The organism is Nonomuraea cavernae (genome assembly GCF_014646355.1).
In the GTDB taxonomy this organism is placed as follows: Bacteria; Actinomycetota; Actinomycetes; order Streptosporangiales; family Streptosporangiaceae; genus Nonomuraea; species Nonomuraea cavernae.
Genome location: NZ_BMNH01000010.1, coordinates 113,597 through 217,887, shown reverse-complemented (window position 1 = coordinate 217,887; position 104,291 = coordinate 113,597). Strand labels below are relative to the sequence as shown.

Genomic DNA, 104,291 nt, shown 5'->3' with positions numbered 1-104,291 from the left:
CGGGCCGCCGGTCGCCGGGCGGCGGCGCACCGCGCTCGGGCGCGGTGGGCCCTCGGTCGCCGGGCGGCGGCGCCAGCCGCACCCGGCCCGCGCCGGCCGGGTAGGGCACCGGCGTCCAGATCTCCTCCAGCACGCCCGCGACGGCCTCGCGCAGGTCCCACGGGTCGCCCACGCCTCCCGCCGCCAGCAGCGCGCGCAGCAGCTCGGCCGCCTGGGGACGGTCCGCGGGCTCCTTGGCCAGCGCCGCCTCGACGGCGGGCCGCAGCAGCGCGGGCACACCCTCGACGCGCGGATCCTCGACCATGATGCGGCGGGCCAGCACGTCGGCCTCGCCCCCGCCGAACGGATGGCAGCCCGTGGCGGCGAACGCCACCAGGCAGCCCCAGGCGAACACGTCGGACGCAGGCACCGCGGGCCCTCCGGTCAGCCGCTCGGGCGACACCCAGCCGGGGCTGCCCATGACCTGGCCGGCCTGGGTGTGCGCGGCGAGCGTGTCGACGTCGCGGGCGATGCCGAAGTCGATGACGCGGGGCCCGCCAGTGGACAGCAGCACGTTGCCGGGCTTGAGATCGCGATGCACCAGCCCGGCGTCGTGCACGGCGACCAGCGCCGCCGCCACCCCGAGCCCCACCCCGTAGGCCAGATCGGGGGTGAGCGGGCCCCGGGCGGCCACGACCTGGGAGAGCGCCGGGCCGGGGACGTATTCGCTGACCAGGTAGGGACGGTCCCGGTCGGTGCCGTCCTCGACCACCGCTGCCGTGCAGAACGGGACGATTCGCCGGGAAAAAGTGACTTCTTCGGCGAAACGGGCGCGCAACGTGGGATCCTTGAGGTGCACGGCATGCGGCGTCTTGAGTGCGACCAGACCGCCCCTTGGGTGCTCCGCCAGATAGACCACGCCCATGCCCCCGGTGCCCAGCCGGCCCAGCAGGAGATATCGGCCGATGATCACCGGGTCGCCCACCGTAAGCGGCCTCACGCCTGGAGGCATGTCGCTCGAACCACGCGCCATCCGAGTTTCGCCTCTCCTGTCCGGGACACGGCAAAGCACACTGTGGCCTCATCGGACGGGCGTTTCCGCATGACCTCCGGAAGGGGTATCAGTGGTAAGGCGTTCGTACCCCTGGAGTGAGTAAGGGCTGTGGCCTGGTGGTCTGAAGTGGTGTTTCGCCCCAGACGTGCCGCACGGGAACGATCGACCGCGCGCACCCCGGAGAGATCAGCCGAGGGCGGCGGCCTCCTCGGCCTCCACCTGACGGTTCCAGTCCTTCTTCACCGCGCGCCAGGCCTCGTCGTCGACCCCGGCACGCCAGTAGCCGGAGATCGACAGCCGCTCCATCGGCACCCCGCGCTCGACCCTGAGGTGGCGCCGCAGTCGCTTGACGAACCCCGCCTCGCCGTGCACGAAGGCGTGCACGTCGCCTCCGGGGAAGGCCAGCGCGGACACGGCCTCCACCAGCGCGTCGCCGAGCGGGCGGTCGTTGCGGTAGAGCCAGGAGATCTGGACGTCGGCGGACGCGCCCAGCTTCAGCTCGTCGCGGGGGCCGTCCACCTCCACGAACACGTGGGCCGGCACCCCCTCGGGCAGCGCCTCGACGGAGGCCGCGATGGCCGGAAGCGCGCTCTCGTCACCCACCAGCAGGTGCCAGGCGGCCTGCGGGTCGGGCGCATAGTCGCCTCCCGGCCCCAGCATCATGATCGCGTCGCCGGGGACCGCCCCCGCGGCCCAGGGCCCGGCCAGCCCCTTGTCGCCGTGGTGCACGAAGTCGATCGTGAGCTCCAGCGTCTCGGGGTCCCAGGCGCGCACGGTGTAGGTGCGCAGCCGGGGCCAGACCTCGCGCGGCATGGTCTCACGCACCTGCTTCACACTGAACGGGGTCGGGTAGTCGACCCCCTCGTGCGGGAACACCAGCTTCACGTAGTGGTCGGTGAGCCCCCGCGTCGCGAAGTCGCGCAGGCCGTCACCGCCCAGCACCACGCGGATCATGTGCGGCGTCAGCCGCTCGGTGCGCAGCACCACACCCAGATGGTGATCCCTCGGCTTGTCGGTCATCGCACGACTCCTCGCGACTGGTTAGGTATACCTAACCTACCGCGCGTCCGGAGTCGCCGTGCGATCTCCGGTCAGGCGGCCGCCGTCTCCCCCCGGGACGAGCCGTCGGCCACCGCGGCGAGGAAGTCGGACATGTGGCGGAAGGAGTGGCGGGCCTCCGGCAGCACGTCCGCCAGGATGGGGAAGACGTGCGGCATCCGCGGCCACTCCTCGTACGTCACCGGCACGCCCGCCTGCCGGGCCCGCAACGCCGCCCGCCGCGCCTCGTCGCGGAGCACCTCCGTCGACCCGGTCACGATCATCAGCGGCGGCAGCCCCGTGAAGTCGCCCAGCACCGGCGACACCAGCGGGTCGTGCGGGTCCAGGCCCGAGGTCCAGCGGCGCGCCAGCCAGCGCACCCGGCTGGCCGGCAGCATCGGGTCCTGCCAGCGGTTGGCCCGGCGTGGGATGTCGGTCAGGTCGGTCCAGGGCGACAGGCAGATGGCCGCCGAGGGCAGCGGCACGCCGCGGTCGCGCAGCGCCAGCAGCGCGGCCAGCGTGAGGTGGCCGCCGGCGGAGTCACCCGCCAGGATGATGTCCCGCGCGGCGTGCCCGCGCTCCAGCAGACACGTGTACGCGTCCAGCGCGTCGCTCAGCGAGTCGGCCAGCTTGTGGATAGGGCCCTGGCGGTAGTCGAGCGCGAGCACGGGCCGGCCGGCCACCGCCGACAGACGCCAGGTGATGGACCGGTGCGTCTTCGGCGAGCAGAAGAAGTAGCCGCCGCCGTGGAAGTAGAGCAGCACCTTCGACTCGTCCAGCTCCTGCCCGGCACGGACCCACTCGCCGCCGCACGCTCCGGAGCTGTGCGGCAGGATGCCGACGTGCTCGGGCGCCGAGTGGGGCACCATCAGCACGAGGTCACCCAGGCGGGAGGCGCAGTCGAGGGCCAGCGTGTGGCGCATGAGCAGGCTGGAGACCGGCTTCAGCGTGCCGCGCATCAGACCGGTGAGCGCGCGCGCCTGCCAGCTGAGGGGGTAGTCCGGAGTGACGTCCCTGTCGATGTGCATGCTCGGTCCTCCGAGGAATCCTTTCCCCGCGGAACGCTGCTCTACTCACAAGTATGTATCTCATCGCTTACCCGGATGTTTCGGGCATGTATCGCGTGCCGGTTCCGGGTTGTCATCTCGTTGCGCGAGGTGGGCCGGGCGCGGACGGCACGAGGGATCAGTAGTAGCCGCCCTGCGGGCTCTCCTCGTAGTCGTCGTCGAGGTCGTCATGCTGCCGCGCCCACCGGGAGGGCATCAGCACGGGGATGAACAGGGCCACTCCGAGCAGCGCGAACGTGCCCGTGGAGAGCAGCGTCTTCGCGCCGGATCCGGCCTCCCTGACCAGTTGGTTCACCGACGGCTGGTCGGGGACGAGGGACAGGGCGCGGTTCATGTCGAGGGCGTACACGACCGTCCACGCCAGCAGCGCCATCGCGGGCAGGAACGTGGCCAGCGGCGAGACGCGGCCCGCCACCACCAGGCCCACCACCAGGCCGACCGCGGCCATCGCGCCGAGCGCGATCCACAGCTTCTGCCCGCCGGCGGGGGCGGCCTGCGCGTTGCCCAGCGCCTGCTGGACGGCCCATCCCCCGCCTCCCACCACGGCCGCCGTGACCACGATCCCGATGAGCAGACCAGCGAAATGCCGCAACGTTCTCACCCCAAGTCGACGTATCGGCTCGACCTTAGCGACAAAAGCCGTAAATCAACCAGGTATTGGGCAGCTTGCCGGTAGCCGTCCCATCGAGGGGGTGCGCGTGAGATCATGTGGCACACTCATGCGCGCCGAACTTCCCCTGAGGCTCGCGCGGACGGCCGCCTTCGCCGCCGTCTGCGTGACGCTCGCCGCGCTGGCTCACGCGGTGAGCGGCGGCTCCACGCCCGCTCCGTGGGTCGCGGCGCTCGGTCTCGGCGCGGTGTTCGCGCCGGCCCTGGCACTGGGCGGCCGGGAGCGCTCGACCGCCACGATCAACGTCGCGCTGGTCTGCGCGCAACTGGGGCTGCACGAGTTGTTCGGCGGCGACGACGGCACCGGCTACGTCGCGGCCCACCTCCACGGCCGGGGCTTCGGCAACGACGTCGGCATGCTGCTGGCCCACCTGACCGCCACCGCCCTCACCGGCTGGTGGCTGGCACGCGGCGAGGCCGCGCTGTGGGCGACGCTGCGCCGCCTGGTCCGCCCTCTCGTCCTGCTTTGGCCGCCGCCCCTCCCCCTCGCGCGTCCGGCCGCCACCGTCGTCGTGCGGGCCCGCGACGTCCCGCCCGATCCGGCGCTGCGGCACTCCGTCGCCAGGCGTGGTCCTCCACTTCCCGCCTGATCGCCGACCCCCGTTACTTCCTCGACCAGTCAAGTGGAGATTCGCCATGTCCTTCGTTCGCCGTGCCGCGACGGTGCTCGCCGCCGCCACCGCCGTCACCGTCGGCCTCTCGCTGCCCGCCCTCGCCCACGTCACCATCAACCCCGGCACCGCCGAGCAGGGCGGGTTCACCAAGGTCGCCTTCCGGGTGCCCAACGAGCGCGACGACGCCTCGACCGTGAAGATCGAGGTCTCCTTCCCCGTCGAGCACCCGCTGGCGTTCGTCTCGGTCAAGCCGGTGCCGGGGTGGAGCGTCAAGGTCACCGAGAGCAAGCTGCCCTCGCCGGTCAAGACCGAGTACGGCGAGCTCACCGAATCGGTCAGCAAGGTCGTCTGGGAGGGCGGCAAGATCGGCAAGGGCGAGTTCCAGGAGTTCGAGGTGTCCATGGGCCGCCTGCCCGAGAGCGTCGACCAGTTGATCTTCCCGACCAAGCAGACCTACTCCGGCGGCGAGGTCGTCGACTGGTCCGACGCGCCCAAGGCCGACGGCACCGAGGCCGAGCATCCCGCCCCCCTGCTGAAGCTCACGCCCGCCGCCAAGGAGGGGGCCACGGCGCCCGTCTCGGCCACGGGCGCGGCTCCCCAGGTGGCGCGGGTGGCCACGGTCACGGCCGCCTCCGACGGCACCGCCCGGGTGCTGGGCGGCGCGGGGCTCGCGCTCGGCGTGATCGGCCTCGTGGTCGCCGCCCTGGCGCTGCGCCGGCGCCCCGCATGACAGACGGACGGCGGGCGCCCGGCCGGGGCGCCCGCCGTCCGCGGTGCCTGCCTCACTTCTTGAACGTGTCCTTGATCTTTTTGCCGGCGTCCTTGACCTTCTCACCCGCCTGCTTGACGCCGCCCTTGGTCCGCTCGGCGCGGCCCTCGGCCTGCAGCCGCTCGTCGTCGGTGAGGTCTCCGACGTTCTCCTTGGCCCGGCCCTTGAGCTCCTCGGCCTTGTGGGCGAACTTGTCGTCGGTTCCCATGTGGGTGCCTCTCTCTCGTGGTTGCGTTGGCCACGACACCCCTATCCGCACAGGTCAGGAGGAAACGTCCGTCATCGCCGGGCACCCGTCAGGAGGTGATGTCCTTGCCGGAGAAACGCGCCCAGGCCACGGATCCGGACAGCACGATGTAGGCGCCGAAGGTGAGCAGCCCCTCCGCCATGGCGCCGGTATCGATCGGGCTGCGCAGCGCCCCGTCGAAACCCGTCCAGCGCGCCGGCAGCAGATAGTCGGCCAGGCCGTCGAACTGCGGGATGGCGCGCAGCACCTGCGAGACGATGACGATCACCATGGTGCCCGCGACCGCGCCGATGGACACCTCGGTGAACGTCGACAGCGCCAGCGCGACCGCGGCCAGCGCGGCCATCCCGGCGCCGACGTAACCGACGCTGATCAGGATCCGCAGCAGCCCCTCGGCCACCGGCACGGTGGTGCCCGACAGCAGCGTCACCGGCCCGACCGGGAACATGATCAGCCCCGTCACCAGCGCGGACAGCGCCACCACGGCCGTCACGGCGAAGGAGAAGACCACCGCGTTGAGGTACTTGACCGCCAGTAGCCGGGTGCGCCCGGCGGGCGCGGCCAGCAGGTAGCGCAGGGTCCCGGTGCCCGCCTCGCCGGCGATCGCGTCGCCCGCGACCATGGCGACCGCGACCGGCATCAGCAGCACGACGAGGAAGGACAGCGAGGCGAACGTCAGCATGAGGCTGTTGCCCGCGACCGACGTCACGATCCCGCCCAACTCCGCGTCGGCCGCGACCAGCCGCAGCGCCACCCCCATCACGACGGGCACGCCGGCCAGCACCCCGAGCATCACCAGGTTGCGCGGGCGGCGGAAGGTCAGGCCCAGTTCGGAGCCGAGCAGCCGCCAGAACGCCGAGGAGGAGCGCCGCGGCGGCACCGCGCCCGCCGGCGGCTCGGGCGGCCGGCGCTCGGTGGCGCGCGAGGTCTCGGGCACCGGCACGAGCCCCGGTGTCGTGCGCGTCCGCGTCTCAGCCGTCGACATCGAATCCCTCTCCCGTCAGTCCGACGAACACGTCCTCCAGGCTCGGCCGTACGACCGAGAGCCCTCGTACGGCGACGCCCTCGCCGACCAGCGCGGCGTTGACCCGCTCGGGCGCGTGGCCGCCGAGCTCGGCCGTGACCTCCGCGTCCGTGGCGCGCACGTCGGCCAGGCCGAGCGCGGCGAGCACCCGCGCGGCGCCGGCCGGGTCGGGCGTCTCGATCCTGACGCGGCTGACCTGGCCACCGCTGAGCGAGGCGATCGTTCCCTGCGCGACCAGCCGGCCGGTGCTCATGATCGCGGCGTGCGTGCACATCTGCTCCACCTCGGCCAGCAGGTGCGAGGAGACGAAGACGGTGGTGCCGTCGGCGGCGATCTCCTTGACCAGCGCGCGCACCTCGCGGGTGCCCTGCGGGTCGAGCCCGTTGGTCGGCTCGTCGAGGACGAGCAGCTCACGCGGCCCGAGCAGGGCCGCGGCGATGGCCAGGCGCTGGCGCATGCCGAGCGAGTAGTTGCGGTAGCGCTTGCCCGCCGCGGCGCCGAGCCCGACCCGGTCGAGCGCCTCGCCGACACGCCGCCTGACGGTGGCGCCGGAGGCGGTGGGGTCGGCGGCGTCGAAGCGGCGCAGGTTGGCCTCGCCCGACAGGTAGGGGTAGAAGGCGGGGCCCTCGACCAGCGCCCCCACCCTGGGCAGCGCGCCGGCCAGCGGCAGGCCGAGCAGGGTGTGCTCCCCGGCGGTGGGCGCGACGAGGCCGAGCAGCATCCGGATGGTCGTGGTCTTGCCCGAGCCGTTGGGCCCGAGGAAGCCGTAGACCGAGCCGCGCGGCACGTCGAGGTCGAGGGAGTCGACCGCGACCTGGCCGCCGCGGAAGCGCTTGGTCAGGCCGCGCGTGACGATGGCGGCCCCGGCGGAGGGCGGGGCCGCCCCGAAGGGCGCCCCCGCTTCGCGCGTCATGACGGTCACCTGGTGCCCGCCACCCGGACGATCTCCTCCGGAGTGACCGCGCCGGCCAGCAGGCGGCCGTCGTCGGTCAGCAGGACCGTGACCAGCTTGGTGGTGATCAGCTTGCCCGAGCCCCACGTGCCGCTCACCGGGGTGGCGGACTTGAGCACGTTGTCCAGGAGCGCCTTGGCCTCCGCCGGGTCGCCCTGGCCGCCGGGCGCCTCGGCCGGCAGCGAGCCGAGGTCCGGCATCGGGGCCACCACCACGCCGCTCCAGCCCTCGCCGACGACCTTCAGGTCCTTGGCGGCCTTGGCGTCCCCGGTGTGCTCGCCCGTGTGCTCGCCGGCCTTGCCGTCGGAGATCACCTCGCCGAGGGTCTGCTCCTCAACCTTGGCGCCGGCGGGCGGGGTGAAGACGAAGTTCTCCTCGGCGGGCGGGGTGAACGTCACCTGGGTGAAGCCCACCTCGAAGGCCGGCTCGGCCGAGCCCTTGGCGTACACCTGCACCCGCAGCGGGACGTAGGTCTCGCCGTCGAGCGCCAGGCGCACCTCCTGCACCAGCGAGGCCTCGGCCTTCGGCCGCAGCACCAGCTGGTAGGCGGGACGGCCGGCCACCTCGGCGGTGTTGGTGACGCCGATCGCGGTGTGCTCCTCGGCCTTGGCCAGCACCTTCGCCGCCGCGGCCTGCGGGGTCAGGTCGGACGGCGTGGGCGCGGGCGTGGCCGGTTCGTGCGCCCAGCCGGCGCCCGCCTTGATCTTGATCTTGGTGGCGGTGTTGCCGTCGCTGTCCCAGTACCAGGCCTCGTCGCCGTTGACGATGAGGTTGGTCTCGTTCATGTGGGTCGGCATCGCCACCCTGAGCCTGTCCTGCGCGCCGTACCAGACCTTCACCTCGTGCGAGCCCGACAGCAGGGCGAGCGGGGACTCGCCGCCCATCTGGGGCAGCGCGGGCAGGCCGAGTGACGCGGTCTGCCGGACGGTGCCGGACATCGGCAGCGGGCCATCGGTTCTCTCGACGGCGGCCACGGCGTCGGCGAGCAGTTGCTGTGCCGAACGCTCGGGCAGCGCCGGATCGCCGCTCACCGCGGCGACGACGGGGCCGGCGCCGATCGCGGCTCCGATCACGGCGGCGGCGGCGATCGGGACTCCCCACCTCACGAACGTGCCTTTACGCATCTCACTCCTTAACGGTATGTCGATGACCAGAGCCTGCGTGATGCATCCTTAGGCGAACCTGAGACAGCCTGAGACCCCTCTCAGCCTTCTCAGCGTCGTCTCAGGGCGGGAGCGGGAGGATCGGGGCCATGAGAGTGCTTGTCGTCGAAGACGAAAGGCGGATGGCCGCCGCGTTGCAGCGGGGGTTGCGGGCCGAGGGCTTCTCCGTCGACCTCGCCCACGACGGCGAGCAGGGGCTGCACGAGGCCAGGCACGGCGACTACGACGTGGTGGTGCTCGACATCATGCTGCCCCGGCTGTCCGGCTACAACGTGTGCAAGCAGTTGCGCGCCGAGGAGAACTGGGTGCCGATCCTGATGCTGTCGGCGAAGGACGGCGAGTACGACATGGCCGACGGGCTCGACCTGGGCGCCGACGACTACCTGACCAAGCCGTTCTCCTACGTGGTGCTGGTGGCCAGGCTGCGCGCGCTACTGCGGCGCGACTCCGGGCGGCGGCCGGCGGTGCTGGCGGCGGGCGACCTGTCGCTCGACCCGGCCCGGCGCAGGGTGCTGCGCGGCGAGAGCCCGATCGAGTTGACGCCCCGGGAGTTCGCGCTGCTCGAATACCTGCTGCGCAGGCGCGAGGAGGTCGTGTCGAAGACCGACATCCTGGAGCACGTCTGGGACACCTTCGACACCGATCCCAACGTGGTCGAGGTGTACGTCGGCTACCTGCGGCGCAAGATCGACGTCCCGTTCGGCCGCAACTCCCTGCAGACCGTGCGCGGCGCGGGCTACCGGCTGGCCGGCGACGGTGGCTGACTCCCCCTATGCCTGGTGGCGGCGGCAGGGGCTGAGGTTCAGGCTGACCGTGGTGGCCGCCACGGTGCTCGCCCTGGCCCTGGCCGTGTCGGCGTCGGTGCTGCTCACCGTGCTCGACCGGACCCTGATCGACACGGTCGACGACTCGACTCGGGCGCAGGCGCAGACCGTCCGGGTGCAGGCCGACTCGGACACGCTGACCACCCCGATCACCACCCACGACGGCACGATCGTGCAGGTGATCGACGCCGCGGGCCGCATCACGCACGTCACCTACGGCGCCGACCGGCTGGTGCCCCTGCTCGCCGCCCACGACAGGGAACGGGCGCTGCACGAGGGCAGCGCGACGTTCGTCGACGGCCGGCCCTACGCGATCCCGGGACCACTGCGGGTGGTGGTGCTCCGCGCCGACCGCGGGCAGACGGTGATCGCGGCCCGGCCGGTGGGCGAGATCCAGACCAGTCTCGGTACGGCCGCCAGGGTGCTGTTCGTGGGCACGCCGCTGCTGATCGTGCTGCTGGCCGCGGCCAGCTGGCTGATCATCGGCCGGACGCTGCGCCCGATCACCGCGCTGCGCCGGGGCGCGGCGGAGATCACGCACACGGCCAGGTCGCGCCGGCTGCCGGTGCCCGAGTCGCGCGACGAGGTGCACTGGCTGGCGACCACGCTCAACGGCATGCTGGCCCGGCTGGAGGAGGCCGAGCAGCGCCAGCGCGCGCTGGTCTCCGACGCCGCCCACGAGCTGCGCAGCCCGCTGGCCAGCATCCGGCTCCAGCTGGAGGTGGCGCTCGGCCATCCGGAGGGGCAGGACTGGCCGGAGACCGCCGAGGGCGTGCTGGAGGACGCCATGCGGCTGTCGCGGCTGGCCGAGGACCTGCTCGCGCTGGCCCGCCTCGACGAGCGCGGCGGCGTGCCCGCCAGGAACGAGCCGGTCCAGCTCGACGAGGTGGTCCGGCAGATCGCCGAGCGCCACGGCGAGGTCAGGCTGACCGTGTGCGACCCGGTGCTGGTCCGCGGTGACACGCTCGACCTGAGCAGGGTGCTGACCAACCTGGTGGACAACGCCGTGCGGCACACCTCGTCCAAGGTGGAGGTGGCGCTGACCGCCGACGGGGTGCTGACCGTGACCGACGACGGGCCGGGCATCCCGGAGGAGGACCGGGAGCGGGTGTTCAACCGGTTCACCCGGCTCGACTCGGGGCGCAGCCGCGACGAGGGCGGCGCCGGGCTGGGTCTCGCGATCGTCCAGGAGACCGTGCGCGCGCACGGCGGCGTGGTGAGCCTGGAGGACGCCGGGCCGGGGCTGCGCGCCGTGGTGCGGCTGCCCGTGGCCGGGTGACCCCGCTCAGCTGAGGCGGGCCAGCTCGGCGAGCGCCGTCGTGGCCGAGGCCGCGTCGTGCACGCGGAAGACCCGCGCGCCGAGCAGGGCGGAGATCGCCAGGGTGGCGATCGTGCCCGCGTGCCGCCGCTCGACCGGCAGCCCGCCCAGCGTCTCGCCGACGAAGTCCTTGTTGGACACGGCGACCAGCACCGGCCAGCCCGTGGCGGTCATCTCGCCGAGCCGGCGGCTGACCTCCAGCGAGTGGAAGGTGTTCTTGCCGAAGTCGTGCGCCGGGTCGATGAGGATCGACTCGCGCGGCACCCCGGCGGCGACGGCCCGCTCGGCCAGGGCCGTGGTGTAGGAGACGACGTCGGCCACCACGTCGTCGTAGGCGATGCGGTGTGGGCGGGTGCGGGGACGGACCCGCCCGGCGTGCGCGCAGACCAGCCCGATGCCGTGCCTGGCGGCCACTCCGGCCAGGCCGGGATCGACGCCGCCCCAGGTGTCGTTGAGCAGGTCGGCGCCGGCCCTGGCGACCACCTCGCCGACCTCGGCCCGCCAGGTGTCGACGCTGACGAGCAGCCGGGGATGCCGCTCGCGGACGGCCTCGACCAGGTCGGCGACCCGGCGGATCTCCTCGCGGGCGTCGACCTCGTCGCCGGGACCGGCCTTGACGCCGCCGATGTCGACGATGTCGGCGCCGCCCTCGACCGCCCGGTCCACCGCCTCGATCGCGGCGTCGAAGCCGTAGGTGCGGCCCTTGTCGAAGAAGGAGTCGGGCGTGCGGTTGACCACGGCCATCACGGCGTGCTCCCCCGGGCCGAACTCCCGGCCGCGCAGGCGCAGAGTGCTCATCATCGGCGAGCGTACCGCGCCGCCCGCGACGGGGTACGGCAGGGCGGGCGCGCGCCGATGGCGGGCTTCGTGCGGGGAAGGGATCACGCGGCCCCGCGTGGCGGGGCGTGAGGAGGGAGCGGGCCCGGCCGAGCGGTCAGGCGGCGGTGCCCTTCTCGGCGGTGGACAGGAAGTCCTGGGCGATCAGCGGCAGGCGGCGGCGGGCGTGCACCACGGCGATGACGCGCCGCACGGCCGGATCGAGCGAGCGCACCACGAGGCCCGCCCTGCTGGCCTGCTCGGCCATGCCCCGATACCACAGCAGGGACGCCTGGCCGCTGCGCGCGGCCTTGAGCCAGCCGTTGCGTTCGTCGGTCTCGAGCACGACCACGGGGTTGACGGCGTACTTGCCGAACATCGCGTCGAGCTCTCTGCGCCGCACGCTGCCGCGCGCGGGCAGGGCCAGCCGCATGCCGTCGAGCCGGCCCATGGGGACGGGACTGGGCAGTTCGAGGCCGGGCGGGGAGATCAGCACGATCTCCTGGCGTTCGAGCGGGTGGGTGACGAGGTCGGTGGGCACCGGCAGATCGGTCAGCCCGAGATCGGCCCGCTGCTCCCTGATCGCGCTGACGACGGCCTCGCGGCCCTCGCAGCGCACGATGTGGACGCGGACGCCCGGATGCTCGGCCGCGTAGGCGGGCAGCAGCCGCCCCGCGAGGCCGGGTTCGAGGCTCGGGGTGGAGGCGATGCGCAGCTCCGCCTCCGCCGATCCGGTGTGGTTGGCCAGGCCCTCGATCTCGCGGACGGCGTCGAGCGCCTCGCGGGCGAGCTTGACCACCCGGCGGCCCTGTGCGGTGACCACGACGCCGCGTCCCGAGCGGGCGAAGAGCGTCATGCCGAGCTCGCGTTCCAGATCCCGGATCGCGCGCGAAAGCGCAGGCTGCGCGATGTAGAGCGACCTGGCCGCGTCAGTCATGGTGCGGTGCTCCGCAGTCGCGACCACGTAGCGGAGCTGCTGGAGGTTCATGCTGAAGAAGCTAGGACAACGCCTGCCGCGCGGTGGGGAACATAGCGGAGATCACCTCGAATGATTTCGGACTGTAACCGAGCGCTGTCACATCCGTGACGGGTGATAAATCAGTATGCTTCTGCCCCAAATTTGACAAAGGTCCGGGGAGCGACCACACAAGTCGCTTAATACGGACGAACGACCACAGGGGGCGACATGGTGACAGGCAACGGGCAGCATCCACCCCTGCCACCAGAGCCCGGACAGCCCCAGCGGCCACGATCCCTCCCGTGGCCTCCCCCGGCGCAGGGGGGAGCGCGGCCCCAGAGTCCGCCTTACCAGCACCCCTACCCGCCCGTGCCGCAGGGGCAGCCGTACCAGCAGCCCTATCCACCACAAGGGCAGCCCTACCAGCAGCCGCAGGGCCGGCCGTACCAGCAGCCCTTACCCGGGCACCGGGGGATGCCCTACCCGCAGCAGCCCCCGCCCCCGCCCCCGCCGCCTCAGGCCTGGCCGCCCTCGCGCCCGCCGACGCCGCCTCCGCCGCCCATGCACGGGCCCTATGGGCAGTGGCCGCCACCCCCGCGCAGGAAGTCGGGCATGGGGGCGGCCGGGATTCTCGGGATCGTGTTCGGCTCGATGGCGGCGCTGTTCGTGCTGATCGTGATCGGCTCGGTGGCGTTCAAGGACTCCTCCCGGTCGGAGACCACCAACCCGGTCGCGATCCCCAGCTACACGCCGTCCGAGCGACCGAGCGAGCGCGACGACGACGACGGCGCGACCGGCAGGCCGACCCGGCGGCCGACACAGGACACCACGGTCACCCCGCCCAAGCAGGTCACGCTCGACACGAGCCTGAAGAACAACACCCTCTACCGGGCGGGGGCGCTGCCCAGGGTCGGCTGCCGGGCGGGCAACGCGAACATCTTCAACCACGCCCAGCTCAAGGCGCTGATCCTGAAGACGGGCAAGTGCATGGACCGAGCGTGGGGGCCGATCCTGCGGGAGCAGGGCATCGACTTCAGCCCGCCGGGTTACGCGATCGCGCAGGGGCGCGGCCGGGGGGCCTGCGGCGACTACCCGTCGGCGGGGTCCATGGTGCCGTACTACTGCCCCCGCAACAACACGATCTACGCCTCCACCTCGGCCATGTCCAAGGGCAACGGCAACGCCCTCGGCTACGGCCAGATCATCACGTGGAACGGCGGGATCATCAGCATGATGGCCCACGAGTACGGCCACCACGTGCAGAACCTGTCGGGCCTGATGAACTCCTGGTGGTCGCGGACACTGGAGTCGGGCAACAGGAGCGGGAAGCTGGCGCTCAGCAGAAGGCTGGAACTCCAGGCCACCTGTTTCGGCGGCATGTGGATGCGGTCGGTGGCCACGTCCTACCCGATCGGCGCGGCCAACCGCAGCCGCCTGTTCTGGTTCTACAGCCGGCTGGGCGACCAACCCGGTCACCCGCGGGACCACGGCTCCATGGTGAACAACAACCGGTGGTTCAGGCAGGGCTGGCAGAAGAATCAGACGTACCAGTGCAACACCTGGATGGCGCCCTCCTCGACGACGTCCTGACGGTCACGCCAGGTTCATCTCAGCTTGGGCACATGTCTTTGATGTCCCTATATGGGGACTAGAATCCTGGCAATCTTGTGCTCAAACGGGGAGCAGAACCAAGTTTTGCCTGGCAGGCGTTAAGGAGCCGGTGTGAGCAAGCGCGAAGGGGCGGGCACCACGCCGGGGGGCCGGAAACGACGCTCCTCACGCCGTCCTCGTGCGGCGTCGGGCGCCGAGTCCGGCCCTCCGGCGCCTCCTCCCGCCGAACCCGGTCCACCAGCCGCACGGCCGCCCGGCCCGCACCCCGGCCCCCAGACCAACCCTCAGGCCGGGCAGCGGACCGCCCCCCAGGCCGGTTCGCGCCCGGGCCGAGCCGGCGCGCCGCCCCGCTTCGCCAAGCCGCTCAACGCCGGATCCATCCTCGGCTGGACAGCACTGTCCGCCATCGTGCCCGGCGCCGCGCACCTGCGCGCCGGTCACCGGCGCACCGGGCTCGCGCTGCTCGGCGTGTACGCCGCGCTGCTGCTCGCCGCGCTGGCCTTCGCGCTGACCCGCAACGCGGACAACGTCGGCACGCTGATCAGCAACGGCTCCCTGGTGACCGTCATCACCCTCGCCTCGCTGGGCGCGCTGGCCTGGTTCGCCCTGTTGGTGACCTCGTACGTGGCGCTCAACCCCAACCGGCTCAACCAGCAGGGCCAGATCGTCTCGGGCATCGCGGTCGGCATGCTCTGCGTGACCGTGATGGCGCCCTTCGCCCTCACCGCCAACACCGTGCTGACGGCGCGGGACACGCTGCACCAGATCTTCCGCAGCGGATCCACCGATCCCGACGTCGCCCCGGTCAAGAAGGAGGACCCGTGGAACGGCAAGGAGAGGGTGAACTTCCTGCTGGTCGGCGGTGACGCGGCGGGCAACCGCACCGGGGTGCGGACCGACAGCATGAACGTGGCCAGCGTGCACATCGCGACCGGCAACACGGTGCTGTTCAGCCTGCCGCGCAACCTGCAGCACGTACGCTTCCCGCAGTCCTCTCCGCTGCACAAGCAGTTCCCCAACGGCTTCATGGCCGAACTCCCCAACGGTGGGCTGCTCAACGAGGTCTGGCAGTACGCCAACGATCATCCGGACATCATGGGCGGCCACAACAGGGGCCCGCGGGCCCTGATGGACGCCGTCGGCTTCACGCTCAACCTCAAAATCGACTACTACGTCCTGATGAACATGTACGGCTTCGCGGACCTGGTGGACGCCATCGGCGGCCTGACGATCCGCGTCGAGCAGGACGTCAAGTGGGGCGGCACCTTCGGCACCGCGGGCACGATCAAGGCCGGCACCCGCCGGCTGTCAGGCGAGGAGGCCCTGTGGTACGGCCGCTCCCGGGTCAACAGCGACGACTTCTCGCGCATGGGCCGGCAGCGCTGCGTCATCGGCGCGTTCGCGAAGCAGGCCACCCCTGACAAGATCCTGCTGAACTTCACCAAGATCGCCGGCGCGACGAAGCGCCTGGCGCGGACCAACATCCCGCAGGAGCTCCTGGAGCCGTTGGTGGCCCTGGCCCTCGATGTGAAGGGCGCCCGGATCACCAGCACGCAGTTCGTCCCGCCGGACTTCTGGCCGGGGTCGGCCGACTGGGTCAAGATCCGCCGCGCCTCGGCGAAGGCCATCGCCGACTCCCTCAGGCCCCGCCGGGCCCGTACGGCCGACGTGACGGCCTCACCGGGGAGCCCCTCGGCCGCGCCCACCGCGACCCGGACGCGGGTCGCGGTGCCCAGCCAGACCCCGACCCGCAACAGCCAGAAGACCAGCGAGTCCCTGGACGAGCTCTGCGGCCTCTGACCGGTCTGACCCGCCCTGGTCCGACGAAGGCCGGTCAGGCAAGGGCGGGTCAGACAGGGGCGGGTCAGACCAGGGCCGGCCTTCGGGGCAGCAGGGCGAGGGCGCCCAGGTAGAGGACGGCGGCCACGATCAACAGCCCCTGGTAGCCGATGACCAGGGCGAGGTACTCCAGGCACCCGCCCACCATCGCGCCCAGCAGGTTGGCCCCGAACGAGGTCGTCGCGTCGGCCGTCTCGGCGAAGCGCTTGGCGAACACCACGTTCGCCGCGAAGATCGGCAGGAACGCCACCGTCACGGCGGCCACCGCCCGCAGCGGCAACGGCAGCGACAGCAGCCAGGCGTTGGGCACCAGCCAGGCCAGCGCCAGCCCGCCGAGGAGCACGGCGTACATGACCGGCAGGGGCGGGGTGCGGAAGCGGCGGGTCACCTCGACGGCGGCGAGGACGGCCACGAGCACCCCGGCGAACACGATCGCGTTGACCACCCACGTGGTGCCGAACAGCAGCGCGAACCCGGTCACGCTCTTGGTCTCCAGCAGCATGAAGGCCACGCCCAGCAGGAACAGGTCGGCGTACGGGCGCATCCGCCGGTAGGGGCCGGCCACGACGCGCACGGCCAGCAGGCTGACGGCGAGGATCAGCCCGAGCGTGATGAGGTAGATCGGCGGGATGTCGCCGTCCTTGAGGTAGAGGAAGGGCCGGTCGTCGAGCGCGGGCGGCGGCGTGCCGGCCGTGGCCCCGGCCCAGGGCGCGGCGCAGCGCTGGGCCTCGGGGGTGAAGCCGGCCGTGATGACGGCCTGCTGCCCGGCGGTGCTCACCACGTCGACGCACGGCTTGTGGCCGAAGGCGCTCTGCACGGTGGAGGCGAGCCGGTCGACCAGCCAGGTCTCCCGGTAGTAGTTGTACATGGAGAACGCGCCGCCGGGTTTGAGGTGGGCGCGGGCGGCCCGCATCGCCTCCTCGGTGAACAGGTAGCTCTCCAGCCGCAGCGAGCTGGCCCCCGACACCAGCGTGAGCGAGTCGGGCAGCGCGAACAGGATCAGGTCGTAGCGCCTGGAGGTGCGTTCGAGGAACGCCCGGCCGTCGGTGACGTGCGTTGTCACGCGAGGGTCGTCGTAGGGGTGGTCGGGGTGGGTGGAGCCGCCGAGCTCGCGCAGCTTGGGGTCGATCTCGACGGCGTCGACGTGGCCGGCGCCCTTGGACAGCGCGATCGCGACGTCGGTGCCGCTGCCCGCCCCGACGATGAGCACGTCCTTCGGCGGGCTGGTGACGCGTTCGTACGGCAGGCCGTACTGCCGCTCCCATTCCAGGCGGGCGGCGGCGGGCACGGCCTGCTGGTGCGGGATGCCGTTGACGGCGATGTCGGTCACCGGCACGCCGAGCTGCTCGAACTGCCGGAAGGTCACCTTGTAGTAGGGCGACCACAGGGCGCCGGCGGTGAGCGTCTCGGCCAGCAGCAGCCCCACGACGGCGAGCGACGGCACCACCACGAAGCCGAGGTAGGTGACGAGCGGCCGGGGCACGAGCAGCAGCGCGTAGGCGACGGCGGCGATCAGTCCCCAGAAGATGGGCGGCGCGCTCAGGAACGACAGGGCGGTGAACGCGGCGATGCCGGTGAGGCTGCCGATCAGGTCGTAGCGGTAGGCCTCCAGGCGCGGCAGCTCGGGGAAGCAGCGGCCGACCAGCTCGGCCGGGCCCATGAGGACCAGCGCCGCCGCGCAGAAGATCACCGGCAGGATGAGCCAGGCGGGCGGCCCGGTGGTCGCCAGGCTCGTCCAGTAGAGGACGCCCTCGGTGTCGCGGTCGACGGTGACGGGGAACGTCAGGACGACGATCACCAGGCCGAACAGCACCACGGGCGAGTAGTAGGGCTGCCGCTTGGACCTGCCCACGCGCAGGAACCCGAGCCCGATGCCGAGGAACGAGCCGAGCAGCACGAAGTTGGTGAAGTAGCTCAGGTGCACGATGTTGGACCCGGTCCACCGGATCAGCGCCAGCTCCAGGAAGAGCATGAAGGCGCTGGCGAGGATGAGTCTCGGGCGCACCGCCAGCCAGTGGTCTCCGGTGCCGGCTGTGACCGTCTGCTGGGCCTGGAGCGTCATGGGCAATCACCGTAATGAACGGACCGGGAACACGGAAGCCTGACGCTCGGGAACGACCGACAAGCACTTCTGTCCGGATTAAGGCATCTCAGCAGGTCACATCCCTTATGAACCGCTGGACGCGCCCGTGCGGATGGAGGAATGTGGGGACGTTCGTTTCCCCCACACGACCGGTGGTGACTCATGCGGGTCCTGATCCAGCTCCGCCCCTCCCCCGACCTGGTCGCGGCCGTCACCGACCCGGCCCGCGCGGTCACCACGGCCGACGTGGCCGACGGCCTGCCCGGGGTCGAGCTCGACGCCGGCTTCGCCCCGGTCGCCGTGCCCCGGCCGATCCCGGCGGCGGGCGGCGACCCGCTCTCCCTCAACCAGCCGCTCGGCTTCTCGCTGGCCGCCGAGGACGCCTCGGTGCTGGTGCGGGGCACGATCTCCGACGACGAGCTCGCCACCCGGGTGACCCTGCTGCAGACGCTGCGCCCCGACGTGGCCGGCGTGTTCGCCGATCCGGTCATCGAGTCCTCGCTGACCTGCGGAGGCGACCCGCCGGTCGGCGACTGGCACGACGTGGAGCGGCTGCTCGACGTCGCCGGCCTGGGCGCCGAGGGGCTCGACGGCGCGGGGGTGGCCGTGGCCGTGCTCGACACCGGCGTCAACACCGCCCACGTCACCCGGCAGCTCGGCAGGAACGTCACGCTCGACGCCCAGCGAAGCTGGTGCCCCACGGGCGTGACCGGCAGGCCGGGCGAGTTCGAGGTCGACCACGGCACGATGTGCGCCTTCGACACGCTCATCGGCGCGCCCCAGGCGTCCGTGCTCGACGTCCCGGTGCTGCTGTCCACCCGGCCCGGCGGCTCGGCGCTCGACGGCCTGCTGTCCGACGCCGTGGCGGCGTTCGCGCACCTCTACACGGTGCTCAACGCGCAGCCCGAGGCGTCCAGGGCGCTGGTGGTCTCCAACTCGTGGGGCTCGTTCTCCCCCGAATGGGACTTTCCGGTCGGCCATCCGGGCAACTACTCCGACAACGCGGCGCACCCGTTCAACCTGATGGTGGCCGCTCTCGACCAGGCGGGCGCGGACGTGCTGTTCGCGGCGGGCAACTGCGGGCGCGAGTGCCGGGACGGCCGGTGCGCCTATCCGGACCGGCCGATCGCCGGGGCCAACTCCCATCCCAAGGCCCTGTCGGTGGGCGGCGTCGACGTCAACGGCGGCCGGGTCGGCTACTCCTCGCAGGGTCCGGGGCGGCTCACCTCGCGCAAGCCCGACCTCTGCGCCTACACGCACTTCTCGGGGTCCAAGGCGTTCGGTGAGGGCGAGGCCGACTCGGGCACGTCGGCGGCGACGCCGGTCGCGGCCGGGCTGGTCGCCGCCGTCCGCACCCGGTGGCCCTCCTCACGGCTGTCACCGTCGCAGCTGCGCTCGCTGCTGCGCCGCACCGCCGACGACCGCAGCGAGGTGGGCTTCGACTACGACTACGGCTACGGGACCATCGACCCGGCCGGGATCATCGCCGCGCTCCGCCGCAGGGCCAAGAGCCTCGGCTGAGACGGGTCAGGCGTTCACCCGGCCGATCACCCGGGTCCCGACGGCCAGGCTGACCACGGCGAAGACCACGGTCACCGCGACGCCGGCGCCGACGGTGCCGGTGAGGTAGCGCCCGGCGAACAACTCGCGCAGCGCCTCGAGCACGTACCTGAACGGGCTGAGGCGCGAGAGCGCGTCGAGCCAGCCGGGCGCCATCGACATCGGCAGGAACGAGCCCGACAGCAGCATGAGCGGCACCACCACGGTCGATATGACCGGCGCGAACAGTTGCTCGTTCATGGTGAGCGCGGCGGCGTAGGACAGCGCCGCCAGGCTCATCCCCAGCACCACCACCAGCGCCAGCCCGGCCAGCAGCCCGGTGGCGGGCGCCCGCAGGCCGAAGGCGAAGCCGGCCGCCAACAGCAGCAGGGTCTGCAGGATCAGCGTCACCGCGTTGTTGAGCACCCGCCCGAGCAACAGGGCCAGGCGACTGGCCGGGGTGACCCGCATCCGCTCCAGCACCCCCGAGCGCTTCTCGAAGACGACCCCGAACCCCGCCATGCCGGAGCTCAGCAGCCCGAGCTGCAGAATCAGCCCGGGCACCAGGGTCTCCCAGGTGCCGAAGGTGGCGAAGATCGGCCCGAACAGCACGAGGAAGAGCAGCGGCTGCGTGGCGCCGAAGACGAGGCCGACCCTCTGCCGCAGGGTGGCGCCCAGGTCGTGGCGGAACAGCAGCCAGGTGTCGCGCAGCACCGGGAACCGCCCGCGCCCGGCCAGGGCCTCCGCCGTGATCGTCATACTCCCGCCTCCTCGCGCAGCGACCGGCCGGTGATGTCGAGGAACACCTCGTCGAGCGTCCGGCCGCCGGTCTTGAGCTCGGCCGGAGCGCCCTCGGCCACGATGCGGCCGTGGTCGATGATCAGCAGCCGGTCGCACAGGGCGTCGGCCTCGTCCAGGTAGTGCGTGGTCAGGAAGACCGTCACGCCGTGCTCGTCGCGCAGGGCGCGGATGTGGTCCCACAGGTTGGCCCGGCTCTGCGGGTCGAGCCCGGTGGTGGGCTCGTCGAGGAAGAGCAGGGCGGGCCGGTGCAGCATGCCGAACGCCAGGTCGAAGCGGCGGCGCTGCCCGCCGGAGAGCGCGCCGCCTGGCCTGTCCTCCAGTCCGGCGAGGTCGAGTCGCGTCATCACCTCGCGGGTGCGGGCCCGCGCCTCCTCGCGCCGCATGCCGTACAGCATGGCCTGCAGTTCGAGCTCCCTGGCCGGCGGCGCGACGGGGTTGATCCCGCCGCCCTGCGAGACGTAGCCGATGCGCCGGCGCACGCCGCGCGGGTCGGCGAGCAGGTCGTGGCCGGCCACGGTGGCCGTGCCGGACGTGGGCGGGAGCAGCGTCGTCAGCATGCGCATGGTCGTGGTCTTGCCCGCGCCGTTGGGGCCGAGGAAGCCGACGATCTCACCCCGCTCCACGGTCAGGTCCACGCCTCCGACGGCCTCGACGCCGCCCTTGAAGGTCTTGCTCAGACCCACTGTCTCAATCAATTTCATCGCCTCCAAAATTAGAGTAGACCAAATTTTAGAGTGACTGCAATATTGATACGATGCAGGCATGGACGAAGGGCTGCGGGAACGCAAGAAGCGCGAGACCCGGCAGCGCATCGCGGACATGGCGATGGGGCTGTTCCTGGCGCGCGGGTTCGACGACGTCACCGTGGCCGAGGTGGCGCGGGCCGCCGACGTCTCGGTCAACACGGTCTTCAACTACTTCGGCACCAAGGAAGACCTCTTCCTCGACCGCCAGAGCGAGGCCGAGGACGTGCCGAGCCGGGTGGTGCGCGAGCGAGAGCCGGGCGAGAGCGTGGTCACGGCCTTCCGGCACGACTTCCTCGAGGCGATCGACCAGGGCGACTGGCGCTACGGGCTCAACGAGGGCGCCGACGCGTTCGCGCGGCTGGTGTTCGAGAGCCCGGCGCTGCTGGCCCGGATGCGCGAGATGGACCACGCCATCAACGGCAACCTGGCCGCCACCATCGCGGAGGAGACCGGCGCCGGGCCCGGCGACCTCACGCCGCAGTTCGTGGCGGGGCAGATCCTGGGCGCCACCCGGCTGCTGGCCCGTCACGCGCTCTGGCGCAGGCAGGCGGGCGACAGCTGGCAGCGGATCAGACCGGAGCTGCGCGAGCAGGCCGAAGCCCTGTTCGACCTGCTGGAGAAGGGGATCGGCGACTACGGCCGGCGGCCGCTAGTCCAGGCCGCCCAACATGGCGGCGCCGCCGAAGACCACGAACATGAGCACGTAGAAGGCGATCACGGCTAGGAACAGGCAGGTGCTGACGATGCCGCAGATGCGTCCCGCCTGCACCATGCCGCGGTTCTCGTACACATAACCGCTGCCGTCGATCTCGCGCAGCGCCTTGGTGCCCATCGACCAGGCGAAGGGCCCGATGAACGCGCAGACGACCAGGCTCAGGATGCCCAGCACCAGGATCGTGGTGCCGTTGGGATGCGTCTGGGGCGGCGGGCCGTAGTAGGAGGGGCCATAGTTGGGATAGGACATCTGCGGTCGGCCCCTCATCCATCGGCGTTTAGGCGGTTTTTATACCACAGGACATCTCTTGACAGGTGGTTGCGGGATACTTGATGACGGTGTGATCATCTACGCCATCATGGTGGGGCAACCGCAGCCGTCCTGAGGAGCCCACCCCTGTGCGTGAGCGCACCCGCGCCTTCATCAACCATCGGCGTTTCCAGCAGTTCATCGTCGGTGTCATCCTGGTCAACGCGGCCACCCTCGGTCTGGAGACGGTCCCCTCGGTCGCCGCCCGGTACGGCGACGTGCTCTGGGCGATCGACCACGTGGCGCTCTACATCTTCGTCACGGAACTGCTGGCCAAGATCTACGTCGAACGGGCCCGCTTCCCACGTGATCCGTGGAACATCTTCGACACCGTGATCGTCGGCATCGCGCTGTTGTCGACCACGGGCGGGCTCTCGGTGCTGAGGTCGCTGCGCATCCTGCGGGTGCTGCGCCTGCTGTCGGTCGTGCCCAGCCTGCGCCGCGTGGTCTCGGCGCTGCTGCGCGCGATGCCCGGCATGAGCTCGATCGTGGTGCTGCTCTCCCTGGTGTTGTACGTGGCCGCCGTGATGGCCACCAAGATGTACGGCGAGGCCGTGCCGGAGCGCTTCGGCAGCCTGCCGACCTCGCTGTTCACCCTCTACCAGACGATGACCGGCGACGACTGGGGCAACATCGCCAGAGACGTGATGCAGGAGCACCCGTCGGCCTGGATCTTCTTCACCATCTTCATCCTGATCTGCACGTTCGTGGTGCTCAACCTGTTCATGGCGGTCGTCGTGAGCGCCATGGAGGAGGAGTCGGCCATGGAGCGGGCCGAGCTGGCCGAGCTGGAGGACACCTCGGCCGCCTCGACCCGGCTGATCCTGGCCGAGCTGGCCGCGCTCCGCGCGGAGATCAACGAGCTGCGCCGGGAGAAAGCCCTGGAGTAGGGCGTCAACGGGAGTAGTGCTCGACGACGAGCTGCTCGTCCACGGGGACGGCGATCTGGTCGCGCTCGGGCTTGCTCGTCAGCGTGAACCGCAGGTCGGCGTGGTCGACGGACAGGTAGGGCGCGATCCGCTCGTCGGCGTGCACGCCCTCGGCGGCGGCCACGAACGGCTGCATCCGGCGCGACCTCTCACGCACCGAGACGACCTGTCCGGGCTTCACCAGATAGCTCGGGATGTCCACCTTGCGGCCGTCGACGGCGATGTGGCCGTGCGTCACGTACTGGCGGGCCGCGTAGATCGACGGCGCCAGGCCGGCCCGCAGCACCAGGGAGGCGAGCCTCGTCTCCAGCAGGGAGACCAGCTCGGCGCCCGAGGCGCCGGGCCTGCGCACGGCGAGGTCCCAGTAGCGCCGCAACTGCCGCTCCGACACGTCGTAGTACCAGCGCAGCTTCTGCTTCTCCAGCAGGCGCGTGCCGTAGTCGCCCATGGCGCGCCGGTTGGTCTTGCGGCCGTGCTCGCCCGGCGGGTAGGGCCGCTGCTCGAAGTAGCGGACGGCTTTCCTGGTCAGCGGCACACCCGCGCGGCGCGACAGCCTCACCTTGGGACCGGTGTAGCGCACGTTCGCCTCCATGTGATTAGGTAAACCTTACTTAGGTAAGCCTAACCTATCGCTTTCTGCTCCCTCAAGGAGGCGCCCATGCTGCCGATCCCCGAGCGGATCCGCACGCTCGCCACGACCGCCCGCGTCGCCCGGCTGTCCGTCGACGGCACGCCCGCCCCGGCCCAGGGCGGAGTCGACGAACGTGGCCGTCCGGTCCTGCTGGTGCGGCCGGGCGAGCCGCTGCACGGGCTGTGCGACGACGCCGTCGTCGCGGTCAACCTGACCACGATGCGCCGCCTCGGTGAGATCGAGCATCCGCGGGCGATGATCGAGGTGCAGGGCTGGGCTCAGGCCGTGCCCTTCGAGCAGGCGCGCGCCGCGGCGGTGTCGGTGTCGGCGCGCTGCCCCGACGAGGCGCTGTTCGACGCCCTGGAGAGGTACGGCGAGCCGGACGCCCCCCGGTTGCTGCGGTTGGACGTGGGCCAGGTGATCTACCTGACCGGGCAGGAGTCGGGGGTGCTCGACGCCGACGACTACCTCGACGCGGCACCCGATCCGCTGGCCGAGACGGCCGAGCGCGTGCTGGCCCACATCAACGACGCGCACCGGCCGCAGCTCGCCGGCGGGGTGACCCGGCACCTGGGCGAGGAGGCCGGCGAGGTGTGGCTGTGGGAGCTCGACCGCTACGGCGCCACGGTGCGCACGGACGACTCCCTGATCCGCTTCCCGTGGCCGTCCCCGGTCCGCACCGGCCTCTGCCTGGAGACCGCCCTGCGGGGCCTGCTGTGCGCGTGCTGAGGGCGGCCGGAGGATGATCGCCTTGATCACGATTCGCCCAGAGCCGCCCGAGTGGTCGCGCGGGCTCACTATCATCGGCGGCTGTGAGCGACTCGGAGCGGCGCGGGCGTGTTCTGATGGTCGCCGGCGTGCTGGCCGGCGGCCTCATGCTGGCCGCCGCCGCGATCCTGGGCCTCGGCCGGCCGGCGGGCACCTCGCTGTCCCCGGTCAGCCTCCCGGCCCAGGCCGGTGACCGGCCGGCCAAGCCCGCGACGACCCTGTCCACCGGGAAGATCAGGGTGCGGGCCACAGGAGTCACCACCCGGCCGCCCGTCACGCGCCCGTCCCACAGCTCGCGGCCGTCGCTCAGGGCCGGCGGCAGCCCGGCGGCCACCCGCCCGTCGCGCACGCCGAAGCCGACGGCCGACCCGACGACCCGCCCGACGACCCGCCCGACGACCCGTCCGACGGCCCGCCCGACGTCCGACCCCACGGGGACTCCGGCGACGAGCCCCACGGCGCAGGCCGGTCGCTCCTTCGTGACGCCCGCCATGCCCTATTCGGCCGTGCCCACCCGGACCCACCCGCCGACCGGCAGCGGTGCTCCCGCGCTGAGCCCGGCCCCGGTCAGCACACCACCGGGTTACGGCGAGGCCGTGTCGCCGCTCGACTGACGGCCGCTTGGGTGCTCGCCGCTCAGCGCCTCAGCGGCTGACGGGCGCGGGCTCGCGGCTCAGCGCCTGGCCAGGCTGTCGTCGACGGCGTCGGGCGACAGCACGTGGTCCAGCACCATCACCGCGCACCCGGTGATGCCCGCTCCCGCGCCCAGCCTGCTCGGCTCGATGCGCAGCCGGCGGGTCGCCAGCGCGGTGGAACGCCGGTAGACGACCTCGCGGATGCTCGACACCAGCGGCCCGAACGCCTCGGCCACGTCGCCGCCGAGCACCAGAACCGACGGGTTGAGGATGTTGACCGCCCCGGCCAGCACCTCGCCGATGCGGCGCCCGGCCTCGCGCACCATGGCCATCGTCTCGGCGTCGCCCGCGCGCACCAGGGCGGTCACGTCGCCGACGCTCTTGACGTCCTTGCCCGCGGCGCGCAGATCGCGCAGCAACGCGGTGCCGCTGGCCACGGAGTCGACGCAGTCGACGTTGCCGCAGCGGCACAGCACGCCGCCGCCGTCGCGCACCGGGATGTGCCCGATCTCGCCGGCCGCGCCCATCGCGCCGCGCAGGATCTCGCCGCCCGCGACGACGCCGGCGCCGATGCGGGTGGACACCTTGACGAACATCAGGTCGCCGAGCTCGGGGTAGACGCCGCGGTGCTCGCCGATGGCCAGCACGTTGACGTCGTTGTCGACCAGCACGGGCACCGGGAACCGCTCGCGGACCATGGGCGGGATCACCACGCCGGTCCACGAGGCCATCACCCGGGCGCTCTCGGCGCGACCCTCGGCGAACTCGACCGTGGCCGGGACGCCCATGCCCACGCCCTTGACCATGGAGCGGGGCCGGTCGCCGAGCAGGTCGTCCCAGGTGTCCATGAGCAGCGGCAGCACCACGTCGGGGCCCTGCTCCACGTCGATGGCGAAGTCGCGTCCGGCCAGCTCGCGTCCGGCCAGGTCGCAGACCGCGACCCGGGTGCGGCTCGCGCCCAGCGCGGCTACCAGCACCAGGCCTCCGGCGGCGTCGAACTCCAGCCGGACCGGGGGCCGCCCGCCGGTGGAGGGGGCGTCGGCGCGCTCCACCACGAGCCCGCGTTCGAGCAGCTCGGCGACGCGCAGCTGCACCGCGGGCCGGGACAGGCCGGTGACCCGGCCGAGGTCCGCGCGGGTCACGGCCTCACCTGTGCGGATGAGGCGGAGCACCTCACCACTGGTGGCGAGGCTCGCGGCGGTACGTCGAGACATCGGCCAAGTGAACCACACCGAGTTAGGTAATGAAAAGTCCCGACTTTCTTATCTCAGATAGCAAAACTCTGCTTGTGCCTGACCCAAACTTCCCACTAATGTCCGTTCTGTCCTTGGTTGATAGATCATCGGAGTATCTCCCCGTGTCCCCCCTCTCGACGTCCGCCACCGCCTACGCCGCCGACCTGGTGGTCTTCGGCGGCACCGGCGACCTGTCCATGCGCAAGCTGCTGCCGGCGCTGTACCACTGCGACCGCGACGGCCGGCTCTCCCCCGAGACCCGCATCATCGCGATGTCCAGGGGCGGACTGACCGACGACGACTTCCGCGGCAAGGTGGACGCCGGCGTACGCCGCCAGGTGCCGGCCGACGACCCCGACGGCTGGCGGCGCTTCCTGGGCCGCCTGCACCATGTGTCGGTCGACGTGGGCCGCCGGGCCGGCGGCGACGACACCGACCTGCCCGGGTGGAGCGCGCTGGCCGCGTTGCTGGCCGGGCAGGAGGAGCGTGACCGGGTGTTCTACCTGGCGAGCCCGCCGCGGACGTTCGGCCCGTTCTGCCGCGAGCTGGCCGCGGCCGGGCTGGTGACGCCGCGCTCGCGGGTGGTGCTGGAGAAGCCGCTCGGCCACGACCTGGTCAGCGCGCGCCGGATCAACGACGAGGTCGGCGCCATCTTCGACGAGCGGCAGATCTTCCGCATCGACCACTACCTGGGCAAGGAGACCGTGCAGAACCTGCTCGTGCTCCGCTTCGCCAACGCCTTCCTGGAGCCGATCTGGAACTCCCTCTGGATCGACCACGTGCAGATCACCGTCGCCGAGACCGTCGGCACGCCCGGCAGACGCGGCTACTACGACCACGCGGGCGCGCTGCGTGACATGGTCCAGAACCACCTGCTGCAACTGCTCTGCATGACCGCGATGGAGCCCCCCGCCCGCAACGACCGGGAGGCGATCCGCGACGAGAAGGTGAAGGTGCTGCAGTCGCTGCTGCCCATCACGGGCACCGAGGCCGACCGGTTCACCGTGCGCGGCCAGTACACCGAGGCCGCCGGGATGCCCGGCTACCTGCACGAGCCCGGCTCCACCCCGCCGACCGAGGCGTCCAGGCGGGTGGAGACGTTCGCCGCGATCCGCGCCGAGATCAGGAACTGGCGCTGGGCCGGGGTGCCCTTCTACCTGCGCACCGGCAAGCGGCTGCCGCGCCGGACGTCGGAGATCGTGGTGCAGTTCAAGGACGTGCCGCACTCCATCTTCCCCGGCGGCACGCCCAACCGGCTGGTGCTGCGGCTGCAGCCGGAGGAGGGCATCGAACTGCACATCATGGCCAAGGAGCCCGGCGCCGGCGAGGTGGCGCTCAAGCCGGTGCCGCTCAGCCTCAGCTTCGGCGAGACGTTCACCGCGCGGGTCCCCGAGGCGTACGAGCGGCTGCTCACGGACGTGCTCGCGGCCAACCCGACCCTCTTCATGCGCCGCGACGAGGTGGAGGCGGCGTGGCGCTGGATCGACCCGATCCTGGCCGCCTGGGAGTCGTCCGCCGACCTGCCCGAGCCCTACCCCGCCGGGTCGACCGGCCCCGCGGGCGCCCACGAACTGCTCGGCCGCAGCGGTCGCGCCTGGCACGAGGAGGAAGCGTGAATCCGGTCATCCAGGAGATCACGGACAGGATCGCCGAGCGCAGCCGGGCCAGCCGTACCGTTTATCTGGAGCGGATCCGGCGCGACGGCGAGGCGGCCCGGGGGCGCGGACCGGCGCGCGCGCACCTCGGCTGCGCCAACCTGGCGCACGGCTTCGCGGCCGCGTCCGCCGAGGACAAGCCCGCCCTGCGGGGCACGGCCAAGCCGGGCGTGGCGATCGTGACCAGCTACAACGACATGCTCTCGGCCCATCAGCCGTACGAGACGTATCCGGCGGAGCTGAAGGCGGCCGTGCGCGCGGCCGGAGGCGTCGCGCAGGTGGCGGGCGGCGTGCCCGCGATGTGCGACGGCGTCACGCAGGGGCGGCCCGGCATGGAGCTGTCGCTCTACAGCCGCGACGTGATCGCCATGGCGACGGCGATCGCGCTGTCGCACGACATGTTCGACGCGACGCTGCTGCTCGGCGTCTGCGACAAGATCGTCCCGGGGCTGCTGATCGGGGCGCTGCACTTCGGGCACCTGCCCGCGATCTTCGTCCCGGCCGGGCCGATGACGTCGGGGCTGCCGAACAAGGTCAAGGCCCGCACCCGCCAGCTCTTCGCCGAGGGCAAGGTGGGCCGGGCCGAGCTGCTGGACGCCGAGGCGAAGTCCTACCACTCCCCCGGCACCTGCACCTTCTACGGCACCGCCAACTCCAACCAGGCGCTGATGGAGGTCATGGGGCTGCACCTGCCGGGCTCGACGTTCGTCAACCCGCACACCGAGCTGCGGCACGCGCTGACCGGGGCGGCCGGCCGCCGCGCGGTGGAGATCACCGCGCACGGCGCCGAGTACACCCCCGTCGGCGAGCTGGTCGACGAGCGGGCGATCGTGAACGCCTGCGTCGCGCTGCTGGCCACCGGCGGCTCCACCAACCACACCCTGCACCTGGTGGCCATGGCCGCCGCCGCGGGCATCGTGCTCACCTGGGACGACCTGGCCTGCCTGTCGAAGGTGGTGCCGTCGCTGACCAGGATCTACCCCAACGGCCAGGCGGACGTGAACCACTTCCGCGACGCGGGCGGCATGCAGGTGCTCATCGGCGACCTGCTCGACGAGGGCCTGCTGCACGCCGACGTGCTGACCGTGGCCGGGCCCGGTCTCGGCCACTACCGGTCGGCTCCCGCCCTGGACGGCGGCGAGCTGGTGTGGAGCGAGGTCACCGGAGGCAGCGCCGACCTGGACGTGCTGCGGCCGGTGTCGGCCCCGTTCGCGGCCGACGGCGGCATCCACATGGTCGACGGCAACCTGGGCCGCGCGGTCAGCAAGGTGTCGGCGGTCAGGCCCGAGCACCTGGTGATCGAGGCGCCCGCCGCGATCTTCGACGACCAGCTCGACCTGCTGCGCGCCTTCGAGGCGGGCGAGCTGGACGGACGCGACTTCGTGGCCGTCATCCGCTACCAGGGGCCGAGCGCCAACGGCATGCCCGAGCTGCACAAGCTCACCCCGCCGCTGGCCGTGCTGCTGGACCGGGGACAGCGCGTGGCGATCGTCACCGACGGCCGGATGTCCGGCGCGTCCGGGAAGGTGCCCGCGGCCATCCACCTGTCGCCCGAGGCGTGCGACGGCGGCCCGATCGCCCTGCTCCGCGACGGCGACATGATCAGGCTCGACTCGGCGGCCGGGACGCTGGAGGCGCTGGTCCCGGCCGAGGAGCTGGCCAGGCGCGCGCCCGAGGGCGGGCCGCCGAGCGACGCGCAGTGGGTCGGCACCGGCCGCGAGCTGTTCGCGGCCTTCCGCCGGATGGCCGGTCACGCCGAGCAGGGCGCCGGGATCTTCGGCGTCAACGGCGCCGAGTCGTGGTGAGCGCCCTGGAGCCGCCGTGGCTGGTGGCCGACATCGGTGGCACCAACGCCAGGTTCGGGCTGGTCACCGCGCCGGGCGCCCGGCCGGCCCACGTCGCGGTGCTGCCCGGCGCCGAGTACGCGACCCTCCCCGAAGCCGTGGCCGCCTATCTCGCCGACCACGCGGGCGGAGTGCGGCCGGGGGCGGCCTGCCTGGCCCTCGCCGGGCCGGTCGACGGCGACCGCTACGAGCTGACGAACTCGCCGTGGGCCGGATCGGCGCGCGACCTCGGCATCCCGTACGTGGCGCTGCTCAACGACTTCGAGGCGCTCGCCCTGTCGCTGCCGCACCTCCGTGGCGACGATCTGGAGCCACTGGGCGGCCCGCAGCCCGGCTCCGGGGTCAAGGCCGTGCTCGGGCCCGGCACCGGGCTGGGCGTGGCCGGGCTGGTGCCGTCGGACGGCGGCTGGATCCCGGTCCCGGGCGAGGGCGGGCACGTCACGGTGCCGGTCCTGGACCAGCGGGAGCTGGAGCTCGTCCGGGTGCTGGGAACCCGCGGACCGGTGGTGGCCGAGCACGTCCTGTCCGGTCCCGGACTGGCGCGGCTGCACCGGGCGCTGGCCCTGGTCAACGACGTGCCCGCGGCCCCGCTGACCGCTTCGGAGATCGTGGCGCGCCTCGACGACCCGCTGTGCGCGGAGACGGTCGAGGTGTTCTGCGGGATGCTGGGCAGCTTCGCGGCGAACGTCGCGCTCACGCTCGGCGCCCGTGGCGGGGTCTACCTGGGCGGCGGGGTGCTGCCCCGTATCGTGGAACATGTGCGTGCCTGTGGCTTCCGCGCCAGGTTCGACAGCAACCCGGACATGTCCGACTACCTGTCCACCATCGCGACCACCCTGATCGTCGCGCCGCAGCCGGCGCTGACCGGCGCCGCCGCCTGGCTGGCCCAGCGCTCCGGCGTCGGCGCGCCCTTCTTCGCACCAGAGGAGAACCTTCGATGAGCCTGCTCGACCTCGCACCCGTGATCCCCGTCGTGGTGATCGACGACGTTCGGACCGCCGTGCCGGTGGCGCGGGCGCTCGTCGCGGGCGGCCTGCCGGTGATCGAGGTGACGTTGCGTACGGACTGCGCGCTGGAGGCGATCGGCCGCATCGCCGCCGAGGTGCCCGAGGCCGTGATCGGCGCCGGGACGATCCGGACCTCCGACGACATCGCCGGATCGCTGGAGGCCGGGGCGAAGTTCCTGGTCTCTCCTGGCACGACCCTGTCGCTGGTCGAGGCGCTGGAGTCGAGCGGGGTGCCGTTCCTGCCCGGCGCCGCCACGGCGTCCGAGGTGATGGCACTGGCCGAACGGGGGCTCAAGGAGCTCAAGTTCTTCCCCGCCGAGGCCGCGGGCGGCGTCGCCTATCTCAAGTCGCTGGCCGGGCCGCTGCCGGACGTTCGGTTCTGCCCGACGGGCGGCATCAGGGCGTCCAGCGTCCCCGACTATCTGGCGCTGCCCAACGTCGGCTGCGTCGGCGGCAGCTGGCTGACCCCGGCCGACGCGCTCGCGGCCGGCGACTGGGGCCGCGTGGAGAAGCTGGCCGCCGACGCGGCGGGACTCGGCTGACGGCGGCCCGCTCCGCTCCGCCTCCGGCGGCGGCGTCGCCGCGCCGCCGGAGAGCCACCGGGTGGTCTTTTCCTCCGTTAGAGTCTGGGGTGTCGAACGGCATGCCGGGCGGAGGATCGGTCGGTTGCGGCGACGGGACGGCGACGGCGAGAGGACAGCGACGTTGGGGCAGCAGGGTCGCTCCGAGGGCACCGCGCTGACGCCCGAGGATCCACCGGCGATCGGCCCCTACAAGCTGCTCAGCCGCCTCGGTTCGGGCGGCATGGGCACCGTCTATCTCGCCGGGGCCGCCGACGGCTCACGGGTGGCGCTCAAGGCCATCCGGCGCGACTTCACCGCCGACCCCGTCTACCGGGCGCGCTTCCACGAGGAGGTCTCCAACGCCCGCAAGGTGGCCTCCTTCTGCACCGCCCGCGTGCTCGACCACGGCGAGCACGAAGGCGTCCTCTACCTCGTCACCGAGTACATCGACGGCATCTCGCTCGAAGACCACCTGATCGAGCACGGCGCCCTGACGCCGTCCGTGCTGCACTCGGCGGCCGTGGGCGTGGCGGCGGCGCTGACCGCGATCCACGCGGCCGGCCTGGTCCACCGCGACCTCAAGCCGGCCAACGTCATGCTGACCCTGGCCGGGCCGCGGGTGATCGACTTCGGGCTGGCCCGCTCGTCCCATGTCGACTCCCGCCACACCAACGCCGGCATGGTGATGGGCACCCCTGGTTGGATCGCTCCGGAGCAGGTGTTCGAGGGGCGCACGAGCCCCGCCGGCGACGTCTTCGCCTGGGGCTCGCTCATCGCCTACGCCGGGCTGGGCGGCCACCCGTTCGGCGAGGGCGACGCCTACGTCATGGCGGCGCGCGCCCGCACCGCCCCGCCCGATCTGCGGGGTCTTCCCGCGCCGCTCGACCGGCTGGTCGCCGCTGCCATCCATCCCGATCCCGTCCGCAGGCCCGCCGCCAAGCAACTGCTGCTGGAGCTGGTCGGCGCGGCCGACGAGCCCGCCGCCCAACTCGCCGCCACACGGCACCTCTCCAGCTCGTGGAACCCCTCCGACCTGCCGCCGTTCCCCCGGCCCGCGCCGCATCACGCCGGGCAGGCGCCGCCACCTCACCCCTCCTCGGTCCAGCCTCCGCCCAACCCGGCCGGGCCACGTCCCGTTCACCCCGGCGGACCGGCGCCTTCGGCGCCCCCTCCCGCGCCCCAACCCCCCGCCGCCCCGCCCGTGCAGGCGCCGACAGGCCATCCCGCCGGGCCGGCGCCGACGGCCCACCCGGGCGGGCAGGCGCCACCGGCCCGCCCGCCCGTGCAGGCGCCGTCAGGGCGTCCCGCCGGGCCTCCGGGCGGCTCGGCCGCGCGGGCGCCGTCAGGGCATGCCCGGCCGGCGCCCCCGGCAGCGCAGGGCCCGTCGCCCATGCAGGGACCGCCCGGTCAGCAGACCGGGCAGGGCCCGCTTCCGCCGCCCCGGATGTTCCCGGTGGCGAAGCCGCGCAGGAGCGTGTTCGTGGGCTGCCTGACTGCCGTGGTGGTGGCCATCGTGCTGCTGGTGCTGCTGATGGCCCTCATCGTGTGGGTGTCGCGAATGCCCGACGGGGTCGACGCGGCCGCTCCGGTGCGGGACGTCGTGGGTCAGACGCCGTGGGTCAGCGGTTGACCAGCGGGCCTGAGCCGGTGGAGCCGCGCACCACCAGCTCGGGCTGGAAGATCAGCTCGACGTGCTTGGCCGGGGCGCCGTTGACCTCTTCGAGCAGCGTCTGCACGGCCGCGGTGGCCATCGCGCCGATCGGCTTGCGCACGGTCGTCAGCGGCGGGTCGGTGAACGCGATCAGCGGCGAGTCGTCGAAGCCGACCACCGACACGTCGCCGGGCACGGCCAGGCCCTTCTGCCGGCAGGCGCGGATCGCGCCCAGCGCCATCAGGTCGCTGGCGCAGACGATGCCGGTGCAGCCGGCGGCCAGCAGCTGGGTGGCCGCGGCCTGGCCGCCCTCGACGGAGAAGAGCGAGCTGGCGATCAGGTCGTCGACGTCGGTGGCGCCGAGCAACCGCGCCATGGCCTGCTTGTAGCCCTCGATCTTGCGGATCACCGGCACGAACCTGCGCGGGCCGATGGCCAGCCCGATGCGCTCGTGGCCGAGGTCCGCGAGGTGCTGGACGGCCAGGCGGGCGGCGAGCCGGTCGTCGGGCGAGATGAACGGGGCGTCGATGTGCTCGCTGTAGCCGTCGACCAGCACGATGGGCAGGCCGCGGTCGGTGAGCCGGGTGTAACGATCCATCCGGGCGGTGGTGTCGGCGTGCAGGCCCGACACGAACACGATGCCGCTCACCCCGCGGTCGACGAGCAACTCGGTGAACTCGTCCTCGGGCGCGCCGCCGGGCAACTGGGTGCAGAGCACGGGCGTGTAGCCGTGCTGGGTCAGTGCCTTCTCGATGGCCTGGGCGAACGCGGGGAAGATGGGATTGTCGAGCTCGGGGGTGACGAGGCCGATCAGGCCGTTGCTGCGCTGCCGCAGGCGCGGCGGGCGTTCGTAGCCCATGAGGTCGAGCGCGGTCATCACGGCCTGGCGGGTGCCGGCCGAGACTCCGGGTTTGCCGTTGAGCACCCGGCTGACCGTGGCCTCGCTCACCCCGGCTTGGGCGGCGATGTCGGCGAGGCGCGCGTGACCGTTCATGCGGGACACTTTACTTTCCGCCAGGCTCGCGCAGCGGCCGCATCGGGCACGTCCGGCACATCCGCGACGCGGCGCGCCAGTGTCACGTCACTTGTCATGATCTCAACTCCCGGACGGCCCTGACCGACGAAATTCATTGCTGTAACTTTACGCAACTCGTTCCAGTGTCCTATATGCCCCACTATTTGGCGTTACGGCTGACCGAACCTGACAGCCGAAATCTCCAACCATAGGGATCTTTCATGTCAAGGGTGGACACGCAGCGTTAAGGCGCGATGTACTACCTTTCCAATCTGCCTCGTCACAGGTGACACGCGCGCAAGGTGTGGGCCCATGAGCTCGGTCGTACTTGACAACGTGACCAAGATTTACCCGGGCGGCCACCTGGCGGTCGATCGGCTGAGCCTGAAAGCGGGCGACGGTGAGTTCCTCGTGCTCCTGGGGCCGTCGGGCTGCGGCAAGTCCACTCTGTTACGCATGATCGCGGGCCTGGAGGAGATCACCGAAGGCCAGCTGTGGCTCGACGGCCAGCTGGCCAATCACCTGCCTCCGCGCGAGCGCGACGTCGCCATGGTCTTCCAGAGCGGCGCCCTCTACCCGCACCGGACGGTGCGCGGCAACATCTCCTTCCCCCTGGAGATCGCCAAGTCGGACCCGGAGATGACGTTCGAGCGCGTCACCGAGCTGTCCAAGGCGCTGCACATCGACGAGACCCTGGACCGCCGCCCCGGCACGCTCTCCGGCGGCCAGCGGCAGCGGGTCGCGATGGGCCGCGCGATCGTCCGCCAGCCGAAGCTGTTCCTCATGGACGAGCCGCTGTCCAACCTCGACGCGGGCATGCGCACCGAGCTGCGCATGGAGATCTCCGCCCTGGTCAGGTCGCTCGGCGTCACCACCGTGTACGTCACGCACGACCAGGTCGAGGCGCTCACCCTGGCCGACCGGATCGCCATCCTCAACCGCGGCGTCCTGCAGGACGTCGGCACGCCGGCCCAGATCTACAACGATCCGGCGACCGCGTTCGTGGCCTCCTTCCTCAACTCCCAGCAGCTCAACCTGCTGGCGGCGACCGTGCGCACGCCGCAGAACGAGTTCGTGCTGCTCGACTTCGGGACGCATCGGCTGATCATGCCCTGGAGCGATCCGAGGGCGTACGCCGTCGCGCAGCACACCGGCGGGCAGATCCTGGTGGGCCTGCGCCCGGACGGCCTGTCGCCCGTCCCCGAGTCGTACGACGGGCCGTCGTTCTTCGGGCGGGTGCGGGCGCTCGAGTATCACGGTCACGAGTGGCTCGCCTACGTCGAGTGCGGCGTGCCCGCCGCCGCGGTGCCGGAGCCGCCCGATCCGCGCGGCCGGGCCGGGGAGCGCGGCGGCGGGCCGGGCGGGTTCGGCGGGGTGGTGCGCCGGATGTTCGGCGGCGGTCGGCAGGAGGAGCCGCAGGAACAGGAGCGCGTCGGCCAGAACCCCACCGGCGGCTTCCACCGCCGCTCCGATCTGGTCGTCCGCCTCGGCGGCCGGCCGGCCTGGCGCGCGGGCGACGCGGCCAAGGTGGCCGTGGACGTCAGCCGCCTGATGATCTTCACTCCGGACGGCGCCCGGGTCGACCCTCCGCGTCGCTGATCGCGCCCGCCGCGTGCGAGCGGGTCCGGTTGATGGCCAGGTAGGTGGTGCGCAGCCGGTCGAGGTGGGCGCGGGCGGCCTCGCGCGCGCCCGCCTCGTCGCGGGCGGCCACCCGGGCGACGATCTCACGGTGGTCGTGGTCGATCTCGTGCCAGAACCGTCCCGGCGCGCGGCGGCGCAGGAACCGCTCGTCCAGCACCTGGAAGACCGGCCGCGCGACGACTTCGAGCAGCGGGTTGCCCGAGGCGCGCAGCAGCAGGGTGTGGAAGGCCTTGTTCGGCTCGTACATCTCCTCCGGCCGCAGCTGCCAGGGGTCGAAGAGCGTCGCGCGCAGCCCGGTCAGGTCGTCGTCGGTGCGGTGCCTCGCCGCCTGCCCCGTGGCGTGCACCTCCAGCAGCTCACGGGTCTCCAGCAGGTGGTCGACGGTGATCTGGGTGTCGACGGTCAGCAGGTTGAGGCTGGCGTGCAGGTATTCGCTGACCTGCTCGGGCCGGGGCGTGACGACGAAGCTGCCGCCCGCCACGCCGCGCACGGTGGCGATGAGGTCCTGGCTGGCCAGCAGGCGCAGCGCCTCTCTGGCGGTGCTGCGGCTGACGCCGTGGGCGGCCGAGAGCTCGGGCTCCACGGGCAGCCGGTCGCCCGGTTTGAGCACCCCGGCCAGGATCTGGGCGCGCAACTCGGCGGCCATCGACTGGTAGGCGGGCGGGCGCGTGCTCACGGGAGCAATCGTACGGGAAAACGTCAGACTTTCCGTTGACGGAGGCCGGAGCCGGGAGACATGCTCTACGGAAATGGCGTTCCTTCCTGCGAAACGAGGTGGCTCCGATGCCGCTGCTGCCCGGTGGTGCCGCGCTGTCGATCGCGGGCGGGGTCCGGGAGTTCGCGGTCGCGACGCCGGAGGCGGCGGCCGTGGTCGACGGGGATCGGCGGCTGACCTACCGGGCGCTGGACGAGCGGTCCAGCCGGCTGGCGAACGTGCTGCTGGACGCCGGGCTGCGGCCCGGAGAGCGGGTGGCCGTGCTGCTGGGCAACCGGCTGGAGTACCCGGAGGTGGCGTGCGGGATCGCCAAGGCGGGACTGGTCATGGTCCCGGTCAACCCTCGCTCGGCCCCCGTCGAGGCGGCGTACGTCCTCGGTCATTCGCAGAGCCGGGCGCTGATCCAGGCCGAGGAGCTGGGCGGGCTGACGGCCGGGGCGGCGCCGGAGACCGTCCTCACGATCGGCGGGACCGGGGCGGAGCGGCCGTACGAGAGCGCGCTCGAGGGCGCGCGGTCCGCCGACCCGCGCGTGCCGGTCGGCGAGCTGGAGCCGTTCTGCGTCGCCTACACCTCTGGCACGACCGGCCACCCCAAGGGCGTGGTGATCAGCCACCGCTCCCGCTCCCTCACCTTCTACGGCTCCGCGCTGGAGTGGGGGCTCGCGACCGGCCGCCGCACGATCGCCGTCGCGCCCATGTACCACGGGGCGGGCTTCGCCTTCGGGTACGCGCCGGTCCACACCGGCGGCACCGTCGCGATGCTGCGCGCCTGGGACCCCGAGCACCTGCTCGCCATGATCGAACGCGAACGCGCCCAGTCGGTCTTCCTGGTGCCCACGCACGCCCACGGCATCCGGGCGCTGGGCGAGGCCGCGCTGCGCCGGCACGACCTGTCGAGCCTGGACACGATCTACTTCAACGCCGCCGCCCTGCCCCGGGCGCTCAAGGAGTGGGTGCTGGACGCCTTCCCCGGAGTCGGGGTGCACGAGTTGTACGGGTCGACGGAGGCCGGCATCGTGACCGACTGCCGCCCGGCCGACGCGCGGCGGAAGGTCGGCTCGGTGGGGCAGCCCTGGTTCATGACGGAGATCCGGGTGGTGGACGACGACGGCCGTCCGGTGGGTCCGGGCGTGCCGGGCGAGCTGTTCAGCCGCTCGCCGTACCTGATGAGCGGCTACCTGCGCGACCCGGCCGCGACGGCGGCCTGCGTGACCGACGACGGGTTCCTGAGCAGCGGGGACATCGTGGTGCGCGATGACGAGGGCTACGTCTACATCGTCGACCGGAAGAAGGACATGATCATCTCAGGCGGGGTGAACATCGCGCCGCGCGAGGTGGAGGAGGTCCTGCAGGGCTTCCCCGGCGTCGCGGAGGCCGCGGTCGTCGGCCTGCCGGACGAGGAGTGGGGCGAGCGGGTGGCCGCGTACGTCGTCCGGCTGCCCGGCGCCGAGGTGTCCGGGGCCGAGTTGGAGGCGCACTGCCGTACCCGCCTGTCGGGGCCGAAGCTGCCGAGGACGGTCGTGTTCGTGCCGTCGCTGCCCCGCAACGCGGCCGGCAAGATCCTGAAGCGCGAGCTCAGGGACGGCGCCTGACCCGCGCCCGACGGCGGAGCGTTCGAAGATCGACACCGGAGCGGCCGCTCAGGAGGCGGGATCGGCAGGTGGGCCGGGCACGGGACCGGCCGGGGAGCTGGGCTCGGTCGCGGCCGACGAGCCGGGAGCCGTCGCCGCCTGGGGGCGGGGCTCGGTCGTGGCCGGGTGCGCCGGGGTCCAGCGGGCGCCGTCGGGGGTGTCCTCCACCAGGACGCCCCCGTGCATCATGGCGTCGCGCAGCGCGTCGGCCACCTCGTAGCGCCCCTGGCGGCGTAGCCCGTCGCGCCATGCGAGCAGCGGCTCGACCAGGCGGCGGAGATCGGTGGTGGCGCCCAGCTCGCCCAGCCTGGCGATCAGCAGCCGCATCAGGTCACGGGCCTGGTCGACCCCGCCGGAGTCCTCCTCGGTGTCGGCGGCCCACTTGACCAGCTCCGCCTCCAGGTCGAGCACGGCCCGCGCCGCCGCCGCCGGGTCGGGCTCGGCCGCCGCGATCCGGAAGCGGCGCTCGCAGGAGCGCACCGTCTCCTCCAGCGTGGTGACCGGGCCCCGCGCCGGGCCGGTCGGCCGGGACAGCGGCGCGGCGGTGGCGCCGGAGACACCGCAGACGCCCTCGGCCAGCCGGCGCAGCTCCGGCAGGGCGGTGCGGGTGCCCGCCGGAAGCACCACCGTGGACCCGGGCCGCCGGACGGTCAGGCCGCCCCGCCCGGCCACCTCGACCCGCTCGCTCTCCAGGTCGATGAGGACCGCGGTGTGCTCGTCGACGCCGAGGACCGCGGTGCCCGGCGGCAGCTCGCGCTCCATGCGGGCCAGCCGCCGTTCGCCCAGATAGCAGTAGCGGGTGTCGTGGGTGCCGCCTTCGGTGTTGTCGAAGTGGGGGATCAGCACGGCCCGCAGGCCGAGCGCCTCCAGCAGGCCGAGCCCGTCACGCCAGTGCGGCTCGGCGCCCACCTTGTAGATCTCGTACACCGGCACCGTGGCCAGGCCGGCCGTGCAGGCCGCCGCCGAGGCCAGCACGGTCACCCCGCTGCGCGCCCGGATCCTGGCTCGCAGGTCGCCCGCCACGGAGGTGGACGTCCAGCGCTCCAGGGCGTACGTGGGGCTGCCCGGCCCGGAGAACACCCAGTCGGCGCCCGCGACGCCGTCGGCGACGTGGACATCCAGGCCGACGCTGCGCGCGAAGTATCGGCAGGCTCGGGCGGAGATGTCGGCCGCGTTCTCCTGGAAGGCGTAGGGGGTGTCGAGCAGCACGGCCCGCGGCCCCGGCCGCAGCCGCCGGGCGACGGCGCGGTGGACCTCGACCATGGTCGGGGCTGTTTCGCCCGACCCCATGAGCACCAGCATCGCGGGCATGGCTGCGCACCTCTCTCTCGCACCCACCGATCTCTCGCACGCACCGACTACAGCCATGCCCAGGGGGGAGCCGGCGAGACCTGGGCATATATGCGATAGAAATGCTCCTGCACATGAATGGCAGTAACTTGGTGACGGTGACGGGAAGACACATGGTCTCGGTCTCGGTCTCGGTCTCGGTTGAGACGCTCATGCTACGGGCGGGCACCGACGGTCGATGGGCATATCGGCGTGCCGTCACCGTGCCTCGCCCTGGAGAGAGCCCCGACGAGGCGGCGCGGCGCGTCAGCGGGGTCGCGCCGGGCGCAGCCGGCGTCGTCGTGCACTCCACGAGCTGGCGTCACCTGCCCGAGGGCGTGCTGGTGCTGACCTATGCCGTCTGTCCCGACCCCGCGCCGTGGTTGCCCGCCGTCGAGCTGGCCAGGCTGGAGATCGCCCGGGGCTCGGCCCCGGCCACCCCCACGCCGGAGCGGATCGAGGCGGCGCACGTGGCCGCGCACGCCGTACGGCATCTCGCGTTCCTTGTCGCCCGCGACCCGGTCGTGCGCGAGGCGCTGCTGCGGCACCGGGGCCTGGTGGCCGCGCTGGCGTCCGCCGACACCTCGGACCAGCACGGAGTGATCGCGCTCGACGCCCTGGCCGCACTCGACGCGGCAGGCGAACGTGACCTCGACCCGATGCGGTGGGCTCGGCCGGGGCCGGTGCGTTCCGGGGCCGGTGAGCTTGGCGTGGGGGCGAGGGGCTGACGTTCTGGGGTCAGGAGGGGGTGGCGCCCGGCTGGGGCCTGGTGAAGCGGCGGCCCCAGTTCTGCGCCGGTTTCTCGATGAACCGATAGGTCAGCGCGCTGGCCAGCAGGATCAACGTGACGGCCACCGCGGCCATGGAGAGCTGCACGGGCAGCGGCGATTCACGCAGGTCGCCGGTGACCTGCCCGAAGAACTTCAGCAGCGGATGGTGCACCAGGTAGAGCGAGTAGCTGATCAGCCCGAGCCAGGTCAGCACCCTCGGCACCCTGCGTCCCCGCATCGCCATCCCGCCCGCGAACGTGACGGCGACCAGCGCGATCGTGGTGATCCACACGTCGGGCTGGACCCACCACCAGCCTGCCTGGGGTGCCCAGACGGGCGCCACCGCGATCAGCGCCGCGGTGACGGCCACCGGCCAGAGCGGGCCGGTGCCGCGCTCCCAGCGGTGGATGGCGGTGCCGGCGAACATCGCGGCCAGCACCGCGACGCCCAGCCACGGCACCCGGCTGCCCAGCACGACCAGCGTCACGGCCAGCAGGCCCAGCGCGTACGCGCCCGCCGTGCGGAACCGGCCCGAGATCACGCAGGCCAGCCCGGCGACGAACACCGCGGCCGAGACGTACGAGAGCCACTCCCCCACGAGTACGGCCCTGGACAGCACCAGCCCGGCGATGACCGCGACGGCGCCGAACAGCATCGCCAGCAGCCCGCTGCGCATGTGCTGCCCGGTCACGAACAGCGCGGTGACGAGGAGGTAGAAGACCATCTCGTAGGAGAGCGTCCACATCGTGTCGGCGAGCCCGCCGACGCTGACCACGTCGAGCAGCATCGTCGCGTGCGCCGCGACCGCCGACCCGTCGCGCTGGACCTGCTCGCGCACCGGCACCCACCACGCCATCCCGACCACCAGCACGATGACCGCCAGGTAGAGCGGGTAGAGGCGGAAGGCCCGGCTGATCCAGAACTTGCGCACGTCGCCGTGCCGCTCCAGCGAGGTCGGGATGATGTAGCCGCTCACCAGGAAGAACAGCAGAATGCCGAAGGCTCCCAGGCTGAACCAGTAGGGCCGGAGCGAGGGCAGTAACCACGGCATCAGATGCTCGGCCACCACGGCCATCGCGCCGATGCCACGTAGGGCGTCGAGCCAGGCGAGCCTCGTGGTGGAGAGGGGGGTGGGAGACTGATGTGCGGTGGCGGCAATCGACACCCGGCCCAACATACCCGTAATGGTTCAAGTGATGCGATGACTATTCAAAGGGGCGTGATGGTCGGCGCCCGACGGGTCGTACGGATCGGTGTGGACCGTGGCCGCGCGCAGGCGCGGCATCTCGTGGATGAGGCGGTGCTCGGCCTCCACCGCCAGCGCGTGCGCCTGGAGCAGGGTGAGGTCGTGGCCGACGAGGATCTCCACCTCCGCGTGGAGCGCGTGCCCGATCCAGCGCAGCCGGACCGAGCCGACCCGCCGGACTCCGCCGACCGTGCGTAGGACGGCCTCGGCCTGGTCGACCAGGCCGGGGTCGACGGCGTCCATCAGCCGGTGGTAGATCTCGCGGGCGGCGTCGCGCAGCACGAAGCAGATGGCGACGGTGATGAGCAGCCCGACGATCGGATCGGCCAGCGGGAAGCCCAGGGCCGAGCCGCCCGCGCCGAGCAGCACCGCGAGTGAGGTGAAGCCGTCGGTCCTGGCGTGCAGCCCGTCGGCGACCAGCGCGGCCGAGCCGATCTCCCTCCCGACCTTGATCCGGTAGCGCGCCACCCACTCGTTGCCCAGGAAGCCGACCACGCCCGCCGCGGCGACCCAGCCCACGGCCGAGATGTCCCGCGGATCGACCAGCCGGTTGACCGCCTCGTAGCCCGCCAGCCCGGCCGTGGCGGCGATGATCAGCACGATGACGATGCCGGCCAGGTCCTCGGCCCGCCCGTAGCCGTAGGTGAAGCGGCGGGTGGCGGCGCGGCGCCCGACGGAGAACGCGATCGCCAGCGGCACCGCGGTGAGGGCGTCGGCGACGTTGTGCAGGGTGTCGCCCAGCAGCGCCACCGACCCCGACCTGACCACGATCACCGCCTGGACGGCGGCCGTCACCATCAGCACGGCGAACGAGACGGCCAGCACGCGCAGTCCGCGACTACTGCTCTCCAGTGCCGCGTCGGTCTTGTCCAGGCTGTCGTGACCGTGCGGCGCGATCAGCCGCCCGGCCCGGGCCACCCATCCCCTCTTGCCGCCGTGCCCGTGCCCATGTCCGTGCCCGCCGCCGTGCCCATGGCTGTGCTCATCACTGGGCTCAGGGCTGGGCTCAGGGTCAGGGCGGTGTACGGGTGCGGGGCTGGACTCGGGGTCAGGCATGCCGTCCCTCACTTGCGCACGATGTCTCCTTTGGGCGAGTATATGTATTCATGTACGCACGCGACAACGACTCAGGTGCGCATCTGGTGCAGGAGCAACCGACTCCCGCTCAGGTGAGCTCGGCCGTCGACGCGTTCCGCATGCTCAGCGACGCCACGCGGCTCCGGCTGATGTGGCTGCTGTCCTCGGGCGAGCTGGACGTGACCTCGCTCGCCCGGGCCGTCGGCGTGCCCAGGCCCTCGGTGTCGCAGCACCTGGCCAAGCTGCGCCTGGCCGGTCTGGTGACCACCCGCAGGGACGGCCGCCGGGTGCTCTACCGCGCCCGCGACTCGCACGTGCGCGCGTTGATCGCCGAGGCGCTGTCGCACGCCGACCATGAGGTCTTCCACCTGCCCCGGCACGACTGACGAGCCCGGCGGCCGTCCGGGCGTCACGCGGGCCGCGTCACCATCCGACCTTGCCCTTGCCGGACACGAGCGCGCGGGCGATGACCATGCGCTGCACGTCGTTGGTGCCCTCGCCGATCGCCATCAGGGGCGCGTCGCGGTAGAGCCGCTCGATCACGTACTCCTGCGAGTAGCCGTAGCCGCCGTGGATCCGCATCGCCTCCAGCGTGGCCTTCAGCGCGACCTCGGAGGCGAAGTACTTGGCCATGCTCGCCTCCATGTCGACCCGCTTGCCGCCGTCGGCCTGGGACGCGGCCCAGTACGTGAGCAGCCGGGCCGCCTGGATCTCGGTGCCCAGATCGGCCAGCTTCAGCTGGATGGCCTGGAACTCGGCGATCGGCTGCCCGAACGCGGTGCGCTCGCGCGCGTAGGCGAGCGCCGCGTCGTAGGCGGCCTGCGCGACGCCCACGGCGCGGGCGGCGATGTTGATGCGGCCCATCTCCAGCCCGCCGAGCACCTGCTGCATGCCGCGCCCCTCGACGCCGCCGAGCAGCGCCTCGACGGGCACGCGCACGCCGTCGAGCACGACCTCGCAGGTCTCGGTGCCCTTGTAGCCGAGCTTGGGCAGGTCGCGGCTCACGCTGAACCCCTCGGAGGCGGGATCCACGAGCAGCACCGCCATGCCCTTGTGCGCGGGTTCGGTCACGGCGGTCTTGACCAGCACGGGCAGCGGGTCGGCGTGGCGGGCGTTGGTGATCCACGTCTTGGTGCCGGTGACGACGTAGTGGTCGCCGTCGCGTACGGCACGCGTCTGGATGCCCTGCAGGTCGGTGCCCGCGCCGGGCTCGGTGAGGGCGATCCCGGTACGGCGCGCGCCGGTGGCCAGGTCCTTGAGGTAGAGCCGCTTCTGCTCCTCGGTGCCGTGGCGGGCGATCATCGAGCAGGCCAGCGAGTGCGAGCCGATCGTGCCCGCCACACCCATCCAGCCGCGCGCGATCTCCTCGAAGACCAGCGCGAACGACACCATGTCGGCCTCCATGCCGCCGTACTCCTCCGGCACGGACAGGCCGAACAGCCCCATCTGCTTCATCTTCTCGACGATCTCCGTGGGGTACCTGCCCGTACGCTCCCAGTCGGAGGCCACGGGCACGATCTCCTTGTCCACGAACGCGCGCAACGTCTCGCGAAGGGCCTTCTGCTCGTCGTTCAGCTCGAAATCCATCTCTCACTCCTTGACTCATGCCGGCAGGATCAGCACGTCCTGTTCCGCGAGCCCCAGCGCGGCCTCGACGGCCGCGGGGCTCAGCCCGTTGCCCAGCGCCTTGCGCCGGACCAGGTCCTCGATGTCCGGGTCGCCGGGGCCGCCCGAGCCGCGTTCGACGGCGGCCACCGCCTCGGTCCCGTCGGCGTATCTCACGAGCAGCCGTCCCGGCTGGTCATCGGCCTCGCACGGCGGGTCGATCACCTCGTACCGGATGCGCCTGGCCAGCTCGGCGACCTCTTCCCGGTGGACATCACGGTATGTCCGCACGGTGACCTCGCCGTCGAGGAGCATCGCCGCGACGCTCCACGGCAGGCTGCGCATCGCCTCGTACGGTGTCCGGGGCCGATGGGCTTCCGGCCCGCACACGACGGGCACGCCGTCCCGGTGCACCGTGGCGACGATCTCCCGGACCTCCCGGAGGTCACGCCCGCCCCATAACTCACCGGCACCCGCCCGCCCGTGCCCGGCGTGGGCACCGCCCGACGCGGCCGGCCCGCCCTCCGGTCCGGCCTGGCCACCTCCGCGACCGCCCCGGCGGGCCAGCGCGGCGCCTGGCAGGCCCCGCCGGGACCTGGCCGGGCGGAGCACGTCCTGGCCGCCGGCCTCCCGGGCGCGCACCCAGGACCTGGCCGTCCCGGCGGGATCCGGCCGGACGGAGTGGCCGGGCGGCGGGCAGGCGGTGTCCGCGCGCAGCAGCCTGGCGGCGTCGAGCGAGGCGTGCACGAGCCGGTCGGCGGGATAGGGCCTGATCGTGATCCGGGTGACCTCCCAGCGCTCGCCCAGGCCCTCGGCGGGCTGGGAGCCGGACCGGCCGAACAACGTGGCGTACAGACCGCGCTCTCCTTCCAGCGCCGCGCTCGGGCCGGTGGCTCCCGAGCGGGCGAGGCGGGCGGCGAGGATCCCGGCCTGGGCGGCCAGTCCCGGATGCGGGCGCGCGGCGGAGGCCGGCCGTCCGCCTGCCTGCCCGGCCGCGATGGCCAGCGCGTCGACCGCCTGTTCCTCCCGCAGGCCGTACAGCCTGGACGCGACGAGCGCGGAGACGAGCGGCCCGCACGCGGAGGCGGCGTCCAGCTCCGGCGGCACGGCGGCGCCGAGGCGGCAGACGGCCTCGTATCCGGCGAGGGCCGCGACGAGCACCTCGCTCCCGTGGGCACGCACCTCCTCCCCCACGGCCAGCGCCACGGGCAGCACCGCCGCGCTCGCGCGGACCGGGCCGCCGGCGTGCACGTCGTCGAGGTCCAGCGCGTGCACCAGGGCGCCGTTGGCGAGCGCGGCGGCCGGCGCGGACACCCGCCGCCCGGTCCCGAGCAGGCCGGCCTCCGGTGTCCCGCCCAGGTCGAGCGCCACGGCCACGGCCGCCGCCCGACAGGGGTCCTCCTCATGGACGGCGGCGGCGCACCCGAGCCCGTCGAGCAGGTGGCGTAACCCGGCCGCGCGGACCGGGCCGGGCACCTCGTCCGGGGTCAGCGCCAGCGCCCAGGTCACCAGGCTCCGGACCGGGTTCATCGCACGCCGTCCGCCGCCGGGCCGGGGCGGGCGGACCGCCGGCCACGGGTGTCCTTCACGGGGCGAGCGGGCCCGTCGCCGCCGGGGTGAGATGGTGCTGCTGAGCGGTCACGGGCGGCTCCTCTGGTCCTCGATCGCCACGGTATTAGTCTGACGTTTTACGGTCAACGTCTGCCGATGGGTACAAGGGTCCAGAAAACAGAACATTCTTTCAATCCCACCGCGAACGTCCCCCGCCGACAGGCCGCCGGCGGTGACCCGGGTGGGCCCGGCCTGGCCGGGCCGTAAGGCAGGGATCAGGTGCGGGACGCCAGCGTGGTGACGACGTCGACGATGCGGGCGGCGCGTTCGAGTTCGGCGCGGTGGAAGCCGGGCCCGGCGGCTCGGGCGACGACCACGTGCAGCCCCTGGGCGACGACCGGGAGCAGCATCAGCCGCAGGCCCTCCGAGGCGCGGGTGGCCGCGCGCAGGGGCGGCTCGGACAGTTCGAACACCTCGGGGGCGGCCAGGCTGGCGTGCAGCACGGCGCCGTCGGCGACCGCCAGCGACCACTCCGCCCCGCAGAGCGCCGGCAACGCGTCCACCAGCGTGGCGATGCCGCGAGAGGGCTCGGTGGCCACGTGCATGAGCAGGTCGTAGTCGGGCGCCGAGCCCGGCACATCCCTGGTCGGCCAGACTCCCTCGACCCGCACGCCGGGGACGGCGGACATCCGGTCGCGGACCTCCTCCGCCGACACGGCGCCCGGCCAGGAGACCACGAAGTCGTCCACGGCCCGTCCGGTCTCACGTTCGAGGACGGTGACCTGCAGGATGTCGGCCCCCAGAGTGCCGAGGGCTTTGGCGACCTGACCCAGCCCCCCGGGGCGGTCCGGCAATGACACCCTCAGTCGCAGCAGCATCGCCGCCCCCTTTCCAGAGGCTCTCACAGTGCCGTGGAAAGGTTTCGCGTAGGTTCCACGGATATGTCGCACATGCTGCGGTTAGTCCCAGCATGCAACGCTAATCCCAGCTTGTCGACAAGGGTTCGACAACCTCTACCTGCGGCTATCCGCCCCTGACCTGCACTTTTCCTACCCCCGATACGCCCTCCTGGCGCTCCTCTTCGACAGCGGCGACCGCGTCACGGCCGACGGGCCATGCGCGGCGGAGCGGTCAGGGCTGGTAGGCGCCGGCGGCGGGGGTGGCTGGGAGCGGCTTGCCGGTGATGTCGCGGGTGAGGGCCTTGCCGCCGTACCAGGCCCCCGAGAGCGGGAAGGCGCGGCCGAGGGCCGGGGAGCCGGGGCGCGGCCGCAGGTCGGTGCGAGAGGTGAGGCGCGGGTCGGCCATGACCGAGCGGGGGCCGAGCTTGAACCTGATCGAGGTCGCCTTGTAGACGCCGCCGCCCTCGTCGGCCCCCTTGCCGTCCTCGTAGCCCGCCTGCCCGCCGACGAGGACGACGTTGTTGCGGAGCTTCAGGATCGACGGTGAGCAGCCGTCGTGGCAGGACCAGCCGATCGTCTTGCGCGCCGGCAGGTAGACCGAGTTGTGCACCGCGATGGTGCCCTTGACCGGCCCGACGATGTGCCCCGGGCCGCGCGTGATGAGGAAGGAGCCCTGCTTGAGAGTGGAGGTGACGACGTTGAAGGCGAACACGTTGCCGGTGGCGGTCTTGCCCTTCTGCGCGCCCAGCTCGGTGAACGTCTCGTTGTTGTGCGCCTTGTTGTAGGTGACCAGGTTGCGGTCGCCGTTGTAGATCTCGATGGCCGCGCCGTCCATCACGTAGTCGTGGCTGGCCGCGTGGCTGCCGGTGATGGTGTTGCCGGTGACCACGTTGTCGTCGCCGTTGAGCAGGACACCGAAGGCGCCGGAGTCGTTGTCGCCGCCCACGTCGTTGACGCTCATCCGGTTGTTGCCGGCGATCCGGCTGTCGCGGATGGTGTTGCGGGAGCCGGTCGGAGTGACCCAGACGCCGGTGACGTTGCCGTCGGCCCGCACCCCGATCAGGTGGTTGCCGTCACCGGCCACCTCGAAGCCCGCCCAATGGCAGCCGGAGGCGCGCACGCCGCTGATCCGCCAGTGGTCGCCGCTGACGACCACGCAGTTGGCCTCCCTGCCGCTGATCCTGGCGAGAGGGCCCTTGCCGTACGGCTGGACGACGATGGGTCTGGCGCGGGTGCCGTCGGCCTCGAGCTTGAGGCTGCCGGTCCACCTGCTGCCGCGCTTGAGGCTGACCGCGTCGCCCGGCTTGAGATCGGCCTGGTTGACCCGGTCGAGCGAGCGCCACGGGGCGGTGGCACTGGTGCCGGCCGCTCCGTCGTCGCCGCCCTTGGAGTCGACGTAGTAGGTGGTGCCGGCCTGGGCCTGCGCCGCGGCGGGAACGGCGGGCAGCAACGAGGCCACGGCGACCACGGACAGCAATCTCATGCGGGCACACCATGTTCTGGAGGGAGGACGGACGGTAATCCGCCAACCTAGCGGCTCACCGGAACGGACGCCAGACACTGATCACCGGCGCGGCACCGCGTGGCTCCGCCGCTGCCACAGGGCTTGATCGATTTCTGATGGCTCGCTAGGGTTGGGCGCCTTTGTTCGGAGGCTGTTCACTCGCTCTCTAGGGATGTTCCCGTGCGCCGCTACCGGTTCGGGAGAATCGCCGCGCTCGTCGCCGCCGTCTACGTGGGCGCGGTCGTCGTGTCCGGCGTGCTCGCGCTGGCCACCGGCGACCCGGCCCCGCTGCGCGCGATCGTCGCAGGAGGATGGGACGCGGACTTCGTGCCCTACACCTGGTGGGTCGAACTCCTCATGGTCGCGGGCGGGATCCTGCAGGGATGGGCCTACTGGCAGGTGCTGCGCGGGCGCCCGGCCGGCGCGGCGACCGTCAACGACCGACCGGTCCGGCTGCTGCGGGCGGCCCTGTATCTCAGCGTCGCCTGCACGCTGCCGTACCGGCTGCCGAGCCCGTACACGTGGTGGTCTGGCCTGCCCGCCGAGCTGCTCGACATCGCTGTCGTCTGCCTGTTCTTCGTGGTCCTCGCCGGGGCATCGCCCCGGTGGCTGCGGGTGCTCGCGCTGGTGGCGGGCCTGACGGGCGCCGCCATGGAAACGGCCGCCACCGTCTTCTACGGGCTCGGCCAGTGGTCCGTCGCGCAGTCAGTCGCTCCGTACCAGCTCGGCAACGTCGTCTATCTGCTGTGGCTGGTGCCGATCCTGGCCGGGCAGGCCAGGGACGGGCGCTGGACGCCGGGAACCGTCCGGATGGGCATCGCCGCGGCGGGGCTGTCGCTGCTGTCGTCCGGCGGGTCCTCCATCATCTCGTTCGGCGGCTGGGGCGTCGACTACGACCTGGTGCTCCTCATGGTCCTGGGCAGCCTCGGCGTCCTCGGGACAGCGTGGCAGGCCCGCTCCGCCCACGACCTGGGCGGCCCGCCGCCCGTGCCGTCCCCGCCGGCGCCGGCCCGGGTCGCGCCGGCGCGACCGTGGCCGCTCGCCGCCGTGGCCGTGGCGCTCCCGCTGATCCCCGCGGCCGTCAACCTGGCCGGCGGGATGCCCGCCTGGACCGGCCCGAGGGGCCTGGTCGACGACCTCTTCCATGGGTACGTGAGCTACCCGGCGACCGTGCTCTGGGTCGTCGTGGACCTGCTCGTCGGAGTCGGCGCCCCGGCCGCGCTGATCCTGGTCGCGGTCGTACGCAGGACCCGGCGGCTGCTGCGCGGGACGATGTCAGCCCTGGTCATCGCCGCGGCGGCGGGCGTCGTGAGCGCGCTCACCGCCGAGCGCGAGGCGGACTGGCGGCTCATCCCCGAGATGGCCGAGCAGCGGCTGGCCCTGTACCCGGCCGGGTTGTTCGACCGGAACGGGAACGGCGAGATCCTCTTCGGCCTCTCGCCGCTGTGGTACAGCGCCGCCCTGGCCGCCTCCGCCCTCGTCCTGCTCCTTCTGTACGGCGCCCCGCCCGCCGCCCGCCTGCGGCACCACGTTCTCTCGGCGGCGCTGGCCACCGCCGTCGCCCTGTGCCTCCTGCCGGCGGCCGACCAGTCACGCGGCCCGGTCACCACGGCCGAGGACTGTTCGCCCCCCGAGCCCTGGGAGACGAACGGCGAGCCGGCGGCAGCCGAGCCGATCACCGGCCCGCGCGCCTTCATCTGCGCGGTACGCCGGCAGCAGGCGCTCACGTTCGCCGCCACCACCCCCGACCAGGTGCTGCTCGGCCACGGCCGCCGCCTGTGCGGCGCCTACACCCGCGACGACCCGCGCGAGCTGGCCCGCCTGCGGGAGATGGAAGGGGTGAGCGTCGGCGACCTGGGCGGGGTGCTCGCCGGGATCTGCCCGGCCGCGAAAACGAAGGCCGACGCGGCGGCGGCGGCCCAGGAGCGCGAGTTCGAGGAGTTCGAGGCCGAGGAGCGTCGCAAGTGTGACGCCACCCCACGCCACCGCCCCCTCATCCGGCCCGCCAGGGCGATCCGCCTCAAGGAGCCCGAGTGGCCCGAGGCGGGGCTGGCGCTGTACGACGACTTCCCCGTCAGCGGCAGGAGCACGAGCGCCGGTCCGGTCGCCGTCGCCCCCGGCCACGTGTCGATAGGGACGCATTCCGACTTCCACGTGTGCGTCACGCTGGAGACCTATCCGCGCCGCCCACCGGTCGAGACCAAGGGCTGGGACCACGTCGTCGAGGTCGGCTTCGAACACCGGGGCGGCGAGATGACGTTCACGGACGGCCTGAGCGGCACCGAGCTGCCCGACCTGTCGCTCAACGGCCGCAAGGGGCACTACCGCATCCGCGTGCACCTGGCCTGGTTCCCCTGGAAGGGCGACGAGTACGGCACCCAGCGGCTGCTGATCATGGCGTACCCGGGGCCGGGAGACAAGGCGGTCGTCCACCGCGGGCCCGCCAAGGACGGCTGACCACGGTCAGCCCTTGACGGCGCCGGAGGTCAGCCCCGAGACGATGTACCTCTGCAGCCACAGGAAGGCCCCCACGGTCGGGATCGCGGTGAGCAGCGTCGCCGCGGCGAACATGCCGAAGTTGGCGTTGCGCTGGTCGCCGGCGATCATCCCGTACATGCCGACCGCCAGCGTCTTGCTGCCGGGGTCGCGCAGGAAGACGCTGGCCATGATGAACTCACTCATCGTGCCGATGAACGCCAGCATGGCGGTGACCGCGAGGATCGGCGTCACGAGCGGCATGATGACCCGCCAGAAGATCTGCGCGTGCGTGGCCCCGTCGACGGTGGCGGCCTCGTCGAGCTCCCTCGGCACGGTGTCGAGGAAGCCCTTCATCAGCCAGGTGTTCACGCCGAGCGCGCCGCCGAGGTAGAGCAGAATGAGCCCCCACGCGGTGTCGAACCCGAACGCCGGATAGAGCTCGGTCACCTCGGTGAAGATGATGAAGATCGTCACGATGGCCAGGAACTGCGGGAACATCTGGATGAGCAGCAACGCCAGCAGCCCGACGCGGCGGCCGCGGAAACGCATCCGGCTGAAGGCGTACGCGGCGGACATCGACAGCAGCAGACCGGCGAACGACGCGGTCAGCGCGATGAACACCGAGTTGAGGAACCACCGGCCGAACGGGTGGACGTCGGAGCCGAACAGGTCGGCGAAGTTGGCCAGGCTCGCCCCGTTCGGCAGCAGGTCGGTGGAGGCGAGGGTGCCCAGCGGGTTGATCGCGGCCGACACCACGAACACGATGGGGAACAACGCGAACGCGCACACGACCAGCACGAACACGTGCCTCAGCGCGAGTCTCATGCGTAGACCTCCTCCTGCCTGCGGGTCCGGCGGAAGGTCACCACCGAGATGAGCGCGACGATCGCGAAGATGAACACCGAGATGGCGGCGGCGAAGCCGAACTGCGCCCCGCCGGTGCCGAACGCCAGCCGGAACGTGTAGGTGATCAGCAGGTCGGTGGCTCCCACCTGCGGGTTCTCGGCCGGGAACGGGCCGCCCTCGCTGGTGAGCTGGATCGCGTTGAAGTTGTTGAAGTTGAACGCGAACGACGAGATGAGCAGCGGCGTGAGCGCCACCAGCAGCAGCGGCAGCGTCACCCTGCGGAAGGCGTGCCACGGCGAGGCCCCGTCGATCGAGGCCGCCTCGGTCAGCTCGCGCGGGATGGCCTGCAACGCGCCCGTCGTCACCAGGAACATGTACGGGAAGCCCAGCCAGAGGTTGACCAGGATGACCGCGAACCTCGCGGTGACCGGCTCCCCCATCCAGTCGACGGTCAGCCCCAGCGACTGGTTGACCAGCCCGAAGTCGCGGTTGAACAGGTCACGCCAGACCAGCAGCATGGCGAAGGAGGGCATCGCGTACGGCAGGATCAGCGCGATCCGGTAGAAACGCGTGCCGCGCATGCGGGGGTGGTGCAGCGCCAGCGCCACCCCCATGCCGAGCCCGAACGTCGTCACCACCGAGGCCAGCGCGAACACCACGTTCCACCCGAACACCCCCGCGAAGTAACCGGAGATCGTGGGGTTGGTCAGCACCCGGGCGAAGTTGTCCAAACCGACGCCGACCTGCCAGCCCTGCGCCAGGTGCTCCCCTCTGGCGTTGAGGAAGTAGCCCCGCGCCTCGTCGGCCGTCCACGTGTCGCCGTCGCCGCGGACGCAGTCGCAGGCGGGGTCGTAGTCGAGCGCCGCCCGGCCCTCGACGGCGCGGCTGAGGCCGTTGGCCTTGATCAGCCCGCCGGCGGTGGGCACCGCCAGCGCCGCGATCTCCGCGCCGCGGGCGGCCGCCTGCGGCGCGGTCAGCACGGTGAGGCCGGGCGCGGCCAGCACCTTGCCGGTCACGCCGAGCCGGGCGCCCTCCAGCGGGGCCAGCCCTTCGCCGGATCCCGTCTGGACCCGCCTGGTCTCCGGGTCGACGAGCAGGAACACCAGCTCGTCGCCGCGCAGGGCCGCGGTCAGTGTGTACTCGGGCGAGCCGGGCGCCTGCCGGACCGAGCCGGTCTCGATCGCGGTGACGGCCGACTGCTTGTCGCCGCGGTGGCCGTCGCCGAAGTTCGTGAACGCGGTGCTCACCGTGTAGAGGATGGGGAACAGCTGGAACGCGATCAGCAGGACGGTGCCGGGGACGAGGTACTTCGCCGGGATGAGGCGCCGGGTCAGGTAGAGGCAGACGATGGCCGCGGTGACCGCGACCAGCACCGCCAGCGCGATCCAGGCCCGCGCCGCGACCAGCGGCGGCACCGCGTACACCAGGATCGCGGCGGTCACGGCGAGCACCGCGATCCTGGTCACCACGTAGGCGGTGGTGATCTCCCGGCGCGGCCGCGGCGCCCGGCGGGGCTTGGCGGCCTCGGGGACGTCCGAGGTCATGGCGTCAGTTCTTGAGGGAGCCGTCGATGGTCTTCTGCGCGGCCTCGGCCGCCTTGGCGGCGTCCCCGCCCTTGACGACCGCCGCCTCGGCGATGCCGAACGGCTCCCAGACCGCCTGCATCTCGGGGATGGCGGGCATCGGGAAACCGTCCTTGCCGGCGTCCATGAACTTGCCGGCGTCGGCGTCGGCCGCCTGCACCTCCTGCAGGGCGGCGGTGAGCGCCGGCGGGCGCGGGTCGGCGTCGTACAGGGCCTTGGCCACGTCCTTGTTGGTCACGTAGTTGGCGACGAACTCCTGGGCCAGGGTCTTGTTCCTGCCCTTGGCGGCGACGAAGAACGACTGGACGCCGACGAACGGCGTGGCCGGCTTGCCGTCCTTGAACGACGGGACGGGCGTGATGTCGTAGCTGATGCCGCCCTTCTTCACGTCGCCCATGGCCCACGGGCCGGAGACCAGGAAGGCGCATCTGCCGCCGGCGAAGGTGGCGACGTAGTTCTCGTTGGTGATGGAGGTCTTGAGCGCGCCGTCGCCCTTCTCGCCGAGCTCCTTGAGCCTGCCGAACGCCTTGACGGACTCGGCCGAGCCGAGCAGCACCTTCTTGGGGTCGGGGTCGCCGGCGGGGGTGGTGCCGAACAGCGAGCCGCCGCCCGCGGCGAAGATCGGGTAGACGTGGAAGGCGTCGCCCTTCTGCGCGACGGGCAGGCAGAGGATCTCCTTGACCTTGCCGGCTTCCTTGAGCTCCTTGCCCTTGGCGACCATGTCCTCCAGGGTGGCCGGGGCGTCGGGCGCGAGCTCGGTGTTGCGGATCAGCGCGATGTTCTCGACCGCGTACGGCGCCGCGTAGACCTGCCCGTCGAACGTGACGGCCTTCAGGGCGATCTCGGGGAAGGCGGCCTTCTGCTGCTCGGTCAGGTTGACCGGGTCGATGGCGCCGTTCTGCACCAGGTTGCCGATCCAGTCGTGCGCGCCGACCATGACGTCGGGGCCGCTGCCCTGCTGGGAGGCGGTAAGGAAGGTCTGCTGGTTGTCCTTGCTGATCTCCTTGACCTCGACGGTCACGCCGTTCTCGGCGCCGAACTGGTCGGCGAAGGGCTTGAGCGCCTTGACCCGGTTGGGGTCGGCCCAGATCACGAGCTGACCGCCGCCCTTGTCGGCGGGGGCGGCGGTAGGGGCGGTGGCCGATCCGGTGGGGGCCGCCGAGGGGGCTGGGGATCCGCCGCCGCAGGCCGTGACGGCTAAGGTCAGCGTCGCGAGTGCGGCCGTGCCCAGAGTTCGGTTGCGCATGAGACCTCCTGAGGTCGGGAGGAGCGACGACACCTCATACGCCGCCGCCGGAAAGGTCGTCATTTGCCGCTTTCGCGGCTCACATTTCCGGGACGTTACCGGGACTTTGCAAAAGCTGGAAGAACTTGCAATAGAGCGTTACCGGATCAACATCTCGCGCGCGTCGCGCCTTCTCCGAGCAGGCGTCTGACCTGCCAGAAGGAGAATCATGCAACTTTCCGCAACTTGCACTTGACCTCTCGCAAGGAATCACGCCATCCTGCACCAGACATCACGGACATCCGGGGGAAGGATCATCATGCTGGCCGACGACGACTGGTGGCGCGACGCCGTTGTATACCAGGTGTACCCCCGGAGCTTCGCCGACGCCAACGGCGACGGCATCGGCGATCTCCAGGGCGTCCGCCACCGCCTCGGCTATCTGAGCGAGCTCGGCGTCGACGCCATCTGGCTGAGCCCCTTCTACACCTCGCCGATGGCCGACGCCGGCTACGACGTGGCCGACCACCGCGACGTCGATCCGATGTTCGGCACGCTCGACGACTTCGACGAGCTGGTCCGTGACGCGCACGCGCGGGGCATCCGGGTGATCGTGGACCTGGTGCCCAACCACTCCTCCGACCGGCACCCCTGGTTCCAGGCGGGGCTGCGCGACCGCTACATCTTCCGCGACCGGCCGAACGACTGGGAGTCGATCTTCGGCGGGCCGGCCTGGACCCAGGTCGAGGACGGGCAGTGGTACCTGCACCTGTTCGCGCCCGAGCAGCCCGATCTCAACTGGGAGCACCCGGAGGTGCGCGCCGAGTTCCGCGACGTGCTGCGGTTCTGGCTGGACCGCGGCGTCGACGGCTTCCGGGTGGACGTGGCGCACGGCATGGTCAAGGCCGAGGGCCTGCCGGACGTCGGCCCCAAGGAGGGGCCCCAGGCCGAGATGCTCGGCGACGAGCGCGTGCCGTACTTCGACCAGGACGGCGTGCACGACATCTACCGCGAGTGGCGGCCGATCCTCGACTCCTACCCCGGCGGGCGGATGGCGGTCGCCGAGGCCTGGGTGTCGTCGCCCGAGCGACTGGCCCGCTACGTCGGCCCGGACCAGCTGCACCAGGCGTTCAACTTCGAGTTCATGCTGGCCGACTACCACGCCAAGGCGTTCCGGACGGTCATCGAGAAGGCGCTGGCCGAGGCGGAGCTGGTGGGCTCGCCCACCACCTGGGTGCTGTCCAACCACGACAAGCCGCGGCACGTCACCCGCCACGGCGGGCTCGGCCGGGCCAGGGCGGCCACGCTGCTGATGCTCGCGCTGCCCGGCTCCGCCTACGTCTACAACGGCGAGGAGCTCGGCCTGCCCGAGGTGCTCGACCTGCCGGACGAGCTGCGCCAGGACCCGGCCTTCCGGCGCAGCGGCGAGAGCCGCGACGGCTGCCGGGTGCCGATCCCGTGGACCGGCGAGCCCGGCTTCGGCTGGCGCGACCCCTGGCTGCCGATCCCCGCCTCGTGGGGCCCGCTGTCGGCCGAGGCGCAGCACGGCGACCCCGGCTCCACGCTGAGCCTCTACCGGGCCGCGCTGCGCATCCGCAAGGAGCATCCGGCGCTCGGCGGCGGCACGCTGACCTGGCTCGACTCCCCCAGGGACGTGCTCGCGTTCGAGCGGGACCCGGGCTTGGCCGTGGTGCTCAACACCGGCGAGCGGCCGGTCGAGCTGGCCGCGCTCGGGCTGCGCAGCGAGGTGCTGCTGTCGAGCGGCCCCCAGGCGGGCGACGGGACGGTCGCTCCCGACAGCACGCTCTGGCTGCGCCGCTGACAAAAATCGCCGGTACGGCCGCCGCTCCACGACGGCGCGGTGGCCGTGCCGACGACGCGCGATTCATCGTCCGTTTGCGAATAGTGATCGATGAAAGGCGGAAAATACTCCCTCATGTCAGGGATCATGGATACATGACGGAGCAAGCCCCGCAGGGTGTCGACCCCCACATCCCGAACGCGGCACGTATGTATGACTTCTTCCTCGGCGGCAAGGACAACTTCAAGGCCGACCGGGATCTGGCCGAGCTGGTGCTGAGCGTGATGCCGGAGATCCGCGAGGGCACCAAGCAGAACCGCGCGCTGATCGGCCGGGTGGTCCAGTACCTGTGCGAGCAGGGCATCACCCAGTTCCTCGACCTGGGCTCCGGGCTCCCCGCCCAGGAGAACGTGCACGAGGTGGCCAACCGGTTCAACCCGGACGCCCGCGTGGTCTATGTCGACAACGACCCGGTGGTGGCCGCGCACGGCAGGGCGCTGCTGGCCGACCCGTCCCGGGTGGCGATGGTGGAGGCCGATGTCCGGCGGCCGGCCGAGGTGCTGGCGCAGCCCGAGGTCAAGGCGTTGCTGGACTTCGACCAGCCGGTGGCCGTGCTGATGATGTTCCTGCTGCACCTGGTGCCCGACGAGGACGACCCGCAGGGGTTCGTGGCCGCCTACCGCGACGTGCTGGCTCCCGGCAGCTACCTGGCGGTCACGCACGTGGCCGGCGACGCGGCTCCGGCGGTGACCCAGCGGATCAGCGAGTTCTACCGGCAGGCCAACACGCCGTTCTGCCCGCGCTCCTACGAGGAGGTCGCGTCCTTCTTCGGAGACTTCGAGCTGATCCCCCCGGGCCTGGCCACCGGCCTCGGCCCCGAGGTGGTGTGGCCGTTCGCCGACCCGGACGTCGAGGCGACGATGTTCCTCGACGAGGACTTCGCCCGCCTGGGCCTGGCCGGCATCGGCCGCAAACCCTAGCCCGCCCGCCTCGAGCGGCACGGAACGTCACGTGAAGAATGAGAGTATGAACTCGCTCTTGCTCAACACGGACGGCGTCCAGATCCCGCAGATCGGGTTCGGCGTCTGGCGGGTGCCCGACGACGAGGCCGAGCGGTCGGTGGAGACCGCGCTCGAGGTCGGCTACCGCCACATCGACACGGCGACGCTCTACCAGAACGAAGCCGGCGTGGGCCGGGCCGTGCGCGCCTCGGGGATCCCGCGCGCCAAGCTGTTCGTCACCACCAAGCTGTGGAACACCGACCACGAGCGTCCGGAGGAGGCGTTCGAGGAGAGCCTGGCCCGCCTCGGCCTCGACTACGTCGACCTCTATCTCATCCACTGGCCGACGCCGGCCCGCGACACCTACCTGCGGGCCTGGCGGGGGCTGGAGAAGATCTACCGCGACGGCCGGGCCAAGGCCATCGGCGTCTCCAACTTCACCGTGGAGACGCTCACCAGACTGCTGGACGAGGCCGACATCGCGCCGTCGATCAACCAGATCGAGCTCCACCCCTACCTGCAGCAGCGCGAGCTGCGGGCGTTCCATGAGGCCAACGGCATCCTCACCGAGGCATGGAGCCCGCTCGGGCAGGGCCGGGGGCTGCTGGAGGACCGCGCGCTGCGGGTGCTGTCGGACAAGCACAACCGCACTCCGGCGCAGATCGTGCTCCGCTGGCACATCCAGCTGGGCAACGTGGCGATCCCCAAGTCGGTCACGCCGTCGCGGATCAAGGAGAATTTCGGCGTCTTCGACTTCGTCCTCGATCAAGAGGACGTCGCGGCCATCGGGGCGATGAACATCGGGAAACGGCTCGGACCCGACCCGGATCAGTTCAACGGGGGGTAAAGATTACGATCCCTCCTTATGAGGGATCTTTCATGGGGAATCGCGGCGACCGGCGGCATCGCCAGGACCGTAGGGGCGGTCATCGCGGCGGAGCCGGGGATGCGGGTGGCGGCCGTGGGCTCGCGCGACCTCGGCCGGGCACGCGCGCTGGCCGCGACACTGGGCGCCGAGTCGGCCCACGGCTCGTACGCCGCGCTGTGCGCCGATCCCGCCGTGGACGCCGTCTACGTGGCGACGCCGCACGCCCAGCACCTGGAGGTGGCCGAGGCGGCGATCGCCGCGGGCAAGGCGGTGCTGTGCGAGAAGCCCCTGGCCGCCTCGCTCGCCGACGCCGAGCGGATGGTGCGGCTGGCCCGCGAGGCCGGCGTCTTCCTGATGGAGGCCATGTGGATGCGGTTCAACCCGCTGATCCAGCGGCTGGCGGCCGATCCGCGCTTCGGTGACCTGCGCTCCGTGCACGCCAGCTTCGGATTCGCTTCGCCGTACGACCCGCTGCATCGGCTCTGGGCTCCGGAACTCGGCGGCGGGGCACTGCTCGACCTCGGGATCTACCCGTTCGGGCTGGCTCAGCTGCTCCTGGGGACGCCGCCGGAGCTGCGGATGACGGGGTCGCTGGCGCCGTCGGGCGTGGACGCGGAGGCGGCGGGCGTGCTCCTCTACCCGGGCGGCAGGCGGGCGCTGGTGGAGGTCTCGTTACTGGGTGCCCTGCCCAACAGCGCGTACGTGGTCGGCACCGGGATGCGGGCCGACATCGAGGCGCCGTTCTGGGCGCCGCGACGGATGACCCTGAGCGGGCCGTCGATCGAACCGGAGACGTACGAGCTCGCTCCCGAGGACAACGGATACGCCGGCGAGGTGCGCGAGGTGCGCGACGCGCTGACCGCCGGGCGGACCGAGAGCGCGATCATGCCCCTTGACGAGAGCCTCGCCATGATGGGGCTGCTCGCGGCGGCTCGCCGACAACTTTCCTGACCAGGACAGTTGCCCACCTTGTCATCCTCTTGCCCGTTGTATTACCTTATGGGGCATTCGCGGCATACGTCCGGTTTATCGGTTCGTTGCCGTTCCATCGACAAGAACATCGCAGGATCTACCTGCGACCGCTGAATCCGCCTCTCGCGGAACCGGGGACCCAGGTCTCATTGGGGTGAATCGGCACATCGTGCCGTAGGGCAGCTTCCACGTCCGAACCCGTCAGCTAACTCGGTAAGCGGTATGGAAGCGAGGAGTCCCCCACCGATGGCCGTCAGTCGTCTTTCCCATGCCCTCAGGCGCCACGCCGCCCGCGCCGCCCTGGGCGTCACCCTCACCGCCACCGCGGCCTTCGGCGTCGTCGCCCCCGCCGCCGCCGACACCCCCCAGCACGCGGGCGCCGGCGCGGAGACCCCGGCCAAGGCCGACGTGGTCAGCGTGACGGCGGATCAGGTGCTCGCCCTGGCCAGGTCCCAGATCGGCATCTCGGAGAACGCCTACGGGGGAGGCACCAAGTTCCAGAAGTGGTACGCGGGCTCGCAGCGCGCCGCCGAGACGATCGCCCGTGACGGCGGCAACCGGGCCGCCTACCTCAACGCCGCCTGGTGCGCGATGTTCGTCTCCTGGGTCGGCGAGAACGCCGGCGCCCGGTCCCAGATCGGCTGGGACGCCTACACCGTGACGCACGCCCAGTGGTTCGCCGACCAGGGCCGCTGGGGCACCACCCCCGAGCCCGGCGCCGTCGTCTTCTTCGCCTGGAGCGGCAGCAAGAGCATCGGCTCGATCAACCACGTGGGCTTCGTCGTCAAGGACAACGGCAACGGCACGCTGACCACCATCGAGGGCAACACCGGCAACGGCAAGGTCGAGGAGCGGGTCCGGCCCAAGTGGCAGGTCGTCGGCTACGGCTACCCGTCGTACGCGGCCTGACCCTCCTTTCCGCCTCCCCCTTCCGGCGAGCGCGCGCCCCACTCCCCCTCGGGTGCGCGCTCGCCGGTTTCCGGAACAATCTGGCGGGACGTGTCGATTCGCGGGCACGGAGTTCGACGCGTTGGTGAGCGCGGGGTCCGGCCGGGGCCCCGGCAACGGACGAAGGAGGTCGGCGTCGTGAAGTTCATGATCGTTGGCAGGGGCAACGAGGAGACCGAGGCCGGCGTCATGCCCAGCCAGGAGCTGGTGGACGCGATGACCGCGTACAACGAGTCGCTGGTCAAGGCCGGGGTCCTGCTGGCCGCCGAGGGGCTCTACCCCAGCTCGCACGGTGCCCGCATCGCCTACAGCGGGGGCAGGGCGACCGTGCTCGACGGGCCGTTCACCGAGGCCAAGGAGCTCATCGCCGGCTTCTGGCTGATCCAGGTCAAGTCGCGCGAGGAGGCCCTCGAATGGGCGATGCGGGTCCCCGTCCCGGCCGGGCGCGACGGCGTCGGCCTGCACGTGTGGCAGGTGTTCGACCCGACCGACCTGCCGCCCGAGTCGATGTCGCCCGAGACCGCCGAGCGCGAGCGCGCCCTGCGCGGGTCCCTGGAGGGCCACGAAGGCGCTTGATCCTGTCGCCCCGCCACGCCTGGCCGGTGGCGGGCCCGCGGGCCGTCTCGAGATCGCGGCCCGGCACGAGATTCCGGGCCGGACGGGCGCGTCGCGGGCGCGGTTGCGGGCCGGACGGGCGCGTCGCGGGCGCGGTTGCGGGCGGGCCCGGGGGCTGCTCTCATGGGCCGGTGACGGCTTCCGAGACCCACCAGGCGATCGAGGCGGTGTGGCGGATCGAGGCGGCCCGCCTCATCGCCGGGCTGGCCCGGATGGTGCACGGCGACCTCGGCCTGGCCGAGGAGCTCGCGCAGGACGCGCTGGTCGCGGCGCTGGAGCAGTGGCCGGAGTCGGGCGTGCCGCGCAACCCGGGCGCCTGGCTCATGGCGGTGTCCAAGCGGCGCGCCGTCGACCTGCTGCGCCGCCAGGAACGCTACGAGCGCAAGCTGGTCGAGCTCGGCCGCGACCTCGACGGCGAGGACGAGCTCCCCGACGTCGAGGAGATCGAGGACGACCTGCTCCGGCTGGTGTTCACCGCCTGCCATCCGGTGCTGTCGACCGAGGCCCGGGTGGCGATGACGCTGCGGGTGCTCGGCGGGCTTACGACCGACGAGATCGCCCGGGCCTTCCTGGTGCCCGAGTCCACCGTGGCGCAGCGGATCGTCCGGGCCAAACGAACGCTGGCCGACCGGAAGGTCCCGTTCGAGGTGCCGCAGGGCGACGAGCTCGCGGGGCGGCTGGCCTCGGTGCTGGAGGTGATCTATCTCGTCTTCAACGAGGGCTACTCGGCCACCGCGGGCGGCGACTGGATGCGGCCCGCGCTGTGCGACGACGCGCTGCGGCTCGGCCGGGTGCTGGCCGGGCTGATGCCCCGGCAGGCCGAGGTGCACGGGCTGGTCGCGCTGATGGAGATCCAGGCGTCGCGGGCGCGGGCGCGCGTCGGGCCGTCCGGCGAGCCGATCCTGCTGATGGACCAGGACCGCGCGCTCTGGGACCGCCTGCTCATCGGCCGCGGGCTGGCCGCCCTCGACCGGGCCGAGGAGCTCGCCGGCCCGCGCGGCCCGTACACACTGCAGGCGGCCATCGCGGCCTGCCACGCCCGGGCGCTCACCCCCGAGGACACCGACTGGGAGCGCATCACCGCGCTGTACGACGAGCTGGCGCCGCTCGCGCGCTCGCCCGTCGTGGAGCTGAACCGGGCGGTCGCGCTCGCCATGGCCTACGGCCCGGCGGCCGGGCTGGACCTGGTCGACCAGATCGCCGGCGAGCCGTCGCTCAAGGGCTACCACCTGCTGCCGAGTGTGCGCGGCGACCTGCTGGCCCGGCTGGGGCGCCTGGCCGAGGCGCGGGCGGAGTTCGAGCGGGCGGCCTCGATGACGCGCAACGAGCGCGAGCGCAGGCTGCTGCTCGACCGCGCCGGCGCCTGCTCCTAGGCAGTTGTCCGGGTTGGGCACAAACGGTGCCCATGGGATGGGAGCGCTCCCAGCAACCTTTTTGAGATGTTTCGCAGCTAGAGTCCGTTTCCATGGTGTCAAAACGCCTCATCGGTAACGGTTCCGTTTCGGGACGTTGACGCCCGGACGCCGTACGGGCACTCTTTGTGGGAGCGCTCCCAAGGATTTCTCCCACCCGCGGCGGCAAGCCGCGACGCACCTCCCACAGCCACACCCAAGAGGGGTACGGAATGACGAACCACAAGCGTTTTGTAGTAGCCGGTGTCGCGCTCACCGCTCTGGCAGTCACCGCCGCGTGCGGCGGCAGCTCCACTCCGGCCGCGTCACAGAGCAGCGCCGCGGCCGCCGAGCCGGTCACCATCAACGTGCACACCTTCGGCGGCGGCGAGAACTTCGGCTATGACGAAGCGGTCAAGAAGTGGAACGCCGAGCACCCGAACATCCAGATCAAGTACCAGAACCTGACCGACCGCTTCGAGGACGTCTACTTGCCGCAGCTCCTCCAGCGCCTCCAGGCGGGGGCAGGCGCAGGTGACGTGGTCGGCATCGACGAGGGCGCGATGGGCCTCATGGCCGCCCGCCCGCAGTTCTTCACCGACCTCGGCGAGTACGGCCTGCAGAGCCGCAAGGCCGACTTCCCCGCGGCCAAGTGGGAGTCGGGCGTCAACGCCGACGGCAAGCTGTTCGCGCTGGGCACCGACATCGGCGGCATGACCATGTGCTACCGCAAGGACCTGTTCAAGAAGGCCGGCCTGCCGACCGAGCGTGAGGAGGTCGGCAAGCTGTGGCCGGACTGGAACGCCTATCTGGAGGCGGGCAAGAAGTTCTCGGCCGCGGACACGGGCGCGAAGTGGATGGACGGCCCCAACACCATCTACAACGTGATCCTGTCGCAGGAGGCGCCGAAGAACGGCAACGTGTCCTACTTCGACAAGAGCAACAAACTGGTCATCGAGAGCAACCCGGCCGTCAAGACCGCCTTCGACTGGGTGCAGAAGTTCAGCCAGGAAGGCCTGACGGCCAAGCTGCAGGCGTTCAGCCCGCCGTGGAACAAGGCCATCAAGGGCGGCGACTTCGCCACCATGGGCTGCCCGTCGTGGATGCTCGGCGTGATCTCCGGCGCGGCCGGTGAGGCGAACAAGGGCAACTGGGACGTCGCTGCCGTGCCGGGCGGCTCGGGCAACTGGGGCGGCTCCTGGCTGGCGGTGCCCAAGCAGACCAAGCACCCGAAGGAAGCCGCCGAGGTGCTCAACTACCTGACGGGCAAGGAGGGCCACGTCGCGGCCTTCAAGGAGGCGGGCGCGTTCCCGAGCTCCATCCCGGCCCAGCAGGACCCTGAGGTCTCCGGCCTCAAGAACGAGTACTTCAACGACGTGCCGACCGGCGAGATCTTCTCGGCCTCGGTGAAGGACCTGCTCCCGGTGTTCCTCGGCGAGAAGCACGCCCAGGTCAAGACCTCCGTGGAGAAGGTGCTCGAGGGCATGGACCAGGGTGCGATCAAGTACGACGAGGCCTGGTCGAAGTTCGTCGCGGCAGGCGTCAAGGCAGCGGGCTGACCCGCCCCTGGACCGGGTGGCGCCGGCTCCCTCCGCCGGCGCCACCCTCCTGACCTGGCTCGAAAGGCTTCCATGACTCTCCAGCTCTCGCCACCGCGACAAGCGCCCGGCAAGCGGACGGCACCCAGACGGCCAATGACGCGCTTCGACATCAAGGGCATGCCCTATCTCCTGGTGTCGCCCTACTTCCTGCTTTTCGCAATTTTCGGGGTCTTCCCCCTGATCTACACCTTCTGGCTCTCGCTGCACGACGCGGAGCTCGCCGGGCAGCGGACCTTCACCGGCTTCGGCAACTACGTCGAGCTGATCGCGGACACCGAGTTCTGGAACGCGGTGTTCAACACGATCGGCATGTTCGTGCTGGCCACCGTGCCCCAGATGATCCTCGCCCTGCTGCTGGCCAACGCGCTGAACAAGCGCCTGAGGGGCCGGCTGCTGCTCCGCCTGGGCGTGCTGCTGCCGATGATCACTTCGGTCGTGGCCGTGGCGGTCATCTTCAGCCAGCTCTACAGCCGCGACTACGGCTTGTTCAACTGGATCCTCGGCCTGGTGGGCATCGAGCCGATCGCCTGGCAGAACGAGAAGTGGTCCTCCTGGATCGCCATCGCCACGATGGTCGACTGGCGCTGGACCGGCTACAACTCGATCATCCTGCTGGCCGCCATGCAGACGATCCCCAAGGATCTCTACGAGGCCGCGGCCATCGACGGCGCGTCCGCGCGACGGCAGTTCTGGCAGATCACGCTGCCGATGCTGCGGCCGACCATCGTGTTCGTCGTCTTCATCTCGACCATCGGCGGCCTGACGCTGTTCACCGAGCCGGTCATGTTCGAGGGCGAGCAGATGATGACCGGCGGCACCACCGGCCAGTACCAGACCGTGGCGATGTTCATCGTCGAGGCCGCCTTCCGCGGCGGCTTCGAGATCGGCTATGCCTCGGCCGCCGCCTGGCTGCTGTTCGTGCTGATCCTCATCGGCACGATGATCAACTACTGGTTCACACGCCGCATCGGGGGTGCGCGATGACGACCACCGGGCAACCGGCCAACCGACTGTGGGACGCGGGGCTTCTCACCAAGGTCGTGCTGGCCTTCGCGCTGCTGCTGTCGGCCTTTCCGATCTACTACATGTTCATCATGGCGACGCGGACGAACGACGACGCGCTCGACGTGCCGCCGCCGTTCCTGCCGGGCGGCCATCTGGGCGAGAACGTCCGGCGGCTGCTCTCCACCGAGGACGCCTACTTCATCACCGGCCTGGTCAACTCCGCGATCGTGGCCACGACGGTGACCGTGTCGGTGGTGCTCATCTCGACGCTGGCCGGCTTCGCCTTCGCCAAGCTGCGCTTCCGCGGCTCGAAGATCCTGCTCGGGCTGATCCTGGTCACCATGATGGTGCCGCTGCAGCAGATGGGCATCGTCCCGTTGTACGAGCTCATGGTGACGCTCGGCTGGACCGGACAGTTGCAGGCGGTGATCCTGCCGTTCCTGGTCAACGGGTTCGGCGTGTTCATGATGACCCAGTACGCCTCCCAGGCGGTCCCCGACGAACTGGTCGAGGCGGCCAGGGTCGACGGGGCGTCCACGCTGGGCATCTATCGCAAGGTCGTCCTGCCCGCGCTCCGGCCGGGCATGGCGGTGCTCGCGCTGCTCGTGTTCATGCAGACGTGGAACGAGTTCATGTGGCCGCTCATCGTGCTGCTGCCGGACAACCCGGTGGTGCAGACGTCCATCGCGGCTCTCAACCAGGCGCACGGCACCGACTACGTGATGCTGTTCACCGGCACCGCCGCCTCCGTCCTCCCCCTCTTCGTGGTTTTCGTGCTGTTCGGCCGGCAGATCGTCGGCGGACTTATGGAAGGTGCGGTCAAAGCGTGACGACTCAAGAGGAGCAGACACGCTCCCAGCTCCGGTTCCCCGCCGGGTTCGCGTGGGGCGCGGCCACCTCGGCGTACCAGATCGAGGGCGCGGTGGAGGCCGACGGCCGCGGCACCTCGATCTGGGACACGTTCACCAGGACGCCCGGCCGGGTGGTCGGCGGCGAGCACGCCGACGTGGCCATCGACCACTACCACCGGTTCCGCGAGGACGTCGGGATCATGGCGGAGCTGGGCCTGAGCGCCTACCGGTTCTCGGTGTCGTGGCCGCGGATCCAGCCCGACGGGTCCGGGAAGGCCAACGCCAGGGGGCTCGACTTCTACAAACGGCTCACCGACGAGCTGCGCGGCCACGGCATCGACCCGTGGCTGACCCTCTACCACTGGGACCTGCCCCAGGCGCTGGAGGACGCGGGCGGCTGGCCGAACCGCGACACCGCGCTGCGGTTCGCCGACTACGCCTCGACCGTGCACGACGCGCTGAAGGACCACGTGCACACCTTCAGCACGGTGAACGAGCCGTGGTGCGCGGCCTTCCTCGGCTACGCCTCGGGCGAGCACGCGCCGGGCCGTCGTGAGCCGGAGAGCGCTGTCCGGGCCGCCCACCACCTCAACCTGGCGCACGGGCTGGCCGTACAGGCCATGGGCGCGGCGCGGGTGGGCGGCTGCGTCAACCTCTACGCGGTCACCCCGGCGACCTCCAGCGAGGAGGACCTGGACGCGGCCCGGCGCATCGACGGGCTGCAGAACCGGTTCTTCCTCGACGCGCTGCTGACCGGGAGCTACCCGCGCGACGTGCTCGACGACCTCGGCATGGACCTGGACTTCATCTCCGACGGCGACCTGAAGACCATCAACGCGCCGATCGACCTGCTGCTGGTCAACTACTACAGCCGCTTCACCGTGTCGGGCGCGCCCGGCGGCAAGGCGTCGGCGGCGGCCGCGCCCACCGAGACGGCCTCGCCGTGGGTGGGCAGCGAGCACGTGTCGTTCGTCAACGGCGGCCGCCCGGTCACGGCGATGGGCTGGGAGATCGACCAGGACGGGCTGCTGGAGGTGCTGACCAGGGTGGCGCGGGACTACCCGCGGCTGCCGCTGGTCGTGTCGGAGAACGGCGCCGCCTTCGACGACGTGCTGGAGCAGGGCCGGGTGCACGACGCCGGGCGCCGCGACTACTTCGACGCGCATCTGCGCGCCTGCCGGGAGGCGATCGAGGCGGGCGTGCCCCTGGAGGGTTACTTCGCCTGGTCGCTGATGGACAATTTCGAGTGGGCCTGGGGGTACGGCAAGCGGTTCGGCCTGGTGCACGTCGACTTCGAGACCCAGCGCCGGGTGCTGAAAGACAGCGCTCTCTGGTACGCCGAGATCATCCGGCAGAATAGGCGACATGAACCGACCGACTCTTGAGGCAGTCGCGGCTCGGGCCGGGGTCGGCCGGGGCACGGTGTCGAGAGTCATCAATGGCTCGCCCAACGTCAGCGCCAAGGCGCGCGAGGCCGTCCACCAGGCGATCCAGGAGCTGGGCTACGTGCCCAACCGGGCGGCCAGGGCGCTGGTCACCCGGCGCACCGACACGGTGGCGCTGGTGGTGTCGGAGTCGGAGCTGCGGGTGTTCGACGAGCCCTACTTCGCGGGCACGATCCGCGGCATCGGCTCGGCGCTGTCCGAGACGGGGTTGCAGCTCATCCTGGCGATGGCGCAGTCGCCCGAGGAGCACGAGCGGCTGGAGCACTACCTGACGGGGCAGCACGTCGACGGCGTGCTGCTCCTGTCGCTGCACGGCGCCGACCCGCTGCCGGGCCGGCTGGAGGCGATGGGCGTGCCGACCGTGCTGGGCGGCCGCCCGGTCGGCCTCGACCCCTACAGCTACGTCGACATGGACAACCGGGCCGGCGCCCGGCAGGCGGTCAAACACCTGCTGGGCCTCGGCCGCTCGGCCATCGCCACCATCGCCGGTCCGCAGGACATGGGCGTGGGCGTCGACCGCCTGGCGGGCTACCGCGACGCGCTGCTCAGCTCCGACATGCCGGAGCTGGTGGCCTATGGCGACTTCTCCGAGGAGAGCGGCGCGTCGGCGATGCGGGAGCTGCTCGACCGGCACCCGCGGCTCGACGCGGTGTTCACCGCCTCCGACCTGATGGCGGTGGGCGCGATGCGGGTGCTGAAGGCCGCCGGCCGGTCCGTCCCGGGCGACGTGGCGGTGGTCGGGTTCGAGGACTCCAAGGCCGCCCTGCACACCGATCCGCCGCTGACCACCGTGCACCAGCCGACCGAGGCCATGGGGCGGCAGATGGCGCAGCTGCTGGTGGCCCGCATCAACGGCGAGGAGCTGCGCCAGCCGGTGGTCATCCTCGACACCTACCTGGTCCGCCGCGAGTCGGCCTGAGCGTCCAATGCCCCGCGAGCCGGCCTGGGCGTCTGGTCCGCCGCGAGCCGGCCTGCGCGGCGCCGCGGACGATGCTCGCGCGGGACGGCGGTCCGTGGAGGGCTGGCCGTCAGCGGCGCGTGCGATCACAATCAGATTCCGTGGACAGCAGGACGAAACGCCGCCTCTCCCCCGGTCAGCTCGACGCCCTAGCCCGCCGCGCCGTGGGCGCCGGGGTCAGCGCCTCGGCCGAGCTGACCGACGGCTACGCCAACGCGGTCTGGCGGCTGTCCCTCGACGACGGCCGCGACGTGGTGCTCAAGCTGTCGCCGCCACCGGAGCTGGAGCAGCTCAGTTACGAGCGCAATCTGCTGCGCATGGAGGCGGTGGTCTACGAGCTGGCGGCCGCCGCGGGCGTTCCGGTGGCCGAGCTGCTGGTCGCCGGGTTCGACGATCCGGTGCTGGGCGGCGACTACCTGATGCTCGGCGCGCTCGACGGCGTCTCGTGGAACGGCGCGTCGCCCGACGGCGCGGCCGGGCTGCGCCGCGAACTGGGCCGGCTGCTGGCCCGGCTCAACGCGGTGACCGGCGACGTCTTCGGCTATCCGCACGCGGGCATCACCGGCGCCACCTGGCGAGAGGCGTACCTGGCCATGATGAACGCGTTACTCGGCGACACCGAGCGCTACCCGACACCGCTGCCACTGCCCGTCGGCGAGATCGCCGCGCTCGTCACGGCGACCTCGCCGGTGCTGGACGAGGTGACGACCCCGCAGCTGGTGCACTTCGACGTCTGGGCGGGCAACGTCTTCCTCGACCTCACGGGAACCCCCCGGATCCAGGCCATCATCGACCACGAACGGGCCTTCTGGGGCGACCCGCTGGCCGAGTTCGTCACACCGACCATCTTCGGCGAGCTGCGCGAGGACGACCCGCTGCTGGCCGGCTACCGCGAGGTGGCCCCGCTGGAACTCACCCCGGCCGCGCTGACCCGGCTCGACCTCTACCGGGCCTACCTCTACCTGATCCTGCTGATCGAGAACGGGCCACGGCAGTATCCGGAGGCGGAGTACGCCCGGGTCCGCGATCTCACCACGGCCTCCCTGAGTGAGGTCTTCGACCGCCTCATATCTCACTCTGGGTCCCGCCGATAGCGCGGTGCCGCTCGCTGCACATGCCCGTGCTGGTGCGGGCGTCTGCCTGCCGAGCCGCACAAAAAAGGATTCTTTTATGAGTTGAGCCACCGCTCCAAGAACTCATCAGCTTCGCGTTGTGTGACTACTTCACGGGCAGGTGCAGGATCGAAACTGTCCACTATTTGCCTGCGACTCACAGGCCGCCCCATCCGGACGAGATAGCAGGCCTGACCGTCGCTCATCTGGCGTGCCATCGTACTGACGAAAGCGCTTTTTCGATATCTGTTGATAAGGAGCAGGAGGTTGCGCTCCTCTAGCTGTGCCCTCATCATTTGCAAGGCCTCTTCGTAATCTCCCTCGGCCTGTACGACCAGTGCGGTCTCGCCGCGTCTCTTTATCTCGATCTCATACTGGGAATGATCTCCGGCATGTCTGAGAACAATTGCGCAGACCTCTTTGCGCCCAGTAGTGACAGCATCTTCGGCGTTCGACGGATTCTCAGCATCCACTTTACATACCTCATCGTGACCTTCATGAAGAGCAATCAGATTTCTCCGATCGATTCAGATAGATTTGAAGTTGAAGTGATGCGGCGCCAGAACGCATGAACAAGACTTACATTACCCTCTGGTCGCCGTGCCAGGCAAGTAAAAGACAGCGGCGGTCCAGGATAAACTCCTAGACCGCCTCTGCAGGGAACACTTCGGAGAGCTTCGATAAGCTCACTCCATTGGCGCTCGATTAAGCCCATGGGCGCTATCGGATTCATGCCCGGGTCAAGCATTGAGATGAGCTCTCTAGATTGAACCATTGGAATCCCTGAAGCCTCATGGAGGACTCGCATGAAATTGAACGGAGTAAAAGCGAAAGAATCGCGCGACTCGACCGGCGACCCCGCCCGGTGCGCCGAGGCGCACATCCCCGAGCAGGTCACCTTCGCCACCAAGCCCGCCCTGGCGGCCGCCATGCTCGTAGAGGAACTGGCCGCCGCCACCCCGTTCGGTTACCTGGCCGCCGACTCCGGCTACGGCCGTGACCCGCACCTTCGCGCCTTCTGCCACCAGCGCTCCATCCGTTACCTGATGGCCGCCCCCTCGATCTGCCCTTGACCACCGCGCATGGTCAGACCGAACCCGTCCAGCACGTCCTGGACCGGCTGCTCGCCCACGGCGACCCCTCGATCTGGGAACGCCGTTCCTGCGGCTACGGCAGCAAAGGCCCGCGCGAGTACGACTGGACCCCGGTCGCCGTCACCGTCAGCGGCCAGGACCCGGCCCCCGAACTGCCCACATCCTGCTGATCCGCCGCAGCGTGACTCACCCCGGCGAGATCGAGTTCTTCCTCGCCCACGCCCGCCATGGCACCCCCGTCACCGAGCTCATCTACGTCGCCGGTACGCGCTGGAAGATCGAGGAGAACAACGAGACCGGCAAGGACCTGCTCGGCCTCACCCAATACCAGGTCCGCACCTGGCCCGGCTGGCAGCGGCACGTCACCATCGTCATGCTCGCCCTGGCCTTCCTGGCCGTCACCCGAGCCCGCTTACCCGACGACCCGCCACAAGACCCACCCGGCCAAGACGACGACCAGGGAAAAGACCACGCGCACCGCACCGCGCGCCACCCCTCACCGTCCTGATCGACCCCTCCGTCATCGAGATCTGCCACGTCCTGGCCAGACTCCTCATCCCCGCTACCAGCACCGTCGACCACGTCCTGACCTGGTCCCTGTTCCGGCGCGTCCACCAGACCAGAGCGATGATCAGCCACTACCGCGCCCGCGGACACCCGATCCCACCGAATCTACGGATGTAGTACCTGTTGAATGCTTGAATCGATATGGACTACCCCCGCCCGTCCGCCTTGTAGCGGTCGGACGGGGGCGATCGCAAGCTATTCGGATACTCTCAGGTATTCGACAGGGGCCCCGCCTTCGACCCAGAAGGCCCACAGTCGGCCGCATGTGCCGCAGCGCAGCAGTTCACGCGCCTGCCCGAACAGGAACGAGCTGTCGAGGTCGACATCGAACTCACGACGCGTGAGCAGCAGCATGCCATCATCCGGATCGTCATCCCGGAGGATCGAGCCGCATTTACACCTCATTTTTGCCATCAAGAGTCTCCGAAGAACTTGATTTCAGTGATCCCGTTCGGATCTCTGCCCCAGCTCCTCAGCATACCCTGCACGCGCGCGAGGGCATTATCGAAATCGGCGGCGGAGAGCCCAGTCCCCCGGAGGTCGACGATCACCCCTCCCCCGTGCACTTGCGAGTGCTTCTTCGCGGTGTTGGTCAGGATGTTCTTTACTGTCTTTCCTGTCGGCGTATAGACATCCCATCGAACCCCGTTTACGAGGAGATCGCTAGTATTTCCTTGTGCCCGAGTACCGGTTGGGTCCCTGAGCAGAACGTCATACCCCTCGTCTTTGAGATATTGGGCCGCAGCGAGTTCTGACCCCGAAGGGTTGGTGGCCGTAACGGTCAGGTTTCCGCGTTTGGCGGCTTTGCCGACCTCCTCGGACCCCTTCCCGAAAAGCTTCAGGAGGGCCTTTTTGCCGAGAATCCCCAGTTTGGTGAACGGAATGAAGCCAGCGGCGGCCCAGCCGCAATCACCTTTATTGCCATTTGCGCAGCCAACGTATTCGCCGAACAGGGCGTCGAAATATGCTGTATAACCAGCTTTGGCGGCGTCATAAAGGGACGGGTATTCGATGGATGTAGCGCTCATGGGGCGGCCGTCGTTCTCACAACCGTATCCAATACAAGGGGGGGTCGTCGCTTTGGTCTTCGAGATGTATGGATCCTTGGTGTGTCTGGGATCCTTACCTCTCTTTTCGACGTCTTTCCGCCAGGCTGTGTATCCTCCGTTTTTGCCATTCGCCCAATCATCGGGGATGTGGCCGTCGAGTTCGATGCCGGTGATGGGGTTGCCGCCGGTGAAGGCGTAGCGGTTGCTGGTCCAGGGGTCGAGGCCGAGGCCGAGGTCATCCAGGGCGCCGTTGTAGGTGTCGCGGAGGAGGAAGCGGTTGAGGCCGGGGCTGTAGTCGCGGAACCCCATGTCGTACATGCCGGTGGAGTTGTCCCAGCGCTTGGCGTTGAAGCGATAGGGGTTGTACTCCTCCTTGGCAGTCGGATCCACCGGATCGGGTTTGTCGACGCCGGTGAAGAGTTTGTCGTCGTTGCTGCCGTAGGCGGTGTAGCCGTAGGTGGCGCGGGTGTCGCCGGTCTCGCTGGTGATCTGTTCGACGTCGGTGTGCGGGTTGTAGCCGTAGTAGGAGGATTCTTCGCGGTCGTCGTCGGTGAATTTCACCTGCGACAGGCGCTCGCCCCACGGGCTGTACTGGAAGGACTTGACCAGCTTGCCGGCCACCTCTTCGTCCAGTACTTCGGCGGATAGGCCGAGGTAGGAGTAGGTGGTGGTCTTGGCTGAGGCGGTGCCTTCCTTCTCGGTCTTGGCGGTGGTGCGGTCGAGCGGATCGTAGGTGTAGATGGTGACGGTGTTGGTGACGCCGTCGCCGCCGAGTTTCTCGTGCCGGGTGACGTGGTCGAAGCCGTCGTAGGTGTACTTCTCCCAGGTTTTGCCGCCGCCCTGGATGGTGCGCAGCCGGCCGTACGGGTCGTAGGTGTAGGTCGAGGTCTGGCCGGCGCTGACCGAGGTCATCAGCCGGTTGCGGTCGTAGGTGAAGGTGGTCTGCTTACCGAGCACCTCCTGCTGCCAGACGTTGCTGTTGGCGTCGTGGGAGTAGGTTTCGGTTTCCGCGGTGCCGCCGCCGATCGGGGTTTTCACCGTTTTGGCGATGCGGTCGCGGGGGTCGTAGGTGTAGGTGTATTCGTGTTCGAGGTAGGCGCCTGGGGTGTCGGCGTTCTGGATTTTGGCGGTGTCGCGGGCGCGGTGCAGGTTGCCCTGGTAGCCGAGGGTGTGTTCGGCCACGACCGTGGCGTTGGGTTTCTTCTCCAGGGAGTGGCGCAGGACGCCGGACAGGAAGTAGTCGTAGTCGACGGTGTTGCCGTTGGCCTTGGTCTCCTGGAGGCGTTCGGCGCGGGGGGTGTAGGTGTAGCTGGTGGTCTTGGGGTTGGTGTCGGTGGCGTTCTTCTTGTTGACGACCTCATCGACCAGGTCACGGATGTCGTAGCGGTAGGTGGCCAGCGTCTTGTCGTGGGTGCGCTGGGTGACGGCGCTGTTTTCGTTGTAGACGTAGCTGGTGGTGTTCTTCAGCGCGCCGTTGAGCTTCTCCTGGACCTGCTGGACCTGGTTGAGGTTGGTGTAGGAGATGTCCCACCGGTCGATCTTGGCGGTGGGTGAGCTGTCGGTGATCGTGGTCAGGTTGGCGTTGGGGTCGTAGGTGTAGGCGAAGTCCTTGGCCTCGGTGTCGCTCTCGCCACTGTTGTCGCGCACCAGCTTGACCGCATCGGCCACCACGCTGCCGTTGGCGTCGTCGGTGAGGGTGACCGAACCGGTGGTGCCGGCGGTGAAGGCGTAGGTGCCGAGTTCGACCCAGTCGCCGGCGTTCTGGCTCTGGTCGATGGTGGCGTTGGCGGTACCGCCGTCGTGGTTGATGGTGTAGGTGGCGTTGGTGGCGGTGGCGCCGGGCGGGTACTGGGCGTAAACGGTGTAGCTGCCCGCGCTCGGGGTGGTCAGGTTCCAGGTGAACGTGGATTGGCCGGTGCCGGCGGGGGCGGTGGCGTAGTCGTAGCCGACGAACCCCTCGGTGGCGGTCACCGTGGCCTGGGGGCCGACGATGTTGGAGGACGGGGTGCCGCCGGAGGTGGTGGTCCAGGAACCGACCGCGGTGACCTGGCCGGTGTCGGAGTTGTCACCCATGACGACGTCGAGGCCGAGCGGGGTTCCGTCGTCGGAGTGGGTCTTGAGTTTGCCGTCGGGGTAGTAGGTCCAGTCCAGCGCCCGCTGGGAGGAGCCGCCCGCCGACGTGACGGTGCGGTTGGTCTGCAGGCCGAGCTGGTTGTAGTCGTAGGTGGTCTTGATGTCCCACGCGTCGGCGGTGGTCTTGGACCAGCCGTTGTCCCAGTAGGACATGGTGGAGACGTTGCGGACGCCCTGGCCGTGCGAGGGCGGGTGGGAGATCTCCTTCAGCCGGGAGACCGCGTCGTAGGCGTACAAGACGCTGTCGGGGCTGTTGTAGACCGGGTCGTCCGGATCGAACGGGTAGATCTGCTCGACGGGCCGGTTGAGCTGGTCGTACTTGGTCTCGTTGATGAAGTCGGTGGGGTCGTCGGCGGTTTCCACGCCGCGCGGGGTGATGGTCTTGGTCTGGTTGCCGACCTGGTCGTATTCGAAGCGGGTGGTGACGTACTTGATCACGCCGCCGGTCTCCGAATGCGGGACCTTCGTCTCGATCACGTCACCACGGGCGTTGTAGCCGGTGATCGAGGTGTTGCCTTCCTGGTCGGTCTGGCCGACGGTCAGCCCGTCCAGGTCGAAGGCGACGCGGGTCGTGTGCCCGGCGGCGTCGGTGACTTGGGTGACGCGGTGGTTGCGGTCGGGGGTGTAGATCGCCGTGTGATCGGCTTCGGCGGTGGTGTTCTTGCGGGGGTCGATGACCTTGGTGGTGTTGCCGACGTTGTCGTACGCGTAGGTGATCTTGTGCTGGTCGGCGTTGAGGACGTCGGTCAGCTGGTAGATCGGGTCGTAGACGTAGGTGGTGGTGAACTCGGCCGGGTCCGCGCCGGTCAGGTTGCCCTTGGGCTCGGTCTGGGTCTTGAGGTTGCCGGCCAGGTCCCAGGTGAAGGTGGCCTTGCGCGTGTCGCCGCTTTCGCTGTCCTTGGGCAGGCTCGATTCGCGTAACTGGTCTGCCCGGTCATACATGGCGGTGGAGACGGCGCCGTTGGGCGCGGTCGCCTGGGTGATGTTGTCGTTGGGGTCGTAGACCGGCGCCGGGGTGGTGATGAACACACCCGTGTCCTGGTCCTTGGGCACCTTCGATTCCAGCGGCCGTTTGAAGATGTCGTAGGTCTGGGTGGTGGTCTTGCCCAGGGCGTCGGTGACCGACAGCACATTTGCCGCGCACGTCATAGGCGGTGGTGGTGACCTGCTGGTACGCGTCGGTGATCTTCTCCGGGTAGCCGGAGGGGTGGTAGTCGCCGAAGGTGGTGGCGTTGCCGTTGGCGTCGGTGGCCGTGGTCAGCTGACCGAGCGGGTCGTAGGCGTAGGACGTGGTGTAGTCGCCCGCGGCTGCCGATTCCACGCCGAGCGGGTCGGTGACGGTGGTGAGGTTGCCGTGGGCGTCGTACCCGAAGGCCCACCTGCGCCCCTCGGGTGAGGTCTTCCCGACCAGGTCGGCGATGTAGCCGTTCAGCCCGGTCTGGTAGGTCAACACGGTGGCGGGCGTGTCGTTGTGGTTGGCCTCGGCGTCGCGCAGTTCCAGCGGGTACCCGGTCTTCTGGTCGTAGGTCCAGGTCGCGTACGCGCCGTTGGCCTCGGTCAGTTTGGTGACGTTGTGGTCGGGGTCCCACTCCAGCGCGGTGGTCTCGTTCTTGGCGTTGGTGATCGACTGCGGTCTGCCGTAAGCGTCGAGCACGTACTGGGTGGCGTGCTGGAGCGGGTCGGTGACGGTGGCGTGCATGACGCCGCCCTGCGGGCCGTCCGGGTCGACGTAGTCGAAGCGGGTCACTCCGTCGAGCCGGTCGGTGAGGGTCTCGACCTTCCACTTGTCCTTGGGGTCGACCGGCGCCTCGTAGTAGGCCAGGTCGGTGGTGTTGCCGCGCGGGTCGGTGACGGCGACGAGTTTGACGTTCTTGTTGCCCTGGGTGGCGTCGTAGGTGAACCGGAACGTCTTGGCGTCGTCGTCACCGGCGCCGTCGACCATCTTGGCCATCAGGCCCTTGTCGGTGTAGGCGAAGGTGACCTTGCGACCGGCGATGTCGGTGATCGACTCGACGTTGTCGATGATGTGCGGGTTGGTCAGCTTGTTTCCGGACGCCTCTGACCCGTCGTCGTCGATGTAGGTGTAGTCCTGGCCCTTCTCGAAGTACGTCAGCGACAGCGTCCTGCGGCCGGCCGCGTCGGTGATGAACTGCAGGAACTTGGTCGGCTTGTTGGCGGACTTACGGCGTTCGTAGCCGAACGACATGGTGTTGCCGTTCTTGTCGACGATCGCCGACTGGAAGCCCTCACCGTCGAAGAAGAACTGGGTGCGGTCCGGCTTGGTGAACACCCAGCGCCGCTGCTCGGCCAGCTCACGCTGCTCGGGCGGGAAGGAGGACGGGTCGACCCGCTGCAGGTACAGGTGCACGCCGCGCGGGTGGGTGTAGGCGCAGGTGTCGTAGTCGCACTCCTGCGGGTTCTGCTCTTCGGGGAGCGTCCACACGTGGGTGGTGCCGTCCCCGTCGGTCAGCCTGACCTGGCTGGGCCAGTCCTGGCCGGGCGGGTGGAACTGTAGTTGCGAGCCGAGCTTGGTCAGCGTGGAGGTCTGCAGGGACCAGCCGTAGCCGAGGGAGGCGGCGCTGGTGTCGAGGCTGTTGTAGGTCATCCGGGCGAACGTCTGCGCGCCACGCGACGGGTTGGAGTAGGCGTTGTAGCCCCAGACGACGTTGCCCGCGTACAGGTTCGTCAGCGCGGTCGTGCCGGCGCCGGTGTTCTTGCCGGTGTAGGAGTAGAACTTCTCCAGCCCCAGCAAGTCGCTGGTGGGCGAGTCGACGCGGATCTGCTGCGGCAGTTGCGGCAGCTGGTGGCTGGCCGACTTCCAGTTGTTCGTCGTGGTGTCCTGCACGTCCCACACCAGCTGGACGCCCTCGACCTTGTTCGTCCCGTCGCCGCTCACCGCCGGGGCGGTGACGTCGGCGTACACTTGGGCCGACTCACCCGGCGCCAGATCGTTCGGCAACGCGGTGAGCACCTGGCTGGCCGAGGTGGAGATGTCGGTGCCGTCCGGCAGTTTCCAGTGGTAGCCGACCGCGGTGGAGGCCGCCGGCCAGACGTGGTCGGTGGTGTTGGTGACGGTCAGCGGGATCTGCCGGGAGGCGCCCGAGTCCATCCGTTCCGGGGTGCCGGGGACGTACCAAGCAGACGTGCCGGCGTTCTGCTCGGCGTAGACGACCCGCAGCCGCGGCCGCAACACCGCCTCATCGGCCTCGCCGGACAGCAGGGAGAACGCCTGCTTGGCCGTGCCGGCCTCGCCTGCGACCTTGACCAGCAGGCCCTTGTTGGCGGCCGGGTCGGCGGCCCAGGCGCGGGCCGCGTCGGTGACCGTCCAGCGCCGCCAGCCCGGCGCGGCGTTCACTCCGGACACGCTGTCCAGGACGGTCGCGTCGACGTCGCCGCCGGGGCTGGTCCACGGCGTGTTCCAGGTCGCGCTCTCGTCGAAGCCGGTGGTCAGGCGGTGGGCGTCGAAGCTCGCGCCGGTGCCGGTCGAGGAGGCGCTCCACAGCGACAGCGTGGTCTCGCTGATCTGCGCATCAGCGGGGATCTGATCGGCGAAGTCGTCGAAGCTCACCACCGCGCGGGTGTTGCCGAGCGTGGTGGTGGTGTTGCCCACCTGCAGCCGCTTCTGCCCGGCCACCTCGTCGTGGCCGGTTCCGGGCTCGCCGGACGACAGCGTGGTGTCCGCGCCGCCGTACAGGGTCTTGGCGATCTGCCCGGGCCTGGGCAGGATCACCGTCATCTCCTGCGATGCCGAGCGCTGCCCGTTCTTCAGCACCGCCTCCACCCAGTAGGTGGCCTGGTGGATGTAGGACGGGTCGGCGACCGCGTCGGTCGCGCCGCCGCTGCTGGTGTCCACAAATGCGGTGACATCCTCCGGCAGGGACGTCACCAGGGTGTCGCCGCTGCTGGAGTGCCCGTCGCCCAGCTGGCAGCCGGACGGACAGGTCCGATACAGCTCGTACCCGGCCAGGTCGTCGCTGTCGTCTCCGGGGGTGGGGTCGTCGTAGGCGGTCCACGACAGCGACGCGCCCACCGACGTGGCGGTGGTGACCGGCTGGAGCGTCACGCTCGGGGTGCCGTAGGTGACGACCAGGCGGGGATGGTTGACGGTCTCGCCGAACATGCCGTCGCCGCCGTAGACGTCCTCGCTGGACTCATACACCGGCCCGCCCACCGGTGCGGCGTTGGTCTCGTCAGCCGCCTTCAGCATGAACCCCGGCGTGTCACCCTCGCTGGTCATCCACGCGTTGACCACGCCGGTGACGTCGAAGGCGTGCCAGCGCGACAGCTCGCCCGGTTGCCGCGTCACCGTCGCCGCGGCCGTGGCGGCCACGGCCGGCTGGTTGTTCCAGGTGACCGTCCAGGAGTCCCAGTCGCCGGTGATCTCCCGCGCTTCCACGGTGACCGGCCCGGCCTCGCCGAGCGCCTGGTCGAAGTACGTCTCCAGCCGAGCCTGGTCCACCTGGGTGCCCAGCGGCATCGGCAGATTGAAGTGCAGCAATGACCGGTTGATCGCTCCCGCGCCGGTCTTGCCCACCGGTAACTGCCAGGCCGCGTCGTAGTTGGTGGTCTTCTTGCTGGAGTCCACGTACGCGTCCTGCGTCTCCGGCGAGATGCGCAGAGTGGGGTCGATCACCACCGGCCACTTACGCTCCGGCGCGGCCAGCCAGCCCGCGTCCGGGGTCAGGGTGATCGTCGTCTCCGCACCCTGCTTGGTCACGGTCTGGGTGACCGCGTCGGAGTGACGCATCCCGTACGGGGAGGTCGGATCCTTCTCAGCGTCGATCATGAACGGCTTCGGAATGGTGAACGCCGCCGTTCCGTCCTCACCGATGAACGCGATCGACCCGTCCTGCCCCGCCTCGGCCCGCACCCCGCCGGTCTTGACCGTGAAAGCGAACTGCGTCCCGGCGGCCGGTGGCCCGGTCAGCACCAGGAACTCCTTCACCCCCTCGGAGGTGAGCTTGTAGATCACATCGACGCCGTCCCACACGCCCGGGTAGGTGACGGTCGAGCCGTCCACCTTCGGGGTCACCTGCCGGACCTCGCCTGGCACGCCGAGCGTGACCTGCCGGTCGCCGAGCTTGACTCGCAGCAGCTTGTCGGACTTGTCGCCAAAGCGCGTGTCGAACCCGGTCTTGTCGTTGCCGTGGGTGAATCCGTCCTGTGAGCTCGTCTCGACCTGGATGTCGATCGGCTGCCAGTCGCCCTTGCCGGTGCGGTAGTTGATCGGCTGTGACGACACCTCGGCCTGCGACCGGCCGTCCTCGAGCTCGTACACGGTGGCGAACCGGGAGCGTTTACCGGTCAGTTCTTTGACCCGCTTACCCGGCGGTGCAGCGGCCGTCCGCTCAGCCGGGGGCGCGGCGGCGCTGCGCCCCGGCAGGAAGATCTCGCCGCTCGCCGGAAGCATCTCCCCCTTCGGCTCCTCGGCGAACCACTTCGCGACCTGGCTGGACGCCCAGGTCGCGACCCGGTCGAGCACCCCGGGTTCGCCCGAGGCCGACCCGCTGCTCCGAGCCAGCGCGGGCGGTGCCGGTGCCAGCGAGAACACCAGAGTGAGCGTGACCGATAACGCGATCAACCGCCGCAGGCGGGTACGGAAGCGGCGCACAGGAGAGACGGGCGGGGGATCGGCAGGCTGTTCACGGGATGGCAGCGGCACGAGGCGCTCCTCCTCAGGCATGGGCGATCAGGGGGTTCGGGAGGGATAAAGAGGATCTAAAGATCCATCGAGCAAAACACCCGAATCACGCCACAAAACGCAGACCCGGTCAACATTCACGGAACGCGACTTACCGGACTTTCGAACACACGAGCCCAGCACGGCGTGAAGGCATCCTCCGCTGCAACGATCTCTACGAAGACGACTTTCAGCCCGACAAGCGGTCAGTGTCACTGTCCGTAAAGGACGCAGGTGACTCCCCGAGAGATCCGCGACCGCATGATCGGACTCACGGCGAACTCACAGCAACCGCGAGCCCCCCGGCCACGTGGCCGAACACGCCCTCACCTGCACCAAGCCCCGCCGGCGCCATGCGCATATCCAAGAAGATCGCCTGTGCGCTCCGTAGCGGATGACCGCAGGATCGTGCTCACGAGATCCCGGACTACGGGTCCGCGAAGCCTCCTCGACAGAATCCGGTCAACCGTCTTGACGGCGCACGGCATCTCATGTCTAGATCAATTCGGCTTCTCAGCAGATCCCGGAGGTCGAACTTGGCGCCCGCTCGACACGCACCATCGTGACCACCCGCAAACCACCACCGCCCGACGACCGCCCCAGCCCCGCCACCGAAGCCCTCAAAATCGCCACAGTCCTGGCCGGGCTCATGCACCTGGTCCTCGCCGTCATCCTGCTCGGCATCCCCGGCAGCACTCCCGTCCTGGACCCACTCGACACCCCCGACGACGACACCCCCACCCACACCACGACCACCCTGCCCGCAGCCGCCCTGACCCGGGACCGCACCACCGCCACACCCCCAGCACGGACCATCCCCGCCGCCCTCGTCACACCCTCCAGCACCCGATCCACACCCCGACAAACCAGCAAACCCACCCCTGAGAAGACCCCGCACCCCACGCACCCCACCACCCACGCACCCCCCGACGACGACCGTCGAACGACCGGCCGAACGCCGCACCCCACGAAACCGGTCACCACCCCCACAGCCGAAAATCCGCCGGACACCACCCCCAAGCACACACCCCCGGGACAAACACGCGAACCCCCCGGCCAAAGCGCCGACAAAACACCTCCCGGCCAGACGAAACAACCCCCCGGCCAAACCACCGATAAAACCCATGGGCCAGAGAACAAGCCATCCCACAGCGTCGACCACCCCGTCGAACAACCCGACATCCCCAACAACACCCAACACGGCACCATCACCGCGCCCGTGCGATGAGACCTCCCTGGTCAACCCCAAATCGGCCGGACTCGTCCGCTGGAAGAGATGCAGCGTAAAGACGACGCGGCCGGCGTATCGAAGGAGCCTTCGGCATCGCCTCTACGTTTCGGGCGCCCGCACTCCCCAGCACGCTCGGGCGCCCGATCGGCTACGGCGTCACTGGGCGAGGATCGCCTCGTACGCCTTGCCCTTGGGTCCGTGGCGCAGGTCGGCGCACTGGCCGGCGCCGGTGCCGCTGAGCTTGTTCGGCACGCCGAGGTCGGCAGGGGCGGGCGTGTTGCCGGTGCAGACGATCGCGCCCTTGACGGTGCTGCCGGACAGGATGGGCGCCTCGTTGCGGGTGAGCGCCGCCGCGCCACGGATGTCGGCGCCGACGATCTGCAGCGACCTGGTGCGGTCGGCGGTGAGCGCGCCGTCCATCCTGGTGCCCAGCAGGTGCACGGCCGCGGCCTGGCCGGCGGTGAGCGTGCCGGACAGGTGCCCGCCGGTGACCACCAGCGACGCGCCCTTCTGCACACCGACCGGCCCGGTGACGCGCGCGTCGTCCAGGCAGGTGACGCCGTCGGAGACGGTCAGCGCGCCTCGGTGCGTGCCGGTGATGGTCCGGGTGCAGGCGGGCGGCGGCGCGATCGTGGTGACGGTGAAGTCCTTGGCCGCGCCGTAGTTGCCCGACGCGTCGATCGAGCGGTACTCGATGGTGTGCCTGCCGCGCGGCAGCTTGCCGTAGACGAGGCCGTCGATCGTGGTGCCCGCCTCGCTGAACGTCCAGGGCAGCTCCGAGGACGTCGGCCAGCCGAAGTAGTTGAACCAGCCGTCGCCGTTCACCCTCGACTCCGACACCACGTATCCGTCCTTGTCGTCGGTGCCGGTGAGCCGCATGGTGAACGGGCCGTTGTAGACATAGGTGTCGCCGGAGCGGACCAGCGGCCGTGACAGCTCGTAGGCGGTGGCCGGCGGGGCGGTGTCGATCGTCCAGGTGAGCGTCTGGTCGCCGAGGCTCGCGGTCAGCGTGTGGGTGCCGGACGCCAGGTCCAGCGTCTTCAGGTCGAGGTCGCCGCCCTTGCCGCCGACGCTCCTGCCGTCCAGCTTCCAGGCGATCTCGGGTATGCCGGCCGCCGGGTGCGTGGTCTCCACGTAGACGACCTCGTCCCGGCCGACGGGCCGGTCGGTGGGCCTGGAGGAGACGAACGCGGGCGCGACGCCGTCGGGCGGCGTGGTGATCGTGGTGTCGACCGTCCACGTGCGGGTCCTGGTCATGGCCGCGCGGATGGCGGGATCCCGGACGTACTCCGTGGGGTCGCTGACCGTGGCCGTGACCGTGTGGGTGCCGGGCGTGAGCCCGAGCGTGCGCAGGTCGAGGGTGTCGCGGTCGCCGGACACCTCCTTGCCGTCCACGGTCCAGGTGGTCAGCAGGCCGTGGCTGACGGGGCGCATCGGCTCCACCCACAGCACCCGGTCGGCGCCGACGGGGGCGTCGGAGGGGGTCGCGTCCTGGATCAGCATGGTCTTGGCGGTGATCTTCTGCACCATGATCTCGCGGCTGACCTGGTCGTAGTAGTAGCCGAGCGACTTCATGATCGAGTGCGCGCTCGGCCGCCACACGCCGGTGGTGTAGTAGAGGCCGCCCTCGTGCCGGCCGATCGTGCCGCCCGACTCGCTGGGCTCACCCAGCCAGCGCCACCACTTACGCTGCTGCTCGCGCATCGCCTGCTCGGTGAGGAGCGTGTGGTGCGCCGACGACGGCTCCGCGCCGGAGTAGTGACCGCCGGGGACGCCACGCTGGTAGTAGTCGTACTCGTCCTGCAGGCCGCCCAGGGAGTGGCCGATCTCGTGCGGGCTGATCAGGGCCGACATGGCGTTGCTGCCGGAGGCGGTCGCGTACGTGCCACCCGCGCCGCCGTAGGTGCCGCTGTTGCCCAGGGCGAGGATCTGCCGGTTGCCGGAGACGGTTCCGGCGACCAGGTCGGCGTACCGGATGGCCGCGCCGTTGTCCATGGTGATCAACCGCTGCACGCTGCCGGCGTTGCAGCGGCCCCAGAAGCCCATGCTGAGCGGGGTGGTCTTCCGGGGCGAGGTGAGGTCGGGGTCGCAGCTGATGCCGGACTCGCCGGAGACGATGTCGATGCGGTAGACGTTCAGGTAGTTGCGGTAGGACTTGTAGGGCTCGATGGACCACATCACGTTGAGATGACGGTCCACGTCCTGGCGAAATTTGTCCTGTTCGGCCTCTGTGTAGCCGTCGCCCATGATGATCAGGTTGAATCTCTTCTCGGACGCGCCGGTGACCTGCACGGGCACCACCGTGGCGGCTCCGGGCTCGACGGCCGCCTGGGCCGGAGGCGCATATAAAAAGGCCGCAGCTAACACAAGAACCACTAATTTCCGCATTCATGCACTATCAACCTGCCGCAGGCCCCGTGCAACCAGCCCGGGCGACGGTCCGGCTCAGTCCGCGGGAAGTTCGGCGAACAGGATGGGCCGCGTCGTGGGCCGCTCGGACCCGCCGGCGGGCTCGACCGTGAGCCCGACGTGGCCGTCGTCGTGGAGCCGGGCGAGCAGGGGCGTGGTCAGACCGTCCCGCCGCCGGTCGAGCGGCCCCACCGGCCGCATGCCGTCCGGGCCCATCAGCCACAGCACGTAGACCTTGGACGGGGGCAGCTCGGGTAGCCCGGACGAGGTGAACACCATGCGTCCCTGCCCGCGGGACAGCACGGCGACGCCGGTGCCGCCGGAGGCGACCCGCTGCCGTACGGTCCGCGCGTCGGGCGCGGCGAGCACGGCGCTCAGCGCGGCCGACGTCTCCGCGTCGCGGGTTCGAAGGTCGCCGAGGTCGCGGCGGGCGTCGAAGGCGACCACCCCGAACGCCACGGCGGCGGCCGTCGACACCGCCACCAGCCCCGCCAGCGCCTTGGCGCGCCACCGCCCCGCCCGCGCGCTCGCCCTCCACCGCTCCGCCCGCGCCCGCGCGCGCCACGGCGGGAGCGGGGCGGGCGCCGCTCCGGGCAGCCCGCCCGCCTGCGGCCGCACGGAGATCTCCTCCTGGTACGGCCCCGGTGCGCGGACCGGCCGGCCGGAGGCGGCCCGGCGTACCCGGTGGACGGCGGCGAGGACGCGCGGACGGAGGGCTGCGGGCGGCGGCTCGGCGACCGCGAGGGCGAGCCGGGCGGCCGTCTCGCGCAGCGACCGCACCTCGGGCCCGCAGGTGGCGCACCCGGCGAGGTGCTCCTCGAACAGCGCCTCGTCGGCGTCCGGCAGGGCGTGCACGGCGTAGGCGCCGGACAAGGCGTGGAGGTCATCGGTCATCGGTCGCCTCCGGCGTCGGTCCTTACCTCCTTGATTCGGTTTCTCGGGACCGCCGGATGGCGGGAGGCCCGCTGTTTTCGCATGATGCGCTCGGCTCGGGTAAGGCCGGGGAAAAGTGCGTTCTCATAACGTGGACATGGGGGTCGGTCAGGTCGGGCGAGTGGAATACCCTCGTATGTCGTGAGCGCACACAGCAATCTCGATTCCTGGCGAGCCCTGCCCGCGGCCCAGCAGCCTGACTGGCCTGACCGTGGTCTGCTCGCGAAGGTCGTCGCCGAGCTCGGCGGCCTGCCCCCTCTCGTCTTCGCCGGTGAGTGCGACCTGCTCAAGGGGCAGCTCGCCGCCGTGACCCGAGGCGAGGCCTTCGTGTTGCAGGGCGGTGACTGCGCCGAGACGTTCTCCGGGGCGACCGCCGACAATGTGCGCAACAAGCTCAAGACGTTGCTCCAGATGGCGATCGTGCTCACCTACGCGGCCAAGGTGCCGGTGGTGAAGATCGGCCGGCTCGCGGGGCAGTTCGCCAAGCCGAGGTCCAAGGGCGTCGAGACCCGTGACGGCGTCACGCTGCCGGCCTACCGGGGCGACATGGTCAACGGCTTCGACTTCACCGAGGAGTCTCGCGAGCCCGACCCGTGGCGGCTGCTCAAGGCCTACCACTCCTCGGCAGTGACGCTCAACCTGGCTCGCGCCTTCACCAAGGGCGGCTACGCCGACCTGCGCCAGGTGCACGCCTGGAACCAGGACTTCGTGGGCGAGTCGCCGGCCGGCCGCCGCTATGAGCAGCTGGCCAGGGAGATCGACCAGGCGCTGGCCTTCATGCGGGCCTGCGGGGCCGACCCCGAGGAGTTCCACACGGTCGAGTTCTTCTCCTCGCACGAGGCGCTGATCCTCGACTACGACCGGGCGCTGACCCGCATCGATTCGCGCACCAGCCTGCCGTACGACGTGTCGGCGCACATGGTCTGGATCGGCGAGCGCACCCGCCAGCTCGACGGCGCCCACGTCGACTTCTTCTCCCGCATCCAGAACCCGATCGGCGTCAAGCTGGGCCCGACCACCACGCCGGCCGAGGCGCTGGAGCTGGTGGAGAAGCTCAACCCGGCAGGCGAGCCGGGGCGGCTCACGTTCATCACCCGGATGGGCTCCTCCAAGATCCGCGAGCACCTGCCCGCGCTGGTCAAGGAGGTCACCGCGTCCGGGGCGCAGGTCGCCTGGATCTGCGACCCGATGCACGGCAACACCTTCGAGGCCCCGAGCGGCCACAAGACGCGCCGGCTCGACGACGTGCTCGACGAGGTGGCGGGCTTCTTCGAAGTGCACCGTTCGCTCGGCACGCACCCGGGCGGCATCCACATCGAGTTCACCGGCGACGACGTGACCGAGTGCGTGGGCGGCGGCCAGGAGATCGTCGAGGACGACCTGGCGCGCCGCTACGAGACGGCCTGCGACCCGAGGCTCAACCGCGGCCAGTCGCTCGATCTGGCCTTCCGGGTGGCCGAGCTCTACCGTTCCAGCTGACCGGCGGCACGGGCCGCCCGCGTGGGCGGCCCGATCTTTCTTATCTTTTGAGCGGCACTCGCGTTCCCGCGTCTCCTATGATCGTTCCAAAAATATGCCGATATTTCGGGGAGCGATTGTGGAAACCGTGCCTGAGGGAGTCGACCCGAGCGTGCCGAACGTCGCCCGGATGTACGACTTCTACCTCGGCGGCAAGGACAACTTCGCCTCCGACCGGGCGGCCGCCGAGCAGATCCTGCGGCTCTTTCCCAACACCAAGGAGGGCGCCCTGGCCAACCGGGCGTTCCTGCGCAGAGCCGTCCGGCACGTCGTCGACTCGGGCGTGAACCAGATCGTGGACCTCGGGGCCGGGCTGCCCACGCGGGGCAACACGCACGAGATCGCGCCCGACGCCCGCGTGGTGTACGTCGACTACGACGCGGTCGTGTGCGCGCACGGGCGGGCGATCCTGGGCGGCGAGAAGGTGGAGATCCTGCAGGCCGACGTCCGGGACACGGACGCGCTGATCGAGCGGCTGGGCAAGCTGGTCGACTTCGAGCGGCCGGTGGCCTTCCTGATGCTGGCCCTCCTGCACTTCATCCCCGACGACGAGGCGTACCGCGTCGTGGCCGCGTTGCGCGAGGCGAGCGTCGCGGGCAGCCATCTGGTCGTCAGCCACGCCGTCGACGCCGCGCCGGACACCAGTCCCGAGGCGCTCCAGATCTACCGGCAGGCGACGGCCGCGCTCAACCTCAGGACGCCCGAGGAGATCACCCGCTTCTTCGACGGTTACGAGCTGCTGGAGCCCGGCCTGACCTTCCCGCAGGACTGGCGGCCGGACGAGGAGCTGTGGCCGGGCTCGAACATCGCCGACTTCGGCTACGTCGGCGTGGGCCGCAAGCCCTGACGGCGCGAAGGCCCCGCCGTACGGGCGGGGCCGGTCACTGCGGTCAGTTCTGCTCGGCCTGCTTCAGCTCCTCGCTGAGCTCGGTCCTGATCGCGTCCATGTCGAGCGCGCGGACCTGGCTGATGAGGTCTTCGAGCGCCGGCTCGGGGATGGCTCCGGGCTGGGCGTAGACCACGATGCCGTCACGGATGGCCATCAGCGTCGGGATCGAGCTGATGTCGAAGCCCTGCGCGAGCGCCTGCTGGGCGTCGGTGTCGATCTTGCCGAACGTGATGTCCGCGTGCTTGTCGGACGCCTTCTCGAAGATCGGCCCGAACGTCCGGCACGGGCCGCACCAGGCCGCCCAGAAGTCGAGCAGGACGATCCCCTTGTCGGCGATGTCGTTGAAGTTCGTCTCGGTTACTTCGATAGTCGCCACAAGTGGCTCCTCGTATGTCGTGGAAAGTCTGTCGTAGGCGGAATCGTGGTGGAGATGCAGTCGTGTCAACCACGTACCCACCGCCAGCATTCCATGCCGGGACCCGGCCGCGGCACCGCGGCCGGGTCGCCGTGTGACGGGCGCGGGCCCCGCTGTCACGGACGCTCCGCCCCCGCAAAGAGTCGGGAAAGCCTCAGCGGCCGGGCAGGGTCAGGCCGATGACGACCGGGTCGTGGTCGGAGGAGCGGTAGGCGTCCGGCCGGTAGAGGCCGGGCGGGTTGAACTCGGTGTTGTAGTCGAGGACGCGCGGCTCGTCGGCGTTGATGTGCCAGATCGTCGCGCTGGTGACCCGCTTGAGCAGCTGCCTGCCGACCAGCGCGTGGTCGAGCTCGCCCGCGAGCCCCTCGAACAGGTAGCTGTAGCGCAGCGGCGCCGGCACGAACCGCTTGGTCACGCTGGTCAGGCCGCCCTCCTCGAGCGTGTCGATCGGGTCCTCCTCGCCGTAGGCGTTGAGGTCGCCCAGCACCATCGGGTTCGGCAGCTCCTCGACCAGCCCGAGCAGCGCCCGCGCCTGCTGGACGCGGGTGGCGTTCCAGCAGCCCTGTCCGTCGCCCTGGTCGGCGTCGGGGCCGCCGCCGTCCGGGCAGCTGCCCTTGGACTTCAGGTGGTTGACGATCATCGTGAACGGCTGGCCGCCCGCCGCCCGGCGGAAGGTCTGGATGAGCGGCGGCCGGCTGAACACCGGGTCCTCCGACGCCCGCGCCTCGCCCACGGGGGTCAGCCTGCCCGGCTTGTAGATGAGCCCGACCTGGATCGCGTCGGTGCCGGGGTACGGATGGCGCAGCGCGGCGTAGGTGCCTGCCCCGACCTCGGCGTTTACGGCGTCCACCAGGGCCCGCAGCGCGGTCTGGCCGTTGTTCTCGACCTCCATCAGGGCCACCGCGTCGGCGTCGAGGCCCTTCAGCGCCGCCACCAGCTTGGCCAGTTGCCGCCGCTGCTCCTCCTCGGTGCCGGCGCCGCGGGAGCCGAGCGTGGTGAACCAGTTGAGCGTGTTGAACGAGGCCACCTTGACGTTGCCGATCACCGGGAAAGGCCGCGACGGGCGTGGGTTGGCGTCGTGGTAGGCGATCGGCTTGGTGGGCTGCAGCCGGTAGGCGTCGAAGCCGTAGCCGAGCACGCCGGTGACGCCGGTGGCCAGGTCGCCGGTCCGCACGATCGGCGGCAGCGTCTCGGGGTTCTGCCTGGTCGAGCCGTCGTCGATGAGCAGCGAGCGGCGCCGGTTCAGCTCCGCGTCCACGCCCCGCCGGTCGGTGGGCTGGAACAGCCGCCCGCCCGAGGAGACCGTCACCTCGCCGAACCGGCCCAGGTTGTAGTGCTCGGTGACGGTCAGCGGCTGCGGGAAGGTGAGCAGCATGTTCTCGACGGGCTCCAGACCGTCGCTCGGCAGCCGGTACGGGAGCGCGGCGATCTCGCCGGTGCCGCAGACGTCCACCGCGCTCACCGGTGACAGCTCGGTCCAGCCGTTGAACTCCGTCGCCCGGCCGGTCACGAGGACCCGGTCGCCGGGCCGGACGTCCCTGACCGTGTCGCGGGCGAACGCGAACAGGCCCTCGGAGGTCCTCGGGTCGGCGTCCGGCCGCGGATCCTGCAGGAAGAACCCGCTCAGCTGGTCGCCGCGCTGGAAGTCACCGGTGACGACGCCCTCCACCCGGACGGTCTGGCCGGCCAGGGGCGTGGCGTCGCCACTCCCCTGCACCTGCGCGATCCGGTGGGTCGGCGGCGTGTCGCACGGGGTGGCCGGCGTCGCGGCGGCGGGGGTTGCGGTGAGGGCGGCCACGACGAGCGCGGCGATGGTTGCCCGGGATAAGACGCGCATGACCGGCACTGTAGGCCCAGAGTGGGGAACAGTTTCCTACATAAATAGAGCTATAGCCTTAAATCACCGAACCTTGACATGAGCGTTTGCGGGTATGAGCCATGCATGGACTGGGTCACCTGCGCGCACTCGGCCGCCTGCACGGGAATCGCGCGTCAGCCGTACGGTCGCTGCCTGTCACATCTGTCCCACGACGACCTCACCGCCTCGCTCGCGAAGCTGTCCCCAGGCCGTCTGCTCGACCTGCGGGGCACCGCGCTCAGCGGCGACCTGCTCGCCCGGGTGATCGAGGCGACCGCCGCCCGGCCCGGCCGGACCCGGCTGGAGCACGCGCGGTTCACCGGCGACGTGCGGCTGGCGGGCGTCACGTTCGCCGGTGACGTGTCGCTCGACGAGGCCCGGTTCGACCGGCTGGCCTCGTTCTTCGGCGCCCGCTTCGAGGGCAACGTGTCGCTGGCCGGAGCGCGGTTCGCCCGTGAGCTGTCCTTCCACGGCGTCCGGACCCGCGGCCACGTCTCGCTCGACCGGGCGATCATGTCCCGTGACGCGCTGTTCAGCCAGGCGGCCTTCGGGCACGGGTTATCGTGCGAGCGGGCCCGGTTCGACGGCTACGCCACCTTCGACGGCGCCGGGCTCGGCCACGGCGCGACCTTCCGCGGCGCGCGGTTCGGCCGCACGGTGTCGTTCCGCAAGGTCAGCGGCAGCGCCGGGTTCGACGCCGCGCACTTCGCCGCCGACGCCTACCTGTCCGCCACCGGCCGGTTCTCCGCCGCCCGGGCGCGCGCCGACGGCGCGCTCGACCTGGCGGTCGCGGGCTGCGGGGTCAACCTGCGCCGGGTGGAGGTCGCGGGCGCGACCACGCTGCGGCTCACCGACTCGCGGGCCGACCTGGAGGGCGCCGTCCTGCGCGGCCCGGCCACGGTGACGGGCCGGGGCGACTCGGCGGTGACCTCGCTGCGCCAGGTCGACGCGGCCAACCTGGCCCTGTACGGCCTCGACCTGTCGGCGTGCGGGTTCGCCGGGCTCGCGCATCCGGCGGGAGTGCGGCTCAAGGACTGCCACTACACGCTCAGCCCGCACGGCGTGCGGGTGAACGTACGCCGTCCGATGCTGCGCTGGTTCTCCCGCCGCGGCGGGCCCCAGGACGACGAGAACATGGTGATCATGGCCGTGATCGCGGCCGACGCGTCACCGCCGCCGCCGGCCACCGGCCGCCGCGAACCCCGCCAGGACGGCCGGGCCACCCCGGCGACGCGCCGCTAGAGAGGCGGGGCCGGGGCGCCCACGATCAGAGCGGGGCCGGGGGGCACGAGCGATCAAGGTGTCCGAGGGCGCGGGTGATCAGAAGGTGTCCGGGGACACGGACGATCAGAGGGTGTCCAGTACGGTGGCGATCGCCCGGAAATGGGATGATCGCCAGCCGCCTCCCATGATCCGGCGCGACAGCTGCTGGAGCTCGTCGTCGGGGTCGAAGCCCTCATGGTCGAGGAACAGCCTGGTGCCGCGCCCTTCGGGCTCCAGCCGCCAGGTGACCGTCCAGTCGGCGCTCTTGCCGTCGCTCCAGCTGATCCTCAGCAGCTTCTCCGGCTCCAGCTCCAGCACCTGGCAGTGGACGATCCCGTCGAAGCCCACTTGTTTCTTCGGCTGCGTGGTGAAGGTGAAGCGGTGGCCGACCTCGGGTCTGAAGTCGTTGGGCATCAGCCAGCGAGTTAGCAGACCGCTGTCGGTGAGCGCCCGCCACACCTTGGCGGGCGGGTGCGCCAGGAACTGGTCGAGCCGGATCGCGCGCCGGTCGTCAGCCGTCGTCTCAGCCATCGTCCTCTCCTCTTTCGTTCACGTCGTTCACGTCGTTCAGGTCGTGCAGGTCATCCAGGTCGTCGAGCAGGGCGCTCAGGGCGGCGAGCCGTTCCCTCCAGAAGCGCTCGTACGGCGTGAGCCAGTCGCGGATCTCCATGAGCGGCGCGGCCTCCAGCCGGTAGTGCCGCTCCCGGCCCCTGCGGGTCTCGGCCACCAGGCCCGCGTCCTTGAGCACCTTGAGATGCTCGGAGACGCTGGGACGGCTCATGTCGAACCGCTCGGCCAGCCGGCCGGCGGGCTGGGCTCCCTCGTCGAGCAGCAGGCGCAGCAGCTCCCGCCTGGCCGGGCTGGCCAGCGCGGTGAACACGTGGTCGGCCGTCATGCCTGGCTGACGACGAACCCGTTGCCGTCGGGGTCGTGGAACAGCAACTGGCGTCCCCACGGCTGGTCGTCGGGCCCCTCGACGGCGGTGCCGTGCTCACGCAGCCGGGCCGCCAGCGCGTCGAGGTCGGGCGAGGTGACGACGAGGCCGCCGATCGGCGCCATGTCGGAGAACCAGGAGGCGAGCAGGAGCGAGGTCTCGGCGCCCTTGGGCGCGACGGTCAGCCACCGGCCCATCGGGAAGGGGTTGTCGGAGCGGACCTCCAGGCCGAGGACACTGGTGTAGAAGGCGAGCGCCCGCTCCTGGTCGGCGACGGGCACGGTCACGGTGAGGATCGATGAGATGGACATGCCGGCCACTATATGTAGGAAATTTCCTACATAACAAGCCTTCCGGACGAATCAGGGAGATCCCTGATCGATCCCCGAGGGCGGGCTTCGTAGACTTGCGCCATGCTGATCGACGACTACGTGGCCGATCTCGGCCGGGCACTGTGCGGCCCTCCCGGCCCCAAGCGCGACCTGGTCGTCGAGGCCCGCGACAGCCTGACCGACGCGGCCGAGGCCCTGCAGGCCGAGGGGCTGGAGCGCGCGGAGGCCGAACACCTGGCCGTGGACGAGTTCGGCCAGGTCGCCGAGGTGGCGCCGGGCCTCCAGCGGGAGCTGACCGCCACGGCCGGACGGTGGCTCGCGACCCTGCTGTTCCTCAGCGTGCCGGCGACCGTGCTCATGTGGTCGGCGATCTGGCACTTCTCCCCCGGCGACCCGGGCGCCTGGGCCACCCGGCCCGGCTGGTACTCCACCGTCTCGCTCCTGCTCGATCTGGTGCAGTTCGGCGTCGGCGTCTTCGGCGGGCTCGCGCTGTTCGCGCTCGGCCGCGGCTCCCGGTGGATCGGCGAGCCCCGGCTGGTGACCAGGTCATTGGGCCTGCTGGTGCTCATCGCGCTGCCGGTGACCGGCGGGCTGAGCCTGCTGCTCACCCTCGGCCCCGACGTGCCGCACGCCGCCGGCACCCTCGCGCCCCTCGTGCTGGCCAACCTGGTGACGTCGGCCTTCTGGGGCCTGCAGGTCTACGGGGCGACCCGCTGCGTCCGGCTCACCCGGCCGGTCTGACCCCGGGCCGCAGCACGCTGCCGATCGCGCTGGCGAACTCACGCCACGCCGACCGCTCCTCCTCCAGATGCCGCCTGCCGGAGCCGGTCAGCCGGTAGGTGCGCCGCTTGCGCCCGCCCACCGTGGCCCACTCGCTGCTCAGGTGGCCGATGCGTTCCAGCCTGCGCAGCGCCGGATAGACGGTGCCCGTCGGCACGCTGAGCGCGCCCCCGCTCCGCTCCTGCAGCGCCTCGATGATGGCGTAGCCGTGCAGCGGCTCGTCCTCGATCACGGACAGCAGGAGGGCGTCCATGTGACCGCGGAGCGCGTCGGGGTTCATGCCAGAGATCCTAGGCAATCAGGCACTGCATAGCCAGCCTAGATGTAGGCTACCTACATGTAGGCAGGCGTAACGGAGGAGCAGACGTGATGGAAGCGCTCGATCTGGCCCGGTTACAGTTCGCGGTGACGGGAGGCATCCACTTCCTGTTCGTGGTGCTCACGCTGGGGCTGGCGCCGCTGGTGGCGATCATCCACACCCGCTGGGCGCGGTCCGGCAGGGCACTGGATCTGCGGATGACCCGGTTCTGGGGTCAGATCTACGTCATCAACTACGCGCTCGGCATCGTCACCGGGCTGGTGATGGAGTTCCAGTTCGGGCTGTCGTGGAGCGGGCTGTCCCACTACGCGGGCGACGTGTTCGGGGCGCCGCTGGCGATGGAGACGCTGGTGGCGTTCTTCCTGGAGTCGACGTTCCTCGGGCTGTGGATCTTCGGGTGGGGACGGCTGCCGAAATGGCTGCACGTGGCCTGCATCTGGCTGGTGACGGCGACGGCCTACGCCAGCGCCTTCTTCATCATGCTGGCCAATTCCTTCCTGCAGAACCCGGCCGGCGCGGTGGTCAAGGGCGACCGGATGGAGCTGGTCGACTTCGGCGCGATGCTCACCAACAAGGCACTGATCTTCTCGTTCCCGCACGTGATCGGGGCCGGGCTGTTCACCGGCGGCATGGTGCTGGTCGGGGCGAGCGCCTACCGGCTGCGCCGGCGCAGCGAGGAGACGGAGTTCTTCACCGGCTCGATGCGCGTCGGCGTCGTCATGGCCTCGATCGGCATCAGCCTCACCGTGGCCTTCGGTTACGGCCAGTTCGGCGGGGTCCAGGAGGGCAAGTTCAACGGCGCTGCCGGGGTGCCGCTGGGGTTGATGATGGAGGGCGGCAACCTGTTCTCCTTCGTCGTGCTGTTCTTCATGCTGCCGCTGATCCGCTCGCTGCCGCGCCGGCGGTGGGCCCATCCGCTGCTCATGGCCCTGACGCCGCTGCCGTTCGTGCTGGCCATCCTGGGCTGGCTGGCCCGGGAGGTGGGCCGGCAGCCGTGGATGATCTGGGAGCGGCTCACCGTCGCCGACGCCCTGTCCCCCGGACTGACCACGGGGATGATCACCACTTCGCTGATCGGCTTCACCGTCGTGCTGGGACTGCTGGCGGTCACCGACTACGTGCTCATCGCCAGAGCCGTCAGGCGCGGCCCGCGCGACCTCGCCCTCGGCGCCGCTGACGACCAGTGCGCCCCCGCGCTGAGCCTCTAGGAGACCCGGGATGGAACTGATCTGGTTCGCCGTCTTCGCGCTGCTGCTGGCCGGCTACTTCGCGCTGGAGGGCTTCGACCTGGGCGTGGGGCTGCTGATGCCGGTGCTCGGCCGGACCCAGGAGGGCCGGGACCGGATGGTCGCGGCCATGGCGCCGTTCGTGCTGGCAGGCGAGGTCTGGCTGGTGGCGCTCGCCGGGACGCTCTTCGGCGTCTACCCGGCACTCGAAGGGGAGATCCTGTTCGGGCTGTATCCGCTGGTGGTGGCCATGCTGCTGGGCTGGGTCGTCCGGGACGCCGGGCTGTGGTTCCGGCGCCGGCTCGACGGCGCGGCCTGGCGGCGGTTCTGGGACCTGATGATCGCGCTCGGCTCGCTGACGCTGTCGTTCGGCTGGGGCCTCGCCCTGTACGCCGTCGCCGCGGGGCCCGGCGTGTCGCCGCTGCACCCGGTGGGGCTGCTGCTGGGCGCGCTGGTGACGGGGTTGTTCGCCTGGCACGGCTGGACGTTCCTGGGGCGGCGCCCGCCCGGCGCGGCCGGAGTCCCACGTCCGGGCCGCGATCTCCTGGTCTCGGGGGCGCTGGCGGCTCTCCCGGCCGTCGTCGTGCTCGCGGGCGGCGCGCCGTACCTTCTGGAGCACAGCGCACCGTCCTCTACGCTAAGTGTGCTCAGCGTCATGGTCCTTCCGTTCGCGCCCGTCATGGTCGCCGCGCAAGTATGGGTATGGCGCACCTTCCATCCGGGAAAGGGCACCGACCGGATCCCATCGTTCTTCTGAGGGCACGTGCACAAAGATCTTCTGCGCCTCATGCGGGCCGAGCGGTCGGTCCGCCGCCATCTGGCCGTCACCCTGGCGGCGGCGGTGCTGGCGGGCCTGCTCGTGCTGGTCCAGGCCGAGCTGCTGGCCGGGGTGCTGTCCGGCCGGTTCGCCGTCACGGCGCTGACCGGCGTCGTCGCCGTGGTCGGCCTGCGGGCGCTGCTGGCCTGGACACAGGGGGTGTTCGCCGGGCGCACCGCCACGGGGGTGAAGTCGGCGCTCAGGCAGCGGCTGCTGGGCCGCTTCCAGGAGCTCGGCCCCGCCAGGTTGACCGGCCACCGCTCGGGAGAGCTGGTCACGCTCACCGGGCGCGGCCTCGACGGCCTCGACCCCTACCTGACCGGCTACCTGCCCGCGATCGCCGTCGCGGGCGTGGTGCCGTTGGCGGTGCTCATCCGGCTCTTCACGGCCGACCTGGCCAGCGCGATCATCGTGCTGCTGACGCTGCCGCTGATCCCGATCTTCGGCGCGCTGGTGGGCATGACGACCAAGGCCGTCACCGAGCGCCAGTTCCACGCGCTGTCCCGGCTCGGCGGCCACTTCCTCGACGTGGTGCGCGGCCTGCCCACGCTGCGCGCCTTCGGCCGGGCCCGCTACCAGGCGACCGTCATCGAGCGGGTGGCCGACGCGCACCGCTCGGCCACCATGCGCACGCTGCGGGTGGCGTTCCTGTCGTCCCTGGTCCTGGAGCTGTGCGCGTCGCTGTCGCTCGCGCTGGTCGCGGTGCCGATCGGGCTGCGGCTGCTGGGCGGGTCGCTCGACCTGACGACCGCGCTGCTGGTGCTGCTGCTCGCGCCCGAGGCGTACCTGCCGTTGCGCATGATGGGCACGCGCTTCCACGCCTCGATGGAGGGCGTCGCCGCCGCCGACGCCGCCTTCGCCGTCCTCGACCGCACCCCGGACACGCCGCCCGGCGCCACCGCCTCGCCCACCACCGCCTCGCCCGCCATCACCTCGCCCGCCATCACCTCGCCCGGCGCCACGTCGGCCCCTCCGGCCGGCGCCGCCCGGATCCACCTGGACGACGTCACCGTGCGCTATCCCGGCCGCGACGACGCCGCGCTGGAGCACGTCACACTCACCATCGAGCCGGGCGAGCACATCGCGCTGGTGGGCGAGAGCGGCGGCGGCAAGAGCACGCTGCTGCACCTCGTCCTCGGCTTCGTGACCCCCTCGGCAGGCCGGGTCCTCATCGGCGAGACCGACCTGCGCGACCTGGACCTCGACGCCTGGCGCGCGTCGCTGGCGTTCGTCCCTCAGCGCCCCCACCTGTTCACCACGTCGGTGGCCGACAACATCCGCCTGGGCGCCCCCTCCGCTTCCCTGGAGGAGGTACGCCGGGCCGCCACGGCTGCTCACGCCGACGGGTTCGTCCAGCGACTCCCGGCCGGCTACGACACCCAGGTGGGCGAGCGGGGCGCCAACCTGTCGGCGGGCCAGCGTCAGCGCATCGCTCTGGCCAGGGCGTTCTGCCGTCCCGGGGCCTCGGTGCTGCTGCTCGACGAGCCCACGGCCCGGCTCGACGGCCGCAGCGAGGCGGCGGTGGTGGCCGCCACCGCCGAGCTGAGCCGTGGCCGGACCGCGATCATCGTGGCCCACCGCCCCGCCATGATCGACCTCGCCGACCGCGTCGTCCGTGTCCACGAGGGCCGGCTGGTCTCCGACACCGCCGCCGTGACCGACCTGGGGAGCCTTCGATGACGTCCTCACCACGCCTGAAGACGGCGGATCCGCCCAGGACGCACCACCGGACGGAGCACGCGGGCGACATGGGGAGGGTCGCGTGAACCGGCGGATGGGGATCCGGCTCGGCTGGGCCGTGCTCGCGGGCGCGGCGGCCGACCTCGCCGGGCTCGGACTGATCGCCGCCGCCGCGTGGCTGATCACGCGGGCCGCCGAGCAGCCGCCGCTGACCGCGCTCAGCGTGGCGATCGTGGCGACCCGGGCGTTCGCGACCGGCAAGGGCGTCTTCCGCTACGCCGAGCGGCTCACCGGCCACGACGTGGCGCTGCGCGCCCAGGCCGGCACCCGAGAGCAGTTGTACGAGTCGCTCATCCCGCCCCAGCGGCCCCGGCACGGCGGCGCCGACCTGCTGAGCCGGATGGTCGACGACACCGAAGCCGTCCAGGACCTGCTCGTCCGGTGCCTGCTGCCGGCCGCGGCGGCCGCGCTCACGGCGCTGGCGGCCGTGGTCCTCGGGCTGTTCGTGCTGCCGGTCTCCGCGCTGGCGCTGGTCACGGGGCTGGTCGTGGCGGGCGTACTGCTGCCTGTCGTCACGGCCACCGCGGCCCGCCGCTGGTCGGCCAGGATCGCCCCGGCGCGGGCGGCGCTGGCCGGGCGCGTGACCGACCTCGTGCACGGCTCCGCCGACCTGGCCGCCTACGGCGCCGGCGACCGCGCCCTGGACCAGGCGCGGCACGCGGACACGGCGCTGGCCACGCTCGAACGCCGCCAGGCCCGGGTGCACGCCCTGGCCCTGGCGGGCGGCACGCTCACGCAGGGGCTCACGGTGGCGGCCATCGTCCTGCTCGCCCAGGACGCCGGAGTGGGCAGCGTGGCCACGGCCGTCCTCGCGCTCACCGCGCTGGTGTCGTTCGAGCCGGTGCTGCCGCTGGCCGCGGCGGGCGAGCGCATGGCGGGCATCACGGCGGCGCTGCGGCGGCTGAAGGACGTCCGTTCCACCAGTCCCGCCGTCACCGAGCCCTCCTCCCCCGCCCCCGTCCCGGCGGGGCCGCTCACCGTCGAGGTCGAGGACCTGGTGGTGCGCCATCCGGGCGCCCAGGGGCGGCCGGCCGTCGACGGGGTGTCGCTGACCCTGACCCCCGGCAGGCGCGTCGCGCTCGTGGGGCCGAGCGGAGCGGGCAAGAGCACGCTGCTGGCGGCCCTGATGCGGCTGGCCGAGCCCGAGTCGGGCAGCGTCCGGGTCAACGGCGTCGACATCCGCGAGCTGGCCTCCGACGACGTCCGCACCCTGATGACCGGTCTCACCCAGGATCCGTACATCTTCCAGACCACGCTGCGTGACAACCTGCGCCTGGCGGGGCCCGACGCGGACGACGAGGGGCTGACGCGTGCCGTGCGGGAGGCCCGGCTGGAGCACTGGGTCGAGCGCACGGGGTGGGACACCGAGCTCGGCGAGGACGGCCGGACCGTGTCCGGCGGCCAGTTGCAGCGGCTGGCGCTCGCCCGGGCCCTGCTCTACGACCCGCCGGTGCTGCTGCTCGACGAGCCCGCCGAGGCGCTCGACGAGACGACGGCCGACGGCCTCATGGCCGACCTGCTCGACGCGACCCACGACCGCACCACGCTGCTCGTCACCCACCGGCTCAGCGGCCTGGAGCGGGTGGACGAGATCATCGTGCTGGAGGAGGGCCGCGTGATCCAGCGCGGCCCCCACGACCGGCTGGTCACCGAGCCGGGCTACTACCGCGACCTGTGGGAGTCCGAGGTCCTGACCAGGCGCTGAGCGGCCGGTCCCCCAACCTGAGCCCATCAGGGCTTGTGTTGGCGTCGCAAGCTGGTTTAAAGTACAAACCAGTTTGACGATGAGAGAGGTTGCGATGGTAGACGAGAGTGAGCGGGCCCCCAGCCCCGAGGAGACGCTCCGGCTCATCGAACGGCAACGCGCCGACACCGTCAGGCAGCTGAGAGGCAACCCGCTGCTGCAGTACGTGCCGTGGGGCGTCGCCTGGGCCATCGGTTTCACCGCGTACTTCCTGCACTACGGGCTCGACGGCACGCCGTACGCGCCGATCACCGAGGCGCAGGCGCTGGCCACGCTGATGGGCGCGCAGCTGGTGGCCGGAGCCGTGGCCGCCTACGGGATCACGAAGCAGAGCGCGCAGACCCGCGGCGACAACTCCGCCCGCGGCACGATGTACGGCTACACCTGGTTCGCCGGGTTCCTGCTGATGTCGGTCATCGCGATCCGGATCTCCCCCATGCTGCCGCCGGCCGAAGCCGGGCTCGTCTGGGCCGGCGCGTCCCTGCTGGTGGTCGGGATCCTCTACATGGCCGGCGGGGCGATCTGGCTCGACTGGCGGATGTTCTTCGTCGGCGCCTGGGTGGTGGCCGTCGACGCCAGCGGCGTCCTGCTCGGCCCCGGATGGCACGCGTTGCTGACCGCCGTGCTGCTGGGGGGCGGGTTCATCGCCGCCGGTCTGTGGTTCCGGCGGCGCCCGTGACCGCCGAAGGGTCGCTGCCGGAGCTGGATCCGGTGATCCACGCGCAGGCCAGGCTGCGGGTGGTGTCCGCCCTCAACACGCTGGCCGACGGCAACGAGATGGCCTTCCCCGCACTCAAGGAGCTGCTCGGCATGACCGCGGGCAACCTGTCGGTCCACCTCACCAAGCTCGAGGACGCCGGCTACGTCCAGATCACCAAGACCCACAAGGGCCGCACCCCCGTCACGTACGTGTCGCTGACCAAGCGCGGGCGGCTGGCCTTCGACGACTACACCAGGGCCATCCGCGCCCTGCTCGACACCGCTGGAGGAAACTGATGGCCGTTCTCGCCAGATCAGCGGAGGTCACCCGTCGCTACGGTGACGTGGTCGCGCTCGATCGGGTGTCACTCGACATCCGGGCGGGCGAGCTGGTCGGCCTGCTCGGCCCCAACGGGGCGGGCAAGTCCACCCTCATCAACCTGTTCGTCGGCCTGCGCCGCCCGACGTCCGGCACGGTCGAGCTGTTCGGCGGCTCCCCCCGCGATCCCCTGATTCGGCGGCACGTCGGCGTCACGCCGCAGGAGACTGGCCTGCCCGAGGTGCTGCGGGTCGCCGAGATCGTGGACTTCGTCTCCGCGCACTTCCCCGACCGGGTCGCCACACCGGAGTTGCTCGACCGCTTCGGGCTGGGCGACCTGGCCAAACGGCAGGTCGGCGGCCTGTCCGGCGGGCAGAGGCGGCGGCTGGCGGTGGCGCTGGCGTTCGCGGGCCGGCCGAAGATGGTCTTCCTCGACGAGCCGACCACCGGGCTCGACGTGGAGGCCCGGCGCACGCTCTGGGATGGCGTCAGATCGTTCCACGAGGAGGGCGGCACCGTCCTGCTCACCAGCCACTACCTGGAGGAGATCGAGGCCCTCGCGCAGCGGGTGGTGGTCGTCGGCCACGGCCGGGTGCTGGCCGACGACACCGTCCAGGCGGTGCGCGACGTGGTGGGGGTGCGGCGCGTCTCACTGGTCGCAGGCACCCTGCCCGAGCTGCCCGGCGTGCTGGGCGTCGAGCACGCCGACGGCCGCACCCACCTGGTCACCACTGACCCCGACCGGCTGGTCGTCGAGCTGGTGCGGAGCGGCACGCCGTTCTCCGGGCTGGAGATCAGGCCGACCACCCTCGAAGAGGCCTTCCTGGCCATCACCTCGCAGGAGACGACCTCCAAGGAGACGACCTCAGAGGAAACGACGTCGAAGGAGAGCACGCATGTCTAGCCTGATCCTCACCCACACCCGCTATCAGATGCTGGAGCAGATGCGGATCCCGATCAGCTGGGTGGCGAGCGCCTTCTTCCCGGCCGCGTCGATGCTGGCGTTCGTGGTGCCGTTCGCCGCCGCCGACCCTGTCGCCGCGACCCGGGCGACGGGGTCGATGATGATGATCGGCGCCATCTCGGCCGCTCTGATCGGGCTGAGCATCACGGTCTCCCAGGACCGCGAGCAGCCGTGGAACCACTACCTGCGCACTCTGCCCGCCGGTCCGCTGCCGCGCTTCGCCGGGCGGATCTTCACCAGCATGGCGATCATGGCGGTCGCGGTGATCCCGGTGCTGGTCATCGCGGCCCTGTTCACCGAGGCGGCGATCACCTGGCCCCGGCTGCTGCTGGGGATCGGCGCCCTGCTGGCCGGGTCCGTCCCGTTCATGCTGATCGGGCTGTTCCTCGGCTTCACGCTGCCGTCCAAGGCGGCGATCGCCGTGTCGCAGCTGCTGTTCTTCCCCATGTGCATCCTGGGCGGCCTGTTCCTGCCGCCGCAGATCATGCCGGACTTCGTCCAGGCCCTCTCGCCGTACGTGCCGAGCCGCGGCGCGGTGGAGCTGGTCTGGAGCGCCACCACCGGATCCGCCGCCGACCCGGCCGGTCTGGTCATGCTCGCGGTGTGGACGGTGGCCGCGGGGGTGGCGGCGGTCTGGGCGTACCGGCGTGACGAGGGCCGCAGGTTCGCCTGAGCCGTCCCGGTCTCTCGAAACGGGGGGGTGTGCCGCCAAGTCCGCAGCGATCTCGACGGCACACCCGTCCGTGAGGGGGTCCGGTTATTTCTTCTCTGCGAGGGTGACGGTGACGTTACTCGTCTTACCGTCCCTCATATATGTGATCTGTACCTGTTGGCCCACTTTGAAACCTCTGACCTGCCCCACAACCGTGTCCCCGGCATCGACGGCCTTGTCACCGATCTTGGTGATGAGGTCGCCCTGCTTCAGACCCGCCTTCTCCGCCGGGCTTCCGGCCGTCACCTGGCGGATGAGCGCGCCGGGCACGTCACCGGTGGCGTCGGTCACACTCACCCCAAGAAACGCGTGACTGACCTTGCCGCTGCTGATGAGCTGCTCGGACACCTGCTTGGCGGTGTTGATGGGGATCGCGAAACCCACTCCGATGCTGCCGCTGCCGCCGCTCGTGGCGATGGCCGTGTTGATCCCGATCAGCCTGCCCGCCGCGTCGACCAGGGCGCCACCGGAGTTGCCGGGGTTGATCGCCGCGTCCGTCTGGATGGCGCCGCCGATCGTGGTGGGCTGGCTCACCTCACCGCTCTGGCCCCACCCGGGCGGCAGTTGCCGCTGCTCCTGCTCGCCGCCGACGGTGAGCGTGCGGTCAAGGGCGCTGACGATGCCCGCGGTGACCGACCCGTCGAGGCCGAGCGGGCTGCCGATGGCCAGGACGGCGTCGCCGACGTTGAGCTGGTCGCTGTCGCCGAGTGACGCGGCGGTCAGCCCCGACACGCCCTCCGCTCTGATGACCGCGAGGTCCGTGGCCGGGTCGGTCCCCACGACCGAGGCCTTGGCCGTCTTGCCGTCGCTGAACTTGACGGTCATCTGACCGCCGCCCTGCCCGGCGCCCACGACGACGTGGTTGTTGGTGAGGATGAGCCCGTCGTCCGAGAGCACCACGCCGGAGCCCTCACCGGAGCTGCCCTGGATCATCACGACCGACGGCTGCACCTTCCGCGCGACCTCGGCGACGGAAAGCTGGTTGCCGGCCTGCTTGAACACCGGGCTCGGCGCGGAGACCACAGTGGGATCCTGGAACGAGGTGGCGACGACGGCCCCCACGGCGCCGCCGCCGATCGCCATGGCCGCCAGCGCCAGCCCGGCGACGGCCTTGCGCCCCATGGAGACGCCCGGCTTCCTCGGGGGCGGCGGGGGCGGAGGCTGCTGCATGACGACGGTGTCTCGCCGGGGGAAGCCCCCGGCGGAGGGCGGCGTGTCACCGAACTGGCTCCAGCCGCCGTTGCCCTGCTCGCGAGGCTCGTACGCGTTCATCTCGTCTCCTCAAGTCCCGATGACTCAAGAGTGCCAAGACGCGTGTAAGTGCACGTTAAGCCGCTGATCCAAGGTTCCTGGGAAGCCTGACGCACGCTTTATCACCGCTGGTCGAACGCACCCTCCGTGCCCGATCCGGGCCGTGAGAAATCTCTCTTGGCTTCCCGGGCCCGTCCGGCGGACTCCTCGGGCGCCTTCCGCCTGAGCTCGGTGAGGTCCAGGGGCCCGAGCCCCCGGCCCGGTGGACCGGGGGGTGTGAGGCGGCTACTTGGCCGGCCAGTACTCGTCGCGCAGCAGCCGCTTGTAGAGCTTGCCCGTCGGGTGGCGTGGCAGCTCGTCGCGGAAGTCGACCGACTTGGGGCACTTGAAGTGGGCCAGGCGCTCGCGGCAGTAGGCGATCAGCTCGGCCTCCAGCTCGGGCCCGGCCTCGACGTCGGGCATCGGCTCCACCACGGCCTTGACCTGCTCGCCCATCTCCTCGTCCGGCACGCCGATGACCGCCACGTCGGCGACCTTGGGGTGTATGGACAGGAGGTTCTCGGCCTCCTGGGGATAGATGTTCACGCCGCCAGAGATGATCATGTACGACCGGCGGTCCGTCAGGTAGAGCAGACCGTCGGCGTCCAGGTAGCCGATGTCGCCGAGCGTCGTCCAGCCCCGGCCCTTCGGGTCCTGGACCGAGCGGGTCTTGTCGGGGTCGCCGTGATACTCGAAGACGATGCCGCTCTCGAAGTAGATCGTGCCGTGCTCGCCGGGAGGCAGGTCGTTGCCCTCCTCGTCGCAGATGTGCACGGTGCCGAACAGCGACCGGCCGACGGTGCCGGGGTGCGCGAGCCAGTCCTGCGGGCTGGCGTAGAGAAAGCCGTTGCCCTCGGTGCCCGCGTAGTACTCGTGGACGATCGGGCCCCACCACTCCATCATCTGCTGCTTGACCGGGACCGGGCAGGGAGCGGCCGCGTGGATGGCGCACTGCAGCGACGAGAGGTCGTACTTCTTCCGGGTTTCTTCGGGCAGCTTGAGCATCCTGATGAACATGGTCGGCACCAGCTGCGAGTGCGTGACCCCGTACTTCTGGACGAGTTCCAGATACTGCTCGGGATCGAAACGTTCCATCACCACGACCGTCGAGCCGATCCGCTGGAACGCCATGCTGTAGCGCAGCGGCGCGGCGTGGTAGAGCGGCGCGGGCGACAGGTAGACGCTGTCGGCCGTCGGCCCGAACAGACCCGTGATGAGCTGGAGCAGCATGTTCGGCTCGGACATCGGGGTCTGCGGCAGGGGCGGTTTGACGCCCTTGGGCTGACCGGTGGTGCCCGAGGAGTAGAGCATGTCGGCGCCCTGGCACTCGTCGGCGATCGGCGTCACGGGCCGGTCGGCCACCGCGTCCTCGTACGACTCGAAGCCCTCGGCGGTGCCGTCGAGCATCAGCCGCAGCCCGACGCCCGGCGTGGCGGAGGTGATGGAGACGGCGACGTCCGCCAGGCTCGCGCTGGAGATGAACACCTGGGCGCCGCAGTTGTTCACGATGTAGGCGAGCTCGTCGGTCTGCAGCCGTGAGCTGATCGCCGTGTAGTAGAGCCCCGCGCGGTGCGCCGCCCAGGCGATGGCCAGGAACAGGGGGTGGTTGGGCAACATGAAGGCGATATGGTCACCGGGCTGTAGGCCCGAGGCTCGGAACAGGTGGGCCAGCCGGTTCGATTCCTCGTCGAGCTGGCGATAGGTGACGACCTGGCCGGAGCCCGCCATGATCACAGCGGGCTTGTCTGGGGTTACTGCTGCGATGGCTCCCGGATGCATGAACCGAACACTATTCGGTTGCCCCCGCCGGGCGCCAGGGTCGGCGGGCACGACGAAATCGCGACCCCCGCGTGAGGACCGCGATTCCGTCAGACCCGGTCAGGGAGCGGCGTGGTAAACGTCCTTCCAGCCGGAGTGGTGACCGGTCGGACCACCGAAGTGGCCTCTGCTCACGTCCACGTAGATGTGGGCGGCGTCCTTACCGGAGAACGAGTAGTGGGCCGGGAACTTCTCGCAGTTGCGGAAGCTCTTGAAGTACGTGTGGCCGTCGTGGCCGACCACCTTGAAGGTCTCCCATGCGCACTTCTTGCCACCCCACCACTTGTGGTTGCGCAGGGTGCTGTCGACGGTGAAGACGTAGCGGTGCTTCCAGACCCACGCGTGCTTCTTGTGCTTTTTGAAAACAATCTTGCACTTCTTGCCGAACTTGCCGTCCTTGCACACCTTGTGCTTGACCACGTGGGTCTTCCAGTACCAGTGCTTGTAGGGCTGCTTCTCCACGGTGACCTGGCCACGGGCCCTGGCCTTGTCGTCGCTGGAGAAATAGGGTCCCCAGTCGTCCTGGAAGTAGGACGACGAGGCCGCCGTTGCGGCGGACGATGCGGACGTGGTCGCCGCGTTCGCGGCGACGGGCGCGCCCAGAGCCACCATTGAGGCAGCGGCGGCGGCGCCGATCAGAATGCGCGAAACGAGTCGCACTTGGGTCCTCCTCGGGAGAGGTTTTGCTGTCCCCGTATTGGTACGCCGAGGAGATTGCCACTCACTTACATTTCGCTTTAAGTACGCTATCGGGCCCAAATGCCGATATTTCCGATCTTGTCCGCGTTTTCAATGTCATTCTGCCGGGATTACCGAGCCCTC

The 104,291-nt window shown here is 70.9% G+C and carries 91 protein-coding genes, 1 pseudogene and 1 riboswitch (1 of these 93 cut by a window edge); of the genes and pseudogenes, 48 read left to right on the top strand and 44 right to left on the bottom strand.

Annotated features, from left to right (window positions below; translation table 11 throughout):
• The 4 genes from IEY82_RS18850 to IEY82_RS18835 all read right to left on the bottom strand — a co-directional run.
• A partial coding sequence (locus IEY82_RS18850) for a serine/threonine-protein kinase (RefSeq protein ID WP_189125451.1) occupies positions 1–979 on the bottom strand: 979 nt, incomplete at its 3' end.
• Between the two features lie 240 nt (positions 980–1,219).
• On the bottom strand, positions 1,220–2,053 hold the full coding sequence (locus IEY82_RS18845) for a siderophore-interacting protein (protein ID WP_189125450.1): 834 nt from the start codon (positions 2,051–2,053) through the stop codon (positions 1,220–1,222).
• 71 nt (positions 2,054–2,124) lie between these two features.
• Positions 2,125–3,099: an alpha/beta hydrolase fold domain-containing protein gene (locus IEY82_RS18840; protein ID WP_189125449.1), complete on the bottom strand. Its 975-nt coding sequence runs from the start codon at positions 3,097–3,099 to the stop codon at positions 2,125–2,127.
• Between the two features lie 157 nt (positions 3,100–3,256).
• Entirely contained in the window at positions 3,257–3,739 is a 483-nt protein-coding gene (locus IEY82_RS18835; protein ID WP_225262978.1) for a hypothetical protein, read from the bottom strand.
• A gap of 118 nt (positions 3,740–3,857) precedes the next feature.
• Between IEY82_RS18835 and IEY82_RS18830 the strand changes: the two genes are divergently transcribed.
• Both IEY82_RS18830 and IEY82_RS18825 read left to right on the top strand, forming a co-directional pair.
• Positions 3,858–4,397 carry an MFS transporter gene (locus tag IEY82_RS18830; RefSeq protein WP_225262976.1) on the top strand — a complete coding sequence of 180 codons (540 nt, stop codon included), beginning with the start codon at positions 3,858–3,860 and terminating at the stop codon, positions 4,395–4,397.
• Between the two features lie 46 nt (positions 4,398–4,443).
• A complete protein-coding gene (locus IEY82_RS18825) occupies positions 4,444–5,151 on the top strand; it encodes a YcnI family copper-binding membrane protein (RefSeq protein ID WP_189125448.1) in 708 nt (235 codons plus the stop codon).
• A gap of 52 nt (positions 5,152–5,203) precedes the next feature.
• Here the strand turns inward: IEY82_RS18825 and IEY82_RS18820 are convergent, their stop codons facing one another.
• The 4 genes from IEY82_RS18820 to IEY82_RS18805 all read right to left on the bottom strand — a co-directional run bounded on the left by IEY82_RS18820 (position 5,204) and on the right by IEY82_RS18805 (position 8,537).
• A complete protein-coding gene (locus tag IEY82_RS18820) occupies positions 5,204–5,398 on the bottom strand; it encodes a CsbD family protein (RefSeq protein ID WP_189125447.1) in 195 nt (64 codons plus the stop codon).
• A gap of 88 nt (positions 5,399–5,486) precedes the next feature.
• Positions 5,487–6,422 carry an ABC transporter permease gene (locus IEY82_RS18815; RefSeq protein WP_189125446.1) on the bottom strand — a complete coding sequence of 312 codons (936 nt, stop codon included), beginning with the start codon at positions 6,420–6,422 and terminating at the stop codon, positions 5,487–5,489.
• A complete protein-coding gene (locus tag IEY82_RS18810; protein WP_189125445.1) occupies positions 6,409–7,374 on the bottom strand; it encodes an ABC transporter ATP-binding protein in 966 nt (321 codons plus the stop codon). The genes IEY82_RS18815 and IEY82_RS18810 overlap by 14 nt, the downstream gene beginning before the upstream one ends.
• Before the next feature lie 5 nt (positions 7,375–7,379).
• Positions 7,380–8,537: a LolA family protein gene (locus tag IEY82_RS18805; protein ID WP_189125444.1), complete on the bottom strand. Its 1,158-nt coding sequence runs from the start codon at positions 8,535–8,537 to the stop codon at positions 7,380–7,382.
• A gap of 128 nt (positions 8,538–8,665) precedes the next feature.
• Between IEY82_RS18805 and IEY82_RS18800 the strand changes: the two genes are divergently transcribed.
• Both IEY82_RS18800 and IEY82_RS18795 read left to right on the top strand, forming a co-directional pair.
• The gene (locus IEY82_RS18800) at positions 8,666–9,340 is read left to right on the top strand and encodes a response regulator transcription factor (RefSeq protein ID WP_189125443.1); all 675 of its coding nucleotides are present in this window, start codon (positions 8,666–8,668) and stop codon (positions 9,338–9,340) included.
• Complete coding sequence (locus IEY82_RS18795; protein WP_189125442.1) at positions 9,333–10,679, top strand: sensor histidine kinase; 1,347 nt, start codon at positions 9,333–9,335, stop codon at positions 10,677–10,679. Before IEY82_RS18800 ends, IEY82_RS18795 begins: the two co-directional genes overlap by 8 nt.
• Before the next feature lie 6 nt (positions 10,680–10,685).
• Here the strand turns inward: IEY82_RS18795 and folP are convergent, their stop codons facing one another.
• Both folP and IEY82_RS18785 read right to left on the bottom strand, forming a co-directional pair.
• Entirely contained in the window at positions 10,686–11,516 is an 831-nt protein-coding gene (gene folP / locus IEY82_RS18790) for a dihydropteroate synthase (protein ID WP_189125441.1), read from the bottom strand.
• A 136-nt stretch (positions 11,517–11,652) separates the two neighbouring features.
• Positions 11,653–12,522: a LysR family transcriptional regulator gene (locus IEY82_RS18785; protein ID WP_189125440.1), complete on the bottom strand. Its 870-nt coding sequence runs from the start codon at positions 12,520–12,522 to the stop codon at positions 11,653–11,655.
• A 339-nt stretch (positions 12,523–12,861) separates the two neighbouring features.
• Between IEY82_RS18785 and IEY82_RS18780 the strand changes: the two genes are divergently transcribed.
• Positions 12,862–14,082: a neutral zinc metallopeptidase gene (locus tag IEY82_RS18780; RefSeq protein ID WP_225262975.1), complete on the top strand. Its 1,221-nt coding sequence runs from the start codon at positions 12,862–12,864 to the stop codon at positions 14,080–14,082.
• A 132-nt stretch (positions 14,083–14,214) separates the two neighbouring features.
• Entirely contained in the window at positions 14,215–15,903 is a 1,689-nt protein-coding gene (locus IEY82_RS18775; protein WP_225262973.1) for an LCP family protein, read from the top strand.
• A 64-nt stretch (positions 15,904–15,967) separates the two neighbouring features.
• Here IEY82_RS18775 and IEY82_RS18770 read toward each other — a convergent pair whose 3' ends face one another.
• A complete protein-coding gene (locus IEY82_RS18770) occupies positions 15,968–18,004 on the bottom strand; it encodes a spermine/spermidine synthase domain-containing protein (protein WP_189125439.1) in 2,037 nt (678 codons plus the stop codon).
• 183 nt (positions 18,005–18,187) lie between these two features.
• On the opposite strand from IEY82_RS18770, the gene IEY82_RS18765 reads away from it, so the two are divergent.
• Positions 18,188–19,546 carry a S8 family peptidase gene (locus IEY82_RS18765; protein ID WP_189125438.1) on the top strand — a complete coding sequence of 453 codons (1,359 nt, stop codon included), beginning with the start codon at positions 18,188–18,190 and terminating at the stop codon, positions 19,544–19,546.
• Positions 19,547–19,552: 6 nt separating this feature from the next.
• Here IEY82_RS18765 and IEY82_RS18760 read toward each other — a convergent pair whose 3' ends face one another.
• Positions 19,553–20,323 carry an ABC transporter permease gene (locus IEY82_RS18760; protein WP_189125437.1) on the bottom strand — a complete coding sequence of 257 codons (771 nt, stop codon included), beginning with the start codon at positions 20,321–20,323 and terminating at the stop codon, positions 19,553–19,555.
• The gene (locus IEY82_RS18755; RefSeq protein WP_189125436.1) at positions 20,320–21,066 is read right to left on the bottom strand and encodes an ABC transporter ATP-binding protein; all 747 of its coding nucleotides are present in this window, start codon (positions 21,064–21,066) and stop codon (positions 20,320–20,322) included. Before IEY82_RS18755 ends, IEY82_RS18760 begins: the two co-directional genes overlap by 4 nt.
• Before the next feature lie 61 nt (positions 21,067–21,127).
• Here IEY82_RS18755 and IEY82_RS18750 point away from each other — a divergent pair, with 61 nt between their 5' ends.
• Positions 21,128–21,835: a TetR/AcrR family transcriptional regulator gene (locus tag IEY82_RS18750; RefSeq protein ID WP_189125435.1), complete on the top strand. Its 708-nt coding sequence runs from the start codon at positions 21,128–21,130 to the stop codon at positions 21,833–21,835.
• Here the strand turns inward: IEY82_RS18750 and IEY82_RS18745 are convergent.
• Positions 21,761–22,093, bottom strand: a complete 333-nt coding sequence (locus IEY82_RS18745; RefSeq protein WP_225262972.1) for a DUF4190 domain-containing protein — start codon at positions 22,091–22,093, stop codon at positions 21,761–21,763. The two genes, IEY82_RS18750 and IEY82_RS18745, sit on opposite strands and share 75 nt — an antisense overlap.
• 131 nt (positions 22,094–22,224) lie before the next feature.
• Between IEY82_RS18745 and IEY82_RS18740 the strand changes: the two genes are divergently transcribed.
• Positions 22,225–23,025, top strand: a complete 801-nt coding sequence (locus IEY82_RS18740; RefSeq protein ID WP_189125434.1) for an ion transporter — start codon at positions 22,225–22,227, stop codon at positions 23,023–23,025.
• Positions 23,026–23,029: 4 nt separating this feature from the next.
• On the opposite strand, the gene rpsD is transcribed toward IEY82_RS18740, so the two are convergent.
• Positions 23,030–23,644 carry a 30S ribosomal protein S4 gene (gene rpsD / locus IEY82_RS18735; protein WP_189125468.1) on the bottom strand — a complete coding sequence of 205 codons (615 nt, stop codon included), beginning with the start codon at positions 23,642–23,644 and terminating at the stop codon, positions 23,030–23,032.
• Between the two features lie 78 nt (positions 23,645–23,722).
• Here rpsD and IEY82_RS18730 point away from each other — a divergent pair, with 78 nt between their 5' ends.
• Both IEY82_RS18730 and IEY82_RS18725 read left to right on the top strand, forming a co-directional pair.
• A complete protein-coding gene (locus IEY82_RS18730) occupies positions 23,723–24,424 on the top strand; it encodes a DUF2470 domain-containing protein (RefSeq protein ID WP_189125433.1) in 702 nt (233 codons plus the stop codon).
• A gap of 83 nt (positions 24,425–24,507) precedes the next feature.
• A complete protein-coding gene (locus tag IEY82_RS18725; RefSeq protein WP_189125432.1) occupies positions 24,508–25,077 on the top strand; it encodes a hypothetical protein in 570 nt (189 codons plus the stop codon).
• Between the two features lie 59 nt (positions 25,078–25,136).
• Here the strand turns inward: IEY82_RS18725 and IEY82_RS18720 are convergent, their stop codons facing one another.
• Positions 25,137–26,312, bottom strand: a complete 1,176-nt coding sequence (locus IEY82_RS18720) for an ROK family transcriptional regulator (protein WP_189125431.1) — start codon at positions 26,310–26,312, stop codon at positions 25,137–25,139.
• 218 nt (positions 26,313–26,530) lie between these two features.
• On the opposite strand from IEY82_RS18720, the gene zwf reads away from it, so the two are divergent.
• The 5 genes from zwf (at position 26,531) to IEY82_RS18695 (ending at position 33,032) form a co-directional block, all read left to right on the top strand.
• Positions 26,531–27,949, top strand: coding sequence for a glucose-6-phosphate dehydrogenase (gene zwf / locus IEY82_RS18715; protein ID WP_229697610.1), 1,419 nt, complete (start codon positions 26,531–26,533; stop codon positions 27,947–27,949).
• Positions 27,946–29,793 (top strand): phosphogluconate dehydratase, encoded by a 1,848-nt coding sequence (gene edd, locus IEY82_RS18710; RefSeq protein ID WP_189125429.1) that lies wholly within the window; start codon positions 27,946–27,948, stop codon positions 29,791–29,793. Before zwf ends, edd begins: the two co-directional genes overlap by 4 nt.
• Positions 29,790–30,773 carry a glucokinase gene (locus IEY82_RS18705; protein WP_225262999.1) on the top strand — a complete coding sequence of 328 codons (984 nt, stop codon included), beginning with the start codon at positions 29,790–29,792 and terminating at the stop codon, positions 30,771–30,773. Before edd ends, IEY82_RS18705 begins: the two co-directional genes overlap by 4 nt.
• On the top strand, positions 30,770–31,381 hold the full coding sequence (gene eda / locus IEY82_RS18700) for a bifunctional 4-hydroxy-2-oxoglutarate aldolase/2-dehydro-3-deoxy-phosphogluconate aldolase (protein ID WP_189125428.1): 612 nt from the start codon (positions 30,770–30,772) through the stop codon (positions 31,379–31,381). Before IEY82_RS18705 ends, eda begins: the two co-directional genes overlap by 4 nt.
• A gap of 163 nt (positions 31,382–31,544) precedes the next feature.
• Positions 31,545–33,032 (top strand): serine/threonine-protein kinase, encoded by a 1,488-nt coding sequence (locus IEY82_RS18695; protein WP_189125427.1) that lies wholly within the window; start codon positions 31,545–31,547, stop codon positions 33,030–33,032.
• Here the strand turns inward: IEY82_RS18695 and IEY82_RS18690 are convergent.
• Positions 33,022–34,047 carry a LacI family DNA-binding transcriptional regulator gene (locus IEY82_RS18690; protein ID WP_189125426.1) on the bottom strand — a complete coding sequence of 342 codons (1,026 nt, stop codon included), beginning with the start codon at positions 34,045–34,047 and terminating at the stop codon, positions 33,022–33,024. The two genes, IEY82_RS18695 and IEY82_RS18690, sit on opposite strands and share 11 nt — an antisense overlap.
• A 333-nt stretch (positions 34,048–34,380) precedes the next feature.
• On the opposite strand from IEY82_RS18690, the gene IEY82_RS18685 reads away from it, so the two are divergent.
• Positions 34,381–35,667 (top strand): ABC transporter ATP-binding protein, encoded by a 1,287-nt coding sequence (locus tag IEY82_RS18685; RefSeq protein WP_189125425.1) that lies wholly within the window; start codon positions 34,381–34,383, stop codon positions 35,665–35,667.
• On the opposite strand, the gene IEY82_RS18680 is transcribed toward IEY82_RS18685, so the two are convergent.
• Positions 35,627–36,385 (bottom strand): FadR/GntR family transcriptional regulator, encoded by a 759-nt coding sequence (locus IEY82_RS18680; RefSeq protein WP_225262968.1) that lies wholly within the window; start codon positions 36,383–36,385, stop codon positions 35,627–35,629. The two genes, IEY82_RS18685 and IEY82_RS18680, sit on opposite strands and share 41 nt — an antisense overlap.
• Positions 36,386–36,492: 107 nt before the next feature.
• Between IEY82_RS18680 and IEY82_RS18675 the strand changes: the two genes are divergently transcribed.
• Entirely contained in the window at positions 36,493–38,016 is a 1,524-nt protein-coding gene (locus IEY82_RS18675; protein ID WP_189125424.1) for a class I adenylate-forming enzyme family protein, read from the top strand.
• Positions 38,017–38,064: 48 nt separating this feature from the next.
• On the opposite strand, the gene IEY82_RS18670 is transcribed toward IEY82_RS18675, so the two are convergent.
• A complete protein-coding gene (locus IEY82_RS18670) occupies positions 38,065–39,366 on the bottom strand; it encodes a hypothetical protein (protein WP_189125423.1) in 1,302 nt (433 codons plus the stop codon).
• Between the two features lie 242 nt (positions 39,367–39,608).
• Here IEY82_RS18670 and IEY82_RS18665 point away from each other — a divergent pair, with 242 nt between their 5' ends.
• Positions 39,609–40,112 (top strand): hypothetical protein, encoded by a 504-nt coding sequence (locus IEY82_RS18665; protein WP_189125422.1) that lies wholly within the window; start codon positions 39,609–39,611, stop codon positions 40,110–40,112.
• Between the two features lie 10 nt (positions 40,113–40,122).
• On the opposite strand, the gene IEY82_RS18660 is transcribed toward IEY82_RS18665, so the two are convergent.
• Positions 40,123–41,319, bottom strand: a complete 1,197-nt coding sequence (locus tag IEY82_RS18660) for an acyltransferase family protein (protein ID WP_225262966.1) — start codon at positions 41,317–41,319, stop codon at positions 40,123–40,125.
• A 24-nt stretch (positions 41,320–41,343) separates the two neighbouring features.
• On the bottom strand, positions 41,344–42,456 hold the full coding sequence (locus tag IEY82_RS18655; protein WP_189125420.1) for a cation diffusion facilitator family transporter: 1,113 nt from the start codon (positions 42,454–42,456) through the stop codon (positions 41,344–41,346).
• 50 nt (positions 42,457–42,506) lie between these two features.
• Here IEY82_RS18655 and IEY82_RS18650 point away from each other — a divergent pair, with 50 nt between their 5' ends.
• On the top strand, positions 42,507–42,863 hold the full coding sequence (locus IEY82_RS18650) for an ArsR/SmtB family transcription factor (protein ID WP_189125419.1): 357 nt from the start codon (positions 42,507–42,509) through the stop codon (positions 42,861–42,863).
• Positions 42,864–42,900: 37 nt separating this feature from the next.
• On the opposite strand, the gene IEY82_RS18645 is transcribed toward IEY82_RS18650, so the two are convergent.
• The 4 genes from IEY82_RS18645 to IEY82_RS18630 all read right to left on the bottom strand — a co-directional run bounded on the left by IEY82_RS18645 (position 42,901) and on the right by IEY82_RS18630 (position 48,015).
• Complete coding sequence (locus tag IEY82_RS18645; protein ID WP_189125418.1) at positions 42,901–44,064, bottom strand: acyl-CoA dehydrogenase family protein; 1,164 nt, start codon at positions 44,062–44,064, stop codon at positions 42,901–42,903.
• A gap of 15 nt (positions 44,065–44,079) precedes the next feature.
• Positions 44,080–45,612, bottom strand: a complete 1,533-nt coding sequence (locus IEY82_RS18640; protein WP_189125417.1) for an MmgE/PrpD family protein — start codon at positions 45,610–45,612, stop codon at positions 44,080–44,082.
• Positions 45,613–45,908: 296 nt separating this feature from the next.
• Positions 45,909–46,511 (bottom strand): ACT domain-containing protein, encoded by a 603-nt coding sequence (locus tag IEY82_RS18635; protein WP_189125416.1) that lies wholly within the window; start codon positions 46,509–46,511, stop codon positions 45,909–45,911.
• Between the two features lie 253 nt (positions 46,512–46,764).
• A complete protein-coding gene (locus IEY82_RS18630) occupies positions 46,765–48,015 on the bottom strand; it encodes a right-handed parallel beta-helix repeat-containing protein (protein ID WP_225262964.1) in 1,251 nt (416 codons plus the stop codon).
• A gap of 201 nt (positions 48,016–48,216) precedes the next feature.
• On the opposite strand from IEY82_RS18630, the gene IEY82_RS18625 reads away from it, so the two are divergent.
• Positions 48,217–50,493 (top strand): hypothetical protein, encoded by a 2,277-nt coding sequence (locus IEY82_RS18625; protein WP_189125415.1) that lies wholly within the window; start codon positions 48,217–48,219, stop codon positions 50,491–50,493.
• Positions 50,494–50,499: 6 nt separating this feature from the next.
• Here the strand turns inward: IEY82_RS18625 and IEY82_RS18620 are convergent, their stop codons facing one another.
• From IEY82_RS18620 to IEY82_RS18610, 3 genes are read right to left on the bottom strand one after another with little or no spacing between them, the layout of a single operon-like run.
• Positions 50,500–51,339 (bottom strand): sugar ABC transporter permease, encoded by an 840-nt coding sequence (locus tag IEY82_RS18620; protein WP_189125414.1) that lies wholly within the window; start codon positions 51,337–51,339, stop codon positions 50,500–50,502.
• The gene (locus IEY82_RS18615) at positions 51,336–52,904 is read right to left on the bottom strand and encodes an ABC transporter permease subunit (RefSeq protein WP_189125413.1); all 1,569 of its coding nucleotides are present in this window, start codon (positions 52,902–52,904) and stop codon (positions 51,336–51,338) included. Before IEY82_RS18615 ends, IEY82_RS18620 begins: the two co-directional genes overlap by 4 nt.
• Positions 52,905–52,908: 4 nt before the next feature.
• Positions 52,909–54,189: a sugar ABC transporter substrate-binding protein gene (locus tag IEY82_RS18610; RefSeq protein WP_189125412.1), complete on the bottom strand. Its 1,281-nt coding sequence runs from the start codon at positions 54,187–54,189 to the stop codon at positions 52,909–52,911.
• Between the two features lie 298 nt (positions 54,190–54,487).
• Between IEY82_RS18610 and IEY82_RS18605 the strand changes: the two genes are divergently transcribed.
• The 13 genes from IEY82_RS18605 to IEY82_RS18545 all read left to right on the top strand — a co-directional run bounded on the left by IEY82_RS18605 (position 54,488) and on the right by IEY82_RS18545 (position 68,718).
• Positions 54,488–55,990 carry a glycoside hydrolase family 13 protein gene (locus IEY82_RS18605; RefSeq protein WP_189125411.1) on the top strand — a complete coding sequence of 501 codons (1,503 nt, stop codon included), beginning with the start codon at positions 54,488–54,490 and terminating at the stop codon, positions 55,988–55,990.
• A gap of 134 nt (positions 55,991–56,124) precedes the next feature.
• Positions 56,125–56,949 carry an SAM-dependent methyltransferase gene (locus IEY82_RS18600; RefSeq protein ID WP_189125410.1) on the top strand — a complete coding sequence of 275 codons (825 nt, stop codon included), beginning with the start codon at positions 56,125–56,127 and terminating at the stop codon, positions 56,947–56,949.
• Between the two features lie 46 nt (positions 56,950–56,995).
• Positions 56,996–57,817 carry an aldo/keto reductase gene (locus IEY82_RS18595; RefSeq protein ID WP_189125409.1) on the top strand — a complete coding sequence of 274 codons (822 nt, stop codon included), beginning with the start codon at positions 56,996–56,998 and terminating at the stop codon, positions 57,815–57,817.
• An 18-nt stretch (positions 57,818–57,835) separates the two neighbouring features.
• Entirely contained in the window at positions 57,836–58,789 is a 954-nt protein-coding gene (locus IEY82_RS18590; protein ID WP_189125408.1) for a Gfo/Idh/MocA family protein, read from the top strand.
• Positions 58,790–58,908: 119 nt separating this feature from the next.
• Positions 58,909–59,045: riboswitch (cyclic di-AMP (ydaO/yuaA leader) on the top strand.
• Between the two features lie 11 nt (positions 59,046–59,056).
• Positions 59,057–59,719, top strand: coding sequence for a CHAP domain-containing protein (locus IEY82_RS18585; protein WP_189125407.1), 663 nt, complete (start codon positions 59,057–59,059; stop codon positions 59,717–59,719).
• A 186-nt stretch (positions 59,720–59,905) separates the two neighbouring features.
• Positions 59,906–60,334: a YciI family protein gene (locus IEY82_RS18580; RefSeq protein WP_225262997.1), complete on the top strand. Its 429-nt coding sequence runs from the start codon at positions 59,906–59,908 to the stop codon at positions 60,332–60,334.
• A 170-nt stretch (positions 60,335–60,504) separates the two neighbouring features.
• Positions 60,505–61,746 carry an RNA polymerase sigma factor gene (locus IEY82_RS18575; RefSeq protein ID WP_189125405.1) on the top strand — a complete coding sequence of 414 codons (1,242 nt, stop codon included), beginning with the start codon at positions 60,505–60,507 and terminating at the stop codon, positions 61,744–61,746.
• Between the two features lie 251 nt (positions 61,747–61,997).
• Entirely contained in the window at positions 61,998–63,323 is a 1,326-nt protein-coding gene (locus IEY82_RS18570) for an ABC transporter substrate-binding protein (RefSeq protein ID WP_189125404.1), read from the top strand.
• Between the two features lie 135 nt (positions 63,324–63,458).
• A complete protein-coding gene (locus IEY82_RS18565) occupies positions 63,459–64,349 on the top strand; it encodes a carbohydrate ABC transporter permease (RefSeq protein WP_225262962.1) in 891 nt (296 codons plus the stop codon).
• Positions 64,346–65,200: a carbohydrate ABC transporter permease gene (locus IEY82_RS18560; protein WP_189125402.1), complete on the top strand. Its 855-nt coding sequence runs from the start codon at positions 64,346–64,348 to the stop codon at positions 65,198–65,200. The genes IEY82_RS18565 and IEY82_RS18560 overlap by 4 nt, the downstream gene beginning before the upstream one ends.
• The gene (locus IEY82_RS18555) at positions 65,197–66,606 is read left to right on the top strand and encodes a GH1 family beta-glucosidase (RefSeq protein WP_189125401.1); all 1,410 of its coding nucleotides are present in this window, start codon (positions 65,197–65,199) and stop codon (positions 66,604–66,606) included. The genes IEY82_RS18560 and IEY82_RS18555 overlap by 4 nt, the downstream gene beginning before the upstream one ends.
• Positions 66,587–67,585, top strand: coding sequence for a LacI family DNA-binding transcriptional regulator (locus tag IEY82_RS18550; protein WP_189125400.1), 999 nt, complete (start codon positions 66,587–66,589; stop codon positions 67,583–67,585). Before IEY82_RS18555 ends, IEY82_RS18550 begins: the two co-directional genes overlap by 20 nt.
• 140 nt (positions 67,586–67,725) lie before the next feature.
• Positions 67,726–68,718: a phosphotransferase family protein gene (locus IEY82_RS18545; RefSeq protein WP_189125399.1), complete on the top strand. Its 993-nt coding sequence runs from the start codon at positions 67,726–67,728 to the stop codon at positions 68,716–68,718.
• A 74-nt stretch (positions 68,719–68,792) separates the two neighbouring features.
• Here IEY82_RS18545 and IEY82_RS18540 read toward each other — a convergent pair whose 3' ends face one another.
• Entirely contained in the window at positions 68,793–69,209 is a 417-nt protein-coding gene (locus IEY82_RS18540) for a hypothetical protein (protein ID WP_189125398.1), read from the bottom strand.
• Positions 69,210–69,590: 381 nt separating this feature from the next.
• Between IEY82_RS18540 and IEY82_RS40505 the strand changes: the two are divergent.
• A pseudogene (locus IEY82_RS40505) lies at positions 69,591–70,338 on the top strand (IS701 family transposase); the annotation flags it as partial.
• Between the two features lie 254 nt (positions 70,339–70,592).
• Here the strand turns inward: IEY82_RS40505 and IEY82_RS18520 are convergent.
• From IEY82_RS18520 to IEY82_RS39185, 3 genes are all read right to left on the bottom strand, one after another.
• Entirely contained in the window at positions 70,593–70,802 is a 210-nt protein-coding gene (locus tag IEY82_RS18520; protein WP_504783648.1) for a DUF8617 domain-containing protein, read from the bottom strand.
• 8 nt (positions 70,803–70,810) lie between these two features.
• The gene (locus IEY82_RS18515; RefSeq protein ID WP_443686087.1) at positions 70,811–73,519 is read right to left on the bottom strand and encodes a golvesin C-terminal-like domain-containing protein; all 2,709 of its coding nucleotides are present in this window, start codon (positions 73,517–73,519) and stop codon (positions 70,811–70,813) included.
• 994 nt (positions 73,520–74,513) lie between these two features.
• Positions 74,514–79,241 (bottom strand): DNRLRE domain-containing protein, encoded by a 4,728-nt coding sequence (locus tag IEY82_RS39185; protein ID WP_225262960.1) that lies wholly within the window; start codon positions 79,239–79,241, stop codon positions 74,514–74,516.
• A gap of 580 nt (positions 79,242–79,821) precedes the next feature.
• On the opposite strand from IEY82_RS39185, the gene IEY82_RS18495 reads away from it, so the two are divergent.
• A complete protein-coding gene (locus IEY82_RS18495) occupies positions 79,822–80,487 on the top strand; it encodes a hypothetical protein (RefSeq protein WP_189125392.1) in 666 nt (221 codons plus the stop codon).
• 159 nt (positions 80,488–80,646) lie between these two features.
• Here the strand turns inward: IEY82_RS18495 and IEY82_RS18490 are convergent, their stop codons facing one another.
• Entirely contained in the window at positions 80,647–82,857 is a 2,211-nt protein-coding gene (locus IEY82_RS18490; protein ID WP_229697609.1) for a M64 family metallopeptidase, read from the bottom strand.
• 78 nt (positions 82,858–82,935) lie between these two features.
• Entirely contained in the window at positions 82,936–83,793 is an 858-nt protein-coding gene (locus tag IEY82_RS18485) for an anti-sigma factor (protein WP_189125390.1), read from the bottom strand.
• A 180-nt stretch (positions 83,794–83,973) separates the two neighbouring features.
• Here IEY82_RS18485 and IEY82_RS18480 point away from each other — a divergent pair, with 180 nt between their 5' ends.
• Both IEY82_RS18480 and IEY82_RS18475 read left to right on the top strand, forming a co-directional pair.
• A complete protein-coding gene (locus IEY82_RS18480; protein ID WP_189125389.1) occupies positions 83,974–85,311 on the top strand; it encodes a class II 3-deoxy-7-phosphoheptulonate synthase in 1,338 nt (445 codons plus the stop codon).
• 127 nt (positions 85,312–85,438) lie between these two features.
• Positions 85,439–86,197, top strand: coding sequence for an SAM-dependent methyltransferase (locus tag IEY82_RS18475; protein ID WP_225262957.1), 759 nt, complete (start codon positions 85,439–85,441; stop codon positions 86,195–86,197).
• Between the two features lie 43 nt (positions 86,198–86,240).
• On the opposite strand, the gene trxA is transcribed toward IEY82_RS18475, so the two are convergent.
• Together trxA and IEY82_RS18465 are read right to left on the bottom strand one after the other, a co-directional pair.
• Positions 86,241–86,615 carry a thioredoxin gene (gene trxA / locus IEY82_RS18470; RefSeq protein ID WP_189125387.1) on the bottom strand — a complete coding sequence of 125 codons (375 nt, stop codon included), beginning with the start codon at positions 86,613–86,615 and terminating at the stop codon, positions 86,241–86,243.
• Between the two features lie 193 nt (positions 86,616–86,808).
• On the bottom strand, positions 86,809–88,491 hold the full coding sequence (locus tag IEY82_RS18465; protein WP_189125386.1) for an ExeM/NucH family extracellular endonuclease: 1,683 nt from the start codon (positions 88,489–88,491) through the stop codon (positions 86,809–86,811).
• Between the two features lie 105 nt (positions 88,492–88,596).
• Between IEY82_RS18465 and IEY82_RS18460 the strand changes: the two genes are divergently transcribed.
• Complete coding sequence (locus tag IEY82_RS18460; protein ID WP_189125385.1) at positions 88,597–89,754, top strand: pentapeptide repeat-containing protein; 1,158 nt, start codon at positions 88,597–88,599, stop codon at positions 89,752–89,754.
• A gap of 105 nt (positions 89,755–89,859) precedes the next feature.
• Here the strand turns inward: IEY82_RS18460 and IEY82_RS18455 are convergent, their stop codons facing one another.
• Genes IEY82_RS18455 through IEY82_RS18445 form a run of 3 tightly spaced genes read right to left on the bottom strand, consistent with a single transcriptional unit; the run spans position 89,860 to position 91,020 of the window.
• Entirely contained in the window at positions 89,860–90,306 is a 447-nt protein-coding gene (locus IEY82_RS18455; RefSeq protein WP_189125384.1) for an SRPBCC family protein, read from the bottom strand.
• Complete coding sequence (locus IEY82_RS18450; RefSeq protein ID WP_189125383.1) at positions 90,299–90,670, bottom strand: ArsR/SmtB family transcription factor; 372 nt, start codon at positions 90,668–90,670, stop codon at positions 90,299–90,301. Before IEY82_RS18450 ends, IEY82_RS18455 begins: the two co-directional genes overlap by 8 nt.
• Complete coding sequence (locus IEY82_RS18445; protein WP_189125382.1) at positions 90,667–91,020, bottom strand: VOC family protein; 354 nt, start codon at positions 91,018–91,020, stop codon at positions 90,667–90,669. Before IEY82_RS18445 ends, IEY82_RS18450 begins: the two co-directional genes overlap by 4 nt.
• Positions 91,021–91,122: 102 nt before the next feature.
• Between IEY82_RS18445 and IEY82_RS18440 the strand changes: the two genes are divergently transcribed.
• A complete protein-coding gene (locus IEY82_RS18440; RefSeq protein ID WP_189125381.1) occupies positions 91,123–91,782 on the top strand; it encodes a permease prefix domain 1-containing protein in 660 nt (219 codons plus the stop codon).
• Here the strand turns inward: IEY82_RS18440 and IEY82_RS18435 are convergent.
• Complete coding sequence (locus tag IEY82_RS18435; protein ID WP_189125380.1) at positions 91,766–92,101, bottom strand: helix-turn-helix transcriptional regulator; 336 nt, start codon at positions 92,099–92,101, stop codon at positions 91,766–91,768. The genes IEY82_RS18440 and IEY82_RS18435 overlap by 17 nt on opposite strands.
• 89 nt (positions 92,102–92,190) lie before the next feature.
• Between IEY82_RS18435 and IEY82_RS18430 the strand changes: the two genes are divergently transcribed.
• The 8 genes from IEY82_RS18430 to IEY82_RS18395 all read left to right on the top strand — a co-directional run bounded on the left by IEY82_RS18430 (position 92,191) and on the right by IEY82_RS18395 (position 100,322).
• Positions 92,191–93,348: a cytochrome ubiquinol oxidase subunit I gene (locus tag IEY82_RS18430; protein ID WP_189125379.1), complete on the top strand. Its 1,158-nt coding sequence runs from the start codon at positions 92,191–92,193 to the stop codon at positions 93,346–93,348.
• Positions 93,349–93,358: 10 nt separating this feature from the next.
• Positions 93,359–94,123, top strand: coding sequence for a cytochrome d ubiquinol oxidase subunit II (locus IEY82_RS18425; RefSeq protein ID WP_189125378.1), 765 nt, complete (start codon positions 93,359–93,361; stop codon positions 94,121–94,123).
• Between the two features lie 6 nt (positions 94,124–94,129).
• Positions 94,130–95,863, top strand: coding sequence for a thiol reductant ABC exporter subunit CydD (gene cydD, locus IEY82_RS18420; RefSeq protein ID WP_189125377.1), 1,734 nt, complete (start codon positions 94,130–94,132; stop codon positions 95,861–95,863).
• 82 nt (positions 95,864–95,945) lie between these two features.
• Positions 95,946–97,628, top strand: coding sequence for a thiol reductant ABC exporter subunit CydC (gene cydC / locus IEY82_RS18415; protein WP_225262955.1), 1,683 nt, complete (start codon positions 95,946–95,948; stop codon positions 97,626–97,628).
• 94 nt (positions 97,629–97,722) lie between these two features.
• Positions 97,723–98,346 carry a hypothetical protein gene (locus tag IEY82_RS18410; RefSeq protein ID WP_189125376.1) on the top strand — a complete coding sequence of 208 codons (624 nt, stop codon included), beginning with the start codon at positions 97,723–97,725 and terminating at the stop codon, positions 98,344–98,346.
• Positions 98,343–98,663: a transcriptional regulator gene (locus IEY82_RS18405; protein WP_225262953.1), complete on the top strand. Its 321-nt coding sequence runs from the start codon at positions 98,343–98,345 to the stop codon at positions 98,661–98,663. Before IEY82_RS18410 ends, IEY82_RS18405 begins: the two co-directional genes overlap by 4 nt.
• The gene (locus IEY82_RS18400) at positions 98,663–99,589 is read left to right on the top strand and encodes an ABC transporter ATP-binding protein (protein WP_189125374.1); all 927 of its coding nucleotides are present in this window, start codon (positions 98,663–98,665) and stop codon (positions 99,587–99,589) included. Before IEY82_RS18405 ends, IEY82_RS18400 begins: the two co-directional genes overlap by 1 nt.
• Positions 99,582–100,322, top strand: coding sequence for an ABC transporter permease (locus IEY82_RS18395; protein ID WP_189125373.1), 741 nt, complete (start codon positions 99,582–99,584; stop codon positions 100,320–100,322). Before IEY82_RS18400 ends, IEY82_RS18395 begins: the two co-directional genes overlap by 8 nt.
• 84 nt (positions 100,323–100,406) lie before the next feature.
• On the opposite strand, the gene IEY82_RS18390 is transcribed toward IEY82_RS18395, so the two are convergent.
• The 4 genes from IEY82_RS18390 to IEY82_RS18375 form a co-directional block, all read right to left on the bottom strand.
• Positions 100,407–101,633: a S1C family serine protease gene (locus IEY82_RS18390; protein WP_189125372.1), complete on the bottom strand. Its 1,227-nt coding sequence runs from the start codon at positions 101,631–101,633 to the stop codon at positions 100,407–100,409.
• Between the two features lie 264 nt (positions 101,634–101,897).
• Positions 101,898–103,430, bottom strand: a complete 1,533-nt coding sequence (locus IEY82_RS18385; protein ID WP_189125371.1) for an AMP-binding protein — start codon at positions 103,428–103,430, stop codon at positions 101,898–101,900.
• 99 nt (positions 103,431–103,529) lie between these two features.
• Positions 103,530–104,129, bottom strand: coding sequence for a hypothetical protein (locus tag IEY82_RS18380; RefSeq protein WP_189125370.1), 600 nt, complete (start codon positions 104,127–104,129; stop codon positions 103,530–103,532).
• Between the two features lie 135 nt (positions 104,130–104,264).
• Positions 104,265–104,291, bottom strand: the 3' portion of a protein-coding gene (locus IEY82_RS18375; RefSeq protein WP_189125369.1) for a MetQ/NlpA family ABC transporter substrate-binding protein. It continues 801 nt past the right edge of the window; 27 of the gene's 828 nt are visible here — the last part of the coding sequence; its start codon lies beyond the right edge, outside the window; the stop codon is at positions 104,265–104,267.

What these genes read in the sequence shown, in the direction of transcription:
- IEY82_RS18845 (WP_189125450.1), bottom strand. Translation starts at nt 2,053, where the DNA reads ATGACCGACAAGCCGAGGGATCACCATCTGGGTGTGGTGCTGCGCACC.
- IEY82_RS18840 (WP_189125449.1), bottom strand. Translation starts at nt 3,099, where the DNA reads ATGCACATCGACAGGGACGTCACTCCGGACTACCCCCTCAGCTGGCAG.
- IEY82_RS18830 (WP_225262976.1), top strand. Translation starts at nt 3,858, where the DNA reads ATGCGCGCCGAACTTCCCCTGAGGCTCGCGCGGACGGCCGCCTTCGCC.
- IEY82_RS18825 (WP_189125448.1), top strand. Translation starts at nt 4,444, where the DNA reads ATGTCCTTCGTTCGCCGTGCCGCGACGGTGCTCGCCGCCGCCACCGCC.
- IEY82_RS18820 (WP_189125447.1), bottom strand. Translation starts at nt 5,398, where the DNA reads ATGGGAACCGACGACAAGTTCGCCCACAAGGCCGAGGAGCTCAAGGGC.
- IEY82_RS18815 (WP_189125446.1), bottom strand. Translation starts at nt 6,422, where the DNA reads ATGTCGACGGCTGAGACGCGGACGCGCACGACACCGGGGCTCGTGCCG.
- IEY82_RS18810 (WP_189125445.1), bottom strand. Translation starts at nt 7,374, where the DNA reads ATGACGCGCGAAGCGGGGGCGCCCTTCGGGGCGGCCCCGCCCTCCGCC.
- IEY82_RS18805 (WP_189125444.1), bottom strand. Translation starts at nt 8,537, where the DNA reads ATGCGTAAAGGCACGTTCGTGAGGTGGGGAGTCCCGATCGCCGCCGCC.
- IEY82_RS18800 (WP_189125443.1), top strand. Translation starts at nt 8,666, where the DNA reads ATGAGAGTGCTTGTCGTCGAAGACGAAAGGCGGATGGCCGCCGCGTTG.
- folP (WP_189125441.1), bottom strand. Translation starts at nt 11,516, where the DNA reads ATGAGCACTCTGCGCCTGCGCGGCCGGGAGTTCGGCCCGGGGGAGCAC.
- IEY82_RS18785 (WP_189125440.1), bottom strand. Translation starts at nt 12,522, where the DNA reads ATGAACCTCCAGCAGCTCCGCTACGTGGTCGCGACTGCGGAGCACCGC.
- IEY82_RS18770 (WP_189125439.1), bottom strand. Translation starts at nt 18,004, where the DNA reads ATGACGCTCCAGGCCCAGCAGACGGTCACAGCCGGCACCGGAGACCAC.
- IEY82_RS18765 (WP_189125438.1), top strand. Translation starts at nt 18,188, where the DNA reads ATGCGGGTCCTGATCCAGCTCCGCCCCTCCCCCGACCTGGTCGCGGCC.
- IEY82_RS18760 (WP_189125437.1), bottom strand. Translation starts at nt 20,323, where the DNA reads ATGACGATCACGGCGGAGGCCCTGGCCGGGCGCGGGCGGTTCCCGGTG.
- IEY82_RS18755 (WP_189125436.1), bottom strand. Translation starts at nt 21,066, where the DNA reads ATGAAATTGATTGAGACAGTGGGTCTGAGCAAGACCTTCAAGGGCGGC.
- IEY82_RS18750 (WP_189125435.1), top strand. Translation starts at nt 21,128, where the DNA reads ATGGACGAAGGGCTGCGGGAACGCAAGAAGCGCGAGACCCGGCAGCGC.
- IEY82_RS18745 (WP_225262972.1), bottom strand. Translation starts at nt 22,093, where the DNA reads ATGAGGGGCCGACCGCAGATGTCCTATCCCAACTATGGCCCCTCCTAC.
- IEY82_RS18730 (WP_189125433.1), top strand. Translation starts at nt 23,723, where the DNA reads ATGCTGCCGATCCCCGAGCGGATCCGCACGCTCGCCACGACCGCCCGC.
- IEY82_RS18720 (WP_189125431.1), bottom strand. Translation starts at nt 26,312, where the DNA reads ATGTCTCGACGTACCGCCGCGAGCCTCGCCACCAGTGGTGAGGTGCTC.
- zwf (WP_229697610.1), top strand. Translation starts at nt 26,531, where the DNA reads ATGCGCAAGCTGCTGCCGGCGCTGTACCACTGCGACCGCGACGGCCGG.
- eda (WP_189125428.1), top strand. Translation starts at nt 30,770, where the DNA reads ATGAGCCTGCTCGACCTCGCACCCGTGATCCCCGTCGTGGTGATCGAC.
- IEY82_RS18690 (WP_189125426.1), bottom strand. Translation starts at nt 34,047, where the DNA reads ATGAACGGTCACGCGCGCCTCGCCGACATCGCCGCCCAAGCCGGGGTG.
- IEY82_RS18685 (WP_189125425.1), top strand. Translation starts at nt 34,381, where the DNA reads ATGAGCTCGGTCGTACTTGACAACGTGACCAAGATTTACCCGGGCGGC.
- IEY82_RS18675 (WP_189125424.1), top strand. Translation starts at nt 36,493, where the DNA reads ATGCCGCTGCTGCCCGGTGGTGCCGCGCTGTCGATCGCGGGCGGGGTC.
- IEY82_RS18670 (WP_189125423.1), bottom strand. Translation starts at nt 39,366, where the DNA reads ATGCCCGCGATGCTGGTGCTCATGGGGTCGGGCGAAACAGCCCCGACC.
- IEY82_RS18655 (WP_189125420.1), bottom strand. Translation starts at nt 42,456, where the DNA reads ATGCCTGACCCCGAGTCCAGCCCCGCACCCGTACACCGCCCTGACCCT.
- IEY82_RS18650 (WP_189125419.1), top strand. Translation starts at nt 42,507, where the DNA reads ATGTACGCACGCGACAACGACTCAGGTGCGCATCTGGTGCAGGAGCAA.
- IEY82_RS18645 (WP_189125418.1), bottom strand. Translation starts at nt 44,064, where the DNA reads ATGGATTTCGAGCTGAACGACGAGCAGAAGGCCCTTCGCGAGACGTTG.
- IEY82_RS18640 (WP_189125417.1), bottom strand. Translation starts at nt 45,612, where the DNA reads ATGAACCCGGTCCGGAGCCTGGTGACCTGGGCGCTGGCGCTGACCCCG.
- IEY82_RS18635 (WP_189125416.1), bottom strand. Translation starts at nt 46,511, where the DNA reads ATGCTGCTGCGACTGAGGGTGTCATTGCCGGACCGCCCCGGGGGGCTG.
- IEY82_RS18630 (WP_225262964.1), bottom strand. Translation starts at nt 48,015, where the DNA reads ATGAGATTGCTGTCCGTGGTCGCCGTGGCCTCGTTGCTGCCCGCCGTT.
- IEY82_RS18620 (WP_189125414.1), bottom strand. Translation starts at nt 51,339, where the DNA reads ATGAGACTCGCGCTGAGGCACGTGTTCGTGCTGGTCGTGTGCGCGTTC.
- IEY82_RS18615 (WP_189125413.1), bottom strand. Translation starts at nt 52,904, where the DNA reads ATGACCTCGGACGTCCCCGAGGCCGCCAAGCCCCGCCGGGCGCCGCGG.
- IEY82_RS18610 (WP_189125412.1), bottom strand. Translation starts at nt 54,189, where the DNA reads ATGCGCAACCGAACTCTGGGCACGGCCGCACTCGCGACGCTGACCTTA.
- IEY82_RS18605 (WP_189125411.1), top strand. Translation starts at nt 54,488, where the DNA reads ATGCTGGCCGACGACGACTGGTGGCGCGACGCCGTTGTATACCAGGTG.
- IEY82_RS18600 (WP_189125410.1), top strand. Translation starts at nt 56,125, where the DNA reads ATGACGGAGCAAGCCCCGCAGGGTGTCGACCCCCACATCCCGAACGCG.
- IEY82_RS18595 (WP_189125409.1), top strand. Translation starts at nt 56,996, where the DNA reads ATGAACTCGCTCTTGCTCAACACGGACGGCGTCCAGATCCCGCAGATC.
- IEY82_RS18590 (WP_189125408.1), top strand. Translation starts at nt 57,836, where the DNA reads ATGAGGGATCTTTCATGGGGAATCGCGGCGACCGGCGGCATCGCCAGG.
- IEY82_RS18585 (WP_189125407.1), top strand. Translation starts at nt 59,057, where the DNA reads ATGGCCGTCAGTCGTCTTTCCCATGCCCTCAGGCGCCACGCCGCCCGC.
- IEY82_RS18580 (WP_225262997.1), top strand. Translation starts at nt 59,906, where the DNA reads ATGATCGTTGGCAGGGGCAACGAGGAGACCGAGGCCGGCGTCATGCCC.
- IEY82_RS18570 (WP_189125404.1), top strand. Translation starts at nt 61,998, where the DNA reads ATGACGAACCACAAGCGTTTTGTAGTAGCCGGTGTCGCGCTCACCGCT.
- IEY82_RS18565 (WP_225262962.1), top strand. Translation starts at nt 63,459, where the DNA reads ATGACGCGCTTCGACATCAAGGGCATGCCCTATCTCCTGGTGTCGCCC.
- IEY82_RS18560 (WP_189125402.1), top strand. Translation starts at nt 64,346, where the DNA reads ATGACGACCACCGGGCAACCGGCCAACCGACTGTGGGACGCGGGGCTT.
- IEY82_RS18550 (WP_189125400.1), top strand. Translation starts at nt 66,587, where the DNA reads ATGAACCGACCGACTCTTGAGGCAGTCGCGGCTCGGGCCGGGGTCGGC.
- IEY82_RS18520 (WP_504783648.1), bottom strand. Translation starts at nt 70,802, where the DNA reads ATGAGGTGTAAATGCGGCTCGATCCTCCGGGATGACGATCCGGATGAT.
- IEY82_RS18515 (WP_443686087.1), bottom strand. Translation starts at nt 73,519, where the DNA reads ATGGGTGACAACTCCGACACCGGCCAGGTCACCGCGGTCGGTTCCTGG.
- IEY82_RS18485 (WP_189125390.1), bottom strand. Translation starts at nt 83,793, where the DNA reads ATGACCGATGACCTCCACGCCTTGTCCGGCGCCTACGCCGTGCACGCC.
- IEY82_RS18465 (WP_189125386.1), bottom strand. Translation starts at nt 88,491, where the DNA reads ATGCGCGTCTTATCCCGGGCAACCATCGCCGCGCTCGTCGTGGCCGCC.
- IEY82_RS18460 (WP_189125385.1), top strand. Translation starts at nt 88,597, where the DNA reads ATGGACTGGGTCACCTGCGCGCACTCGGCCGCCTGCACGGGAATCGCG.
- IEY82_RS18455 (WP_189125384.1), bottom strand. Translation starts at nt 90,306, where the DNA reads ATGGCTGAGACGACGGCTGACGACCGGCGCGCGATCCGGCTCGACCAG.
- IEY82_RS18450 (WP_189125383.1), bottom strand. Translation starts at nt 90,670, where the DNA reads ATGACGGCCGACCACGTGTTCACCGCGCTGGCCAGCCCGGCCAGGCGG.
- IEY82_RS18445 (WP_189125382.1), bottom strand. Translation starts at nt 91,020, where the DNA reads ATGTCCATCTCATCGATCCTCACCGTGACCGTGCCCGTCGCCGACCAG.
- IEY82_RS18440 (WP_189125381.1), top strand. Translation starts at nt 91,123, where the DNA reads ATGCTGATCGACGACTACGTGGCCGATCTCGGCCGGGCACTGTGCGGC.
- IEY82_RS18435 (WP_189125380.1), bottom strand. Translation starts at nt 92,101, where the DNA reads ATGAACCCCGACGCGCTCCGCGGTCACATGGACGCCCTCCTGCTGTCC.
- IEY82_RS18430 (WP_189125379.1), top strand. Translation starts at nt 92,191, where the DNA reads ATGGAAGCGCTCGATCTGGCCCGGTTACAGTTCGCGGTGACGGGAGGC.
- IEY82_RS18425 (WP_189125378.1), top strand. Translation starts at nt 93,359, where the DNA reads ATGGAACTGATCTGGTTCGCCGTCTTCGCGCTGCTGCTGGCCGGCTAC.
- IEY82_RS18410 (WP_189125376.1), top strand. Translation starts at nt 97,723, where the DNA reads ATGGTAGACGAGAGTGAGCGGGCCCCCAGCCCCGAGGAGACGCTCCGG.
- IEY82_RS18400 (WP_189125374.1), top strand. Translation starts at nt 98,663, where the DNA reads ATGGCCGTTCTCGCCAGATCAGCGGAGGTCACCCGTCGCTACGGTGAC.
- IEY82_RS18395 (WP_189125373.1), top strand. Translation starts at nt 99,582, where the DNA reads ATGTCTAGCCTGATCCTCACCCACACCCGCTATCAGATGCTGGAGCAG.
- IEY82_RS18390 (WP_189125372.1), bottom strand. Translation starts at nt 101,633, where the DNA reads ATGAACGCGTACGAGCCTCGCGAGCAGGGCAACGGCGGCTGGAGCCAG.
- IEY82_RS18385 (WP_189125371.1), bottom strand. Translation starts at nt 103,430, where the DNA reads ATGCATCCGGGAGCCATCGCAGCAGTAACCCCAGACAAGCCCGCTGTG.